Origin of the sequence: Pseudoalteromonas sp. MQS005 (assembly GCF_001661605.1) — a bacterium.
GTDB lineage: Bacteria > Pseudomonadota > Gammaproteobacteria > Enterobacterales > Alteromonadaceae > Pseudoalteromonas > Pseudoalteromonas tetraodonis.
Map to the genome: position 1 here is coordinate 1 of NZ_LYRQ01000012.1, position 82,074 is coordinate 82,074.

Genomic DNA, 82,074 nt, shown 5'->3' on the forward strand with positions numbered 1-82,074 from the left:
GCCGTTCTCGTACATCCTGTGCTCCACGGCATTCGTATTCCTAAACAGCTCGAAGGCGAGCCCCGCACAAGGCCGCCCCGACACAATGATAGTGTCGCATTAGCTATGTGACTTTCTACTGCTGTGGGCACCATGACATTACCAGGATCCAAATAAGAGAAACCCGTTACAGCGATGTGACGGGTTTTTTGCTGTCTGGGATTTAATAAATAGCCAAGAGCCCATGCCGAACTCAGTGGTGGCCTTTCTCGTACATCCTGTGCTCCACGGCATTCGTATTCCTAAACAGCTCGAAGGCGAGCCCCGCACAAGGCCGTCCCGACACAATGATAGTGTCGCATTTGCTATGTGACTTTCTACCGCTGTGGGCACCATGACATTACTAGGATCCAATTAAAGAAACCCGTTACAGCAATGTAACGGGTTTTTTGTTGTCTGAGATAAAGAAAAACATCAAGCCAAGACTGTATATGGAACTTAGTAGTGGCCGCTCTTGCATATCTTGTGCTCCATGGCATTCGTATTCCTATACATCAAACAAAACAGCTTGGATCTAAACAAAAAAGTGGGATGTTCTATTGTATTGTCGCTATAAATTAGCGCACTGGCTCCAAATAACAGAACCACGTTACAGCAAAATGCTGGTTTTTTATTGTTTTAAATTTGAAGATGAATTACGCAATATCTTAAAAAAAGAGACTGCCAGCCAATCTCATCATGTATATGCTTCCTATCAGATTACTAATAACTTATAGACTTAACATTCTCATGCAGTTATAGATCCTACGTGTTAAAATTTGATTTTAACTTTGCATATTATTGAGGTGTCTATTGCCAACCAGTGATTATCAACGAGTGTTAAATGAGATAACTCAAGAGGTTAAACCTTTATTGAGCCAAGGTAAGGTTGCTGATTATATCCCTGCTCTTGCTGAAGTTGATCTTGAGCAGTTTTCTATTGCTATTTACACCACTGAGGGTGAGATATTTTGCGCGGGTGATTGTGAACAGCGTTTTACTATTCAATCTGTTTCTAAAGTAATGACTCTGACATTAGCGCTGCAACGTTATGGCGATGAACTATGGAGTAGAGTGGGTAAAGAGCCCTCTGGAACAGCATTTAATTCACTGACACAGCTTGAGTTTGAAAAAGGCATACCCCGTAACCCATTTATTAATGCGGGTGCCATAGTTACCTGTGATGCTTTATATAGTCGTTTATCAGCACCCATGCACTCTATGCTGGAAACATTTCGCGATTTATCTGGTAATCGAAGTATCGTAATAGATAAACAAGTGGCTAATTCAGAGTATGAGTTTAGGCATCGAAATGCGGCAATGGCACACTTAATGAAATCATTCGGTAACTTTGAAAATGAAGTTGATGATGTGCTGTGGTCATACTTTAATTTTTGTGCCATAGAACTTAATTGTATCGAACTTGCTAAGGCGTACAATTTTTTAGCTAATAAAGGGATAGACTATAGTTCTTCTAAACGAGTGCTTTCTAGTCGTCAGAATAAGCAACTAAATTCGTTGTTATTTACCAGTGGTTTATATGATGCGGCGGGTGATTTTGGTTATCGAGTAGGAATGCCGGGCAAATCAGGTGTTTCTGGCACTATATTGGCGGTGTTACCGAATAGATTTACTGTGGCAGTGTATTCCCCAGGATTAAACTCTTTTGGTAATTCAGTCGCAGGAATAGCAGCATTAGAGCTGCTATCTAAAAAGCTTGATATATCGATATTTTAAATACGCTTAGTGTATTGGGATTTTATTGATCCCAATACACTTGCTCTAAGCAATCTTCGCGCTCTGGTAAGCCACGTGATAAGCGTGGAGAATGCTGAACCAGTACTTCGTAACTTGCACGGTTGGCGTATTTACTAATTTGAGCGAGCGAAGAGTAGGTAATCGCTTGTTGCTGATGTTTTGCTGAATTAGCAACGTTCAACTTATGATAAACATTCGCTGATAAGTCATGCAATACAGCGGCTAAAGCACAATCACCAGCGCCGTTGGTATTTTTAATCGAGTCAGGCCCGCCCATAAACGGAGCAGTATGACTATATGCCTTTATTGGGTTTTCACAGTCAACTTTACGCATTGCACGTGAAAACTCATAACGATTAAAGTCAGGGATAGCACCAGGCAAAAGTGGATACTCTGTTTCGCGTTTGAAACTGTCATCAACAAAACCGGCCATAAATAAGCCTTTTTCACCGGCAGTACAAATTACTAAATCAACCCAGTCTAATGCTTTGTCGGCAGCTAGTAATGGATCTTCAAATCCAGTAATTGCTTGGCCTTCTTCTTCGTTCATAGCAAGGATATCAACATGCTTTTCTACAAAGTTAGCCCACCATGTCGGATCCTGCTCGATAAGAAACTTAGTACCGAGTGTTAATACAACCGGTACATCTGCATCGTTAGCATACTTGATTGCTTGCATGGTCGCTTCGGTCATGGTTTCATCGCCTTGAGTACGCATTAAATAAGCGCTAATCACTAATGCCGATGAGCCTTCGATTAGCTCTTTATCAATTGACTCAGGCTTTAGATAATTCATTAGGCCAGCACTAATGGCAAAGGTGCGTTCACCCGTTTCATCAATCAATGTGAAACAGCGGCCTATAGGACCATCTACAGGCTGTAAGTAGTCTAAGTCTACGCGACTTGAGTTATTACATAAAAAGCGATAAGCATAACTGCCTATTTTTATGTTTTCACTCATTACACCTAATAGCACCGAACGGTCATCAGCAAGTACGGAATAGTTGTGCATCGTGTTGCCAACGGTTCCGCCTGCGAATTCGTAATCGACCATGTCGTTTAGTTTTAAGCGATCGTATAAAGCATTGGTGATGTCATTATCTATAACTTGCGACATCCCTCGGCGCAATTGAAATTCATCGAGAAAAGCTTGGTCAACCTTAGCTTCTATATCAACAACGATTTGATCGATCCCCGTAATATAGCTGCGGTGTAATCGCTCAGTGGCGTTAAGTTGATTGGTCAGTGGATCTTTGGCTTCCACTGGAAAATAATGTTTATGCCTGCGGCGTCCAGGAAATTTCATTTGCTACCCGTGTTGTGAGCTAAATAAAAAAAGCGTGAGATTATAGCGTAAATCCTGCCTTATGAGCCATGACAAACCACTTAAATTTGTTTTATTTTTGCAATAAAGTGATCAATGACGCATTTTATTGCGCTAAGTTGGTATAATTACGGCATAAAAAATAGTTAAGTAATAATAATGACAGAGCCATTTGACGACCAATATTGGATGGAACAAGCGCTTGTGTATGCAAAACAAGCGGAGCAGCTAGATGAGATCCCGGTAGGGGCTATAATTGTTAAAGATAATCAGTTTATTAGCGCAGGCTATAATCGTTCAATTACTGATAACGACCCGTCGGCTCATGCTGAGATGATAGCGGTACGTGAAGCAGGAAAAGTGCTTAACAATTATCGCTTAATTGACTGTACTCTTTACGTCACGCTAGAGCCATGCTCAATGTGCGCAGGTTTATTAGTACATAGCCGAATTAAACGCTTAGTATTTGGTGCAGCCGATGCTAAAACGGGTTCTGCCGGTTCAATTATGAACCTTTTACAAGAACCTCGTTTAAACCATCAGGTAGAAATAACGGGTGGGGTATTAGAAACACAATGTGCAGAGACTATTTCTAGTTTTTTTAAGCGTCGCCGAGCACAAATAAAGGCGGCAAAGCAAGCCGCTCGTAATAGTAACAGCGATTAGTCAGCTGCTGCTATTAAGGCGTCTAATTCAGCCATTTGCTGCATAGCAAACATGCGGCGGCGCCAAATTATTTTTTTATGTAAATTTCTTAACATCACTCGACGACGAGTGGCGGTTGAGTGCTTTATACAACGTTTAAGTTGATGTGTACGTCTACGTTTAAGCATGACTTATCCTTATGTGCTTGGTTATGACACAAAATTTTATACAATTAAGCCAGATTATTGAATAATTGATTACAAGTAAACAACTATTTGATTTTCTGATGTTCAGTTAATTACTAAGCTGCGTATTTATTTTTTTTCTTCTTCAGCGGCATTACTTGTACGTTGCTCTGAATCATCTGGTTTAACGATTTTCTCTTCTGTTTCATTTGTTGAGGTAATCGGCGCCATTGCATTATTTTCATCAAGCCAAACAAGCGCATCGTAATAGCGGCGTATATTATCAACATAGGTCACAGCTACATCACCGCGAGCATAGCCATAACGGGTATTACGATAGTGACGTTTTTTTACTAACAATGGTAAGCGCTTTTTAACGTCGGCCCATTTATCAGGGCTAGCTCCCTGTTGCTCGGTAATAATACGGGCATCGTTAACGTGTCCCCAACCTACATTATAGGCGGCAAGTGCAAGCCAAGTACGATCCGGTTGAGGGATTCGATCCGGGACGCGTTTAATTAATTTTGCTAGGTATTGTGCACCACCGCGTATATTTTGCTCTGGTTCTAAGCGGTTTGTTACACCGACTTGTTTTGCTGTGCGTCTTGTTAGCATCATAATACCACGCACACCGGTTGGTGACTTAGCACGCGGGTTCCACATCGACTCTTGATAACTTAATGCTGCCAGTAAGCGCCAATCTAGGCTACCTGCATATTGCATAAACCAAGGTTGATATTTAGGCAGTGTTTCTTTAATTGCGTCTATATAGGCCAAGGTATTAACGTAATTAAATTGGCGGACATGACCGAAGTATTTTTCTTCGAGCACATAAAGTTGATTATTTTGTTTTGCTTCACCAAAAAAGGGGACTAATAATGCGTATAGGGAATCATCATTCGACTTTCTTAGTATCCATGCAATTGAATCATTTCGGGTAACTGAAAAGCCAATACTTAAATTAGGGTGATAGCGACGAAATAGCGCTAAAGTATGTGAATCCGCTAAGGTGTAATCTATTTCGCCGTCAATAACTGCTTGCAGTAATTCTTCTTCATCAAACTCTTCGGTTTCATTCCAGCTTAAGTTTGGGTTGGTTTGTTGAATTTCTTCTAATGTTAATGAATGGCTACTTTTAGCGATAACGGTGAAGTTTCCGGTTAAATCATCAAAATCACGAGGGCGTTCACGGCCTTGTTTAAAGACTAATTTTTGGCTAATTGTTCTGTATGTAGGGCCATAGCGATAGCGCTCAGCACGTACTTTATTGTAGGTAAGACCTGAGGCAATTAAATCGAGGTCACCACTGTCCAAACGCGCAAACATTTCGGATAAATTAAAAAAGGGTACAATTTCAAGCTCTACCCCTAAGTAGTCTGCAAACGCTTGAGAGAGCTCAAATTCAAATCCTTGCTCCCCTTGAACGGCTTGATAGTAATTACTTGCACTGGCAAGTGTACCAATACGAATTTTGTTTTCAGATTTGATTTGGGCAAGCTGTGTTGATTGCTCTTGTGTATTACATGCACACAAAAGTATGACTAACGTAATGATTGTTATTAGCTTTATCTTCAACATATTCGCCTCTTTAGCATCGTATCTCCTGTTATAACAAAACTTACTGATTACGTCACTTATCGTTTAATCGCAGTGAGTAAAAAATAGGTGTAAACAAAAAGAAAAAGTTAATTTAATGAAAAGCGCATTTTTGAGTTAAATCTGAGAGTAATTTGGACTATAATACGCGCCTAAAATATCGTTCAATCCCTAACCCCGGGTGAAATTACTTATGTTGATCCTTCGTGGTGCACCAGCACTTTCAGAGTTCAGAGTTAATAAAATTTTAGCGCGTTGCCAACAATCGCAACTTCCTGTCACCAATGTATATGCCGAATACGCTCACTTTGCCGATTTAACATCGCCATTAAACACTGATGAGCACACCAAACTTGAAAAGTTATTAACCTACGGCCCAACAATTGCTGAGCATGCGCCAGCAGGTCAGTTGGTATTAGTGACGCCTCGTCCTGGTACAATCTCGCCATGGGCTTCAAAAGCGACAGATATCGCTCATAACTGTGGGCTTAAACAAGTTCATCGCGTAGAGCGAGGTATTGCTTACTATGTTGAAGGTGATTTAAGTGCAGAACAGTTAGCACAAGTTGCAGCACTTCTTCATGACCGCATGACTGAAGCTACTCACAGTAAATTAGAAGATGCCGCGCAGTTATTTCGCAGTGATGCACCTCGTCCAATGTCATCAGTTGATATTTTAGGTGGCGGCCGTGAAGCATTAGCCACAGCAAATATAGAGCAAGGGTTTGCGCTTGCTGATGATGAAATTGATTATTTAGTTGAAAACTTTATTAAGTTAGGGCGTAACCCTAACGATATTGAACTGTTTATGTTTGCTCAAGCGAACTCAGAGCATTGTCGTCATAAAATATTTAATGCTGATTGGACTATTGATGGCATTGAACAACCAAAGTCGTTGTTCAAAATGATTAAAAACACCTTTGAGCATAATCCTGAAAATGTATTATCTGCTTATAAAGATAATGCAGCCGTAATGAAAGGCTCAAAGGCGGGTCGCTTCTTCCCGAATGCACAAGGTGAATATGCGTATCACCAAGAAGACATTGAAATATTAATGAAGGTTGAAACCCATAACCACCCAACGGCTATTGCTCCTTTCTCTGGTGCGGCAACAGGGTCGGGCGGTGAGATTCGCGATGAGGGCGCAACTGGTCGTGGTTCAAAACCAAAAGCGGGTTTAGTGGGCTTTACTGTATCTAATTTACGTATTCCTGGTTTTGAACAGCCTTGGGAAAGTGATTTTGGTAAGCCTGGCCGTATTGTTAATGCTCTAGATATTATGACTGAAGGCCCATTAGGTGGTGCTGCGTTTAATAACGAGTTTGGCCGTCCTAATTTATTAGGTTATTTCCGTACTTACGAAGAAAAAGTGACCAGTCACAATGGTGAAGAGGTGCGTGGTTACCACAAGCCAATTATGCTTGCCGGTGGTTTAGGTAATATCCGTGCTGATCATGTTCAAAAAGGCGATATTCCAGTTGGTGCAAAACTCATTGCACTAGGCGGCCCTGCAATGAACATTGGCTTAGGCGGTGGCGCTGCATCAAGTATGGCATCGGGTCAATCAAATGAAGATTTAGATTTTGCCTCTGTACAGCGTGAAAACCCAGAAATGGAACGTCGTTGCCAAGAAGTCATCGACAAATGTTGGCAGCTAGGTGATGCAAATCCAATTGCGTTTATTCATGATGTGGGTGCAGGTGGTTTATCTAACGCATTCCCTGAACTTGTTAGTGACGGTGGACGTGGCGGTAAATTTCAGCTTCGCAATATCCCAAATGATGAACCGGGCATGGCACCACACGAAATTTGGTGTAATGAATCGCAAGAGCGCTATGTACTCGCTGTCGCTGTTGAAGATTTTGATCGTTTTGAAGCTATTTGTAAGCGTGAAAGAGCGCAATATGCGGTTATTGGTGAAGCAACTGCAGAGCCTCATTTAACGGTTGCTGATAGTCACTTTGAAAATAATCCTGTTGATTTACCGCTCGATGTTTTATTAGGGAAAGCACCTAAAATGCATCGTGATGTAACATCACAACAAGTGTTAGGTAAAGCACTCGACGTTGAAAATATCAGTGCTGCTGATGCTGCAGAACGGTTATTACGTTTACCAACCATTGCTGAAAAAACCTTCCTCATTACTATTGGCGATCGCTCGGTAACAGGTTTAGTAGCACGCGATCAAATGGTAGGCCCATGGCAAGTACCAGTAGCTAACTGTGCAGTAACCGCAGCAACGTATGACACTTACCATGGTGAAGCAATGTCACTGGGTGAACGTACGCCTGCAGCACTACTTAACTATGGCGCTTCAGCGCGTTTAGCAGTGGCAGAATCGTTAACGAATATTGCCTGTGCAAACATTGGCTCTCTTGAAAATATTAAGTTATCTGCAAACTGGATGGCCGCAGCGGGACACCCAGGAGAAGATGCCGGTTTATACGAAGCGGTAAAAGCGGTGGGTGAAGAGTTATGTCCGGCACTTGGGTTAACAATTCCTGTAGGTAAAGATTCTATGTCGATGAAAACGACATGGAAGAACGAAGATGATGCTACAGAGCAATCTGTAACATCCCCGTTATCGCTTATTATCACTGCTTTTGGTCGTGTTGAAGACGTACGTAAAACAGTGACCCCACAGTTACGAACAGATAAAGGCGATACATCGCTTATTTTAGTTGACTTAGGCGCGGGCAAAAACCGACTGGGCGCATCAAGCCTTGCTCAGGTTTATAAGCAATTAGGTGATACAACACCTGATGTAGATAGCCCAGAGCTACTAAAAGGTTTTTACAACGCAATGCAAGCGCTAGTCGCTGATAGCAAGTTGCTTGCGTACCATGACCGTTCAGACGGTGGTTTATTTACCACTATCGCTGAAATGGCATTTACCGGTCATACCGGTGTTACTGTTGATTTAGCAGGTTTAACCGGCTCTGATATTGAAGCGCTTTATAATGAAGAGCTAGGTGCGGTCATTCAAGTTGCAAACAGTGATTTAGATGCAGTAAATGCGGTATTTGAACAACACGGAATTGCATCTATTTGTCATAACATTGGCTCGCTAAATAACGACGATAACATCGTGTTTAATCGTAGTGAGCAAACGGTACTCACTCATACTCGTACTGAACTTCGTACTATTTGGGCCGAAACTACGTATCAAATGCAAGCGCGTCGTGATAACCCAGATTGCGCTAAGCAAGAGTTTGACGCTAAGTTTGACGCAAAAGATCCTGGCTTAAATGTAAAACTTAACTTTGATTTAAATGAAGATGTTGCAGCTCCATATATTGCAACTGGTGCTAAACCGCAAATGGCTATTTTACGTGAGCAAGGTGTAAACTCTCATTTAGAAATGGCAGCTGCATTTAACCGTGCGGGCTTTGCAGCGGTTGATGTGCACATGAGCGACATTTTAGAAGGGCGCTTAACACTTGAGCAATTTAAAGGCTTAGTGGCGTGTGGCGGTTTCTCTTACGGTGATGTGCTTGGTGCGGGTGAAGGTTGGGCTAAGTCAATACTGTTTAATGACATGGCACGCGATCAATTCCAAAGCTTTTTCCATCGTGAAGATACCTTTAGCTTAGGGGTATGTAACGGTTGTCAAATGCTATCAACATTAAAAGAGTTGATTCCAGGTACTGAGCATTGGCCACGCTTTGTAACGAACAAGTCAGAGCGTTTTGAAGCACGCTTTAGCTTAGTTGAAATACAAGAGAATCCATCGGTATTCTTTAATGGTATGGCGGGCTCGCGGATGCCAATTGCGGTATCTCATGGTGAAGGCCATGCAGAGTTTGCAAACGACGCAGCAACAAAAGCAGCGCTTGCAAGTGGTACTGTAGCGGTTAAATTTGTTGATAACTACGGCAACCCTACAACGCAATACCCAGCGAACCCGAACGGCTCGCCAGAAGGTATCACAGGTATTACATCAACAGATGGCCGTGCAACTGTAATGATGCCACATCCAGAGCGTGTATTTCGTACTGTTGCTAACTCTTGGCACCCAGATGAGTGGAAAGAGGATAGCCCATGGATGCGTATGTTCCGTAATGCGCGTAAAAATGTAGGTTAATATACACACTAGATTCATGATCAGGATGTAAAATAAAAAAGGCTGCCTTGTGCAGCCTTCTTTGATTATAGTGATTAAAAAACATGTAAGGATAATATGTTTAAGCGCATTGGTTTAATTGTTGGCACTCTTTTACTGAGTCTATTATTACTCGGGTATGTATTTCGCTTGCCTTTACTACAATGGGCCATTGCCCCTGAACTTAAAAAAGCAGGTGTCACATTAAGCTGCCTCGATTTATCAATTACCTCAAAGTTAAATATACATGCCGACACAGTGTGTTTAAATTACCAAAACCAACAATTACAACTTTCTGATATTACAGCAAATACAAAGCATGTCAGTGTTCAAAGTGCAATATTAACGCTCAATCCATTACCTAAAAGTGATAACGCTAATCAACCGGCTAAACAGCTTAAGATAACGCTACCTTCAAATCGCCCTCTTATTAATATTAAACAGCTTGTAGTAAACAGTAATCAGCTCAATAAACCATTAAAATTTAGTGTATTAGAACCTGCGCTAAATCAATTTAATGTAACTGGCGATATAAATGCGAGTGCGATTTTAACCACCAATAAAATAAGTGGTCAGCTAGCAGTTGATGACATTTTGTTAAAACAGGTAATAAACACTAAAAACACCTTACTCGATGCTGTTAACTTTAATACTCAACAAGCGTTTAGTTTTGACGGGATTGAGCTTAAGTTGAACGGGGGGATTAGCGCTCAATTTACTCATACGTTTGAGCAATGCCAATTTAATTTATTAACCACTGGCCAGATGGCTACTCGCTTTAATTTAAATAACCAAGCGTTAATCCTAGATACCGATTCACTTAATAACAAAATTAATTTAAGCCCTCGCTGCACTGAGTTAATTCCACCAAGTGAGTACGCAGATTTTGTAAGCAAACAAGTTGCTTTAAATTGGCAGGTTAAGCTTTCTCAAGCTCTTCGTTTAGAACAGGGGGAGCTTAGTATTCCAGTAATTAATGTGATGAGTGAAGGTAATAAACACTTTGATATTTTAATAACAGACACCGCACTCTCTATTAACGCTTTGCTTGATAATATGCAGGCAAAGGTGTCTGCTCAAATAAGCACGCCAGATATAAACAGCATTAATATAAGCGCTCAGCTAAATGGTACTAAAGTTAAAGGTGATTACAACGTTGAGCTTGAAAGGCTACCCGCATTTATCCCTGTTACTGCTAATATGCTTAATTTCAGTGGTTACTTTGAATTAAGTGAATTTATTGACTCAAAACCCGTCGGGTACACACAGAGTAAATTTTCCGTTGCTAGCTTTGAAGCTTTTGATGTAAAAGCAGTGCATTATCAAGGTGGTTTAACCGCGAAAATGGATAAACAACTAAATGCAGAAATTACATTAACTAATCAGTTAAAAAATGCGGCATATAAAGAATTTAAACTTACCAATATAAATAATAGTCTCACGGCAAAAGCAAACCTAGGTGTAGGTGAGTTATTTGCTCATTTAACTGCGAAAACGCAAATTAAGACTCTTAATAGCGCTGATATAAGACTGAATAATATAAAAATAGACTCGAGTGGATTACAAAGCCGTGCACTTAAAGCGTCGCACCATGCGTTTATAGATGATATTGAGTTGGTGGTAAATCATCATATATCGTCACAGGCGCATCCGTTTGAGGTGATTGTGCCAGCGCAAAGTGTGTTGCCATTAAACACCTTTATTAATCAGTTTTATCCACTTGCTAAGCTGACAAAAGGTACTTTTAACGGCAATATTAGTGGCGATGTCAATTTACAAAGGGCATCCTTTGATATAGATATTCGCCAATTAAGTGGACTTTATAATGACTACCTTGCAAGTGATTTTAGTAGTGTATTTAGCGGGGAATTTAATTCAGGTAGGCTTAATGTAAAACCGACTACCTTTCATTTAAATGAGTTTAGAGCGGGTGCAGTTATCAAAGGCCTTAAAGGGCAATGGCTCGTTAATAACAATAATGTGCTTGTTAGTAATGTTGAAGGTAATGTGCTTGGCGGTACATTTTTATTAGATAACTATACGCTTGGACAAGAAACCCAAGTTAGCACTGTAACATTTAATAATATTGATGCAAGTAGGCTGATCACCCTTGATGATAAGTCGGGTATTACTTTAACAGGGCGTTTGGCTGGTACACTGCCGGTGAGCGTTAATAAAAATGGTGTGCACATTAGCCAAGGGAGTCTGTTTAGCCAAGGTGAGGGCAATTTAAAAATTAGCAATAATGCTGCATTTGATTCTGTGATGCAGCAACAGCAAGAGTTGCAACCTGTACTGGGGTTATTGACTGATTTAGATATTCAAAAACTCAATAGCAGCGTTGTACTTAAAAATGATGGTTGGTTAAAGCTTGGAGTTAATTTACAAGGTTATAATCAGCAAGCGCAGCAGCAAGTTAACTTTAATTACAACCATGAAGAAAACATATTTACGCTTTTACGGGCACTGCGTTTAAGTGATGAAATTACACAAAAAGTTGAGCAACAATTTTCACAAAAAGGAAATGGGCAATGAGACAGTCGTTATCGATAAAAGTGCTGCTCGCGTTAGCAGCAATATCAGCGCTAAGTGCGTGTACGCATCGTGTTGAGGTGTCGGCTAAAGAGCCAATCACTATTAATTTAAATGTTAAGGTTGATCATGAAATTCGTGTCAAAGTAGATAAAGAGCTCGATAATTTATTTAGCGATGACAGTGAGTTATTTTAAGGAGCTAGAATATGAATATTAAAAATAAATTAAATATAGTAACCCTAATTAGTGCCGTTTGTATGTCATTTTCAGTTTGGGCTATGAGTTTAGATGAAGCTAAAAGCCAAGGCTTAGTTGGTGAAAACAGCTCAGGCTACCTTGGATTAGTTGTACAAAATACAGAAGCAAAAGCGGTTGTTGATGACGTTAACGAAAAACGTAAGGCACAGTACTTAAAATTAGCTAAAAAGAATAACTTGTCACTTGCACAAGTTGAGGCATTGGCAGCAGCAAAAACAATCGAAAAAACGCAAAGCGGCCATTATATTGAAGTAAATGGTAGCTGGGTCAAAAAATAAAGTTAATGGGTTAACTAAAGGTATTAAAAGCCGAGTTTATACGCTCGGTTTTTTACAGTTCTCTAATAATTGTTGCCAAAAATCAATGCCTTTTCGGCGTGCTAAGTTTATATTATGCTCAGGAATAGATTCTGGTTCGTCATAGTTTTCAAGTGCTTCACTCATACTTGCTTCACGAATTAGGTGCAAGGTAGGAAACGGTGCTCTATTTGTGTAGTTGGCCGCATCGGTTTCATCGCTATCGGCAAATACATAATCAGGATGAAAGTTAGCAATTTGATATTTACCTTCAAAGCCTTGTGCAACCAATAGCGCATTTGCTAAATCGACTAAATCTAAAAAGTCTTCAAAGTCACTAAAACCGTTATCGAACATGATTAGCGTGGTTTCTCGTTCGCTCTCGCGGTCAAGCTCGATACATTGCTCAAGCATATCCATTACAGCATCATCGATAGTCTTAGCGTTACTTACAATGTAATGAATACAGTTGTTTTCGACTTCTTTACGGGCAAACGGGCAAAAGTTATATTTTACAATAACGGATGAAACCCATTCTCGGGTTTGGCTAATAGCTATGTTAGTCACTGTTTTGGCTCTAAGTATTGATTAATAATAGTGAGTGTTTTTTTTATGGCGCCTTGGTTTTTAGCAACACATTGCGCAGCTTTTGTGCCGAGCGTTTGGCATGCCTTTTTATTTTGGCTAAAGGTAATGAGTTGTTGTGCCAGTTCATCTGCATTTTCTACCACGCATGCCCCTTTAAGCTTTGTTAACTCAGGATAGACATGATCAAAGTTATAGGTATGAGGGCCTGTTATTACACCGACCGAAAATGCGGCTGACTCAAGCGGGTTATGACCACCACGACGAATCAAACTACCGCCAATATAACTAACACTAGCCGCGCCGTATAAACACTGTAATTCACCTAGCGTATCGGCAAGTAAAACGTGTTCGTTTTGGTAATTATTTTGGCTACGACGACTAAAGCTTAAAGTACTTTGTGTGAGTAGTTCAGCCACTTTATCAAATTGCTCGGGGTGTCGCGGGGCAATAATCAATAAAGCATCAGGCTGCTTTTTTAACAACTGCTGGTGGGCATCGAGTATTAATTCATGCTCTATAGGGTGAGTAGAGCCTGCCACCCATATAAAACGTTCTTGGCTATTATAGTGCTGTTTGAGTGCGCTCACCTTTGTAAGTTGCTCTTGATTGGGGCTTATATCAAACTTGATAGAACCTGTAACATGGCTTTTTGAAGGCTCAAGCCCAAGTGTAATAAAACGCTCTGCATCTGTTTTATTATGACTGGCTAACGCAGTAATAGAGTGCATAATACGGTGAGTTAACTGCGCAACCTTTTGATAACCCTGCTGCGACTTTTCAGAAAGTCTCGCATTAACAACCAATACCGGGATTTTTTTGTTATGCGCATTAGCCATAATATTTGGCCACAATTCAGTTTCTAAAATACATAGTAACTGCGGTTTTACGCGTTTTAAAAATCGAGCAGTGGCAAAAGGAAAATCGATAGGTAAATAACTAATAGCGACGGTATCTTTAAATTGTGCTGTTATTTGTGCGCGTCCAGTTGGGGTATTACAAGTGATCAAAATACTGAGCTGCGGGTGCTCATTTTGCAACGCTTTAATTAATGGCGTAGCTGCTAATACCTCACCTACAGAAGCACAATGAATAACAACAGGTTTAGTTTTATTAGAAAATAAACAGCGACGTACAAACCCAAAACGTTCTTTAAAATGCGCGCGATAACCCGAATTTTTTTTACCACGTAATACATATAAATAAAATATGATCAAAGGGCTAATAATGATTAGTGCAAGTGAATAAAAAGTGCGTGCCATACTGAGCTTTGTTTAAGGTAATTGTAGCTAGTTTATCGTGAAACGGCTTATTTCTAAACATACAAAGTATAAAAGTTGGTTTGAGTTCATTTACTAGGGTATAAACTAAATCAATGTCATTCAAATCACGCTATTGCATCAGTTTCATGATTTTAGGAAATGCTTATGGTTACTTTTATAACAAAAACGATTTCCATGCAGTAAGCCTTTGATTTTAGTTTCTGTGAAACATCTAATTTAGTTATATAGAGGTGATTTGGCTATAAAATTATGGAATAATGAAATTAATTTTTCCTGCCATTTCAGTTCCAAGAGGAATATCTCATGTCAATTATAGATTCAGTGGCAACCAGCTACCTAGAAAGTTTAAACCGTCATCAAGTATTGTTTGAAACAATGGAGGCGTATCATCAAGAGGTAATGCAGTTGCTAGAAGCATGTCATAGTGCTTTACAAGCTGGTGGTAAGGTTGTTTGGTTTGGTAATGGCGGCAGTGCTGCCGATGCTCAGCATTTAGCTGCAGAGTTTGTGGTGCGTTATAAATTAGAGCGAGGCCCATTAGCGTCTATTGCTTTAACCACAGACACGTCTATTTTAACGGCGCACAGCAACGATTATCATTTTGATACTGTGTTTGAGCGCCAAGTACAGGCGCTATGTAAACCTGAAGATATCGTGATTGGTTTAACTACATCAGGTACCAGTAAAAATATCAATTTAGCATTAGAAGCTGCTAACAAAATAGGGGCATTCACGGTTGCATTTACTGGCCGTGACGGCGGGCAAGTAAAAGATATTGCAAAGTTACCTATTATTATTAAAAACGACGAAACCGCGCGTATTCAAGAAGCACACATGTTTATTGGCCATTGGTTATGTGAAGCCATGGATATGGTTGTTGCGGAGCAGCAGTAATGGATTTATCTTTACTAAAGAACTTATCAGCAGCACGTATTTTAGTGGTGGGCGACGTGATGCTCGATCGCTATTGGTATGGTGACTCAGGCCGTATCTCACCAGAAGCGCCAGTGCCCGTTGTTAAAGTCAGTAAATTTGAAGACAAGGCCGGCGGTGCGGCTAACGTAGCTAAAAATATAGCCCGTTTAGATGGTAAAGTGGGGTTGTTAGGCCTTATTGGCGAGGATGAAAGTGGGCAAATTTTAGAAAATATTTTAGAAGGTGAAAAAATAAATTCACAGCTTGTCAGCGTGTGTGATTTACCGACTATTTCTAAAATGCGTGTAATTAGCCGTCATCAGCAAGTGGTACGTTTAGATTTAGAAGAAACTTTTAACGAATCACATAGCCAGCTTTTATTAAATCGATTAGAGCTTGTGCTAAATGATTACGACTTTATAGTGTTTTCTGATTACAACAAAGGCTCGCTATCGCTGATAAAAGAGATGATAAGTGTGGCCAAAAAAGCAGGTAAAACGGTACTTGTTGATCCTAAATCATCGGACTTACAGTTATATCGCGGTGCTGATTATATAACCCCTAATTTAAATGAATTTAAATTAGCAGGCGGGCAAGTGGGCTCAGAAGAGACACTTGCAAGTAGTGCACGAAACCTCATTAGTGATGCGGGTATAAAGGCGATGTTACTTACCCGTTCAGAGCAAGGTATGTCGCTTATAAATGCCACTGAAAAATATGATTTTGCAGCTCAAGAGCTTGAGGTCAGTGACGTAACTGGCGCTGGGGATACTGTTATTGCAACCCTTGCCGTTATGTTAGGTGCGGGCATGATGCCTAAAGATGCGGTAGAAATTGCTAATTTAGCTGCAGGTATTGCGGTGAGTAAATTGGGCGCGGCTACGGTTTCTCCAGAAGAGTTAAGTCGAAAACTGGGGCAATACTTACAAGCAACTGGCGAGCATTATCAAACCCCGTTTGATGATGTATTGCAGCATATTGAATTTGCTAAGCAAAATGGTGAAACGATTGTATTTACTAATGGTTGCTTTGATATTTTGCATGCAGGGCATGTGCGGTATTTAGCGCAAGCTAAAGCCCGTGGGGACAGATTAGTGGTTGGTTTAAACAATGATGAATCTATTGCTCGTTTGAAAGGCCCAGAACGCCCAATAAACCCATTAGATGAGCGCGCCATGGTCCTCAGTGCACTTGCCTCCGTTGATTGGGTTATCCCGTTTGGAAGTGCTGATGAAAATGACACGCCGGCAAAACTTATCGAGCAAATAAGCCCTGATATTCTTGTCAAAGGCGGCGACTATACGGTAGAACAAATAGCCGGTGCGGAGCATGTGCTGCGCCATGGCGGAAAAGTCGAAGTGCTTGAGTTTTTAGATGGCTGTTCAACATCAAAAGTGATTAGCAAAATAAAAAGCTAGTTCGCTAATCAAAAAAAGGGGATAAACTGCAGTTTATCCTCTTTTTAATGTTATTAATGAAACTAAAAGTTATATTCGAACTTAGCAAATGCAGACGTATCGTTTTCTGCTCCATCGTTATTAGAGGCAAGTCCGCCAAGGGTTAAGCGCCCCCCCATGGCAAGCATTCTATAACGTACTTCAAGCTGCTTAGAACTAAATGCGGTTTTTGTGATTGAGTTACCTAAATCTGGATTATTAGGGTAACGATCGCGGTTGTCGCTATTGAAGTCAATATCACGCAGTTTTACTTGCCAATCAGTTCCGTTAGAGAGTTGCCCAAGTACAGTAAGTACTAGTGACTGCGTATCATTATCATAAGTAGAGCCGATAGGACGGCCATGATAGCGATAGCCTGAATTGTATATACTGTGTTCATAGTAGCAGTTTTCAGTTGCTGATGTGGCAGAACACGCAACGCCGGTATCAGTGTACTCTAGGTTAAATAAAATATTCTGATCATAAATGCGAGTCGTAGTTTGTATTCCACCAAGGTAACCTCTGTCTACTGGCTTAATGCCGCCACTGGTATCTTCACCAATCGTGCTTACATACACGGCGTAAGGTTGATTAAACAACGTGTCAGACCAACGAATATCAAAGCCTGCTAACTGGTTACCCAAGCGAGTGATAAGCTCACCATCACAATCATTGGTACCATCAACACACTCTCCTCCGCCGGTTATTAAATCAAAAAAGTCGCCCGCTGAACTGGGTTGTCCCTTGCCAGCCCATTGTGCTGACCAACTAAAGCCAATTTCTAATTGTTGAATTGGACGAAGATTTAAACGAGTACTCCACAATAACGCATCTGGTACAACTCGGGTTGACTCTAGCTTTGCCATTTGTGCAGTAAAGCTCCACTGACCAATCCAACTCAGCCAAGGTGTTTCAAATGCACTGCTTTGTTCTCTGCTGATACTTATTGCAGGAAGTGGTTTGGCGTTACCAGACATAATTAGACTGTTATCAACGCCTGGTCCCCAAAACTGTTCAACCGCACCGGCTCTAAATATCCAATTACCCAAACGATACGCTAAATAGCTATCATCAAGTGAGGTATCATTGCAGTCAGTCAGTGCTTGCTCATTGTTAACTATATCGTCTGTTGTTTTACCGTTGACTAAGCAGTTTTTGCCATCACTGCGGTGATTAAGCGCAATTTTAGCTGCAAAGTTATGTCCTAGGTAAGCATAGGCTGCTGTTAATTCTGACTCTTGGGTATTCGTTGCACCAAAGCTGGTGGTCGCTAATGGGTCTGAGCTGGCAAATGCAGAAAGTTGAACACTATGTGAACCACTGTTTTCTGACTTATAACGATGTTTTACACGCAATAACGCATCTTGTAAGCGAGGTGATAATTGCTCTAGTCCGGCATTATCGATATCAGCAATAAAGCTTTTCCACATTAACGGGTAAGTCGTTACCGGGGCTAAAATAACACCTGCATCGGCGAGTTGCTGGATATCCGCTCTTAACCCAAAATCATCAGGTTTAACCCAGGGTTCAGCATAAACAGGAGCACTCATTGCACAAAAAAGCGAAGAGAGTATAAAAAATTTGTTTCGCAAAGCTCAGATCCTTGTGATTGAAATTGCCGGTAAGTTTAGCAATCTAAGCATCTTATTGCAGTAATTAAATCTAAATTGGTATGTTAAATCATATAGAAAAATGCTTACCATCTATCGCTAAAAAGTTGCCATTGGTATACTGCAGGTCAAATAAGCCAGTGAGATTGTAATGAGCAAAAAACGACTTTTATTTATTCCTGTGTCATCACCAGAAGGTATTGGTGAATATATGCGCTCATTACAGCTGGCTCAAACTTTAAAGGCTGAGTATGGCAAGCAGTTAGATATTCATTTTATCTTAAATAAGCATACGGCTTATGCTAAAAGCTGCCCGTTTTCTAGCTTACTCTTAAACCAATCGGCAACAAAAGAAAATACGCACGTATGTCAGTTTATTGATCAATACAAACCAGATGCGGTGCTTTTTGATTGCGCAGGACGCGCTGAGCAAATGAAAGCGGCAAAAAAAGTGGGTGCTAAAGTTGTTTTTATTTCGCAGCATGCAAAAAAGCGGGCAAAAGGTTTAAAGCTTAATAGGACTGGTCTTATTGATACTCATTGGGTTGTACAACCGGATTACTGTATTGAACCTCTTTCGTGGTATGAAAAGCTAAAATTGAGCATGTTGCCTTTGGCCTATCCTGCTAATGTTGGGCCATTTACAGTATTTGCATCAGCGCAACAAAAATGCGATGCACTAAACCGTTATCACTTGAAAGAAAAAGAATTCTTTATTGTTAACGCGGGCTCTGGTGGTCATACAGTCAATGGCGTAAATTGCGCAGATATATATTTTCAAGCAGGGCTTGTTATTGCTAAACAAACAGGCTTGAAAGGCGTGGTGGTATTTGGCCCTAATTACACTAAGTCGCTACCTAAAACCAATGAGTTAATTTGTTTGCCAAGCCAAGAGGGAACTGAATTTTTAGCCTTACTCAGTCAGGCTAAAATTGCATTACTGAGCGCGGGTGATACTTTACTACAAGCTATTGCTTTGCAAACCCCAACCATTGCTTGTGCTATTTCAAAAGATCAGAGTGATCGAGTCGCACGTTGTGCAGCCACTGGCGTTGTTAAACAAGCTGAGCTTGATATTTTAGCCATCACTCAAAAAGTGCAAGAGCTACTTACTGAGCCAAATTATAACAATACACTCAGCCAATATATGTTGTTAGAAAATGTACATAGCTTTGATGTTATAACGAATGGTGTAAAAGTACTGTTGCAGGGGAATAAGCTATGAATATTGTCATTGTAATTGACTCTCTTGTTGGTGGTGGCGCTGAAAAGGTAATGCTTACATTAGCGCAAGAGATGGTATTAAAAGACCACAATGTGACTATCTTGTCATTGGCGCAAAATATTGAATATGACATTCCAACCACTTTGAACGTTGAAAGTTTATTTTCAGGTCGAGCAACAAAAGTAGATCGATTTTGGCAGATAAAAAAGAATATCAGAGTGTTAGAGACATGGTTTGAGCAAAAGTTACGGCAACTTGGGTCTATTGATATAGTACTTTCTAATTTAGATCGTAGTAATAACTTATTAGCGCAGAGTAAAATAAAAAATATCCATTTTGTTGTTCATAACTCAGTTAATGCAGAGCTCGCTAGGCAAAAAAAACTAGGCCCGCTTTCATACTTATATCTTAAAAAGAGTAAACAAAATCTTAATGGTAAATCACTGATCTGCGTGTCCAAAGGGGTTGAAGAAGAAATACAACAAGGCAGCTTAATAACCCCAAGTGCTATTACCACTATTTATAATCCATTCAATTTTAAAACAATCAATGATAAAGCTAATGAGGTGAATACAAATATACCCGATTCTCCCTATCTTATTCATGTGGGACGTTTAGCTAAACAAAAACGCCATGATATTTTATTTTCTGCATTTGCCAAGTTAGATAAAAAATACAAATTAGTGCTGTTATGTAACAAAAAAGAAAAGGCATTAAAGTTAGCCAAAGAATATGGTATTGAAAATCAGCTTATTGTTCCGGGATTTGTACAAAACCCATATAACTGGATAAAGCAGGCAAAAGCTTTATTGTTAAGTTCAGACTTTGAAGGGTTTGGTAATGTGCTAGTCGAGGCTTTAGCAGTAGGTACGCCTGCTGTCAGTACTGAGTGCCCTCATGGTCCAAGTGAAATACTTACGGGTGAACTAAGTAAATATCTAGTACCTATTGGCCAAGGTGAGCTCCTAGCGCTCGCAGTTAAGCAAGTGCTCGCAGATAACCCAAATGTAACCAACGCAGCTATTTTAGAAAAGGTGTGTGCCGATAGAGTAACAGAGCAATACTTAGCGTTAGCAAACTAGTTTTTATTAGGTTAACCCATTATGGTAGTGTTTATTTAAACTTTGCCAATCGTTTTCTTGCCAATGAAAGCTGCTATTGCGGCTTTGCTCTTTTAAAAATGAGCGCTGTAGTCGAGACATGTTGCTTTGTTGCCATTTTTTATCGGGTGTTTTTATTTCGCCGCGGTCAAAATCGATAATAAAAACGTTGCCACTGTCATCAAATAAAATATTATTAATATTTAAATCAGCGTGATACACCCCTTTATTATGAAATAACGCAATTGTGCTGGCTATTTTTTTTATTTCAATATCATTCAATGCGCGTTCAATCAGTATATCTAATACGCTTTTAGCGCCGCTAACCGCTTCAGTAATAATATCACCTCGGTAAATAAAACCATGGCGGCTCACTTTAGCGGCAATAGGTTTTGGTACATTTAAACCTAGCTCTATTAATTGTGTCATCAAGCTAAACTCTTTATAAACACGGGTATGCTCAAGCCCCCAGTACAAATACTGATCACTGAGTAGCTTTCCTATCAGGCCGCCACGCCAATAATGGCGCAACACAGCCGTAAAATCTGCGTGTTTAAAAAACCATGCGGTTGCACGTCCCTTTTTAGCGCCAACAATTTTTTGCTGTTGCTGCCAGAAGTCGGGGCTAAACCAATCTAGCGATATCTGCGTGCTATATTGAGGATGGCTCAAAATGACATGGTTATTTTTGACGTGTTGATTAAACATAGCTCATAGGGTTCGCGTTAATATGTGCACATATTAACGTGTTTTAACGCTAAGGATAAGTACTTGCAATGACGCGATTATAATTTAAGATCAGGTTTTATTATTTTACCTCCAAGGAAACGTGTGACTTCAGCGCCTACTTACACTTCAATTTGTATTTTACGTCTTTCTGCTATTGGTGATGTATGCCATGCAGTAAGTGCGGTACAAGCTATTCAAAAAGCACACCCAAATGCCAAAATTACATGGGTGATAGGGAAGGTCGAGGCGATGCTGTTAGCTGACTTACCAGGCGTTGAGCTTGTTGTATTTGATAAAAAACAAGGTAAAGCGGCACTGAAACAGTTAAAGCAAACCTTTAAAGGGCAGTGTTTTGACGTACTGCTTAATATGCAAGTGGCTTTAAGAGCAGGTTTTGTTGCTCGCTGTATTCCTGCCAAAGTTAAAATTGGTTTTGACTGGGCTCGTTCAAAAGAGCTACATAGTTTATTTATTAATAAACGCATTAAAGCCCAATCTCAGGCGCATGTTTTAGAGGGATTTAAAGGCTTTGCCCAAGCGATTGATGTTGATGATTATGTCCCTGTATGGAATATGCCCTTTACCAACAAAGATCAAGCTAAAGCTGATGAGCTGTTAGGTGACGATTATTTATCAAATAAGCTATTTGTTATTTCGCCAGCAGCAAGTAAAGCACAGCGTAACTGGTTAGCCGAACGCTATGCTGCGCTTGCGGATTATGCACATACACAGGGGTTTAAAATAGTATTAACTGGTGGACCGACTGAACTGGAAATTAATTTAGCAAATAACATCATTAAACACTCTGATTCACCCATTCTGAACTTGGTGGGTAAAACAAAACTCAAAGAATTATTGTGCGTACTTAAGCGTGCAGACTTAGTACTGGCACCTGACACAGGCCCAGCTCATATGGCGGTGACTGTGGGCACACCGGTTATTGGCTTATATGCGCATTCAAACCCAGCGCGAACGGGGCCTTATTTATACCAAGACTACGTGGTTGAGGTTTACCATCAAAACTTAGTAAAGCAAACAGGTAAAACCGCCGAGCAATTGCCTTGGGGTACTCGTGTTAAAGGCGATGATTTAATGAGCCAAATAACCACCGATGCAGTAAAACAAATGTTTGATCATGTTGTTAAAAAAGAGTCGCTGTTATGAATCAAGAAAACACTAACAAGGCGCTTTTTTTAGATCGTGATGGCGTAGTAAATGTTGATCATGGTTATGTGTTTAAAAGCGAAGAGTTTGAATTTATAGACGGTGTGTTTTCAACATGCAAAGCGTTTTATGATGCGGGCTATAAAATAATTATAGTGACTAATCAGTCAGGCATTGGCCGTGGTTATTATTCTGAGAGCGAATTTTTAGCGCTTAGCGAGTGGATGAAAGCGCAGTTTAGCGCTCATCAAATTGAAATTACGGACGTTTATTTTTGTCCTCATCATCCTAAAAACGCATTACCAGATTATTTAAAAGAGTGCGATTGCAGAAAACCAGCGCCTGGCATGTTACTTCAAGGAATAGAAGATCATCATATCAACCCTGCACTTAGTGTGATGGTGGGTGACAAATTAGGTGACATGCACGCTGCCATTGGCGCTAATGTACGTACCAAAGTACTGGTACGTTCAGGGCAAAAATTTGATGACAAAGCTGTAAATTTTGCTGACTATGTTTGTGACTCAATCAACGACCTTCCAGCTTTGTTTGCTGATCTAACGTAGTACACACCTCAAGCCTGTAAACTGGCAGCTTTTCCTGCCAGTTAGGCAATTTGCGACGAATGACAAACAGTGCAATTTGGCGCTTAAACTTTTACAATACCCCCATTATAAATAGCAGCAACACGTCTGCTGTTTAACCCGTTCAACCAAATGGAGATCACAGATGAGAGCATCTGCTTTTTTTAGCCAATTACAACAGCAAATCGAAGACGTTAAAGCGGAAGGTTTGTACAAGAATGAACGTGTTATCACTTCGCAGCAGCAAGCTCAAATTGAAGTGGCATCAGGCGAAAAAGTTATTAATTTTTGTGCTAACAACTACTTAGGTTTAGCTAACAGCCCAGAGCTTATTAAAGCAGCGCAACAAGGCTTAGATGACCATGGGTTTGGTGTGGCGTCTGTGCGTTTCATTTGTGGTACACAAGATATTCATAAAACGCTCGAGAAAAAAATCAGTCAATTTTTAGAAACTGAAGACACCATTTTGTACTCATCATGTTTTGATGCCAATACGGGGTTGTTTGAAACCATATTAGGTGCAGACGATGCGATTATTTCTGATTCATTAAACCATGCTTCTATTATTGATGGGGTACGTTTATGTAAAGCAAAACGTTTCCGTTATGCAAATAACGATATGGCTGATTTAGAAAAGCAATTAATGGCAGCCGATGAAGCCGGTGCTAAAACTAAATTAATTGCAACCGATGGCGTGTTCTCAATGGATGGCGTTATTTGTAACTTAGAAGCCGTATGCGACTTAGCTGATAAATACGATGCACTTGTTATGGTTGATGACTCACATGCAGTTGGTTTTGTTGGCGAAAACGGTAAAGGTACACCTGAATACTGCAACGTGCTTGATCGTGTTGATATTATTACTGGTACCTTAGGTAAAGCACTAGGTGGAGCCTCGGGTGGTTATACCTCAGGTAAAAAAGAAATTGTTGAATGGTTACGTCAGCGTTCTCGTCCTTACTTATTCTCAAATTCGTTAGCGCCTTCAATTGTAACGGCGTCAATTAAAGTGTTAGAAATGCTTGAAAATGGCGGTGAGCTTCGCGCTAAGCTATGGTCAAATGCTAAATACTTCCGTGAGCAAATGGAAGCGGCTGGTTTTACCTGTGCAGGTAAAGATCATGCGATTATACCTGTGATGCTAGGAGACGCCAAAGTAGCGTCACTTATGGCTGATAAGTTATTGGCTGAAGGGATTTATGTAACCGGCTTTTCATTCCCTGTTGTACCAAAAGGGCAGGCGCGTATTCGTACCCAAATCTCTGCAGCGCACAGCAAAGAACAGCTTGATACAGCCATTGCAGCATTTACCCGTATTGGTAAAGAGATTGGTGTTATTTAATTTTCTTGTTAAATCGCGGCTGAAGTCGCGATTTTTTAATTGAGTGTGAATTATGAAAGCATTATCAAAGTTAAAAGCAGAGCCAGGCATTTGGATGACAGATGCACCAAAGCCTGAAGTGGGTCATAACGATCTGTTAATTAAGATTCGTAAAACGGCTATTTGTGGCACCGATGTGCATATTTATAAGTGGGATGAGTGGGCACAAAACACCATACCGACGCCTATGGTGGTTGGCCACGAATACGTGGGTGAAGTAATCGACATGGGACAAGAAGTTCGCGGTTTCGAAGTTGGCGACCGTGTATCAGGTGAAGGTCATATAACCTGTGGCCATTGTCGTAACTGTCGTGCTGGGCGCGTTCACTTATGTCGTAATACAACAGGGGTCGGTGTAAACCGCGAAGGCGCATTTGCAGAGTATTTAGTGATTCCTGCATTTAATGCGTTTAAAATCCCAGATAATATTAGCGATGAACTTGCCTCTATTTTTGACCCATTTGGCAATGCAGTACATACCGCATTATCGTTCGATTTAGTCGGTGAAGATGTCTTGATCACCGGTGCTGGCCCTATTGGTATTATGGCAGCAGCAGTGGCTAAGCATGTGGGTGCACGCCATGTGGTTATTACTGATGTAAATGAATACCGCCTAGACTTAGCACGTAAAATGGGCGCAACGCGTGTTGTAAACGTCGCGAATGAAAAGCTTGAAGATGTAGCTAAAGAGCTGGGCATGACTGAAGGCTTTGATATTGGCCTAGAGATGTCAGGTGTTCCGAGTGCATTTAATGCCATGCTAAATAACATGAATCATGGCGGCAAAATTGCCATGTTAGGTATTCCACCTTCAGATATGGCGGTCGATTGGAATCAAGTTATTTTTAAAGGCTTAGTGATCAAAGGTATTTACGGTCGTGAGATGTTTGAAACTTGGTACAAAATGGCCAGTTTGATTCAATCAGGGCTTGATTTAAAACCAATTATTACTCATCAGTATTCAATAGATGACTTCCAAGCTGGCTTTGATATGATGATTTCAGGTCAGTCAGGCAAAGTTATTTTAAACTGGGATTAAACGTAAAACAGTAAAAATAACGGGAAGGCGGCTTTTGCCGCCTTTTATTTTATTTATTAAAGAGATTTCAATGGCATTTAAACATATATCAATCGCACAAACCCTTGAACTACTTGATAAAGAAGATGTAGTGATTGCTGATATTCGCGATCCTAATTCGTATCAAGCGGGTCATATTCCGGGTTCAGAGGCATTATCTAATGCGAATATTGCCCAATTTATGATGGAAAAGGAGTTTGACCAGCCGATTATTATTGTCTGTTATCACGGTATGAGCTCACAAGGCGCTGCCAGCTACTTAGTAGAGCAAGGCTTTGAAGATGTTTACAGTATGGATGGCGGTTTTACTGCATGGGAAGCCGCTTACAAGGATAAAGTAGCACGATGATAGAGCTAGGCAGCCTAACTAATCCTCGCGCTGCACAGGGCTTTATAGATTACTTAAAAAGCCAAGGGTTTAGCGGGCAAATTCGTACTGAGGATGGCCATACGCTTGTCATTAGTGTGGCACCTGAGGACTTTCATGCGGTTCAACCTTTGTGGAATGAATTTGCTAAAAACCCTAATCATGAACGTTATCAACAAGCGTCATGGCAAGTAGGCAGCACGCAATCACCATTAAAATATCAAGGCCAGTCGCTTAATTTAGTCGCGCGGTTTAAAGCCTTAAGTTGGCTTAATCAAAGTGTTAGCATACTGAGTATTGTTGTTTATATTGCCTTTTTATTTGGTGCGTTCGAACCTATTTACATGGCGTTGCAGTTTAACCCTGCGTCACCACTTACTTGGTTAACCCCGGCTATTGTGCATTTTAGCGCCATGCATATTGTATTTAACTTAATCTGGTGGGTTTCACTGGGTGACAATATTGAAAAGCAATGTGGTAAGTCGAGTCTAATCGGACTTTTTTTAGTTACCGCTTTAATAAGTAATTGGGCACAGTACTTAATGGTTGGTCCTAACTTTGGTGGGCTTAGCGGTGTTGTATATGGGTTGTTAGGCTTTTGTTGGATTTACAGCACCCTTAACCCTAAACAGCCTGCACTGGTTACAACTGCAATTGTTGGATTTATGCTGGTATGGTTAGTACTTGGTTTTGCAGATGTATTATTTGTTGGAATGGCTAATTGGGCACACTTAGGTGGGCTCGTTAGCGGTATGGCTTTTGCCTATACCGCTCAGCTTTTTAAAACAAAAAGTGCCTAATGATATAAATATTTAGTAAATAAGAGATCACGGATGATCTCATGTCCTGTTTCTTCTTTAAGAAGGCTCTTTAGTTTTTCTGCGCTTTTAAGGCGTATTTGCTCGCGTCCTGTTAAAGACTTTATTTTGTTTTCAGGCTCTTTAGATAATATCTCTACTAACGCATCACGAAGTAACGGCGTGTGGTGTTCCACGATTGCAATATCTGATGTTTTATTAAGCATTAAATCAACAGTGACACGTACATAGCCCATTTTTTTACTCGATGGGCCAATGTAGTTGGTAATAATATCTGGCTCAAACCCAAAATAACCGACAGTAGACTCAGCACGTGCTGATAAGCTAGTTAAGCTGACTAGAAGAATAAAAAGGCCTGTAAATACTGTTTTTTTCATTTCAAAAGCGTTTCCGTAAACTGGTTACAAATAGTTTATACTTATTAGTAAATAAGATACAGCAAGATGCTGCTATTTGTTGAGTTATGTAAAGGCACTCTGTGCTCAAGTTTGGGATAGGCAATAGCGAGAGTCAAATGTTGATTAGCTTTTTATAATAACAGGGTGTGCTTGGTAGTGAGTAAATCGCGCTTTTTCAAATCTCTTAGCAATGTTATGATCTTGCTGATTTTTATCAAGTAGAGCTATTGTGATTACGTTTCCTCTTTCTTTATCTGCTGATTGGCAGAGTATTTCTCAAGTCTGTGGCTTATCTAGCGCTGAGCAAGAGTGGCTATTTGAACCGCGTTCTTTAACGGCTAAATTAAAAAGCCAGTCGCAGCGTTTTGCAGTAAAGGTGCTGAGCGAGCAAAAAGTTAACCTCTCGCAACCTCAGCAAGCTTTATTAAGTAATGAGGTGAACACTGTACTTAACCGTGAAGTTTTATTGTTGTGTGATGACAAACCGGTTGTATATGCTCAAAGCTGGTTGCCAATATCAAACAACAATACAAATAATCAGCTGCATAATATGGGTGAACGTCCGTTGGGTGATGTCATATTTCAAGACCCTGCGTTAAAGCGCACTGATATTGAAATTGCTCGCTTTGATGATAACCACTCATTGCAATCACTGGTGAGCGAACTTAATTTACCCATACACATATTATTAGGGCGACGAAGCGTGTTCTCTTTGCATGACTACAAATTTTTAGTTTGTGAAGTTTTTTTACCAGGAGCCTATTTATACTCATGAAACTAGCCCCTTTATCGGTAAACCATGTACCGTATTACGTTCAGTTAATGCGAATAGATAAGCCCATAGGCACCTTATTATTACTTTGGCCAACTTATTGGGCGCTGTGGATAGCAAATGAAGGGATACCAAGCCTAACAAACTTCATTGTGTTTACCCTTGGGGTAATAGTTATGCGCAGCGCAGGATGCGTTATTAATGATTTCGCAGATAGAAAAATTGATGGCTCAGTAAAACGAACCTGTCAGCGCCCTTTAGCAACTGGGGCTGTGAGTAGTGGGGAAGCAATTAGTTTGTTTTTGCTGCTGGTTAGCATCGCTTTTATTTTAGTAATAATGCTAAATACCAATACTATCTTGTTATCGTTTGGGGCGCTTGGGCTCGCGTTTTGTTACCCCTTTATGAAACGTTACACACAACTTCCACAGGTTGTATTAGGGGCTGCTTTTGGTTGGGCAATTCCTATGGCATTTATGGCATCAACAAACTCATTGCCTGTGCAAACTTGGCTATTATTTGTCGCTAATATTTGCTGGACGGTGGCTTATGACACTATGTATGCCATGGTTGATAGAGATGATGATTTAAAAATAGGGGTTAAATCAACCGCTATTTTATTCGCCAGTTACGATCGCCATATTATAGGGTTGCTTAACGTTATATTCTTAGTATTAATGACATTGATCGGCTTTATTAGCCAAGTTGGAGCAAGCTTTTGGTTAGGGTTAGCGGTTGCTGCGGCTTTATTATTGTATCAACAGCGTTTGATTCATTTACGTCAACGAGATGCCTGTTTTAAAGCGTTTTTGAATAATCATTATGTGGGACTTACTGTATTTATAGGCTTATTATTTTCTTACCCCGTTTTTTCTTAACGGGGTGGGTCGATAATACCACTAATTGACGCATTTTTTCTGAACCAACCAGCAATCGAATAGCGGTTATCAAAAGCCGGAAGTACTTCATGCACAAAGCGTTCGCTTTCAAATAATACCAAAGTGCCTGCAGTGGGTTTTATTACTATTTCTATGTCTTTACTTTTAGGCTTGTAAATAACTAGCTCTCCACCTTTCTCTGGAGAGTTCAAATATAATACCGTAGTAAAAACACGGTTTGAACGACCTTTAAATGCATCTACATGTTTTTTGTAAAAATCACCCTGCGTATACTTTGCATAGTGACATTCATAATCAAACAAGCCCATGAAAAAGTTACGATTAAGGGTAGTGCGAACAGCTTCCATTATTTGTTGATAGCTAAGCTGTGCATTTGAGCTGCCATCAAACCAGTAGGTTTTATCTTTACGAACGGAATCATCAATTTGTAAATTGTTTAATCGTCCAATACCGGCAAGGCTAAAGTGAGGATTTATTCTATAGCAATCAGCCATCAACTCGGATATTAAGTCACTATCAATGGCGTTTTCAATAATGGCATAGCCATGCGTTTCAATGTGCTCTAGGTAAATTTCAGCAGCTGTAAAGTTATTCATTAACGCTAGTCATAATATAAGGGAGCGTTAGTGTAGTGAAAAAAAACTTTAATGCCACTAATTTATAGTTGTTATAAAACGCATGGAGTCATTTTTTATGCTCTTGAAACTTTCTTAATTAGCGAGAGTAGGTGGTCAACATGCTCACCTGCCTCTATCTGCTTGCTTGTTTGCACCACAAGTTGTTCATGGCTAATATCGTTATTCGTTTTAAGCTGGATTAAGTTATGGTTTTCTGCCACAGAGCTGGTGTGTTCAATACCTGCAATAGCAAAATGATCTGACTTTTCAAGTCCAGCCATTACCTGCTCAATACTACCTACTTTAATAGTTGAAACTTTATTTAACGAGTCTATTACTTCATTAAGCATTGATTGCACTTGTTTTGACTGCGAAAAACAACTGAACATTGGATAGCTTTCGAGCTCTTTTTTACTTATATCGCTTTTATTTGCTAAAGGGTGTTGTTTTGAACAAAATAAAATAAGTTGATCAGGTAATTGTATATCGCTACCAATGCTATTGACTATTTGCGAGCATACACTAATGTCAATTTCCCCTTGAAGCAGTTTTCTATGAAGCTCAGTTTTATTTTGCAGCTGCATTTCAATTTTAATATGCGGGTACTGACTCAAAAATTCGCCGCAGGTGATTGGTACTATGCTGCTGGTTGTTGTGGTGTAGCCGATCACTAATTTTTTTTCTTCTGTGCCATTAATTGATTGAAAAGCGCGATGCTTTATTTGTTCTAGCTCATTGAGCGTATTTTTAGCAAAGTCGAGGAAAAGTTCGCCTGCTTGAGTTAACTTAACCGAGCGAGTAGAGCGGGTGACTAGTTCGTAGCCAAGCTCCGTTTCAAGAGTTTGAATGCTACGGGTTAATGCAGATGTGCTAATTTGGGTTTGTTCAGCAGCTTGCCTAAAATGACGAAGCAGGCCAAGTGCTACAAACTGTTCTAATTGTTCAAATCTCACTATATAGTCCTTTTTTATAGGTAAGCTAGGGGAATTACAGATTTAATACTGACTTTATATCCCTACAGATCAGTTGAAATAAGGTTTTTAACCACTTATTAAGATTAACTTTCTTTTAATCGTATTTAAAGAGAATAGTTGCAAAATGTTGTTATACCTTTGGGTAATGTTAAGTAACTGTTGGGTTTTATCATTAGCCTAATTTGTGCAATTTTATAACAGCTTTATTAAACTCTCAGCTTGTTAATTGCTGTTTTTACTTTTGGGATTAGGCTCAATAAAGTTTTTACTAACTCGGTTACTTAAAGGCTTATTTTCAATGTTTTGTAATTCAATTTCTATGGCATCACAAGAAATATGAATTTCAAATAATGAAGTAAGCAAAGATAAGTTCAAGCAGCTTAAACTGACACCAAATAAAATAATGCCCGTGGTATTAAATTCTATAAATAATGCGAACATAGATAACGTACATAATAAAAAAGAGGCCACTCCGTATACTTGCATGGTCCTTATTAGTTTTATTCGCTTTCTAAGATTAGTTATTTGCGCCACTACAACAGGACGAATAGACTCACCTTCACGGGCATTCAATTCTCGTATTAGTTGCGCAAGTACTAAAAATCGGTTTGTATAGGCAAGTAATAACAATGAGATGGCTGGAAAAAGTAAACCTGGGGTAGTTAGCGTCATAATGTGTCCTTAAATCATATTATTTGCTTTAGGTTACGCGGGCTTATTGTACACATAAAGTAAATGAGGTGGATATTGCAAAATACTAATAATAGCCAATCAAATGTAACATCATTTGATTGGGTGACGCTTTATAATGCAGAAAATAGTTTAGAGGCCAATATAATAAAAGGACTGATTCTTAATGCGGGAATTGAGTGCCAAATAAAAGGTGAAATACTGCAAGGCGCAATGGGCGAGATCCCATTTGAACAAACACAAGTAAGTGTGCAGGTTTATGCGATAAAAGAGCGCCATGCACGTGAAATATTGGTAAACTATCAGCAAGTAAAACAATCCGCTCCAGATTGGGTGTGCCCTAACTGTAATGAGCATAATGGATCAACATTTGATTTTTGTTGGTCATGTGGGACCTTAAAGAATGACAAAAGCGAATAATTTTCAGCGTATTAGAGAGTTAAATTATTTACAAAAAGCGGTATTGGCCAGTGCGTTAATAGAGCGTATGTTGCCTAATTATGGGCTATTTAGTGAGGCTACCGGCTTTGGCGATGAGGTTATTTTACGCAATGCTTTAAATGTATGTTGGGAAAAAATACTCCTTCCTAAAAGTAAAATTGATTTAGAAAAGCAAGTTGAAAAAATAGAACCTAATGTTCCTGAACTTGCCGATTTTGATATGTTTGGTACCTATCCTGCCATTGACGCTGCCACCTCATTACTGAGCTTAATGCATGGCCTTTTAGCACAAGATGAGCAAGAGTTTGTTAATGTGAGTAAAATATCACAGGCCACCGTAGCTCGCTTTATTGAGTACCAAATGACGGTTGAAGGTGATGTTGCCGATAACAAAGCGGTGCGTGAACACCCACTGATGCAATACGAAATAGAGGTATTAGGTGAACTAATTGATTTTGTAGAAGCAATGGGGCGTATCACTGCTGAAAATGTGAAAGCATTGAAAAAGCATGTCCTTGCTGATGGCCAAACTAACATTGGTTTAGCACTGTAAGTTATTTGTTTTAAACACCTTGTTAGGTGGCAGGAGAATTAACAATGCGAATTTTAGGCATTGAATCATCATGCGATGAAACTGGTATTGCTATTTATGATGACGAAAAAGGGCTGCTAGCCCATCAATTATATAGCCAAGTAAAAGTACATGCAGACTATGGTGGTGTAGTACCTGAACTTGCCTCGCGCGATCACGTACGTAAAACATTGCCGCTTATTGATGCGGCATTTGCGCAAGCGGGTTGTGGGCCTGAAGATTTAGATGGTATTGCTTATACGGCAGGGCCAGGTTTAGTAGGGGCTTTGTTAGTAGGTACCTCAATTGGTCGCTCTTTAGCATATGGCTGGGATATCCCAGCGGTGGCAGTGCACCATATGGAAGGGCATTTATTAGCGCCAATGCTTGAGGAAAACGTCCCCGAGTTCCCATTTATTGCCTTACTGGTTTCTGGCGGTCATACCATGATGGTAAAAGTTGCTGGTATTGGTCAATACGAAGTATTGGGTGAGTCGGTAGATGATGCTGCTGGTGAAGCATTTGATAAAACAGCCAAGTTACTTGGGCTTGATTATCCAGGTGGCCCTCGTTTGGCTAAAATGGCTGAACAAGGTGTTGCTAAGCGATTTGTTTTTCCGCGTCCAATGACAGACAAACCTGGCTTAGATTTTAGCTTTAGTGGCCTAAAAACCGCCGCTTCAATTGCTATTCGTGAAAACGACAGTGATGAGCAAACAAAAGCAGATATTGCTCATGCATTTCAAACGGCCGTTATTGATACTTTAGTAATTAAGTGTAAGCGCGCATTAAAACAAACCGGTATTAAGCGCTTAGTAATAGCCGGTGGCGTAAGTGCTAATACGCAATTACGTTTGCAATTAGAGCGTGTGATGCAAGGTATGAAGGGCGAAGTGTTTTACCCTCGTACTGAGTTTTGTACTGACAATGGTGCAATGATAGCGTATGCCGGTATGCAGCGTTTAAAAGCGGGGCAGTTTGCTACGCTTGATATGAAAACTAAACCGCGCTGGCCAATCGATAGCTTAGAAGCAATATAGTTAACCAGAATTCAGGTTAGTTATTACTTCTTATCATCTGTAGGGGCTTGTTTAGTCCCTACTTTTGGTTCTTCCCCTTTAAATAAACGCACAATATTAGTGCGATGCCTAATAATGATCAGTAGCGTAATAAAGGTCACCGGTAAGGTGTATAACGGTTTTATCCACCATGTGTATAAAGGGGCTAGCGTAACGGCCACTAACGCGGCAAGTGATGAGTAACGAGTAATCGCGACAATCAGCAACCAAGTACCAATCAATAACCCTCCTAAAGAAAGCCCTATCGGTAGTAACGAGCCAAATGCAGTTGCAACCGCCTTACCGCCCTTAAAACTAAAGAATAACGGGTACATATGCCCTAGGCATGCAGCAACGGCGATTAAACCAAGCTCTAATGGCTCGAGTTTTAAAAAATAAGCGCCCCAAACAGGGATTGTGCCCTTTAAAATATCGAAGACTAAAACTAAGCATGCAGGAAGTGACCCGCCTAAGCGGTAAACATTGGTTGCACCTGGATTATTGGAGCCATGCGTGCGTGGATCGGGGAGTTTGAATAGCCGCGACACTAAAATGGCCGATGAAATCGAGCCGAGCAAATAGGCTAAAACAAACATTAAAATGACTAACACGCGCTTCCTTATTTTTTAATCATTACTTTTAAGCTATTATTGGCGTCAAAATTTACGGGCTTCTTAAATTACTCGCAATTTTGTAACGATTCTATTGTAGAAGTAATTTTAGTATATTTAAACACTGATTAAAGTATATACAGTATTAATTTGATTGATACAATATGTAATTAACTCAGTGACTTGTTACAGTCATTTGGAGTATCAATGGACAAGGTATTTATATCACAATTGCATGTCGAAACGATTATCGGGGTGTATGATTTTGAAAAGAAAAGTAAACAAAGCCTGTACTTTGATATTGAAATGTTAAGCGACATCAAGCCCGCAGCGCAAAACGACGATATTAACTTGGCACTGGATTACGCTAAGGTAAGTGAGCGTGTTATCGAACACAGTACGGCTAAACCGGTAGAGCTTTTAGAAACACTGGTGGAGCAATTAGCGCAAATCATTTTAACCGAATTTAATACCCCACAAGTGACAATAAAAGTAAGTAAGCCCGCTGCAGTTGCACAAGCGCAAACCGTCGGTGTAGAAATAACGCGTAACAAGGCTCTTGCTTAAATGGCGCAAATATTTATTAGTTTAGGGTCAAATATTAATAAAGCAGAGCATATCAGGCGTGCTTTAGTGGCGTTAAATAAACACTTTAAAAATACACAACATTCTTCGGTATTTGAAAGTGAAGCGGTGGGTTTTGCCGGTAATAACTTTTACAACTCCGTACTCGCTGCCACTACCGAAATGGCGCTTGAAGATGTGTGTGCGTTATTAAAACAAATAGAGCGCGATAATGGTCGCAAAGCAAATGATAAAAAATTTAGCCCGCGCACCTTGGATCTCGATTTACTCTTTTACGATGATGTCATTTGCGAGAGCCCAGCTCAACTACCACGTGACGAAATTACCAAAAATGCCTTTGTATTACAGCCTTTAGCAGAAGTGGCTCCTGATTTTTATCACCCTGTAGCAAAAAAAACGATTGCCCAAATATGGAATGCATATAACAACCCTCAACAAAAACTATGGAAGGTGGAGTTTTCTAACCCATGAGTATTATAGAAATAATTGTTTTAGCCCTAATTCAGGGATTTACTGAATTTTTACCTATATCGAGTTCTGCACACTTAATTTTACCGTCGCAAATTTTAGGCTGGGAAGATCAAGGCTTGGCATTTGATGTTGCCGTTCATGTAGGAACGTTAATAGCTGTTGTTATTTATTTTCGTAAAGAAGTGGCCGATATACTCGGTGCTTGGTTTAAATCGTTTGGTGCACAAGGTACAACAGATGACAGCAAACTAGGCTGGTGGATAATTTTAGGTACTGTGCCTGCCGCTATTTTAGGGCTATTGCTAAAAGATTTTGTTGAACTGTATTTGCGCAGTGCATGGGTGATTGCAACCACAACCATCGTATTTGGTTTGTTGTTGTGGTACGCCGATGCTAAAGGTAAGCAAATAAAAACAATTTATCAGCTTAACTGGAAAACCGCACTCATCATTGGCTTTGCGCAAGCCGTTGCGATGATCCCAGGGACTTCTCGCTCAGGTATTACCATGACCGCGGGTTTAATGCTGGGTATGAATAAGCAAAGTGCAGCCCGTTTTTCGTTTTTGCTGGCTATTCCGATTATTTCAATGATGGGCCTTTATTACACAGCAGAGCTAGCGCTTGGCGATCATATTGTTGATTGGACTGCTTTATTGTTGGGTGTAGTGCTGTCGTTTTTATCAGCTTATGCGTGTATTTTTATGTTTTTAAAAGTGATTGAACGAATGGGTATGCTGCCATTTGTTATTTATCGTTTGTTATTAGGCATCGGCTTAATATTCTTTTTAATGCTATAAGCCATTAATCTTTAAAAAGCCTCCCACCGTGGGAGGCTTTTTTATTTGCGCCAAACATCGCATCGGCGCTGTCTTGTCGAAATACCAAACATCTGCTGCAAATTTACCTAGAAAGCTCAACAGACCCTGATGGTAACTTGATCTAAATTTTGGCATTATAGCGCCATTAAAGTTCGCCTTAGAGCACATTCCGCGCAGGATGAAAGGATAGTAAATGCATATACATATTTTGGGTATTTGTGGCACATTTATGGGTGGTATTGCCGCTATAGCTAAATCATTAGGTCATCACGTTACTGGGTCTGATCAAAACGTTTACCCACCAATGAGTACCCAATTAGAAGAGTTGGGAATCGAGCTAACCCAAGGCTATGATGTATCTCAACTAGAACCGACACCCGACATCGTCGTCATAGGTAATGCTATGAGCCGAGGGAACCCGTGTGTTGAACATGTATTAGATAAAGGCTTGCCTTATACCTCAGGCCCAGAGTGGCTTAAGCATAATTTACTACAAAAATCATGGGTGCTGGCGGTGGCAGGAACCCATGGTAAAACAACGACTGCCAGTATGCTGGCATGGATATTAGAATATGCAGGTTTAAAACCAGGCTTTTTAATTGGCGGGATCGTGCAAAATTTTGGTCTTTCGGCTCGGGTTGGGCAAACGCCATTTTTTGTAATAGAAGCCGATGAATACGACACCGCCTTTTTCGATAAACGTAGTAAGTTTGTTCATTATTTACCGCGAACACTCATTTTAAACAATCTTGAATTTGATCATGCTGATATTTTTGAAGATTTAAATGCGATTAAAAAACAATTTCACCATTTGATACGTACACTACCGCAAAGCGGGAAAGTATTGTGGCCAAAAGATGATGAGGCTCTGAGCGATGTTATAGCAAAAGGGCTGTGGAGCGAGAGCGAAACATTAGGCAATGATTGGGATTATCAGCTACTTAAAGCGGATGGTTCTCAATTTAATGTGTTATTAAACACGCAGCTGCAAGGTGTAGTTAACTGGCAGGCAATTGGTGAGCATAACGTTAAAAATGCCATGATGGCCATTGCAGCAGCGCGCCATGTAGGAATTGCTATTGAGCACAGTATTGCGGCTTTAGGCGAATTTATCAGCCCAAAAAGGCGTATGGAGCTTAAAGCGGATATAAATAACATTAAAGTGTATGATGATTTTGCCCATCATCCTACCGCGATACAAACAACGCTTGCGGGGCTGCGCGCCAAAGTGGGCAATGACAAAATTATTGCGATTTTAGAGCCGCGTTCTAACACCATGAAAATGGGAGTTCATCAATTTACATTGCTAGATTCATTACGCGATGCGGATGAGGTGCTACTGTTTGAACCAGAAAACTTAAGCTGGTCGCTCAAGGAGCAAGCAGAAAAAGCCGGTATGCAGTGTTTTGATTCTACAATCGCCATTATCGAAACAGTGCTTGAAAGTATTGAGCCAAATCAACATGTTTTAATTATGAGTAATGGTGGTTTTAATGGCCTTCATCAACAACTTGTTGATGGCTTGGCCAATAAATACAGCGGAGAATAATGTGCAATTTAAAGATACAATTACCTTAGCATTTAGTGGTGCATCAGGCGCGCCTTACGGACTAAGGTTATTAGAGGTGTTGCTTGAGCAGCAGTTTCAAGTGTATGTGCTTATTTCAAGTGCCGCGCGGGTAGTCTTTGATACCGAATCAAATGTTAAACTATCAGGGAATGAAGACAAAGCCACAGAGCAATTAAGCCTGTTATATAACGCAAAACCTGGGCAGTTAAAGGTATTTGGTAAAGATAATTGGTTTAGTCCGGTAGCTTCGGGCTCTGCTGCCCCCAAAAAAATGGTAGTATGTCCATGTAGCGCAGGCTCTGTGTCTGCCATTGCAGTCGGCGCATCAGATAATTTATTAGAGCGCGCCGCCGATGTGGTGATAAAGGAGCGAGGCCAGCTTATTTTAGTGCCACGCGAAACGCCATTTAGCGAAATTCATTTAGAAAACATGCTTAAATTATCGCGTTTAGGTGTAACAATTATGCCTGCAGCACCTGGGTTTTATCATCAACCGCAAAGCATAGAAGACTTGGTTGACTTTATGGTGGCGCGAATTTTAGATCATTTAAATATTGAACATAATCTCACAAAGCGTTGGGGTTATGGTGAGGGTAAGAAATGAATAAGCAAAATATTGCTTTAAATATTGAAGGCCTTACCAAGGTTTACAAAAATGGGGTAGAGGCAGTAAAAGGGGTTGATTTACAAGTTCACGAAGGTGACTTTTTTGCATTACTTGGCCCGAATGGGGCGGGTAAATCAACCACTATTGGGGTAATTTCTTCACTGGTTAATAAGACCAAAGGCAAAGTTGAAGTATTTGGTCACGATATTGATACCGACCTTGAGGCGGCTAAAGCGAATTTAGGCCTAGTACCACAAGAGTTTAACTTTAGTCAGTTTGAAACGCTGAGCCAAATACTCGTTAATCAAGCAGGTTACTACGGTGTACCGCGCGGCGAAGCACATAAACGTGCAGATAAATACTTAGCGCAGCTTGGATTAATCGAGAAAAAAGATAAGCAAGCGCGTACCTTATCTGGTGGTATGAAACGCCGTTTAATGATTGCACGTGCCTTAATGCATGAGCCCAAATTACTTATTTTAGATGAGCCGACAGCGGGGGTTGATATAGAGCTTCGCCGTTCAATGTGGGACTTTTTAAGGCAAATTAACGAACAAGGTGTGACCATTATTTTAACAACCCACTACCTTGAAGAAGCTGAACTGCTTTGTAAAAACATCGCCATTATTGATACCGGGCGAATTGTTGAAAACACCACGATTAAAGCCCTGCTTGCTAAATTAGACAAAGAAACCTTTGTATTGGATTTAAAACAACCGTCTAAACCCGTAACGCTAGATGGATACAAATTTACTATGGGGGATGACCACACCATTGAAGTTGAAGTGGCTAAATCTCAAGGATTAAACGCGGTGTTTACAGCATTGACTGAACAAGGTAATACCGTGCTGAGCATGCGAAACAAAGCGAATCGATTAGAAGAATTATTTGTAGGTTTATTAGAGCAAGGGCGGAGCGAATAAATGTTTAAATATGGCGTAGCCTTAAAAAGTATTTGGATTAAAGAGTGCATTCGCTTTTTGCGTATTTGGGTGCAAACCTTAGTACCGCCAGCAATCACGATGAGTTTATATTTTGTTATTTTTGGTAACCTAATTGGCTCGCGTATTGGTGACATGGGCGGTTTTAGCTATATGGAGTTTATTGTCCCTGGCCTTATTATGATGTCAGTTATAACTAACTCTTATTCAAATGTTGCCTCTAGCTTTTACTCAACTAAGTTTCAAAAAAGTATTGAAGAGTTATTAGTTGCACCTGTGCCTAATTACATCATTGTACTGGGTTATATGGGCGGAGGTATGACCCGTGGCATTATGGTTGGTTTTATCGTAACGTGTGTTTCTTTATTTTTTGTAGATATACAAATACATAATATTTTTGTGATTATAGCCACTGTTATTCTCACCTCGGCGGTGTTTGCCTTGGGCGGGTTAATTAACGCTATTTATGCAAACAGCTTTGATGACATAAGTATTATTCCGACCTTTATTTTAACGCCGTTGACCTATTTAGGCGGGGTGTTTTATTCAATCACTTTACTGCCTGATTTTTGGCAAATGGTGTCGCAAATAAACCCAATTATTTATATGGTTAACGCATTTAGATATGGGTTTTTAGGTGTTTCGGATGTAGATTTATCGGTCGCAATGGGTGTGTTGTTGGTGTTTATCAGCGTCCTATTTACTTTAGCACTGACGCTAATTAAAAAAGGTGTGGGGCTAAGACACTAATGAGCGATGCAAATTCACGTAGTATTGTATCTAATCAAGCGGGACTTCATGAAAAGCTTGATGAAATAGTTAATAAACACTTACAGGCTGAGTTTAAAAAGCCAATTGCAACGCATACGCAAACCGCATTTGATGAAGTTAATGCTAAGGTGCAAGCCTTTAATGGGCCGCTTATTTTAGACTCCTGTTGTGGGGTCGGAGAGAGCACCGCTAATTTAGCAAAACGTCATCCTGAAGCGTTAGTCATAGGTATTGATAAGTCATCTCATCGACTTGATAAGCATGATGTTGAATATAAACAAAGTGAAAGTGGTCAATACATTTTAGTGCAAGCTGACTTAAATGACTTTTGGCGTTTAGCGGTGGCTGCTAATTGGCAGCCTACGCATCACTATTTGCTTTACCCTAACCCTTGGCCTAAGTCTAAACACTTACAAAGGCGCTGGCATGGGGCGGCTATATTCCCGTTTATTGTAAAGTTAGGTGGTTTACTTGAGGTGCGCAGTAATTGGGATATTTATGTTAAAGAGTTTGCCAGAGCGCTTGAATTAGCTGGGCATCCATGTGAAACCGAATTGTTTGAGTCAGACGAAGCAATTACCCCTTTTGAACGTAAGTACTGGGCCAGTGGCCAGCAAAGCCACCGGCTTGTTATAAATCTTAAATAGCTAATTGTTGCTTAAAGTGAGTCACGTGTGGCGTTGGTTTACCAAGGTAACTACCTTGCATCAGCGTCACATTTAGTTTATTGAGTAGCTCGGCAACCGTGTTATTTTCTACCGCCTCAACAACCAATTCAAGTTCAAGCTGCTGGGCTATATCAGCAATATAGGCGATAAATAGCGACGTATTTTCATCATTTACCAGTTGCTTGGTGATCGCACCATCGAGTTTAATGCCATCTACCTCAATCTTTAACGTATTGAGCGTATTAATAAACTCATTACCCCAACAATGCATCACGATTTTTGCCCCTTTACTTTTCACCATCGCAATAAATGATTTTATTTCATAGTAGTGTGTAATGACCTGCGACTCTAATATTGAAATAGTAATGTTTTCAGGGTTGGGGTAGCGATGAAGCTCATACGCTATGTGATCATAAATAGTGGGATCTGCAATATTTTCAGCGCATACAGTTAACCCCCAGCTGATTGCTGATTTGCGAAAGCGCGAAATGCATTGAGTAAATAAGGTACGTGTTAACATCCCATCCATACGCAGCCTATTTACTGCATTAGAAAAGGTATCAGGGGTTAAAATCTCCCCATGTGAGGTCACTATTCTTGGTGAGCAGTCATACCTAATAATGGCATTGGTATTGGTATCTATAACAGGTTGAAAATAAGGAACAACGCGATGGGCATCAAACGCTTCACGAATTTCCTTTGCTATTTCTACATTGTATAAATACAGAGATTTAGCGTCGTTAATCGCTTCTGAGTAGTTTACTATGGGTTGAACACCTTGCCTTGATTGTAGCAAAGCAATGTGGGCATTCTTAAGCAGTAATGACTTATTCCCTCTTGCGACTCCAGCGTTGAGTGTAATATAAATAAATGGGTCTGTAATAAAAGGTGTATTTTTATTATGGGATTGAATAATGCTGTAAAGCTCATCAAAAGGTGTTTCTTTACTGGTTAAAATGGCCAGCTTGTTGGTCGCAATACGATAAATACGTGATTGCAGACGGTTTTGCTGCTTAAAGTGACTAAGTAGTTTTTTCATCACTTCATCGGCTGTTTTTGTGCCAAAAAAGCGACTGATACTATCAATTTCGTTAACCAAAATAATCGCGATTTGTAGATGATGCTCATTACTTTTTTTTAGCTGCTTTTCCAAGGCAATATGATTTTCAAACCCCGTAGCATGATCCCTCATTAGTGAGCGGCGTACCCCAAAACAATAAAGAATATAAACCAATAACAATATGAACAGTACGCAACTAAAATGAAGCAGGGCTTGATTCAAACGTGTTATTAAAGCCGTATTGATTTTATCTACGCTAATATCAGCTGCAGTTAAATAGGTTCTGCCATTTTTTGCTATATGAGGAATATACACCGTTTTAGAATGACCACGATGCGCCGTTGACACTTCAAAAATAGGGGCCGTTGATAAAAATGCCGCCATATTAATTGGCGTCGCTTCTGGGTAAAGATCTAAATACTGGGTAACTTTACCGTTATTTTGATCATCTTGGGTGTAACTGGAGGCAGTAAAATAAATATTTTCATCAATTAATATCATTGAATATAAATAATCTATATTTAAATCATTGGCTAAAGCAGAAAGCTGTTCGGCCTTATTTTGATAGCTTGCAAAGCTAATTTCTTGCGACGTTTTGTCGTGGTAATCACTACCTAAAATATACTTTACGCTGGTGGCGGCATTTATTAAGCGATTGTCAATGCTGCGCATTACATCACTTTGAATGGCAGAGTAAGTGTAGTAACCATAAATGATTAAGCTGACCAAAAAAAAGACGGTCCCAAGCGCCAACCGTGTTAATTTTAGATTTCCTTTGAGCATGTATTATCCTTATTTTTGTTGATTTTATTATACTTAAAAATTATAAATGCCCAATATTTTAATTACCCTTTGTACTAAATTTAGAAAATAGTGAAATGTTATCTATTTAGTATTGTCTTTTATGGCTTAAAACGAGACATTTTTGTCATATTGCAGTAAAGTTAGCGCAATTTTTTAGAAATGCCGTTGCTTAAAAAACACCTTATATTAGCGTGTTTTACAAACTAACAGGTGTTTTAGTCACACACTAGGTATGAAGATGGATCAAAAGCGTTGTGCCGTCGCCTCTAAAGAAAGCCTTAAACGGATATTCACCGTTCCAGAGGCACCAGACTCAACTTTGAGCAAAATAGAGCTTGAAATTTCGAGTAATTTAGCAGGTTTCTTAAACGAAAATATCGCGGCAATTGAAAAACCATTACATGAAATAGAAAAAGATTTTCAATCGGCGGCAATCCCTGAAGAACCGACGTTTGTGTCTTGCTATGCTCAAGATATTATGGAACAGCTGGTTGCTCATTCTGTTCATACCGCTGCGCCAAGCTTTATTGGCCATATGACATCGGCTTTGCCTCATTTTTTATTACCGTTATCGAAATTAATGGTTGGGTTAAATCAAAACCTAGTAAAAATCGAAACCTCGAAAGCGTTTACCCCATTAGAACGTCAAGTTTTAGGGATGATGCATCATTTAGCTTATAGCCAAAGTGATGGTTTTTATTCTAAATGGATGCACAGTGCAAAAACTTCGTTAGGGGCATTTTGCTCTGGCGGCACCGTGGCGAATATTACTGCACTTTGGATAGCTCGAAACCGCTTATTAAAAGCGGATGGCAATTTTAAAGGCATTGCTGCACAAGGTTTAGTTGCAGGAATGCTTCACTATGGTTACAAAGGGCTGGCAGTTTTAATTTCTGAACGAGGTCATTATTCGCTTGGTAAATCGGTTGATTTATTAGGTATTGGTCGTGAAAATTTAATTGGTATTAAAACTTCTGCCGATAATAAAGTCGATGTTAGTGCAATGCGAGAAAAAGCGTTAGAGCTTGAAGCACAAGGCATTAAAGTGATGGCAATTATTGGAGTCGCAGGAACCACTGAAACCGGTAATATTGACCCACTTGAAGATATGGCTAATTTAGCACAAGAGATTAATTGTCATTTTCATGTTGATGCAGCGTGGGGCGGAGCAACTTTACTGTCTAATACCCATAGGCATTTATTAAAAGGTATTGAGCATGCAGATTCAATCACCATTGATGCGCATAAGCAAATGTATGTGCCGATGGGGGCCGGTTTAGTCTTATTTAAAGACCCTGCTGCAACTGATGCCATCGAGCATCATGCTGAATATATTTTACGTAAAGGCTCTAAAGATTTAGGCAGCCATACGCTTGAGGGAAGTCGCCCTGGGATGGCGATGTTAGTGCATGCTTGCTTACGTGTTATTGGTCGTAAAGGCTATGAAATGCTTATCGATCGCAGTATTAAAAAAGCGCGTTATTTTGCTGATTTAATAAAAGCCGATGAAGATTTTGAGTTAATATCAGAGCCAGAACTTTGCTTACTGACCTATCGCTATGTACCAAAACAAATTAAACATGCGATAGCCCAAGCTGATGCACAAACCCGTTTAGACATTTTTGCCGCGCTTAATCGTTTTACTGCCAGTATGCAAAAACGCCAACGTGAATCGGGTCGCTCATTTGTATCGCGTACGCGTTTAACGCCAGTTCAATATGATAACCAACCAACCGTGGTATTTAGAGTGGTACTTGCGAACCCGCTTACCTCAGGTGCTATATTAAAAGAGATATTAGAAGAGCAGAAAGAACTGGCACAAACTGATCCGGTGTTTAAAAAGTATTTACGAAAATATATGTAATTACAACTACAAATACAATGACAAAAAAGACGCGATTAAGCGTCTTTTTTGTTACTGATTAAAAGCAACTCGCCTTTATAAGGTTGCTGATAATTTGTTGAGAAGGTTTGATTTTTTCCATTGCTAAAAACTCATCGGGCTGATGCGCTTGGTTAATAGAGCCTGGCCCCATTACGATGGTTTCACAACCGAGTTGCTGTATAAATGGCGCTTCGGTACAGTAGTTAACAGCCACTGCTTTTTGCCCTGCTATATTTTCGGCTAATTTGACTAACGCGCTATCTGTGCTTCCCGTAAATGCTGGAATTGGCTCATGCAAATCAATTACGCTCACAGAGTTAGGGTATTGCTGGTTTATATCGTAGGTTGCATCAAGTACCAGTGCTTGAAGCTCTTGCACGCTTAAACCGGGAAGAGGGCGCATATCAATGTGCATTTCACAGCAGCCACAAATTCGGTTGGCATTGTCACCCCCATGAATATTGCCTAAGTTGAGTGTTGGATAAGGAATTTCAAAGTGGTTTATTGAATATTTATTCTTAAGTTGTTCTTTTAAGATCAGTAATTTTGTAATCACTTTATGCATTACTTCGATGGCATTAAGACCCCGTTCGGGATCAGAGCTATGTCCTGAGCGACCAACGACTCTGATTGCTGTAGTCATATGGCCTTTATGGGTAAATACTGGTGTCATATCAGTGGGTTCACCAATAATACAGCGATTTGGCTTTAAATTTGGGTGCTTACAAATTTGCTGTGCGCCAGCCATAGTGGTTTCTTCATCGGCGGTCGCTAATATTAAAATAGGTTGAGTTTGCTGCTTTTCATCAAGCTCACTAATAGCTTGCAGTACAAAAGCAAAAAAGCCTTTCATATCAATACTGCCTAAACCATATAATTTGTTATCAAGTTCAGTTAATTTAAATGGGTTTTGATTCCAGCGGCTATCATCAAATGGCACCGTATCGGTGTGCCCCGCAAGCATTAACCCGCCATCGCCTTGTCCGCGTTTTGCTAATAAGTTGTAGCGGCCTTTACCACCTTCTAACTCTATTATTTCACAGGTAAAACCTAAGCTTTCACACCACTGAGCGAGTAGTTCAATCACGCTTTTATTGCTCATACACAAATGCTCTTCAATAGCGCTAATAGAGGGGGCGGCAATCAATTGCTGATACATCGAGATAAATGACGGCAGAGACATAAAAAAATCCAAAATAAGTATTCAATTTAATTGCATAACAATATAAAAGTATTTATGATGAATATCAATTCACTTTTTAAGCATAAATATATTAAAGTTACACCATGAAAATAATACGACGATAGTTATCACTCATTAATTTAATCAGTTTAGCTAGGTTGCAACCTAGTGTAAGTAAATAACATGGAATGTAGTCACTAATTTTATATAAAGAGTAAATAATGAACGTAGTAATTATAGGTGCCAGCGGTTATAGCGGCGCAGAATTGGCTAGCTTAGTTACCAAACATCCAGCATTAACATTATCAGCATGTTATGTATCAGCGCAAAGCTTAGATAAACATAAACTGCTCAGTGAATTATACCCTGAGCACTTAGGGTTACTTGACTTACCTTTGCAACCACTTAATGAGAGTGCATTGAGTGATATAGCTCATTCAGCAGACTATGTGTGTTTATGCACTGACCATAAAGTAAGTGTTGATTTAGCCCCTCAGTTTTTAGCGATGGGCAAAAAGGTATTTGACTTGTCTGGTGGTTACCGTCTTGAAAGTAATGAAGATTACGTCACTTATTATGGTTTTGAACACCAGCATCCAGAACTTCTTAATGAAGCTGCATATGGCCTTGCAGAGTGGAATAGTGAGGCCATTGCAAAGGCGCAGTTAGTTGCTGTAGCTGGCTGCTACCCAACTGCCGCATTAAACGCATTAAAACCTCTTCAGCAAGCTGGGTTACTTAGTGATGAGCGGATTATTATTAATGCTGTATCGGGAGTAACTGGGGCTGGTCGTAAAGCAAGTATTGGCACGCATTTTTGCGAAGTATCGCTAGCTGCTTATGGTTTGTTTAACCATCGTCATGGGCCTGAGATACAGCAGTATCTTGGCCATAACGTGTTATTTACTCCTCATTTAGGTAATTTCCCGCGCGGTATTTTAGAAACCATTTATGTACAGCTAAAACCGGGTGTGACCAGTGAGCAAGTAACTAAAGCGTATCAAGTATTAGCGGATGAGCCGTTAATTCGATTGCTTGGTGGCAAAATTTCCTCCATTAAAGGGGTAGCAAAACAACCCTATGTTGATATTGCATGGCAGCAGCAAGACTCACAATTAATAGTGATGGCAGCGATTGACAATTTACTAAAAGGGGCGGCTGGTCAGGCTCTGCAATGTATTAATTTGTCAATGGGTTTGCCTCACACTACAGGTTTAGTAGGAGCGTTTAAATGAGCAGTAAAACGTGGGTTATTAAACTCGGTGGCGCAGTACTCAATACTGAAAATGCCGCTAAAGCGCTTTTTGAGGTTCTTAATGAGCAACATGATGCACAATTTGTAATTGTTCATGGCGGTGGCTCATTAGTTGACCATTGGCTAGCAGAAGCCGGTTTTGCCAGTGCTAAACACCAAGGTTTGCGTATCAGCCCTAAAGAACAGATGCCTTATATTGTAGGAGCATTAGCGGGAGCAGCAAACAAACAATTAATGGCGCAAGCAATGACTGCTGGGCATAAACCCGTTGGCTTGAGTTTATATGAAGCTGGAATAACAGCATCACAAAAATTAAAAGCGCTAGGGCAAGTAGGTCAATGCCATAGTAATGATGATTCTATTATTAATGAATTACTCAGTGGCGGGCGTTTACCTATAGTCAGCTCCATCGGTTTTGATGAGCAAGGGCTTTGGTACAACGTCAATGCTGACGAAGCAGCAGCAGCGATTGCGAGTAATTTAAACGCCGAACTTATTTTTATGACAGATGTAGAAGCGGTGCTTGATGCGAATAAGCATCCACTACATCAACTTGACACAAAACACATTGATACTTTAATTGCAGAGGGAGTAATTGTGGGCGGGATGGAGGTCAAAGTTAAGACCAGTCTTCACGCTGCCCAACATTTACGACGCGGTGTGTACATTTCCAGCTGGCAAAAGCCAGAGAATTTAACGGCTTTGCTGCAAGGCGAGCACGTCGGAACTAAAGTGACACCATAGGTTGAATATGTTTAAAGATTTTATAACGGGTCTAGAATTAGACCAACAAGGCGCCCTTAATTTATTAAAATTAGCGCAAGATATTAAAGAAAGCCCTGCAAAGTACAGCCAAGTGTTAGCTGGTAAGTCAGTGGTTACTCTGTTCGAAAAGCAAAGTTTACGTACGCGTTTATCGTTTGATATTGGTATAAACCGTTTAGGCGGTCATGCGGTTTATCTAGATCAACAAAACGGCGCGATGGGGGCACGTGAATCAATAAAAGATTTCGCCTTGAATATTTCAACTTGGGCTGATGGTATTGTTGCCCGGGTCAATCAGCACAGTACGTTAACTACCTTAGGTGAGTATTCGTCTGTTCCGGTGGTTAATAGTTTGTGTGATTTATATCACCCATGCCAAGCCTTAGCTGATTTTTTAACGCTTCAAGAAGTGCACGGTGATGTTAGTCAGCTAAAGTTGGCTTATTTAGGTGAAGGTAATAACGTAACGCATTCACTGATGCTACTTGCAGCAACTTTAGGGACTGATTTTGTTGCTGTGACGCCAAAAGGCAGTTCGCCCGATTCGCAAATTCTTAAAAAAGCGGAGCAAATTGCCGCAATGAATGGGGCGTCTGTGATGGTAAGTGACAGAGTTGAGGCTGCGGTAGGTGCTAACGCAGTTTACGCTGATACCTGGGTTTCTATGGGAGACACCACACCGCTTGAGCAAGTGAAAGAAAAATACATGCCTTATCAATTAAATCAGGCGTTACTTAAAAAAACCGGGGCTACCACGGTATTACATTGCCAACCGGCACATCGTGAGTTTGAAATTACCTCTGAGGTAATGGATGGCCCCGCATCAAAAATTATTCAACAAGCAGAAAATCGTATGCATGCGCAAAATGCTCTGCTTGTTACATTATTAAATCCAAATTTTGTTAAGGAACACCTATGAGTTCAATTAAAAAAGTCGTTTTAGCCTATTCAGGTGGTCTTGATACATCGGCTATTGTGCCATGGTTAAAAGAAAACTACGGCTGTGAAGTTATTGCCTTTGTTGCCGATGTTGGCCAAGGCGCAGAAGAACTTGAAGGCGTAGAAGCGAAAGCCATTGCATCGGGTGCATCTGAATGTTACGTGGTTGATTTGAAAGATGAAATGGTAAGTGATTACATTTACCCAACACTTAAAACAGGCTCTATATACGAAGGAACCTACTTGCTAGGTACTTCTATGGCACGTCCAATCATCGCTAAAGCCCAAGTTGAAATTGCCCGTAAAGTGGGGGCAGATGCACTTTCTCATGGCTGTACGGGTAAAGGTAACGACCAAGTACGTTTTGAGTCATGTTTTGCAGCACTGGCTCCTGATTTAAAGGTGATTGCGCCATGGCGTGAGTGGGATTTATCAAGTCGTGAATCATTGCTTGATTACCTAGCTGAGCGTGATATTCCGTGTTCTGCATCAGCAACTAAAATTTACAGTCGTGATGCTAACGCATGGCATATCTCCCACGAAGGCGGCGAGCTTGAAGACCCTTGGTGTGAGCCAAGTGAGCAAGTATGGACTTGGACTAATTCACCAGAGCAAGCGCCCGATAAAGCTGAGCATGTCACTTTATCAGTTGTAGAAGGTGAAGTGGTTGCTGTAAACGGCGAACAATTAAAGCCTTACGACTGTTTAGTTAAACTAAACGACATTGCAGCTCCGCATGGTATTGGTCGTGTTGATATTGTAGAAAACCGTTTAGTGGGTATGAAATCACGCGGTTGTTACGAAACACCAGGCGGTACAGTGATCATGGCGGCGCTTCAAGCAATTGATGAGCTCGTACTTGATAAATCAAGCCGTAAATGGAAAGAGGTACTCGGTGGTGAATTTTCGCATTTAGTCTACGACGGTCGTTGGTTTACGCCGCTTAAAGATTCTATTTTAGCCGGTGCAGAAGCGCTTTCTACGTTAGCGACAGGTGAAGTGGTACTTAAACTTTACAAAGGGCAAGTAACAGCGGTCCAGAAAAAATCACCTAACAGTTTATACAGCGAAGATTTTGCTACTTTTGGTGAAGACGATGTCTATGACCAATCGCATGCAGAAGGTTTTATTCGTTTATTCTCACTATCAAGCAGAATTTCAGCATTAGCTAAAAAGTAATTTTTTATGCCTCTTGGAATTAAGGGGCTATTATCGGGTTTGGAGAGATTTCATGGCATTATGGGGCGGGCGTTTTTCTACGGGTCCAGATGAAGCGTTTAAACAATTTAACGATTCACTTCCCTTCGATTATCAATTAGCAGAGCAAGATATTATTGGCTCTGTTGCATGGGCTGGCGCACTTGAACAAGTCAACGTGTTATCTAATGACGAACACCAAAAGCTGGTATCGGCATTATATGAATTACTTGAAGAGGTAAAAGCAGATCCACACGCGGTTGCCACCTCAGGTGCTGAGGATATTCACTCGCATGTTGAAGCCGCGCTAATTGAAAAAGTGGGTGATTTAGCTAAAAAATTACACACAGGCCGAAGCCGTAACGACCAAGTTGCTACTGACTTTAGATTATGGTGTCGCGATACTGCCGATCATATCTTAAAAGCGATTGCACAACTAAAAGCTGAATTTATTAGCTTGGCTGAACGTGAGCTTGGCACAATATTGCCAGGGTACACGCACTTACAGCGTGCACAGCCGGTGTTATTTAGTCACTGGTGTATGGCTTATGTAGAAATGTTAGAGCGTGATGAAAGCCGGTTGCAAGATGCCCAATCACGAATGAACTATTGTCCACTCGGCAGTGGCGCTCTTGCGGGAACTGCCTATCCGATTGACCGTCATGCACTTGCACAAGGGTTAGGGTTTACAGGCGCGACTAAAAACAGCCTTGATGGTGTATCTGATCGTGACTTTGTGGTTGAGCTATTAAGCTGTGCGTCTATCTCTATGATCCACTTATCGCGCATGTCTGAAGACTTGATTTTTTATAACTCAGGAGAAGCTGGGTTTATCGAACTGGCTGATAATGTTACATCGGGCTCATCTTTGATGCCGCAGAAAAAGAACCCAGATGCATTAGAGCTTATTCGTGGCAAAACAGGGCGGGTATTTGGTGCGTTTAGTGCAATGATGATGACTCTAAAAGCACTGCCGCTTGCTTACAATAAAGACATGCAAGAAGATAAGGAAGGCATTTTTGACGCTATGCCAACGTGGCTTGCTTGTATTCATATGGCGCAAGCGTGTATTAAGGGGGTAACAGTTAAAGCAGACAAAACCTTAGCAGCGGCAAAAGGTGGCCACGCAAATGCAACCGAGCTTGCTGATTATTTGGTAGCCAAAGGTGTACCGTTTAGAGAAGGGCATCATATTGTTGGGGTGTTGGTGCAATTAGCTATTAGTGAAGGTAAAACGTTAGAGGAGCTTTCACTTGAGCAGTATAAATCAGTAAACCCAGTGTTTGAAGATGATGTGTATCCGGTACTTGAAATTGATGCCTGTATTAAAGCACGTCAAGCACTTGGTGGAACCTCATTAGAACAAGTAAGTAAAGCGGTGAAAGACGCGAAAAAAAAACAGCAAATAACAGTTCGTGATGCAAACCTAGATGACGTGGAAGCAATAGCTAAACTCGTACAACACTGGGCAACAGTCGGCGAAAACTTACCGCGCGCTAAAAGTGACATGGTGCACTCAATTAATGAGTTTGCTGTAACCGAGATAAACGGTCAGGTATCAGGTTGTGCTTCATTATACATTTACGACACTGGATTAGCTGAAATACGCTCATTAGGTATTGACCCTAAAAGCGCAGTAACAGGCCAAGGGCGAGAGCTAGTAGAACATTTATTAGTAAAAGCCAAAAAATTGGCACTCAATCGTGTCATCGTTCTGACTCGTGTGCCTGACTTTTTCGAAAATCAGCGGTTTAGTTTCTGTAATAAAGAGAGCCTACCTGAAAAAGTCATGAAAGATTGTGAGTTATGTTTACGTAAAGAAAACTGTGATGAAGTCGCAATGGAATATATGTTAAAGCCAAGTAATAGCATGGAGATCCCTTGTAAAAATGTGGCTTGAGCAATCCCTAGGATAAAAAACGCACGGTGACCCCGATGCGTTTTTTTTTGAGTAAAATAAAATAATTTTTAAATTAACATACTATTAATTTAAAGTTGGCATATCGGTTGCATTTGTAGTTCTGTAGTGTGTTGTTGAGTCAATTAATCAACGAAGGCAATACGTTACCGCAGTTATTTAGTAACTGCTCCAGGTGGTGTGATTTAAATTTACGCCAATAATAAAAATTTAATACTCATAAGGATTAATCACATGCAAATTTCAGCTAATAGCCAAGTACAAATGCAAGCATACAATAAAACGCAACAATTAAAGCCTGCAATGGAACAAACTGCTAGCCCTAAAACCCTACAATCTGATACAGTTAGTATATCTCAAGAGGCAATGAGTGCTGCTGGTGCAGAACTTCGTCGTGGCGGCGGTATTGTACCTATCAAACCTAAATAATTAATTAAGGTTTTAAATGTTTTTAACTGAGTTTTTTGGTTTTTTCTCGCTTTCAGCGTTTACAATGTGGGGCTTTTTAATGGCATTTTTTTTTAATGTCTTTGTCTATACTTTAAACGTAAAAAGAAATACAACTTTATTACTCAGTTCATTTATTATGATGGTTTCTTATACTCTTTCAGACTATTTTTTTACTTGGCTATCAATTAAAACTGCGGTTTTATTAGATTGGGCTATCTATGATATTTTTACCATTCTTTGCTTGCTAATAGCTATGGCTATGTTAAGAAAAACGACACCCTCTTTTTTATATTTAATTGTGGGTCTTGCAATAAATTCACTTTTCTTTTCCCTCATGTACTTAGATTTGAATGTATATCAAAATAAAGAACCTTGGCTTTTTTGGGATATCTACACGTTCAGTGTAAACATTATTGATCTGATTATGATTGTCGCTTTAATAGTAGACCGTGATTTCCTTGGCTTACACACCCTTAAAAGTAAACTCATTTCATTATTCAAAACGACTGAGCTTAACAAAATCCAATAAATGTATTATGTAGACTTATTTTTAGCAGATTATATTGATGCATTTATACAATGGGGCTTTTTAATGGCTTTGTTGTACACATTTGTATCGAGTATAAATACAGCTAATAAATTACTGGTCTATTTAGCCTCAATAATGTTCTTTTCTTACCTTATTGGTGACTTCCTTTTAGTTTTCAAAAACGTTTACCTTAACTGGATTTTTTTTGATTTCGCCACAGTTTGTATTATTTTTATAATAACAAAAGCTTCAAACTTTGAAAGCGATGTGGCTAAAAACTATATTGTTAGTGGCTTATTGATTAATGCTTGTTTAACGTATGCTATTTACATAGATCTTTATATAAACTGGAACTCAGAGCCTTGGTGGTTATGGAGTCTTTACTCCATGGGGGTTAACATTATTGATTTACTAATGATTATTGCTATTTTTATCAATAAAGACTTTTTAGGGCTAATGAAACTTAAAGGTCGTTTATTTAGGTCACGCGCTGAGTTTAAAAGTCTATAATGACGGATTTATTATGGTTACTTGTTAAAGTTGGCGAGAATTTAGGTAATTTTATACTGTGGCTGTTTTTAATCGCTTTTCTATATAATCTTTCTTCGAGCATTAATAAACAAGATAAAAGCTTGCTGCATATTTCATTGATAATGATGATTTCTTATTTTCTAAGTGCATTTTTAAGCCTCGAAACTTCTACTTATAAAGATTATTTCATATTTGATCTCACGACTATTTTGATACTTTTTTTGTGGCGAAAAATAACGTTGCAAAACACGCCTATTGCTTTTTATTACTTAATTCTGGGGTTGGGTGTTAATACCTGTTTATTTTTGGGAATGCATTATGATGTTCAAGTTAAAGGAAACAGTGACTATTGGTGGTTTTGGGCTGCATACGGGTTTGGCGTTATTCTATTTGATTTTATAATGGTATTGGCACTATTTATCAATAAAGATTTTTTGGGCTTAGTGAGGTTTAAGAACGTTCTGTTTCCAGCAAAAGCGAAGCTACCTAGCGCAATGTAACGATACGCTAGGCAAGTTATTTAATGCTTGGTTTTACCCAGCCTTGACTGCAGGGCTTTCATTACTATGGTGTCAACAAACTCACTCACATCCCCGTTATGGCGTGCTACTTCTTTTACTAGCGTTGATGATATAAAGGTATTACGCTCGGCAGGCGTTAAAAATACGCTTTCTAAATCAGGGTTTAAACGGCGATTCATATTCGCGAGCTGAAACTCGTAATCAAAATCAGAAACCGCTCTTATGCCTCTGATCAGTACATTAGCATTATGGTCACGGGCTAAATCGGCGAGTAGCCCTGAAAAGCCAATGACTTTTACATTATCTAAATGGCTTAAAATCTCATTTGCTAAATCAACGCGTTCTTCTAAAGTAAAACACGGTTTTTTACTTGGGTTATGAGCAATAGCCACAATAACGGTATCGAACATTTTAGCCGCACGCTGAATTAAATCAGTGTGGCCGTTGGTAAGAGGGTCAAATGTGCCTGGGTAGATTGCGGTCACTTTCATAATATTTACTGTGTTATTATTTTTAGCCGTAGTGTAGCAGTGTTTAGTGTGCAAAGCAGCCTTGTGAGTAAATTGTATATAACTGCAGCTGCGCAGTGTTACAAATGCAATGATTTGTTTATACTAGGCGGATTATTTTAATGCAGCATCGTATTTTCGAAAATTGAGTAATGAGTATATGAATACCAAGGATAAAATAATTCAAACCAGTATTTCATTGTTTAATGAACATGGTGAAAGAGCAATATCTACTAATCATATCGCATCGAGTTTAGGTATGAGTCCGGGTAATCTGTACTACCACTTTAAAAATAAAGAAGACATTATTCGCCATATATTTGCACTTTATCGTGACCATTTAAGTACTCATTTTAAGCCGGTCGATCAAGGCGACGATGCTTTTGAACACCTAGGTCCTTATCTAGATTCGCTATTTGAATTGATGTGGCGCTATCATTTTTTTTACGACAACCTTGGCGATATTCTCGCTCGCGATAGTTATTTAAAACAGGGTTACATTGATTTTCAACAGGAGTTACTTGAGCAGGTGCGTAACATCATTTTGGCCTTACGCGACAGCGAAATTATTGCCATTGATGAACAAGATGCTATCGAACTTGCTCATACGTTAAAATTAACGGTCAGCTTTTGGACACCCTATATGAAAGCAAGAAGGCTTAGTGGTGTGCTGGTTGAGCAAGATATTTATCCTGGTATTGTAAAAGTACTGACTTTATTTAAAGCCTACAGCACCGAAAAAAGCGCAAATAAAATTAATCAGTTAAGAGACAAGTACGCACTTTTAGCAAATGCTGCTCCCCAGAATCCTTAAGCCCGTTAAGTTGGTTAGTTCCTAGGCGCTAAATTTTTTGCTATAATCCGCCGCGCCCAATACCTGGGTGCGCGAATTCCCGCAGTCTAAGAGTTAAACTATGCTTAAATTTATCGTCAAACTTCACCCTGAAATAGCCATTAAAAGCCGTTCAGTCCGTAAACGCTTTACTAAAGTGTTAGAAAATAACATTAAAATTGTATTGCGTCGTGTTGACGAAAAAGTACAGGTACGTAATAACTGGGATAACATTTCAGTTGTAACAAAACTTGACGATGCTCAAACTCGCCTTGATTTTATCGACAGCTTACAACGTATACCTGGCATCGTGCAGTTTATTGAAGTGACTGAAACAGACTTTAAAACGATTGATGACATTTATCAAAAAACTATTGAGCTAGTTGGTCACACTATTATTGGTAAAACCTTTTGTGTCCGTGCTAAGCGCATAGGTCAACATGATTTTACTTCAACTGAGCTAGAGCGTTACGTTGGTGGCGGGCTTAATCAACATGTTGAAGGGGCTCGAGTAAAGCTAAGTCGCCCAGAAGTAACGATTCGTTTAGAAATTAAAGACGAAAAAGCCTACATAGTAACGCAAACGCATTTAGGAATGGCGGGCTTTCCACTGCCAACACAAGACGATGTATTATCGCTTATGTCTGGTGGGTTTGATTCTGGCGTTGCCAGTTATCAAATGATCCGTAAAGGTGCTCGCACGCACTTTTTATTCTTTAATTTAGGTGGCGCTGCTCATGAAATTGGGGTTAAACAAGCGAGTTACTATCTATGGAAACAATACAGCTCTACTCACAAAGTTAAGTTTATTACTGTTGATTTTGAGCCAGTGGTTGCTGAAATCTTAGAAAACGTTGAGAACAGCCAAATGGGCGTTGTCCTTAAACGTATGATGATGCGAGCGGGTAGTGCCGTCGCTGAAAAACTAAATATTCAAGCATTGGTTACGGGTGAAAGTATAGGTCAGGTGTCTAGTCAAACCTTAGCTAACTTAAGTGTGATTGACCGCGTAACCGAAACGCTCATTTTACGCCCACTTATCCAACATGATAAGCAAGAAATCATCAATATAGCGCGCCAAATAGGCACTGCAGAAATGGCAGAGACGATGCCTGAATACTGCGGTGTGATCTCTAAAAAGCCGACAGTTAAAGCCAAAATTGAAGTGATTAAAGCAGAAGAAGAAAAGTTTGACTTTGATGTATTAGATACCGTTATTGATAACGCCCGTGTTATGGATGTGCGCGATATTGATGTTGAGGCTAAGCAAGAGCTTAAAGAGGCAGAATCAGTTACAGAGTTACCTGAAGGAGCGGTTGTTGTTGATATTCGCTCGCCTGAAGAAGAAGATGCGGCACCGCTGGAAATTGAAGGTATTGAAGTTATCCACTTACCGTTTTTCCGCTTAGCAACAAAGTTTGGCGATTTACCTAAAGGCAAAGATTATTACTTATATTGCCAAAAAGGAGTAATGAGCCAATTACAAGCGCTTATTCTTCACGAAGAAGGCTTTAACACCGTAAAAGTATATCGTCCTTGATGGCTTAATATATTAGGGTCTGTTGACCCTTTAAGGTTAAATTTGCAGCAGTCTGTTTGGTATTTAGGCAAGGCAGAGCCTATGTGGTGTGGTTATTCCCCATAAATAGGCGATTTATTCCCCATAAATAGGCGATAACGCAGCATCAATGCCAAACAGGCGCTGCCCGAAGGGTTCTGCCTAGGGGCGATTTACTCTTTGTTGCTCGGTTTTTACTTAGCCCACTAGGTTACAAACCTCGCGCCGCGATTAAACCACCCCTAGTTTGAACAAATTGTAATCCGCAAAAGTCAACAGACCCTAGATGCGCGGATTTAGTCCGCGCTTTTTTTTGCCAAAATTTTAGCAAGTAAGGCGTCATTATAAGGTGTTGCAATATGGTGCAGTTTTCCTTGCTCACTTATATAGCCACAAATCGCCATGATCTCTGTTTGTCTATTATGCATTACATCTTGATGCATCGAAGAGTAATTTTCGGCAGTTAAACTCATTACTTTGTAAGCCCGCTCTAGGGCATCTATAAGCTTAATATTGAGTTTTAGCGCGGTTGCAATGTGGCATGCCTCAGCTAATAAATTAATAATTGCACTACTGTATTGCGGTGCACGTAACTGACCATTTTTTATATTGTGGTGAGCGGTTAATGGATTTATTGCAATATTAACCAGTAGCTTTTCAAACCGTAGTTGTTCAATATTGTTACTGACAATTAACTGCGGAATAGTGTGTAATTGCGCACTAAGCTGTTGAATATTTTGAGTAGCTAGTTGATTACAGCCCCCTAATACACTTTGCCCGTTTCCGGTATGTTGCACAATATTAGGGTTTGACTTAAATCCAGCCATGCTGGTGGTTAAAAAGTACAACGACTGCTGCTTTGTTAGCTGTTCATTTAATTGTTCAACATTACCCATGCCATTATGACTCAGTATAATATGGGTATTATTGCCTAGATAAGGTTTTACTTGAGCATAGGCTTGTTGCACTGCAAACGCTTTTACCGTGAATAAAACAATATCAAATTCAGGAGTTTGAGATAACTGCTCTTGTGAGATAAAAGTGGCGTTAATTTTTTCAGACGCAGCGTTACTGTGGCTGTAAAAGCGAGTATTAACTGTGCCTTTTCGAGTAAGTATATATATAGCGTGATGCTTGGCTAAAAAATGGCTAAATAACAAGCCAATAGCGCCATCACCTACAACAAGTATGTTAGCCATAATGCTTCTTTTTACGCAGTGTTAACAGGGCTTTAGCTAAAAAGTAGCTCGCTGCACCAATAAAATCGGCAACAAAATCGGCCAGTGATGCTTGTCTGTAAGGAAGGCTATCTTGCATAATTTCTATTGCTGCACCGTAACCAGCGAGTAATAGTATTTGTGCATATAATGGGAGTTTAAACGCTTTATCCATAATAATGGCAAGTAAAAAGAAGATACCAAAATGCGCTACTTTATCAACATGCGGAAATAAGTTTGCCGCGCCCTTTACCTCTTTAGCAAATAAGAAGGTAAACGCAACAATACTAATTAAAAAAATTGCTTGGTAAACACGCCTTGTCACGAAAATTCCTAAAATCGTATAAAAAAGAAGCCTCAGTATATCAAACTAATTTAGTATCGCACCTGAACAAAATGCAGAAAAATGTAAAGATTTATCATTTTAACGTTATAATTGCGGCATAAAATTAAGATTAGATAGTTAGGAGAACGCTATGCCTTCATTTGATATTGTATCTGAAGTAGAAATGAACGAAGCAAAAAATGCGGTTGATAACGCCAACCGTGAACTAGAAACGCGATTTGATTTTAGAGGCGTTGATGCATCAATAGAGCTAAACGATAAAACAATTAAATTAAAAGCTGAAGCAGATGCTCAGGTAATGCAGTTATTTGATATTTTAGCGAGTAAAATCTCTAAACGTGGGATGGATGTTGCAAGCTTAGAGCTACAAGATATTTCTCGTGCGGGCAAAAATGTTTTTCGTAACGTTGCACTTAAACAGGGTATCGAAAAAGACATGGCTAAAAAAGTAGTAAAAGCCATCAAAGACTCTAAAGTAAAAGTACAAGCGGCCATTCAAGGTGAAGAAGTTCGCGTAACAGGTAAAAAGCGTGATGACTTACAAGCGGCTATGCAAGTTGTACGCACTGCTGATTTAGGTCAACCATTTCAGTTTAAAAACTTCCGCGATTAATTTATTGCTTCGAGCTCGGCACTATAGGCGCTTAGCTCAAAGCAACATGTATTTAGCCAAACACGTTATATTGTTTGGCTTTTTATTTTTGGATCTATGATAATTATCGAACTCCGAACTCCGAACTCCGAACTCCGAACTCCGAACTCCGAACTCCGAACTCCGAACTCCGAACCCCGTATCCTGAATCTTGAACCTTTGGATTTGTAGATGTTTAGACGTCCGTTGACTTTTTTTAGTAAACAGATAACAATAGCAGTCTATTTTCAAGGTGCTTACTAAACACTTCAATGGTTTGATTTTTTTAGTAGGATAATCGGGAAGTTGGTGCGTTTTCATTGATGAAGTCAATCCCAACACTGCCCCCGCAACGGTAAAGTTATGCTGTATTAAATTATGGTAACTGAGTCCGGAGACCGGCCTTGATTTAATCTTACTTACTAACATCTTTGCGGTGGGCAAAGATAGGGGACATGATGCTAAATAAAACCGCACTGGGTATGGCCATTTCGGCTGCACTCTCTTTTTCTGTATCTGCTGCAGAACAATCAATCGAAACAATAACAGTAACCGCTAATAAGTTTGAACAACCTATAAATGATGTATTAGCAAGTGTGGCAGTTATCGAGCGCGCTGATATTGAAAAAGCGAATTATCGAGACTTACCTGCAATATTAAATACTATTGCTGGGATAGATATTGTTCGTAATGGTGGGTTAGGTCAAAAAGCAGATATATTTGTTCGCGGGGCCAGTGCTAAATATACCTTAGTATTGGTTGATGGCGTAAGAGTGAGCGATGCAAGTTCAGGTAGTGTATCGCTGACGAATATTCCAGTTAACAGTATCGAGCGTGTTGAAATTATAAAAGGTGCCAGAGCGGCTATTTATGGCTCAGACGCGGTAGCCGGAGTAATTAATATTATCACCCGTAAAGCCTCAAATAACTCGCTTTCGGCTACTTTAGGCAGCCATAGCTACAGTAATTATCAGCTTGCTGGTGGGCTTGTAAAAGAGGCGCTTAGCTTTAATTATAATTTAGGCTACGAAGAGACGGATGGTTTTGATGTTACTGGCAAAGATCCAGCGGCTGAGTACACAAAAGATCATGATGATGATGGCTACAAAAATAAAAACATTGGCTTTAATTTAGCTTATGAGCTTGCTGAACTAGGCCAATTGAGCCTGCAATCTCAGTATAGTGAAGGCGAAGCACAATATGATAATGCACGGGGTAACGATGCCTACGACTTTGAAAATTACACCGCTAAGCTAGGCTGGAACAAAGCCTCTGATGTATATAGCCAAAGTACTTCGGTGAGCGTTTCGCAAGAAGAAAATACCCAAACAGGTACCGATGTGCAGCAAGTGTATAGCACAGAGCGTGTTGAGTTTGAATATCGAGGGCTTTATACCCTTACTCAAGAACTTGATATATCGGGTGGCTTTAATTATTTATCTGAGGATTTATCAAACTCGTCAGCAACGTCATCAGAAGAAAAACGCGATAATAAGGCGTTGTTTATAGGCGCGTTTTATAGCCATAACAAATGGTTAGCAAATGCGGTTGTTAGAACCGATGATTATGACTTCCATGGCCGTGCAAACACTTACAGTACAGGACTTGGTTACAAAGCAAATAACTATGTAACACTACGTTTAAATCACGGTACTGCATTTAGAGCTCCTTCGTTAATTAATGCGTTTGTGACTAACAGCCCGTACTATTTACCAAACAATAATATTAAACCTGAAGAAGCCTTAAATAATGAGCTTGGTATAACTTTAGAAACCCAATGGGGCCGTTATGATATTGCTATTTTCGATAACCGTATCAATAATTTGATTAGTAATAATTATGATGCAGACTCAGGTAAATATATTGCCACTAACATAGATAAAGTATCTATGCAGGGATTTGAGCTGTCGGCAGAGTTTTCAGCGCTAGGCTTTGAACACTCGGTTAATTTTAGCTTTTTAGACGCTACAGATGAAAAAACGAATACCGATTTACCACGTAGACCTTCTGAATCGTTTAATTATCAACTCGCTAAAACATGGGGTGATTTTGATGCCAGCTTGGATATGCAATATCGCTCATCGCGTCCTTCGATTGCGTATTATGACTCGGAGCTCGCTGCTTATACGGTATTTAATATAGCAGCCAATTACCAGTTGCTAGATAATTTGTCGTTAGCTGCTCGAATAGAGAATATTACTGATAAAGAATATTTTACTGCTGCGACGGGCTTTGCTGCCAGTGGTAAGCTATTAGGTTATAACAGCGCAGGAAGAACTTTCTTTGTAGGGGCAAATTATCAGTTTTAATCGCTAATATAGTGTTTATTAATATACAAAAGCCCGATTTAAATCGGGCTTTTTAATATATTACCCGTTTAAAAACTCGCTAAATTCGGTTTCAAACTTATGTAATTTGGGTGCAATTAAAATACTGCAATAGCCCTGCTCAGGATTTTCATTGTAATAGTCCTGATGGTAGTGCTCTGCGGGGTAAAAAGTGGTTGCTGGGCTCACCTCAGTCACTATAGGTTCGCTAACATGACTTTGCAGCTCTGCAATAACTGCCTGTGTTTGTACTTGTTGTTGCTCATTATGATAATACACAACGCTGCGGTATTGAGTGCCTATATCGTTACCTTGGCGATTTAGTTGTGTGGCATCGTGTAGGGTAAAAAACATCGCGAGTAAGGTTTCAAAGCTGATAACACTGGCATCAAATTCAACCTTAATTACCTCTGCATGGCCACTGTTGCCAGTGCAAATAGTTTTGTAGGTTGGGTTATCAGTATGTCCACCAGTATAACCAGAGCAAACACTGAGTACACCTTTTACACGCCTAAATGCTGCATCAATACACCAAAAACAGCCGCCGCCGAGTGTTGCTACTTGTGTGGTCGAACTCATAAGTACTTCCTCAATTGTTAGGGATATGTGCACTGAATAAAGCGCCGTAACAGCTAGTTACGACGCTCTGAGTGACTTAGATCTCTTTAAGCGGTTTTTCAGCGGCTTGCTTATCAAGTTTTTGTTGTAAAAACTCAGGTGATTGTGTATTTCGCGCTAGTGCGTAATAAGCGGCTGGCACCACAAACAGAGTTAGTATGGTTGCCACCGTTACGCCAGTAAATACCACCACACCAATTACCATTCTACTTTCCGAGCCTGGACCGGAAGCCAACACCAAAGGTACGGCACTCATAACCGTTGTTAGGGAAGTCATAATAATAGGGCGCAAACGCTGTGTAGCCGCTTGTAAAATAGCCTCACTAAATTCTACGCCTTTATCACGTAACTGGTTGGTAAATTCAACAATCAGTATACCGTTTTTAGCACTTAACCCAATGAGCATTACAATGCCTATTTGGCTGTATATATTAAGCGTTAACCCCATACTCCACAGCCCAAACATGGCACCCATTAAACCAAGTGGCACAGTTAACATAATAACAAATGGATGCATAAAACTTTCAAACTGAGCTGCCAGTACTAAAAAGGTCACGGTTAATGCCAGCACAAACACATAGGTCATGGCTGAGGCACCTTCATAAAACAATTGCGACTCACCTTTATAGTCAATGGCACCATCAATGTCGTTTTCCTCTGTGGCAACCTTGTTTAAAAAGTTTAGTGCTTGTTCTAGCGTGTAACCCTCAGCGAGGTTGGCACTTAAAGTAATTGCACGCATTCGGTTATAACGGTTTAAACGCGAGGCGGTGGCTTCTTCTTTTAAGCTAATAAGGCTATCAAGAGGAACAAGTTCTCCGCTACGTGATTTTAGGTAAATATTTGAAATATCAGTCGGGTTGGCAAAGTCTTGTTTTGTGCCCTTTAAAATTACATCGTATTCTTCACCGCGGTCAATAAAGGTGGTTACACGGCGTTGGCCAAGCATGGTTTCAAGTGTACGACCCACATCAGAGACTGATACGCCTAAATCAGCGGCTTTATTTTTATCAATACTGACTAAAAACTGAGGGAAGGTTTCTTTATAATCATGATCAATACGCACTAATCCAGGGTTTTTCTCAGCGCGTTTAATAATTCTATCTCGCCAATCGGCAAGTTGAGCATAATCATTACCTTGCAAAACAAATTCAATAGGGCGAGATGAACCACCTCCGCCAATACCACGGCGCATAATAGCAAATGCACGAACGTCGGTGACCTCTTGCATTTTGCCGCTTATTTCATCCATGACTTCCCATGTTGAGCGTTTGCGCTTATCCCAATCAGCCATACCAACAATAGCCACGCCGCCACTGCCACCCCAACCTGGGACTCGAACAAGCACTCGACTTAGTTCGCCAGATTCAGAATAAGGCATCAAGCGCTCTTCAATTTTTGCCATATTAGCTGCGTTATTTTCATAACTTGCCCCTTCAGGGCCATTCATAAGCACAAAGAAGGTGCCACGATCTTCTTTTGGCGTGAGCTCTGAGGGTATTTGTAAAAATAATGAATAACTAACAAACCCAGCCAAAACTAAGCTCAGCATTAAGCCCCATTTACGGGTCATGTTTGACGCTAAAGCGTTACGGTATCCATTTTCTAATTTAGTAAAAAAACGGTCCATAACTTGGCTAAACTTACTTTCTTTTTCAGAGGCCTTTAACACTTTTGAACACAGCGCCGGAGAGAGTGTCAACGCAGTGATACTAGAGAAAAACACGGCAGCACTTACTGCCATAGCAAACTCTGTAAATAGTGCGCCAATTCGTCCTTCCATAAACACTAATGGTACAAACACGGATATAAGCACTAAGGTGGTGGCTATAATTGCAAAGCCCACCTCACGTGCGCCGCGATAAGCTGCCAATAAAGGCGGTTCACCAAGTTCAATACGGCGGTGAATATTCTCTAGCATTACAATGGCATCATCGACCACTAAGCCTATTGCTAACACCAGTGCTAGTAGAGTTAATAAGTTAATTGAATAACCCATTACTAATAAAAACATGAAACTACTGACTAGGGCGACCGGTACGGTGACCGCGGGAATAAGAGTGGCGCGAATGTTACCTAAAAATATAAAGATAATAAGCACGACTAACCCCATAGAAATTGCTAAAGTTTTATAAACCTCATTAATTGACTCTTTAATAAATACCGAAGAATCATAACTGTCTTCTATGGTGGTGCCTTCAGGTAAATTACGTTTTATTTTTTCCAGTTCACTGCGGGCGTTATCAACCACAGTTAGGGTATTGGCTTTGGCTTGTTTAACAATACCCATACCAATCATATTACGGCCATTACCTCGGAATAAACTTTCATCATCGGCGGCTTCTAGTTTTACGTCAGCCACTTCGCCTAGACGCACTAAATAACCATCTTCACCTCGTTTAATAACTAGGTTTTGAAAATCACGTTGGTTTTTATAGCTGCGGGCAGTGCGAACGGTAAAATCACGATCAACTGATTCAATTTCACCGGCCGGAAGTTCTACATTTTCACTACGCAGTGTTTGCTCAATATCACTGGAGGTAATACCACGGGCGGCCATCGCTTGGCGGTTAAGCCATACTTTCATGGCATACTTTCGCTCCCCCCCAATGCGCACATTCGATACGCCATCAACAACGGCTAATCGATCTACAATAAAACGCTGTGCATAATCAGAAAGTTGCAATGAATCCATGGTTTCGCTGTTAAGTACAAACCACGCGATAGGGCTTTCGTCACTATTTGATTTTGATACTTCAGGAGGACGCACTTGTTCGGGTAGGCTATCAAGTGCACGCGCTACACGTTCACGCACATCGTTGGAGGCATCGTCTATGTCACGGCTAATATTAAACTCAATGGTAATGTTTGAGCGGCCATTACGACTCGATGAGTTAATACTTTTAATACCTTCAATGCCCGAAATACGATTTTCAATAACTTGCGTTATTTTTGTTTCAATAATTTCGGCAGATGCACCGGTATATTCAGTACTAATATTTACAATCGGTGTTTCAATATCTGGATACTCTCGCAAAGGCAACATGCTAAAAGCAACTAAGCCAAATGTGAGTAACAGTAAGTTAATAACAATCGCAAAAACGGGGCGTTTGACGCTAGTATCGGTAATTTTCACGTGTTACCCCTTAACGCTTACTTTACTACCTGAGCGAATTTTAATTATTCCCTCGGTAACAATTTGCTCGCCATTACTTAACCCTTTGTCTATCGCAACCCAGCCATTATTTCTACTTGCAACATGTACTTCTTTACGGTTTGCTATGCCATCTTCAATTTGAAAAACGTAATGCTTATCTTGCAGAGGAATAATGGCCTTTTCAGGCACCATCAGCGCTTGGTTACTGCTTAGCTCTAGTGCAGTTTTAAGCAACATACCTGGGCGAAGTAAACCTGATTTATTAGCAAAACTGGCTGTTACTTCTACACTGCGAGTGATTGAGTCGATACGTGAGCTTATATGGGTTACTTTACCGCTGAAGGTTTGATCAGGGTAAGCATCGTTTTGAGTGCGAACAATCATTCCGTTTTTCAATTGAGCTAAATACTTTTCAGGCACTTTAAAATCAACTTTTATAATACTAATGTCATCGAGGGTTGTGATCACAGTACTATTATTAATATACGCACCCACCGATATTTCGCGTTTCCCCAGTAACCCAGAAAAAGGCGCGGTGATGGCCATTTCATTGAGTTTGGTTTTAGCACTTTCAAGTTGTGCTTCGCTGGCATCAACGCGAGCGAGTTGTTCTTCAAGCAATGACTTGGCCGTCGCTTGCGAGCGAGAAAGCTCGGTCAGTCTGGCTAATTGACGTTTTTCTTCTTGTAAATTAATGCTAAGTTCTTTTACTGCAAATTGTTCTTGTTGGTTTTGCAGTTGTACTAATTTTTGTCCTTTGCTGACCAAGTCGCCATCTTCAAAGTAAATGCTAGTGACATAATCGTTTTGGGCGCTTTTAATGTAGATAGCCTGATTAGCACGAGCACTGCCAATGGCTTCAATCATAATTGCGTTTTCTTGCGATCTTACCGTGTGGGCAGAGACTTGCGTTGTCATTGCCGAGTAATTGGCTTGCTCGCCCTGTGATGCGGGAAAATACAAATAAACGCTAAAAATTATTAGTAACGAAATAATAAATGGAAATAAGGCTTTACCTGATTGTTTAGAGTGCATTGTTTTCATACCTGAAAATAGATTATAAGTATTGTACGAAATCAGGACAAAAAAAGGCGGTTATGTATCTCATTAATTTGTGCGTTAAGCGTAAAAATAACTGATACTTAGTCATTGCGCATATTTAACAGTAATAATGGGAGTTAATTGATGAGCTTTAAAACATCATGCAAACGCTGTTTAACGCTGAGAAAGTTAGCATTGTGGGCTATTATTATGTTTATATTTTATATGGCGTTTTTTCAGTATGGCTAATATAAATAAACAAATACTAAAATACCGAGCGCAAGGCGCTAAAAATGGAATTGAAATATTAGTGGTCGGCAGCATTGGCTTGATTATTATCATGCTGTTTAATTTATTACGCCCAGGCGAAATAAGTATTATCGAAATTTTTTTAGTAAGTTTATGTATTGCTGCAATTTTAATTGGCTTTTTTAAAACACAAGAACCTTTTTATAGTATTATTTTAACTGAGCAGCAATTAATATATCAGCATAAGTATGGACAATGGCATATACACCCAGAGAATTTGCACCATTGTGGTATACCTAAGGTTGATAATGGCATTGATTACCTTGAGCTTAATGCGATTGGTATTAAGTTAAATGATATAGATTCATTCTTGTCTGCTTTAGCTCCAAGAATTGCGGGTAAATTGTTGATAGAGCAGCGACATTTCTTTATGCAAGTTGTTCAAAAAAATTGCAAAAATGGGCATTGCCCATCAGAATGGTTAGTTGAAGATAATAAATATAGGTCAAAAAAAGGAATTGACTATAATGGGCTCATAGCGATGTTTGCTAATAGGGCTAAACATCTTCAGTTTTTAACAGGGTATGACTTACTGTTACCAGCGAGTGTAATAGAAAGTGATATTTGGGAATTTAGCGCAAATTTAAATAAATGGAAGCGCGATCCCTCTCAGTTTATAAAGTCGCAGTGTGAATAATAATATAAGCACTCACTGCGGGATTAGGAATAACTATGAGCCAAGACAGATCTTTTATTAAAAGTGGTCGAAACACCATAATACATAAAGACAGAAAACTAGATTTAGTGATTGTTAATGGTGAGACTCACCCTAAAATTAAAGTAACAGGTAATGGTCTTGAGCCATTTAAAGAAGAACTGCCAAAAAACCGCCGAGATGCAAAAGAGCGTTACCTCGACGTTGTTTATATTACTAGTGCTGATGTATTTAGCGAAGAAAAACAATTGTTGTTTATTCAATCCTTAGATGGCCGCGAATATAAAGTAGATTACAGTAAAGTTGGCACTAAATTATTTGTTCGTATTCATCAAGATAGCTATTTATAATTTATAATGGCATTTTTTTTGCTTAATAGTTTTATTAGATAATTTTAAGACAAAAAGGTGCTGAGTATGAGAGCAATTTCGTTAATACCACTTATGTCATGCTTGCTTTTGGCTGCATGCGGAGGGGGAGGCGGTGCTGATAACAGTGATATAAAAACATCAGTATTTGCAGGTAACGATCTTCAAGTTGTAGAAAAATCAGAGTTTACTATTTCTGCAAAAGGCTCTCCTGCAGATGGTACATTTACTTGGCAGCGTGTAAGTGGCCCTATTATAGATGTGTTTCCGCTTGAAGGTGCTGAACAAACCATTACTGCACCAGATGTAAAGTCTGACAGTGAACTGGTATTAAGAGTTAGCTATCAAACCTCAGATGGCAGTTTAGTGAATGACGACTTGAGTGTTTTCATTGCCTCTAATAATCAGCTTCCTCTTGCTGTTGTTACTCAAGTTGCTCCTGCAAACTTGCCCTCAGTTTATAAGGATACTGTAACCCTTAGTGGTTTAACTTCCACAGACCCCGATGAAAATGGCGAAATTAGCAGTTATTTGTGGCAGTTGTTGTCAGGGCCGGATTTAACAATTGATAGCTATACCAATCCAACGCTTAGTTTTTCTCATCCATTATTAGAAAATAACACCAACTTAAAATGGCAGCTCACCGTAACGGATGATGAAGGCGGAGTATCTGCATCACAATTTGATATGACCCTTAATAAAACAGCTCAGGTAATTATTTCCAATGCAGGCGCTGATCAAACAGTAGAAGAGTTTGATAAGGTTATTTTAGATGCCACTGCAAGCGAAGCGGCAACTCAATCTTATCAGTGTATGTGGCAACAACTTACCGGTAATGCAGAAACCCTGATTGAACCGAAGTCATGTACTGCCAGCTTTTTTGCCTCTGATATTGATTTAAATGCAACGCTTAGCTTTGAAGTACAAGTTATGGACTTAAAAGGGCGCACCGACACAGATACCGTATTTATTGATGTAACACCCAAAGCGCTTGGGTTAATAAATGATACAGGGGTAGGAGAGTGTTATAACAATACTCAGCGAATTAATTGTAATAATGATGAATTTCCAGCTCAAGATGCTGATCTTGGGCGCGATAGTTTTGCCAATCGTTTAGGTAAAGTGGGTAAAGGGAATCTGGCTTTTGATTACACCAAACTTAATGAGTTTGCCGATGAGCTTCTCGATGATGCGCAAAACTTTAGCTGTATTCGTGATAATACTACCGGCCTTGTTTGGGAAGTGAAAAGCCCTTATTCCGGTGTGTTACCAAATACCACTTTACGTGATGGGCAAAACCGTTACATTTGGCAAGGGACTGTCAATAGCGGCGATGTAAATGGTAGCGCTAATACCACGTGCCCGAGCAATACTGATTGCGGATTACAAACCTATATTGATGAAGTTAATGCGCTTGATTTTTGTGGTGGTAGTAACTGGCGTTTACCCACTTATACTGAACTTTTAGGTTTAATTGATTACGGTAAACAAGGGCAAAACGTATTGATAGATACTGCATTTTTTCCTAATACACCATCGACTAACACCGAAGGGCATTTACGCTATTGGACCTCACAGACCGCGGTTGATGGTGCCAGTTTATCTCAGGCTTACATTATCGATATGATGGATGGCAACGACTTAGCCTATCCAAAAGATAATGCCGCTTATGTGCGCTTAGTTAGAAATCGTTAAGGTGATTATTATGAAATTAATTAAAGTCTCTATGTTATTAGCCTTAGGATTAAGTCAGTCACTTGCAGCGCAGCAGTGTTATCAGGAAGTCGCGACTAGCGATGATACCGACCGATTTGTGATTAATATTGATGGCACTGTGTCAGATACTAAAACAGGGCTAATGTGGCAGCGCTGTAACTATGGTCAAGTTTATAATAGCGAAACAACTAGCTGCGATGGCGATACTCAACCATTAAACTGGCAGGCCTCACTTAAAGGCGCACTTAATGACACCACGGCAAATTATAACGACTGGCAAGTGCCGAGTATTAAAGAGTTAGCCAGTATAGTAGATCACCGTTGTACCGATCCAAGTATTAATGCGGGTATTTTTTTAGCAACGCAGTCGCAAAATTATTGGTCTAATACCTCGGGTATTAGCAATATAAATTCGGCATGGGTTTATCAATTTTCCAGTGGTTTAAATAGCTTACATGCTAAAACAAGTAACGTATATTTACGCCTAGTACGCTATGAAAAGTAGTTAATTAATATATTAGCGAATCTAAAAATGCTCTTTTATTTACGGTTAGCCTTTTTATTTACACTATTTTAATAATAAAGCCTGGTTGTAGTTGTCACCCAGGCTATTTTTTTGCCATTATAGGCCGTGAATTAACGACCAAGGACTATAAAGGTGTATTTAAGCTATTTTGGTTTACAAGAAAAGCCATTCTCAATTTCGCCTAATCCCCACTACTTATTTTTAAGTGAACGCCATAAAGAAGCATTAGCACACCTTACCTATGGACTAGGTGAAGACGGTGGCTTTGTGCTGTTAACTGGTGAAGTGGGGACGGGTAAAACCACCATAACACGTAGTATGTTAGAGCGACTGCCTGAAAATACCCAAGTAGCCATGATCCATAATCCTGCTTTATCAGAACTTGAACTGTTAGCCAGTATTTGCGATGAATTACAAATAACTTACGACGCCAAAAATGCCACGCTGAAAAGTCTAACGGATGTGATTAAAAAGCACCTTGAGTTTAATAATAAAGCGGGGGGGCATACTATTTTAATTATTGATGAAGCACAGTTGCTTGCCCCCGATGTGCTTGAACAACTTCGCTTATTAACCAATATCGAAACGGATCATAAAAAGTTATTACAAATAGTATTAGTTGGGCAGCCTGAGTTACAGCTACTTTTAAAACGTAATGAGTTAAGACAGCTGGCACAGCGTATTACAGCCAGGTATCACTTGTTAGCGCTAACACCAGGGCAAACCATTGCTTATATTCAACATCGGCTACATATTGCAGGTTGTGACAAGAAAATATTTTCAATGGAAGCAATGCAAATGGTGCATCAGCTAACTGGCGGCGTGCCACGATTAATGAACCTGGTGTGTGAACGCGCATTAGTAGGGGCATTTTCTAAACAACAAGAAATTGTTGGCAGTGATATTGTTAAGCAAGCGGCGAGTGAATCTTTACCTATCGACTTTATTGCCACAAATAATAAGGTGAGTAAAACAGGTTCGATTTGGCCTTATAGTGCTGCTGCGTTAATGCTTTTTGGTGCAGGAATTGGCCTGTCATTTATTCTTTAGTTAGGTGATTCATGTCTTATTTATTAGATGCGTTAAAGCAGTCAAAGCACGATACCATGAGCGCAGAGCAATATGACTTGCAAGCGCAACAATTAAAACAACAACATCAGTTGATGGCCTATCGTCGAATTAGTTTTTTACTCGCCGGAAGTTTATTGGCGACGGGTATATTGACCAGTGGCTTTTTTGTCGGTAAGTGGCTGCAACAAGAAAATGTAGCCGTAAAAAATGAGGTTGTTCAAAATGACCTTAGTCAAAAAGACTCAGCAGTAGTAGAAAAACCAACAAGCCCAAAGGAAGTACAAAAAACGGTTGCTCAAGCAGTAACAACCCCTAAAGCGCCCCTTGTTACAACTGCGCCTAACAATTCTGTGCCACTGGCAGGGCAATTGGTTTATGTACAAACCCCAACGGGTGTACAGCAAATGTTGCTTACGCCACAAGGGCAATATTTACCTATGAGCGTTAATCAAGCGTCTCAAGGGCAAACGCACAATTTCTCGGCGCAGAATAACGTTTCATCTAGTTTTCAATCACCGAGCAGCCAACCGCAAAGTGTACCAACTCAGCCAACGAAAAGAACACTCAGTGCCGATGAGTTAAGTAAATACAAAGTGTTAGGTAAACCACTTAATCAAAATGTGCCTGCTCAGCCAGAATCAACCGCTGAACTAGATACGGTTCCCGACACGCTTAAAAATGCGTTTGCGCAAGCCGTTAATGACACAGAAACAACAGCCGACTACGAAGTAACTCAAGGCTCTCGTCATTCATCACGGGTACAACCCGTTGAGCTACTGCCGGATGGCCTACAAAGTATGTTGCCAAGCATTAAATATCAGGCACATATTTATTCGTCGACAGCAGATAAGCGCTGGATAAAACTCAATGGCAGAGAGCTATATGAAGGGGAGTCTATTGGTGCATTGAGGGTGCTAGAAATAGCACCGGATCAGAGCGTACTTGATTTTGATGGCTATGAATTTAGCTTAAAAGCCCTGCAAGATTGGCCACAATAGTGGCCAATTAACTAAAGATAGAGTGCTTATAAAAGCCCTCTAAATCTATATTATATTCTTTGGGTTTCACTGCTGATTCAAGCGTGTCTTGTGTTCTTTTGCTTGATAAGTCAATATCTTGAACTTCAGTGTAACGCCCATGTTTGGCATTAAAAAACGTTTTTACGACTGGTTTTAATGGTGTTGCAGGGTTACTTTGGGTCACCAGCCCCACTTTTTGGCTGGAAAGTTTTACCAGCGTGCCCACAGGGTGAATACCAATACATTGAATAAATTTATTAAGTAGCACGCCATCAAAGCTATCTGGGCAACCTTGTTTTAATATTTTAAACGCCTTAATTGGCTCCATACCCGCTTTATAAACGCGTTCAGCGGTTAATGCATCATATACATCAACAATAGAGGCCATACGAACGTATTGGCTTATTTCATCGCCTTTCTTACCAAAGGGGTAGCCTTTACCATCTAAGCGCTCATGATGCATACCTGCGATATCAACAGCAATCCCCGTTAATCCTGCGTCTTCTAGTATTTCTTTGCTAAAGCGCGCATGGTTTTGCATCACTTTAAATTCTTCGTCAGTGTAGCGACCTGGTTTGTTGAGAATCGCGTCAGGTATTTTTATTTTTCCCATATCATGCAATAGGGCACCTGTTGCAAGTTCTTCAATGATTGGTTTTTCAATATTGAGATGTTTTGCAAAAATACTCATTAAAATAGACACATTTATCGAGTGCTCTAATAAATAGGCATCTTTTTGGCGCATTTGCGTAATGCACGCCAGCGCATCTTGATTTCTAAATACGGAGTCAATAAACCCGCTAGCCAGCTCCCTAAAAGGAGCAACATTAACAGTGCGGCCAGATTCTATATCGCCAAATGCTTTGGTTTGTAAGTTTTTTGCTTCATCATAAAGCTTTTTAGCTTTACTCATTTCTTGCTCAGCGCTGTGGGTTATTAACCATGGATCGCGCTTTTTGATTTCGTGCTTAGTCGCAGGCGTTGGTTGTGTTTCAGATTCTTCAGAGGTGAGCATTTTATCAGGATCGATTTCTACCTCTAAAATGCCAGATTTTATTAATTTATCAATTCCACTTTGAGTTTTAACCCAGCCTTGGTTTTTTATTCTAATATTGCCAGTTTGCTTAACAACCTTTTGTACAAACATACCAGGCTTTAGCTGTGTAGTCGGAATGGTTTTCAAAGTGAACTCTAATTAACAAATATGATTAGAGAAAGTAACAAATAAATTCACATTTAGAAATAAAAAAAGGCATCAAATTGATGCCTTTTTAATTAAATGATGACTATTTTCTATTCATCATCTTCAACAAGCGTCATCAACGAGGTGTTACCGCCTGATGCCGTTGTATCGATACTGATTGTTTTTTCAGTAATTAAGCGCTTAATTAGCGTGTCGTAATACTCTGAGCTGATCACTGGCAGTATTGCGCCTTTACGTTGTGCAAGCTGTTGGCTGAAGTAGCCTAAGCGAGAAGAACGTGCAGCAACTACCGCACCCGCTAGGTGAGGGTGTGCCAATATAGCTTGTAACTGGTTTGGTTTAGCTACTTGGAAAACACCTTCAGCAACGCCGGTTGCAATAAACTTATCTCTAAAGGCAACCGCTTCGTCGTAAAATATTTCAGATGCAACAGTAATTACCGTATTACCAGCCGCTAGTGCGGTAATAATAGACAGTGCCCAAAAGTTAAATGAGGTGCTTTTATCTGCGTAACAAACCACACAACCCCGAGCTTCAAGGTGAAGTGTATTCGACTCACCTGTTGGCCCTGGCAATGTTGTATATTTACGCATGTGCTTTTCTAAGCGGTTTAACTGAGCACGTGCATCGGCAAGTGTTAACGCTAAATCGTCCGCGAGGTCGTCAATAATTTCAACCGTCGCTACTTTCGCTAATAACTGACGTACCGCAGAAACACGATCATTCAGTGGCGTTGCACGCCAGATTTTTTCATCGCGCATAGAGTTAACCATCAGCTTTTCTACTTGCTCATTTGCGCCACTGTAGTGGTGTAAATCAAGCTCATCTGGCGTTAGGTTAGTCATTTGTACGTTATCTGGTGATGCTTTTTCTTTTATTAGGCGTTGTAGGTAGTTTGGTCCACCGGCTTTAGGGCCAGTACCAGAGAGACCACGGCCACCAAACGGTTGCACGCCGACAATGGCACCAATCATATTACGGTTGATGTATACGTTACCTGCACGCGACATTTTCGCTAAATGTTCACAACGTTCTTCAATGCGAGAATGAATACCCATTGTTAAGCCGTAACCCGTGTTGTTGATTTGGTCGACAACACTATCAAGCTCACTCGATTTAAAGCGGATAACATGCACACACGGGCCAAATACTTCACGTTTCAATACCGATAAGTCTTTAATTTCGTATAAACGTGGTGCAAAGAAAAATGCGCCATTTTCGCTGTTATCAGGAATTTTACACTCATAGTGAAGTGTTGCATTACCCTTGAGGTATTCAACATGGTCGTTGAGTGTTTTAAGCGCTTTTTCATCTATTACTGGGCCTACGTCTGTAGAGAGTAATGATGGGTCGCCAATATGCAACTCAGCAAGTGCGCCTTTAAGCATATCGATAATGCCATCAGCTACGTCTTCTTGAATAAAGAGTACGCGTAATGCTGAACAACGTTGACCTGCACTTTGGAAACCAGAACTGATAACATCATCAACAACTTGCTCAGGAAGCGCTGTTGAGTCAACAATCATACAGTTTTGGCCGCCAGTCTCTGCAATTAAAGGCACCTGAATATCGTTACGTGCTGCTAATGTTTGCGAGATAAGCGTGCCCGTTTCAGTTGAACCTGTAAACATAACAGCTTGAATACGCTCATCAGGAACAATGGTTTTACCTACTTCGCTACCGCGAGCAATGACAGGTTGTACAACGTGCTCAGGTAAACCAACTGATAGCATTAATTCAATGGCACGAAGTGCGATTAAGCTGGTTTGCTCTGCTGGTTTTGCAATAACCGTGTTACCGGTAACAATGGCCGCTGCAACTTGACCCAAGAAAATAGCGAGCGGGAAGTTCCATGGGCTAATACATAAAATAACACCACGGGCTTCAAAGCGCTCATCTTGCGCAAGCTCTTCTGCACGGGCTGCGTAGTAACGACAAAAATCAACGGCTTCACGTACTTCATCAATACCATCTTGTGCTACTTTACCTGCTTCTTTAATACAGATAGCAACAAGCTCATCGTGATGGCGCTCTAAAATATCAGCAACGCGACGTAATAAATTGGCGCGCTCTTTTACCGGTGTTTGTGACCATGATTCAAATGCGGTTTCAGCGTTGGCTAGCAACACTTTCATTTCATCGCTATTTTGTAATTTTATATGGCCAATAATTTCTTTATGGTTTGCAGGGTTTTTAACTGCCAGCGCGCCCTCTGGTACTTGACTTTCATCAATTAAGTGCTCTTCAAACCAAGTGTCTAAATTTTCTTTAAACGGGGTGATCACGTTAATATCAGTTAAGTCCATACCTTTTGAATTGGCACGTTCTTCACCGTATAAATCAATTGGCATTTTTATCTGTGTGTTGTATTTATTACGTAAACCTTGCAGTGTTTCAACAGGATCTGGCAATAATGCTTCAACCGGTTGTGTGGTATCTACAATGGCATTTACAAATGACGAGTTAGCGCCGTTTTCTAGTAAACGACGCACAAGGTAAGCAAGCAGGTCTTCGTGTTGGCCGACCGGTGCGTATACGCGGCACTGAATTTTTTCTTCATCAACGATTTGGTCAAATAAAGATTCACCCATACCGTGAAGACGTTGGAATTCAAAACCTTGGTTATCACCTTTGGCCACTTCTAAAATAGTCGCTGCGGTGTAGGCGTTGTGTGTTGCAAATTGCGGGTAAAGTACATCACGTGCTTCAAGCATTTTAATCGCACACGCTTTATATGATACATCCGTGGTTGCTTTACGGGTAAACACCGGGAAATAATCTAAACCATCTTGTTGTGTGGTTTTGATTTCTGTATCCCAGTATGCGCCTTTTACTAAACGCACCATCATTTTGCGACCCACACGGGTTGCTAGGTCGGTTAGCCATTCAATAACAAAAATAGCGCGTTTTTGATAAGCCTGAACCGCTAAACCAAAACCTTGCCAATCGCCTAAATCGTCATCGCTAAATACTGCCTCAATAACATCAAGAGAAATATCTAAACGGTCAGCTTCTTCAGCATCAACAGTAAAGCCGATATCGTATTTTTTAGCGGCAAGGGCTAGTTCTTTTAGTTTTGGAACGATTTCTTCCATTACACGCTCTCTATGAGTGAACTCATATCGAGGGTGAATAGCCGATAACTTTACAGAAATACCTGGGCTTTTTATTGGACCACGGCCATTTGCGGCTTTACCGATAGCATGAATCGCATTCATGTAGCTATCAAAGTAACGCTTGGCGTCTTTCATTGTGCGAGCACCTTCGCCTAGCATATCGTAAGAATATACATAGCCTTTTTGCTCTTTTTCAGCAGCACGCTCAATCGCTTCGTTAATGGTACGACCCATTACGAACTGTTTGCCCATTATCTTCATAGCAAAGTTAACAGACTTACGTATAACTGGCTCGCCTAAACGACCAATGGTTTTTTTGAGTATGCCAAACTGTTGCTCTTTAGTCTTATCGTTATAGTTAACCATTTTACCGGTTACTAATAATCCCCAAGACGAGGCATTAACGAATAAAGAGTCACTACTACCTAAGTGAGAGCTCCAATCGCCGTTTGCTAATTTATCACGTATTAATGTTTCTTGAGTTGCTTTATCAGGAACACGAAGCAGCGCTTCGGCTAAACACATTAATACCACACCCTCTTCACTCGATAGTGAAAATTCATTTAATAGCGCATCAACACCGCTTTGACCGTCTTGGTCTTTACGAATGTTTAAAACTATTTGGCGAGCTCTTTCCCATGCACGGCTTCGTGCTTTAACACCGACTTCTGCAAGTGGTAAAATGTGATCAATAACCGCATTTTCATCTATACGGTAGAAGTCACGGATCTTTTGTCTGATCGGACAAGTCGTTGTTAAATCGCCATTGAATAACATAAGCAACCCTCAGGAGTGTTAAGACTTAGGGTAATTGTTAATTACCGCTAAATGTTGTTGGTGTAAAGCGTGCATTCTAATTAAAATCCAGCAGAATATGCTGGTTAATTTTGCCGTTTTACGATAATTTACAGGGCATATTATTAACTTATCCATATAAAATACTGATATGACTAATCCGAATAGATTACGCCTGCTTGATCGTATCGATATATCAATTTTAGACGTTTTGCAGCGCAATGGTAGAATTTCAAATGTTAACCTCGCAAAACAAGTGAATTTAAGTCCTAGTCCTTGTTTAGATAGAGTTAAACGTCTGGAGCAAGAAGGCTATATTGAGGGTTACTTCGCTAAGCTAAGCGAAGAAAAACTTAACCAAAGCTTAGTGGCACACGTGCAGGTATCGTTAGTTACCTCAAATACAGCGGTATTTAAAGTATTTCGTGAGCATATTCTTAAAATTAAGCAGGTTGTTGAATGTGATATGGTGGCGGGTGGTTACGACTATTTATTAAAAATTCGCGTCTCTAATATGGATGAATACAGAGAAGTATTAGGTGATTTGGTTGATATTCCAGGGGTGGGTACACACCACACTTACATGGTAATAGAAAAAATCAAACAGGATCCTGGACTGCGTTTAGATATGTAATTTTTGAGTACATTATTGCAGGTATAAAAAATTGCAGGCATAAAAAAAGCATCTTTTTGATGCTTTTTTTATGCCTGCAATATAGGTGGCGCTTACGCCCAACCTTCATAGCGTTTTCTGCGCGATAACACAATAGTTAAAATAATTCCTAAGAACAAACCTAAAAATGCAATAGCACCACCATAAGTGAGTAGCTGACGCTTTTCTTTAGCACTGGTTGCTTGCTTTAATTGTTGTTCTTGAGCAAGCGAGTCTTGTAATTGACTTATTTGTGCTAACAGCTGAGCATTTTGTTCGGTTAGCTGTGAGTTTTGTTCTTGTAGTTCAGGTAATTCTACTTGCGCTTGGCGTAATTTATTTTGCATAGCGCTAATTTCGCTGTTAAGCGCTTGATACTGCTGCTTTAAACCAGCTGATTCGCTGATGAATTTAGCCTCTACCCAGCCTTCACGGTCTTTATCATCTTTAACTTTTATAAAACCGTTTTGTTCATCAGATAATAAAGTCAGTTGCGTGCCTGCATCAATAGAACCGAGTAAGCGATAGTCTTTACTGGCGCCTGAACGCATAAAAGTATACAAGTTATCGATTATATAAGCTGTTTTAGCATTAGTAGGCGGCGTTGATTGAGCTTCCTCTGCTTGGCTCATAAACGGGGCGGCTGTTAAAAGCAGCCATAGTAAACAGTGTTTTAGCATTTATCTACCTTGTTAATCTAGCAGTGTCCGTTGTGAACGTGATTTTTATTTCGCATAAGTATATAGATAGTATGGATTTAATAGTTTAATAGCAAGATAGATATTGTAACCAAAGTATTTTGCTTGCGTGTTTATGATTAAAAAATTTGCAATATAGGTCTGCTTTGTTTATTTTGAGCACTTATTAATTTTAAGGGTAATCCGCAAGCCTAATGGATACTGAGATAGAACTGAAGTTTTTGGTATCAGATGACGTCATTCCACTGATCCCCTCGTTAATTACTCAATTTGCAAAAACAGTCACAAACAAGCCTTCTAAAAGTTTGCAAAATGCTTATTTTGATACGCCAAGCAGAGAGCTGAGAGCACTCGATATTGGTTTTAGAACGCGTTGTACAGACGAGCGCTGTGAGCAAACAATTAAGCTTGCAGGAGATGTGGTGGGGGGATTACATCAACGTCCAGAATATAACCTTCCCATAGAAACACATCGACCTAATTTAATGGCGTTTGATTCATCAATTTGGCCACACGGCATGCAAATTGATGTTATATCACAAAACCTCTACCCTATCTTTAGTACTAATTTTATCCGCCGTACGTGGTTAATTGAAACGCAAAATGGTGCCAAAATTGAAGTGGTATTAGATAAAGGTGAAGTGGCCGCCTCGGGTAAAGTGGAGATTATTAGCGAGCTTGAAATAGAGCTCGTCGAAGGTAGCCGGGATGAGCTATTTGCTTTAGCAGATAAATTAATAAGCCAAAACAGTGTGCGCTTGGGGCTTTATTCAAAAGCAGCAAGAGGCTACCGCCTAGCGGATAACACACCGTTACAACCGAGTAAATCTATCGGTTTTGTTAAACTTACTAAGCAAGCCACTCAAGAGCAAGCACTTATTGAAGCCATGGGCTTTGGTATTCGCTTTGTGCAAAAACATGAGCAATGCTATTTTGATAAGCCAAGTTTAAAAACATTAAAACGTGTGACCGACGGTATTAGTTTAATTCGTCATAACTTTTGGTTATTTGATGATATTGTCAGTAAAGACAGCACCGAGCACCTCAGAACGGAGCTAAAGTGGTTATTGAGTGAATTAGCATGGGTTGAAAATGCCATTCAGTTAAAAACTTACACTTCTAAGCGCCATGCTTTTTATAAAAAAATAAACAGTGCGCCCGCCTTAGCTCAAGTTATTAACGATTTAAAAGAGTTACAACCGAGTATTGATGATATTTTTGCGCTTTTTCATAGTGCGCGTTACAACCGTTTATTGCTGAGCTTAACAACGTGGCTGATAAATAAGCAGTGGCGTAAAGACTGGAGCCAAGCAGAGCTACAAAACGCTGAGCAGCCCGTTATTGATATTGCTCATCGTTTATTTGATAAAGATTGGAAAAATTTACACCGCTTATTGCCTAAAGAGCAAAGTTTAGCGGGCAATGATTATTTAAATTTTCGTACTCAGTTAGAAAATAGCTTACTCAGTGGTAACTGTTTAGGTGCACTGTTTAATAAAGATGAACGATTAGAATTTAGGCTTCCTTGGCTCGATATTTCTCATGGCATGTATGAGCTAAGCACGCTTGATTATTTAAAACAGCTGTGTGGCGGGCAAGAAGATGCTCAACTAGCAAAAATACAACTATGGTTGGAACAAAAGTCTGACTTTTTAGTCAGTGCCATGGAGCAAAGTCGACACGCTTCATTTGATACAGAACCGTATTGGCTTTGATGGCTAAGCACTTTTGCACGCTTAACTTGTTGCAAAAGTGCATTATTCTATCGCTTTTGTGTTTTGTTACAAATGTGTATTCACAGCCCTCTTGGCAGCTTTACGAGAGTAAACAGGGGGTGAGTGTTTATTTTCAGCGTTTGAGCGATGATACCTTGAAAATGAAAGCTGAAACGGTGGTTAAGAATACCACAGCAGAAGATTTAATCGCCTTACTCAGTGATACCGATGCTGCTCCCCGCTGGATAGAAAATATTGCTAAAGTAAAATTACTGAAATATTTAAGCCCCTCAGAAAACCTTGTTTACAGCTTTATTGACTCCCCTTGGCCCGTTGCAAATAGAGATTTAGTCACGTATTCGTGCTATACAAAACGCAGCGCGTTGCAAACTCAACTTAGTATTCATGCCCGTCCTGATTTTTTACCTCAAACTAAAGGGGTAGTAAGAATAAGCACATTAGATGCGACGTGGTTACTGACTCAGCAAGCGAATAACTTGCATATTGACTATCAGGTTTATGCGTTACCAGGCGGAAGTATACCCAATTGGCTAAATAACCGAGTCGCTCTAAAAAGCACCTTTAACACGCTAATAAATTTAGCTGAAATACTTGCTACTAAGCAGTACACAGCAAAGCCAACCGTCATCCGTACTGGGGATTGCACACATGGCGAATTGCCGCGGTTATAAGCAAAAAAGTGACCTAAGTGGTCACTTTTTTAATTGTTATAAGCGCATAATCATTAGTATTTAGCGGATTGACCGTCTTTAGGTATAGACTGTTTTATAAACTCGCGTAAATCGTTGTTAGAGCTTTCTAAATCTGCATGACGTAGGTACATCATGTGGCCACTGCGGTAGCCTTTAAAGCTTAATCTATTTTGCATTTTACCACTTGGATCTAGTTGCCACATTGTGTATTTGGCATCAAAGTAGTTTGTTGCACCATCAAAATAGCCAGCTTGAACCATCACATTTAAATACGGATTTTGAGCCATAGCTAAACGCAAGTTTTCACCAGTATTGTTTCCGCTTCTATCCCATGGGTGAACGTTACCAAATAAGTTATATTTGATGTCGGTTTTGTAATTAAGCTCTTCACGCAGGTAGTAGTTAATTGCAGGGGTAAAAGAGTGCAGCCACGATGTAAGCTCTGCCCAGTAATCTGGTGATTCACCGGCATCGCGTTTATCAATTCCTAAATAACGAGAATCCAGACGACCAACCATTTGTCCGCGTTCACGTAATAGCTCTTTCCAAAAAAATTGTGTCGGGATGTCTAAGTTATTTTGGCTAACAAATGTTTCAGATAGACCTGCATATTTGGCCATTTTTTTAATAATACGACGTTTTTCATCTGGGGCAATAAATCCGCCTTTTGCAAGCGCGGGAATGAGCTCATTAACGGTAAACTGTTCCACTTCAGGTAATAGCTCGTCTAAGTCTTTAGCTTGTAAATCAGCGTTTAATGCCTTGTGGTACCACGCTGTAGCTGCAAAGTAAGGTAAGCGGTTAGCGGCTTTTACAGGACCGTCGCGCTTAATACCAATATCGGTAGGTGAAACGAGTACAACACCGTTAATGTACATCCATTGACTATTTTGTAGCTCATGCGCTAAGCCTGATACACGAGTGGTACCATAGCTTTCACCAATTAAAAATTTAGGAGAGCGCCAGCGTTCATTGCGAGATACAAAAGTATTAAGCCACTCTGCTAGATATTTTATATCGGCATTCACACCAAAAAATAACTCTTTTTGTTTATCCTTTGGTAGAAGGTTACCATCTTTATCTTCAACGACACGCGAATAACCCGTGTTTACAGGGTTTACGTAAACGATGTCGGCTACGTCTAAAACCGAATAAGGGTTATCTTTAACACCGTAAGGTTGAATAGGGTAGCCTTCGTCGTCAATTTTTAAAACGCGTGGGCCGGTGTATGCTAAATGCATCCAAACTGACGCTGAGCCTGGGCCACCATTAAATGAAATAAGTAATGGGCGCTTTGTTCTATCATCGACCTTATCGCGCGTGTAGTAAGTGTATTGAAGGGTTGCGATGGCGTCTCCCTTGTCATCCCATACCGGTTGTGTGCCAGTTGCTACTGTGTAAGAAAATCGTTCATTATTTATTTTTGCTTTGTGCTGGGTAACCACTTTACTGTCAATATCAATGCGACGTTGATTATCGGCAAACGAGGCGCTACTTAGGGTGAGCGCAATAGCGGCAATGGGTAAAAATAGACTTCGACTAAATTTCATAAGTGACCCTTTTTATTTTATGTACTGCAGTTATAGCGATATTTGAGTAAAAAACAAAAGTAATGAGACTAGCTGCCGATAATAATCGTTGAGTTAGCGAGTAACCACCTCTGTTAAGAATAAACTTTGTTTAATAGTTAGACTTTTTTAAACGCCTTCTTTGTATTTCATTGATATCGCACCAATCCTGCATTTTGCATAAAAAAAGCGCACCTAAATGGTGCGCCTTTTTGTTTTATAT

General features: G+C 40.0%; 76 protein-coding genes and 1 riboswitch. Of the genes, 52 read left to right on the forward strand and 24 right to left on the reverse strand.

All coding sequences use genetic code 11. From position 1 onward, the window contains the following. Positions 1-831: 831 nt before the first annotated feature. Positions 832-1,755, forward strand: a complete 924-nt coding sequence (gene glsB / locus A9479_RS06045) for a glutaminase B (RefSeq protein ID WP_028835530.1) — start codon at positions 832-834, stop codon at positions 1,753-1,755. 22 nt (positions 1,756-1,777) lie between these two features. On the opposite strand, the gene A9479_RS06050 is transcribed toward glsB, so the two are convergent. Continuing rightward, positions 1,778-3,082: an inosine/guanosine kinase gene (locus A9479_RS06050; RefSeq protein WP_013464270.1), complete on the reverse strand. Its 1,305-nt coding sequence runs from the start codon at positions 3,080-3,082 to the stop codon at positions 1,778-1,780. Between the two features lie 177 nt (positions 3,083-3,259). Here A9479_RS06050 and tadA point away from each other — a divergent pair, with 177 nt between their 5' ends. Then, positions 3,260-3,766, forward strand: coding sequence for a tRNA adenosine(34) deaminase TadA (tadA, locus tag A9479_RS06055; RefSeq protein WP_064662935.1), 507 nt, complete (start codon positions 3,260-3,262; stop codon positions 3,764-3,766). Here tadA and A9479_RS19930 read toward each other — a convergent pair. Both A9479_RS19930 and mltF read right to left on the reverse strand, forming a co-directional pair. Beyond that, entirely contained in the window at positions 3,763-3,933 is a 171-nt protein-coding gene (locus A9479_RS19930; protein ID WP_008468235.1) for a hypothetical protein, read from the reverse strand. The genes tadA and A9479_RS19930 overlap by 4 nt on opposite strands. 126 nt (positions 3,934-4,059) lie before the next feature. After that, on the reverse strand, positions 4,060-5,508 hold the full coding sequence (mltF, locus tag A9479_RS06060; RefSeq protein WP_064662936.1) for a membrane-bound lytic murein transglycosylase MltF: 1,449 nt from the start codon (positions 5,506-5,508) through the stop codon (positions 4,060-4,062). Positions 5,509-5,719: 211 nt separating this feature from the next. On the opposite strand from mltF, the gene purL reads away from it, so the two are divergent. From purL to A9479_RS06080, 4 genes are all read left to right on the forward strand, one after another. Continuing rightward, positions 5,720-9,610 (forward strand): phosphoribosylformylglycinamidine synthase, encoded by a 3,891-nt coding sequence (gene purL / locus A9479_RS06065; protein ID WP_064662937.1) that lies wholly within the window; start codon positions 5,720-5,722, stop codon positions 9,608-9,610. A 96-nt stretch (positions 9,611-9,706) separates the two neighbouring features. Beyond that, positions 9,707-12,163 carry a YdbH domain-containing protein gene (locus A9479_RS06070; protein WP_064662938.1) on the forward strand — a complete coding sequence of 819 codons (2,457 nt, stop codon included), beginning with the start codon at positions 9,707-9,709 and terminating at the stop codon, positions 12,161-12,163. Beyond that, a complete protein-coding gene (locus A9479_RS06075; RefSeq protein WP_028835526.1) occupies positions 12,160-12,357 on the forward strand; it encodes a YnbE family lipoprotein in 198 nt (65 codons plus the stop codon). The genes A9479_RS06070 and A9479_RS06075 overlap by 4 nt, the downstream gene beginning before the upstream one ends. A gap of 11 nt (positions 12,358-12,368) precedes the next feature. Beyond that, positions 12,369-12,698, forward strand: a complete 330-nt coding sequence (locus A9479_RS06080) for a YdbL family protein (RefSeq protein WP_008468219.1) — start codon at positions 12,369-12,371, stop codon at positions 12,696-12,698. Between the two features lie 36 nt (positions 12,699-12,734). On the opposite strand, the gene A9479_RS06085 is transcribed toward A9479_RS06080, so the two are convergent. Together A9479_RS06085 and waaA are read right to left on the reverse strand one after the other, a co-directional pair. After that, positions 12,735-13,283 carry a DUF1415 domain-containing protein gene (locus A9479_RS06085; RefSeq protein ID WP_064662939.1) on the reverse strand — a complete coding sequence of 183 codons (549 nt, stop codon included), beginning with the start codon at positions 13,281-13,283 and terminating at the stop codon, positions 12,735-12,737. Further along, positions 13,280-14,563 (reverse strand): lipid IV(A) 3-deoxy-D-manno-octulosonic acid transferase, encoded by a 1,284-nt coding sequence (gene waaA / locus A9479_RS06090; protein ID WP_064662940.1) that lies wholly within the window; start codon positions 14,561-14,563, stop codon positions 13,280-13,282. Before waaA ends, A9479_RS06085 begins: the two co-directional genes overlap by 4 nt. A gap of 324 nt (positions 14,564-14,887) precedes the next feature. On the opposite strand from waaA, the gene A9479_RS06095 reads away from it, so the two are divergent. Continuing rightward, positions 14,888-15,478: an SIS domain-containing protein gene (locus tag A9479_RS06095; RefSeq protein WP_028835523.1), complete on the forward strand. Its 591-nt coding sequence runs from the start codon at positions 14,888-14,890 to the stop codon at positions 15,476-15,478. Continuing rightward, entirely contained in the window at positions 15,478-16,917 is a 1,440-nt protein-coding gene (hldE, locus tag A9479_RS06100) for a bifunctional D-glycero-beta-D-manno-heptose-7-phosphate kinase/D-glycero-beta-D-manno-heptose 1-phosphate adenylyltransferase HldE (RefSeq protein ID WP_036956740.1), read from the forward strand. Before A9479_RS06095 ends, hldE begins: the two co-directional genes overlap by 1 nt. A 62-nt stretch (positions 16,918-16,979) precedes the next feature. Here the strand turns inward: hldE and A9479_RS06105 are convergent, their stop codons facing one another. Beyond that, entirely contained in the window at positions 16,980-18,527 is a 1,548-nt protein-coding gene (locus tag A9479_RS06105; protein WP_064662941.1) for a capsule assembly Wzi family protein, read from the reverse strand. A 169-nt stretch (positions 18,528-18,696) separates the two neighbouring features. Here A9479_RS06105 and A9479_RS06110 point away from each other — a divergent pair, with 169 nt between their 5' ends. After that, positions 18,697-19,770, forward strand: a complete 1,074-nt coding sequence (locus tag A9479_RS06110) for a hypothetical protein (protein WP_064662942.1) — start codon at positions 18,697-18,699, stop codon at positions 19,768-19,770. Next, the gene (locus A9479_RS06115) at positions 19,767-20,852 is read left to right on the forward strand and encodes a glycosyltransferase (RefSeq protein WP_013464282.1); all 1,086 of its coding nucleotides are present in this window, start codon (positions 19,767-19,769) and stop codon (positions 20,850-20,852) included. The genes A9479_RS06110 and A9479_RS06115 overlap by 4 nt, the downstream gene beginning before the upstream one ends. Before the next feature lie 6 nt (positions 20,853-20,858). Here A9479_RS06115 and A9479_RS06120 read toward each other — a convergent pair whose 3' ends face one another. Continuing rightward, positions 20,859-21,578: a 3-deoxy-D-manno-octulosonic acid kinase gene (locus A9479_RS06120; RefSeq protein ID WP_064662943.1), complete on the reverse strand. Its 720-nt coding sequence runs from the start codon at positions 21,576-21,578 to the stop codon at positions 20,859-20,861. A 123-nt stretch (positions 21,579-21,701) separates the two neighbouring features. Between A9479_RS06120 and A9479_RS06125 the strand changes: the two genes are divergently transcribed. The 6 genes from A9479_RS06125 to glpG all read left to right on the forward strand — a co-directional run bounded on the left by A9479_RS06125 (position 21,702) and on the right by glpG (position 26,973). Next, a complete protein-coding gene (locus A9479_RS06125) occupies positions 21,702-22,763 on the forward strand; it encodes a glycosyltransferase family 9 protein (RefSeq protein WP_064662944.1) in 1,062 nt (353 codons plus the stop codon). After that, positions 22,760-23,329: a D-glycero-beta-D-manno-heptose 1,7-bisphosphate 7-phosphatase gene (gene gmhB, locus A9479_RS06130; protein WP_064662945.1), complete on the forward strand. Its 570-nt coding sequence runs from the start codon at positions 22,760-22,762 to the stop codon at positions 23,327-23,329. The genes A9479_RS06125 and gmhB overlap by 4 nt, the downstream gene beginning before the upstream one ends. Positions 23,330-23,492: 163 nt before the next feature. Continuing rightward, positions 23,493-24,689 carry a glycine C-acetyltransferase gene (locus tag A9479_RS06135; protein ID WP_058154271.1) on the forward strand — a complete coding sequence of 399 codons (1,197 nt, stop codon included), beginning with the start codon at positions 23,493-23,495 and terminating at the stop codon, positions 24,687-24,689. Positions 24,690-24,741: 52 nt separating this feature from the next. Then, positions 24,742-25,767, forward strand: coding sequence for an L-threonine 3-dehydrogenase (tdh, locus tag A9479_RS06140; RefSeq protein WP_064662946.1), 1,026 nt, complete (start codon positions 24,742-24,744; stop codon positions 25,765-25,767). Positions 25,768-25,837: 70 nt separating this feature from the next. Continuing rightward, complete coding sequence (gene glpE / locus A9479_RS06145) at positions 25,838-26,155, forward strand: thiosulfate sulfurtransferase GlpE (RefSeq protein WP_033104018.1); 318 nt, start codon at positions 25,838-25,840, stop codon at positions 26,153-26,155. Then, the gene (gene glpG, locus A9479_RS06150; protein WP_058154272.1) at positions 26,152-26,973 is read left to right on the forward strand and encodes a rhomboid family intramembrane serine protease GlpG; all 822 of its coding nucleotides are present in this window, start codon (positions 26,152-26,154) and stop codon (positions 26,971-26,973) included. The genes glpE and glpG overlap by 4 nt, the downstream gene beginning before the upstream one ends. On the opposite strand, the gene A9479_RS06155 is transcribed toward glpG, so the two are convergent. Next, positions 26,970-27,368 carry a flagellar basal body-associated protein FliL gene (locus A9479_RS06155; protein ID WP_008468199.1) on the reverse strand — a complete coding sequence of 133 codons (399 nt, stop codon included), beginning with the start codon at positions 27,366-27,368 and terminating at the stop codon, positions 26,970-26,972. The genes glpG and A9479_RS06155 overlap by 4 nt on opposite strands. Positions 27,369-27,618: 250 nt before the next feature. Here A9479_RS06155 and A9479_RS06160 point away from each other — a divergent pair, with 250 nt between their 5' ends. Beyond that, on the forward strand, positions 27,619-28,164 hold the full coding sequence (locus A9479_RS06160; protein WP_064662947.1) for a chorismate lyase: 546 nt from the start codon (positions 27,619-27,621) through the stop codon (positions 28,162-28,164). Beyond that, on the forward strand, positions 28,161-29,039 hold the full coding sequence (ubiA, locus tag A9479_RS06165; protein ID WP_064662948.1) for a 4-hydroxybenzoate octaprenyltransferase: 879 nt from the start codon (positions 28,161-28,163) through the stop codon (positions 29,037-29,039). The genes A9479_RS06160 and ubiA overlap by 4 nt, the downstream gene beginning before the upstream one ends. Here the strand turns inward: ubiA and A9479_RS06170 are convergent. From A9479_RS06170 to A9479_RS06180, 3 genes are all read right to left on the reverse strand, one after another. Continuing rightward, positions 29,036-29,656 carry a 2OG-Fe(II) oxygenase gene (locus A9479_RS06170; RefSeq protein ID WP_064662949.1) on the reverse strand — a complete coding sequence of 207 codons (621 nt, stop codon included), beginning with the start codon at positions 29,654-29,656 and terminating at the stop codon, positions 29,036-29,038. The two genes, ubiA and A9479_RS06170, sit on opposite strands and share 4 nt — an antisense overlap. Before the next feature lie 95 nt (positions 29,657-29,751). Further along, positions 29,752-30,630: a LysR family transcriptional regulator gene (locus A9479_RS06175; RefSeq protein ID WP_064662950.1), complete on the reverse strand. Its 879-nt coding sequence runs from the start codon at positions 30,628-30,630 to the stop codon at positions 29,752-29,754. A gap of 243 nt (positions 30,631-30,873) precedes the next feature. Continuing rightward, on the reverse strand, positions 30,874-31,323 hold the full coding sequence (locus tag A9479_RS06180) for a DUF2721 domain-containing protein (RefSeq protein WP_064662951.1): 450 nt from the start codon (positions 31,321-31,323) through the stop codon (positions 30,874-30,876). 75 nt (positions 31,324-31,398) lie between these two features. On the opposite strand from A9479_RS06180, the gene A9479_RS06185 reads away from it, so the two are divergent. The 3 genes from A9479_RS06185 to tsaD are packed head-to-tail and all read left to right on the forward strand — an operon-like array spanning position 31,399 to position 33,393. Further along, on the forward strand, positions 31,399-31,761 hold the full coding sequence (locus tag A9479_RS06185) for a DUF2007 domain-containing protein (protein ID WP_008466062.1): 363 nt from the start codon (positions 31,399-31,401) through the stop codon (positions 31,759-31,761). Next, positions 31,745-32,335, forward strand: a complete 591-nt coding sequence (locus tag A9479_RS06190) for a YjaG family protein (protein ID WP_008115608.1) — start codon at positions 31,745-31,747, stop codon at positions 32,333-32,335. Before A9479_RS06185 ends, A9479_RS06190 begins: the two co-directional genes overlap by 17 nt. 44 nt (positions 32,336-32,379) lie before the next feature. After that, positions 32,380-33,393: a tRNA (adenosine(37)-N6)-threonylcarbamoyltransferase complex transferase subunit TsaD gene (tsaD, locus tag A9479_RS06195; protein ID WP_008466060.1), complete on the forward strand. Its 1,014-nt coding sequence runs from the start codon at positions 32,380-32,382 to the stop codon at positions 33,391-33,393. 23 nt (positions 33,394-33,416) lie between these two features. On the opposite strand, the gene plsY is transcribed toward tsaD, so the two are convergent. Beyond that, positions 33,417-34,022 carry a glycerol-3-phosphate 1-O-acyltransferase PlsY gene (gene plsY, locus A9479_RS06200; RefSeq protein WP_008466051.1) on the reverse strand — a complete coding sequence of 202 codons (606 nt, stop codon included), beginning with the start codon at positions 34,020-34,022 and terminating at the stop codon, positions 33,417-33,419. Between the two features lie 207 nt (positions 34,023-34,229). On the opposite strand from plsY, the gene folB reads away from it, so the two are divergent. From folB to A9479_RS06240, 8 genes are all read left to right on the forward strand, one after another. After that, positions 34,230-34,589, forward strand: coding sequence for a dihydroneopterin aldolase (gene folB, locus A9479_RS06205; protein WP_013464292.1), 360 nt, complete (start codon positions 34,230-34,232; stop codon positions 34,587-34,589). Then, a complete protein-coding gene (folK, locus tag A9479_RS06210; protein ID WP_013464293.1) occupies positions 34,590-35,078 on the forward strand; it encodes a 2-amino-4-hydroxy-6-hydroxymethyldihydropteridine diphosphokinase in 489 nt (162 codons plus the stop codon). Further along, positions 35,075-35,875, forward strand: a complete 801-nt coding sequence (locus A9479_RS06215) for an undecaprenyl-diphosphate phosphatase (protein WP_024601856.1) — start codon at positions 35,075-35,077, stop codon at positions 35,873-35,875. Before folK ends, A9479_RS06215 begins: the two co-directional genes overlap by 4 nt. Positions 35,876-36,089: 214 nt before the next feature. Then, complete coding sequence (gene mpl, locus A9479_RS06220; RefSeq protein ID WP_064662952.1) at positions 36,090-37,445, forward strand: UDP-N-acetylmuramate:L-alanyl-gamma-D-glutamyl-meso-diaminopimelate ligase; 1,356 nt, start codon at positions 36,090-36,092, stop codon at positions 37,443-37,445. Between the two features lies 1 nt (position 37,446). Continuing rightward, entirely contained in the window at positions 37,447-38,070 is a 624-nt protein-coding gene (locus tag A9479_RS06225; RefSeq protein ID WP_064662953.1) for a flavin prenyltransferase UbiX, read from the forward strand. Then, positions 38,067-38,996 (forward strand): ABC transporter ATP-binding protein, encoded by a 930-nt coding sequence (locus tag A9479_RS06230; protein ID WP_064662954.1) that lies wholly within the window; start codon positions 38,067-38,069, stop codon positions 38,994-38,996. Before A9479_RS06225 ends, A9479_RS06230 begins: the two co-directional genes overlap by 4 nt. Next, a complete protein-coding gene (locus tag A9479_RS06235) occupies positions 38,997-39,764 on the forward strand; it encodes an ABC transporter permease (protein ID WP_008466038.1) in 768 nt (255 codons plus the stop codon). Then, a complete protein-coding gene (locus tag A9479_RS06240; RefSeq protein ID WP_064662955.1) occupies positions 39,764-40,432 on the forward strand; it encodes a tRNA (guanosine(46)-N(7))-methyltransferase TrmB in 669 nt (222 codons plus the stop codon). The genes A9479_RS06235 and A9479_RS06240 overlap by 1 nt, the downstream gene beginning before the upstream one ends. Here A9479_RS06240 and A9479_RS06245 read toward each other — a convergent pair. Continuing rightward, on the reverse strand, positions 40,425-42,296 hold the full coding sequence (locus tag A9479_RS06245; RefSeq protein ID WP_064662956.1) for a GGDEF domain-containing protein: 1,872 nt from the start codon (positions 42,294-42,296) through the stop codon (positions 40,425-40,427). The genes A9479_RS06240 and A9479_RS06245 overlap by 8 nt on opposite strands. A gap of 259 nt (positions 42,297-42,555) precedes the next feature. Between A9479_RS06245 and panP the strand changes: the two genes are divergently transcribed. Further along, positions 42,556-44,181, forward strand: a complete 1,626-nt coding sequence (gene panP, locus A9479_RS06250; RefSeq protein WP_028835508.1) for a pyridoxal-dependent aspartate 1-decarboxylase PanP — start codon at positions 42,556-42,558, stop codon at positions 44,179-44,181. A 58-nt stretch (positions 44,182-44,239) separates the two neighbouring features. Here panP and argE read toward each other — a convergent pair whose 3' ends face one another. Continuing rightward, the gene (argE, locus tag A9479_RS06255) at positions 44,240-45,385 is read right to left on the reverse strand and encodes an acetylornithine deacetylase (protein ID WP_064662957.1); all 1,146 of its coding nucleotides are present in this window, start codon (positions 45,383-45,385) and stop codon (positions 44,240-44,242) included. 221 nt (positions 45,386-45,606) lie between these two features. Here argE and argC point away from each other — a divergent pair, with 221 nt between their 5' ends. From argC to A9479_RS06300, 9 genes are all read left to right on the forward strand, one after another. After that, positions 45,607-46,620, forward strand: coding sequence for an N-acetyl-gamma-glutamyl-phosphate reductase (argC, locus tag A9479_RS06260; protein ID WP_064662958.1), 1,014 nt, complete (start codon positions 45,607-45,609; stop codon positions 46,618-46,620). After that, complete coding sequence (argB, locus tag A9479_RS06265) at positions 46,617-47,384, forward strand: acetylglutamate kinase (protein WP_016900251.1); 768 nt, start codon at positions 46,617-46,619, stop codon at positions 47,382-47,384. Before argC ends, argB begins: the two co-directional genes overlap by 4 nt. A gap of 7 nt (positions 47,385-47,391) precedes the next feature. Continuing rightward, positions 47,392-48,324, forward strand: coding sequence for an ornithine carbamoyltransferase (locus tag A9479_RS06270; RefSeq protein ID WP_016900252.1), 933 nt, complete (start codon positions 47,392-47,394; stop codon positions 48,322-48,324). Next, positions 48,321-49,523 carry an argininosuccinate synthase gene (locus A9479_RS06275; protein ID WP_008466021.1) on the forward strand — a complete coding sequence of 401 codons (1,203 nt, stop codon included), beginning with the start codon at positions 48,321-48,323 and terminating at the stop codon, positions 49,521-49,523. The genes A9479_RS06270 and A9479_RS06275 overlap by 4 nt, the downstream gene beginning before the upstream one ends. Before the next feature lie 52 nt (positions 49,524-49,575). Then, positions 49,576-51,441, forward strand: coding sequence for an argininosuccinate lyase (argH, locus tag A9479_RS06280; RefSeq protein WP_064662959.1), 1,866 nt, complete (start codon positions 49,576-49,578; stop codon positions 51,439-51,441). A 252-nt stretch (positions 51,442-51,693) separates the two neighbouring features. Next, the gene (locus tag A9479_RS06285) at positions 51,694-51,888 is read left to right on the forward strand and encodes a hypothetical protein (RefSeq protein WP_013464307.1); all 195 of its coding nucleotides are present in this window, start codon (positions 51,694-51,696) and stop codon (positions 51,886-51,888) included. Between the two features lie 16 nt (positions 51,889-51,904). After that, positions 51,905-52,438: a hypothetical protein gene (locus A9479_RS06290; protein WP_013464308.1), complete on the forward strand. Its 534-nt coding sequence runs from the start codon at positions 51,905-51,907 to the stop codon at positions 52,436-52,438. A gap of 267 nt (positions 52,439-52,705) precedes the next feature. After that, positions 52,706-52,948 (forward strand): hypothetical protein, encoded by a 243-nt coding sequence (locus tag A9479_RS20075; protein WP_231893548.1) that lies wholly within the window; start codon positions 52,706-52,708, stop codon positions 52,946-52,948. Then, positions 52,948-53,469: a hypothetical protein gene (locus A9479_RS06300; protein WP_064662961.1), complete on the forward strand. Its 522-nt coding sequence runs from the start codon at positions 52,948-52,950 to the stop codon at positions 53,467-53,469. Before A9479_RS20075 ends, A9479_RS06300 begins: the two co-directional genes overlap by 1 nt. Before the next feature lie 20 nt (positions 53,470-53,489). Here A9479_RS06300 and coaD read toward each other — a convergent pair whose 3' ends face one another. After that, positions 53,490-53,981 carry a pantetheine-phosphate adenylyltransferase gene (gene coaD, locus A9479_RS06305; RefSeq protein ID WP_024601870.1) on the reverse strand — a complete coding sequence of 164 codons (492 nt, stop codon included), beginning with the start codon at positions 53,979-53,981 and terminating at the stop codon, positions 53,490-53,492. 178 nt (positions 53,982-54,159) lie between these two features. Between coaD and A9479_RS06310 the strand changes: the two genes are divergently transcribed. Then, the gene (locus A9479_RS06310) at positions 54,160-54,813 is read left to right on the forward strand and encodes a TetR/AcrR family transcriptional regulator (protein ID WP_064662962.1); all 654 of its coding nucleotides are present in this window, start codon (positions 54,160-54,162) and stop codon (positions 54,811-54,813) included. Between the two features lie 100 nt (positions 54,814-54,913). Continuing rightward, on the forward strand, positions 54,914-56,371 hold the full coding sequence (gene thiI, locus A9479_RS06315) for a tRNA uracil 4-sulfurtransferase ThiI (protein ID WP_013464312.1): 1,458 nt from the start codon (positions 54,914-54,916) through the stop codon (positions 56,369-56,371). 314 nt (positions 56,372-56,685) lie between these two features. On the opposite strand, the gene A9479_RS06320 is transcribed toward thiI, so the two are convergent. Further along, a complete protein-coding gene (locus A9479_RS06320) occupies positions 56,686-57,588 on the reverse strand; it encodes a ketopantoate reductase family protein (protein WP_064662963.1) in 903 nt (300 codons plus the stop codon). Continuing rightward, entirely contained in the window at positions 57,581-57,931 is a 351-nt protein-coding gene (locus A9479_RS06325; RefSeq protein WP_008466003.1) for a VanZ family protein, read from the reverse strand. Before A9479_RS06325 ends, A9479_RS06320 begins: the two co-directional genes overlap by 8 nt. Before the next feature lie 151 nt (positions 57,932-58,082). Here A9479_RS06325 and A9479_RS06330 point away from each other — a divergent pair, with 151 nt between their 5' ends. Together A9479_RS06330 and A9479_RS06335 are read left to right on the forward strand one after the other, a co-directional pair. After that, on the forward strand, positions 58,083-58,565 hold the full coding sequence (locus A9479_RS06330) for a YajQ family cyclic di-GMP-binding protein (RefSeq protein ID WP_013464315.1): 483 nt from the start codon (positions 58,083-58,085) through the stop codon (positions 58,563-58,565). 274 nt (positions 58,566-58,839) lie between these two features. Next, positions 58,840-59,005, forward strand: a riboswitch (cobalamin riboswitch). Between the two features lie 36 nt (positions 59,006-59,041). After that, positions 59,042-60,892 carry a TonB-dependent receptor gene (locus tag A9479_RS06335; RefSeq protein WP_064662964.1) on the forward strand — a complete coding sequence of 617 codons (1,851 nt, stop codon included), beginning with the start codon at positions 59,042-59,044 and terminating at the stop codon, positions 60,890-60,892. Between the two features lie 60 nt (positions 60,893-60,952). On the opposite strand, the gene msrA is transcribed toward A9479_RS06335, so the two are convergent. The 3 genes from msrA to A9479_RS06350 form a co-directional block, all read right to left on the reverse strand. Further along, on the reverse strand, positions 60,953-61,489 hold the full coding sequence (gene msrA / locus A9479_RS06340; protein ID WP_028835499.1) for a peptide-methionine (S)-S-oxide reductase MsrA: 537 nt from the start codon (positions 61,487-61,489) through the stop codon (positions 60,953-60,955). Positions 61,490-61,565: 76 nt separating this feature from the next. After that, on the reverse strand, positions 61,566-64,664 hold the full coding sequence (locus A9479_RS06345; protein ID WP_064662965.1) for an efflux RND transporter permease subunit: 3,099 nt from the start codon (positions 64,662-64,664) through the stop codon (positions 61,566-61,568). 3 nt (positions 64,665-64,667) lie between these two features. Next, positions 64,668-65,720, reverse strand: a complete 1,053-nt coding sequence (locus tag A9479_RS06350; protein ID WP_008465994.1) for an efflux RND transporter periplasmic adaptor subunit — start codon at positions 65,718-65,720, stop codon at positions 64,668-64,670. A 247-nt stretch (positions 65,721-65,967) separates the two neighbouring features. Here A9479_RS06350 and A9479_RS06355 point away from each other — a divergent pair, with 247 nt between their 5' ends. From A9479_RS06355 to A9479_RS06380, 6 genes are all read left to right on the forward strand, one after another. Continuing rightward, on the forward strand, positions 65,968-66,672 hold the full coding sequence (locus A9479_RS06355) for a DUF2982 domain-containing protein (RefSeq protein WP_064662966.1): 705 nt from the start codon (positions 65,968-65,970) through the stop codon (positions 66,670-66,672). Between the two features lie 35 nt (positions 66,673-66,707). Then, positions 66,708-67,040, forward strand: a complete 333-nt coding sequence (locus A9479_RS06360; protein WP_013464320.1) for a hypothetical protein — start codon at positions 66,708-66,710, stop codon at positions 67,038-67,040. Between the two features lie 66 nt (positions 67,041-67,106). Then, on the forward strand, positions 67,107-68,753 hold the full coding sequence (locus A9479_RS06365; RefSeq protein ID WP_064662967.1) for a DUF1566 domain-containing protein: 1,647 nt from the start codon (positions 67,107-67,109) through the stop codon (positions 68,751-68,753). A gap of 10 nt (positions 68,754-68,763) precedes the next feature. Next, positions 68,764-69,279 carry a DUF1566 domain-containing protein gene (locus A9479_RS06370; RefSeq protein WP_013464322.1) on the forward strand — a complete coding sequence of 172 codons (516 nt, stop codon included), beginning with the start codon at positions 68,764-68,766 and terminating at the stop codon, positions 69,277-69,279. Positions 69,280-69,432: 153 nt separating this feature from the next. Continuing rightward, positions 69,433-70,350, forward strand: a complete 918-nt coding sequence (locus A9479_RS06375; protein ID WP_064662968.1) for an ExeA family protein — start codon at positions 69,433-69,435, stop codon at positions 70,348-70,350. Positions 70,351-70,361: 11 nt separating this feature from the next. Beyond that, positions 70,362-71,369 carry a general secretion pathway protein GspB gene (locus A9479_RS06380; protein ID WP_064662969.1) on the forward strand — a complete coding sequence of 336 codons (1,008 nt, stop codon included), beginning with the start codon at positions 70,362-70,364 and terminating at the stop codon, positions 71,367-71,369. Between the two features lie 7 nt (positions 71,370-71,376). Here A9479_RS06380 and A9479_RS06385 read toward each other — a convergent pair whose 3' ends face one another. After that, complete coding sequence (locus tag A9479_RS06385; RefSeq protein ID WP_064662970.1) at positions 71,377-72,573, reverse strand: HD-GYP domain-containing protein; 1,197 nt, start codon at positions 72,571-72,573, stop codon at positions 71,377-71,379. A 110-nt stretch (positions 72,574-72,683) separates the two neighbouring features. Beyond that, positions 72,684-76,487: a bifunctional proline dehydrogenase/L-glutamate gamma-semialdehyde dehydrogenase PutA gene (gene putA, locus A9479_RS06390; protein ID WP_013464326.1), complete on the reverse strand. Its 3,804-nt coding sequence runs from the start codon at positions 76,485-76,487 to the stop codon at positions 72,684-72,686. 169 nt (positions 76,488-76,656) lie between these two features. Here putA and A9479_RS06395 point away from each other — a divergent pair, with 169 nt between their 5' ends. Then, positions 76,657-77,139, forward strand: a complete 483-nt coding sequence (locus tag A9479_RS06395) for a winged helix-turn-helix transcriptional regulator (protein ID WP_016899359.1) — start codon at positions 76,657-76,659, stop codon at positions 77,137-77,139. Positions 77,140-77,231: 92 nt separating this feature from the next. Here A9479_RS06395 and A9479_RS06400 read toward each other — a convergent pair whose 3' ends face one another. After that, positions 77,232-77,837, reverse strand: a complete 606-nt coding sequence (locus A9479_RS06400) for a TIGR04211 family SH3 domain-containing protein (RefSeq protein ID WP_013464329.1) — start codon at positions 77,835-77,837, stop codon at positions 77,232-77,234. Positions 77,838-78,049: 212 nt separating this feature from the next. Here A9479_RS06400 and A9479_RS06405 point away from each other — a divergent pair, with 212 nt between their 5' ends. Both A9479_RS06405 and A9479_RS06410 read left to right on the forward strand, forming a co-directional pair. After that, positions 78,050-79,570 carry a CYTH and CHAD domain-containing protein gene (locus tag A9479_RS06405; protein ID WP_033104048.1) on the forward strand — a complete coding sequence of 507 codons (1,521 nt, stop codon included), beginning with the start codon at positions 78,050-78,052 and terminating at the stop codon, positions 79,568-79,570. Further along, positions 79,570-80,262 (forward strand): START domain-containing protein, encoded by a 693-nt coding sequence (locus A9479_RS06410; protein WP_064662971.1) that lies wholly within the window; start codon positions 79,570-79,572, stop codon positions 80,260-80,262. The genes A9479_RS06405 and A9479_RS06410 overlap by 1 nt, the downstream gene beginning before the upstream one ends. A gap of 53 nt (positions 80,263-80,315) precedes the next feature. Here A9479_RS06410 and A9479_RS06415 read toward each other — a convergent pair whose 3' ends face one another. After that, entirely contained in the window at positions 80,316-81,833 is a 1,518-nt protein-coding gene (locus A9479_RS06415; protein WP_064662972.1) for a S10 family peptidase, read from the reverse strand. Positions 81,834-82,074: the final 241 nt, after the last annotated feature.

Coding starts and splice junctions, on each gene's coding strand:
- argE (WP_064662957.1), bottom strand. CDS start 45,385: ATGTCTCTGCCGTCATTTATCTCGATGTATCAGCAATTGATTGCCGCC.
- argH (WP_064662959.1), top strand. CDS start 49,576: ATGGCATTATGGGGCGGGCGTTTTTCTACGGGTCCAGATGAAGCGTTT.
- A9479_RS06135 (WP_058154271.1), top strand. CDS start 23,493: ATGAGAGCATCTGCTTTTTTTAGCCAATTACAACAGCAAATCGAAGAC.
- tadA (WP_064662935.1), top strand. CDS start 3,260: ATGACAGAGCCATTTGACGACCAATATTGGATGGAACAAGCGCTTGTG.
- A9479_RS06360 (WP_013464320.1), top strand. CDS start 66,708: ATGAGCCAAGACAGATCTTTTATTAAAAGTGGTCGAAACACCATAATA.
- A9479_RS06400 (WP_013464329.1), bottom strand. CDS start 77,837: ATGCTAAAACACTGTTTACTATGGCTGCTTTTAACAGCCGCCCCGTTT.
- A9479_RS06155 (WP_008468199.1), bottom strand. CDS start 27,368: ATGAAAAAAACAGTATTTACAGGCCTTTTTATTCTTCTAGTCAGCTTA.
- A9479_RS06410 (WP_064662971.1), top strand. CDS start 79,570: ATGGCTAAGCACTTTTGCACGCTTAACTTGTTGCAAAAGTGCATTATT.
- putA (WP_013464326.1), bottom strand. CDS start 76,487: ATGTTATTCAATGGCGATTTAACAACGACTTGTCCGATCAGACAAAAG.
- purL (WP_064662937.1), top strand. CDS start 5,720: ATGTTGATCCTTCGTGGTGCACCAGCACTTTCAGAGTTCAGAGTTAAT.
- A9479_RS06310 (WP_064662962.1), top strand. CDS start 54,160: ATGAATACCAAGGATAAAATAATTCAAACCAGTATTTCATTGTTTAAT.
- argC (WP_064662958.1), top strand. CDS start 45,607: ATGAACGTAGTAATTATAGGTGCCAGCGGTTATAGCGGCGCAGAATTG.
- argB (WP_016900251.1), top strand. CDS start 46,617: ATGAGCAGTAAAACGTGGGTTATTAAACTCGGTGGCGCAGTACTCAAT.
- tsaD (WP_008466060.1), top strand. CDS start 32,380: ATGCGAATTTTAGGCATTGAATCATCATGCGATGAAACTGGTATTGCT.
- A9479_RS06180 (WP_064662951.1), bottom strand. CDS start 31,323: ATGACGCTAACTACCCCAGGTTTACTTTTTCCAGCCATCTCATTGTTA.
- A9479_RS06350 (WP_008465994.1), bottom strand. CDS start 65,720: ATGCACTCTAAACAATCAGGTAAAGCCTTATTTCCATTTATTATTTCG.
- A9479_RS06170 (WP_064662949.1), bottom strand. CDS start 29,656: ATGAATAACTTTACAGCTGCTGAAATTTACCTAGAGCACATTGAAACG.
- folB (WP_013464292.1), top strand. CDS start 34,230: ATGGACAAGGTATTTATATCACAATTGCATGTCGAAACGATTATCGGG.
- A9479_RS06080 (WP_008468219.1), top strand. CDS start 12,369: ATGAATATTAAAAATAAATTAAATATAGTAACCCTAATTAGTGCCGTT.
- A9479_RS06405 (WP_033104048.1), top strand. CDS start 78,050: ATGGATACTGAGATAGAACTGAAGTTTTTGGTATCAGATGACGTCATT.
- A9479_RS06395 (WP_016899359.1), top strand. CDS start 76,657: ATGACTAATCCGAATAGATTACGCCTGCTTGATCGTATCGATATATCA.
- coaD (WP_024601870.1), bottom strand. CDS start 53,981: ATGAAAGTGACCGCAATCTACCCAGGCACATTTGACCCTCTTACCAAC.
- glpE (WP_033104018.1), top strand. CDS start 25,838: ATGGCATTTAAACATATATCAATCGCACAAACCCTTGAACTACTTGAT.
- A9479_RS06330 (WP_013464315.1), top strand. CDS start 58,083: ATGCCTTCATTTGATATTGTATCTGAAGTAGAAATGAACGAAGCAAAA.
- A9479_RS06235 (WP_008466038.1), top strand. CDS start 38,997: ATGTTTAAATATGGCGTAGCCTTAAAAAGTATTTGGATTAAAGAGTGC.
- gmhB (WP_064662945.1), top strand. CDS start 22,760: ATGAATCAAGAAAACACTAACAAGGCGCTTTTTTTAGATCGTGATGGC.
- ubiA (WP_064662948.1), top strand. CDS start 28,161: ATGAAACTAGCCCCTTTATCGGTAAACCATGTACCGTATTACGTTCAG.
- A9479_RS06290 (WP_013464308.1), top strand. CDS start 51,905: ATGTTTTTAACTGAGTTTTTTGGTTTTTTCTCGCTTTCAGCGTTTACA.
- A9479_RS06070 (WP_064662938.1), top strand. CDS start 9,707: ATGTTTAAGCGCATTGGTTTAATTGTTGGCACTCTTTTACTGAGTCTA.
- A9479_RS06370 (WP_013464322.1), top strand. CDS start 68,764: ATGAAATTAATTAAAGTCTCTATGTTATTAGCCTTAGGATTAAGTCAG.
- A9479_RS06110 (WP_064662942.1), top strand. CDS start 18,697: ATGAGCAAAAAACGACTTTTATTTATTCCTGTGTCATCACCAGAAGGT.
- A9479_RS06275 (WP_008466021.1), top strand. CDS start 48,321: ATGAGTTCAATTAAAAAAGTCGTTTTAGCCTATTCAGGTGGTCTTGAT.
- waaA (WP_064662940.1), bottom strand. CDS start 14,563: ATGGCACGCACTTTTTATTCACTTGCACTAATCATTATTAGCCCTTTG.
- A9479_RS06365 (WP_064662967.1), top strand. CDS start 67,107: ATGAGAGCAATTTCGTTAATACCACTTATGTCATGCTTGCTTTTGGCT.
- A9479_RS06270 (WP_016900252.1), top strand. CDS start 47,392: ATGTTTAAAGATTTTATAACGGGTCTAGAATTAGACCAACAAGGCGCC.
- A9479_RS19930 (WP_008468235.1), bottom strand. CDS start 3,933: ATGCTTAAACGTAGACGTACACATCAACTTAAACGTTGTATAAAGCAC.
- A9479_RS06240 (WP_064662955.1), top strand. CDS start 39,764: ATGAGCGATGCAAATTCACGTAGTATTGTATCTAATCAAGCGGGACTT.
- folK (WP_013464293.1), top strand. CDS start 34,590: ATGGCGCAAATATTTATTAGTTTAGGGTCAAATATTAATAAAGCAGAG.
- A9479_RS06245 (WP_064662956.1), bottom strand. CDS start 42,296: ATGCTCAAAGGAAATCTAAAATTAACACGGTTGGCGCTTGGGACCGTC.
- A9479_RS06230 (WP_064662954.1), top strand. CDS start 38,067: ATGAATAAGCAAAATATTGCTTTAAATATTGAAGGCCTTACCAAGGTT.
- A9479_RS06355 (WP_064662966.1), top strand. CDS start 65,968: ATGGCTAATATAAATAAACAAATACTAAAATACCGAGCGCAAGGCGCT.
- msrA (WP_028835499.1), bottom strand. CDS start 61,489: ATGAGTTCGACCACACAAGTAGCAACACTCGGCGGCGGCTGTTTTTGG.
- A9479_RS06285 (WP_013464307.1), top strand. CDS start 51,694: ATGCAAATTTCAGCTAATAGCCAAGTACAAATGCAAGCATACAATAAA.
- A9479_RS06415 (WP_064662972.1), bottom strand. CDS start 81,833: ATGAAATTTAGTCGAAGTCTATTTTTACCCATTGCCGCTATTGCGCTC.
- A9479_RS06075 (WP_028835526.1), top strand. CDS start 12,160: ATGAGACAGTCGTTATCGATAAAAGTGCTGCTCGCGTTAGCAGCAATA.
- thiI (WP_013464312.1), top strand. CDS start 54,914: ATGCTTAAATTTATCGTCAAACTTCACCCTGAAATAGCCATTAAAAGC.
- hldE (WP_036956740.1), top strand. CDS start 15,478: ATGGATTTATCTTTACTAAAGAACTTATCAGCAGCACGTATTTTAGTG.
- A9479_RS06095 (WP_028835523.1), top strand. CDS start 14,888: ATGTCAATTATAGATTCAGTGGCAACCAGCTACCTAGAAAGTTTAAAC.
- A9479_RS06115 (WP_013464282.1), top strand. CDS start 19,767: ATGAATATTGTCATTGTAATTGACTCTCTTGTTGGTGGTGGCGCTGAA.
- A9479_RS06050 (WP_013464270.1), bottom strand. CDS start 3,082: ATGAAATTTCCTGGACGCCGCAGGCATAAACATTATTTTCCAGTGGAA.
- A9479_RS06120 (WP_064662943.1), bottom strand. CDS start 21,578: ATGTTTAATCAACACGTCAAAAATAACCATGTCATTTTGAGCCATCCT.
- A9479_RS06320 (WP_064662963.1), bottom strand. CDS start 57,588: ATGGCTAACATACTTGTTGTAGGTGATGGCGCTATTGGCTTGTTATTT.
- A9479_RS06215 (WP_024601856.1), top strand. CDS start 35,075: ATGAGTATTATAGAAATAATTGTTTTAGCCCTAATTCAGGGATTTACT.
- panP (WP_028835508.1), top strand. CDS start 42,556: ATGGATCAAAAGCGTTGTGCCGTCGCCTCTAAAGAAAGCCTTAAACGG.
- mltF (WP_064662936.1), bottom strand. CDS start 5,508: ATGTTGAAGATAAAGCTAATAACAATCATTACGTTAGTCATACTTTTG.
- A9479_RS06300 (WP_064662961.1), top strand. CDS start 52,948: ATGACGGATTTATTATGGTTACTTGTTAAAGTTGGCGAGAATTTAGGT.
- A9479_RS06335 (WP_064662964.1), top strand. CDS start 59,042: ATGCTAAATAAAACCGCACTGGGTATGGCCATTTCGGCTGCACTCTCT.
- A9479_RS06380 (WP_064662969.1), top strand. CDS start 70,362: ATGTCTTATTTATTAGATGCGTTAAAGCAGTCAAAGCACGATACCATG.
- A9479_RS06190 (WP_008115608.1), top strand. CDS start 31,745: ATGACAAAAGCGAATAATTTTCAGCGTATTAGAGAGTTAAATTATTTA.
- tdh (WP_064662946.1), top strand. CDS start 24,742: ATGAAAGCATTATCAAAGTTAAAAGCAGAGCCAGGCATTTGGATGACA.
- mpl (WP_064662952.1), top strand. CDS start 36,090: ATGCATATACATATTTTGGGTATTTGTGGCACATTTATGGGTGGTATT.
- glpG (WP_058154272.1), top strand. CDS start 26,152: ATGATAGAGCTAGGCAGCCTAACTAATCCTCGCGCTGCACAGGGCTTT.